We start from the raw sequence: 115,343 nt of genomic DNA on the forward strand, positions 1-115,343 counted from the left end.
AAACAGGCACATTGGGGGTCAAAACTGCCAATCTGACCGAAATTAAATCATTCGCGGCTTGGTCGGCCTGCGTGAGTGGTGATTGATCGCTTTTTAAAGTTATCAGGGTAAAACTAGCGGGCTGATTATAAATTTGCATGATAGCCTCACCGGCCTTTTTAGCTATTAGTAACAATTCGGGCATTAAAGCAGAAACATCAATGGCAGCCATAAATCTGATTTTTAAAAATTTAGGCAAAAGTAAACGGATTTAAGCGGCAGCCAAGCTTCGTTAATTTAAAATTAAGCCCAGGAGTGTTTCATCGGATTTACAGAATGTAAATTTTTAAAAACCGGATATTTACCCCTCGCCTATTAATCCTGCAAACAGCTAAATTTTCAAGTTCTTAATTATTTTAAACATGTTACCGAAATACCGCTTAATTTAGCCGCGAATTTTTCAGGAAATATATGGCAGAAAATATTCACCCGATTTTTGACTCAACGCTCACCCGGGCCAGCAAAGAAGAACTGCTGCGCCAACGGGCTATAGTTGTTTGGATGGTGGGCTTGTCCGGTTCGGGTAAAAGTACTTTGGCGAAAGGGTTGGAACTTGCCCTGCACCAGCGCGGGCACCTCACCCAACTACTCGACGGCGATAATTTGCGCAGCGGCATTAATAATAATTTAGGTTTTAGCGATGCCGACCGTTTAGAAAATATTCGCCGGTCCGCCGAAACAGCCAAGTTGTTTTTAAATGCCGGTTTAGTAACCATTTGTTCACTTATCAGCCCCACCGCCGAAATCCGGAATATGGCAAAAAACATTATCGGCGAAGCTGACTTTTACGAAGTGTACATCAACGCGCCTTTTGAAGTTTGCGCGCAACGCGATGTAAAAGGTTTGTACAAAAAAGCGCTGAATGGCGAGATCAAGAATTTTACTGGCCTGGATGCACCCTTTGAAGAACCCCAAAACCCTGACCTGGAGATTCGTACCGACCAGGAAGACTACGCGGTTAGCTTGCAAAAGCTTTTGGATGCTATTGTACCCCGCATTACCTTTGCCGCTTTAGGTTAAGTTTTAAGGTTAGAAAGTTGAAAGGTTATAATGTTAGAAGGTTTTAAGGTTGGGAAATTAAAAATTTAAAAAATCAGCTAAGATTATGCTTTCAACCATTATTGCAATCAACAGTTCAACTCTTAAGCAATTCAGCACTTAAACAATTCAACAATAAAATAAAACTATGGTCCGTCGACCATGGACTATGGACTAAATTACATGTATTCCTATAAACTTAGTTATCTAAAGCAACTCGAAGCCGAATCTATATTTTTGATTCGGGAAGCCGTGGCGCAATTTGAAAATCCGGTATTGCTGTTCTCCGGTGGCAAAGACTCTATTGTAATGGCGCATTTGGCCCGCAAAGCTTTCTGGCCCAGTAAGTTGCCCTTCCCGATGTTGCACGTGGATACCGGCCACAACTTTCCCGAAACGATTGAATTCCGGGATTACCTGGTAAATAAAATTGGGGCCCGCCTGATTGTGCGTACCGTGCAGGAATCCATTGATAATGGTTTGGCCCAGGAAGAAAAAGGCCCGAACCCCAGCCGCAACGGTTTGCAAACCATAACGCTGCTCAGCGCCATCGAAGAATTTAAGTTTGATGCTGCTTTTGGGGGTGCCCGCCGCGACGAAGAAAAAGCCCGTGCCAAAGAACGGTTCTTTTCGCACCGCGACGAATTTGGTCAGTGGGACCCCAAAAATCAACGCCCCGAGTTGTGGCATTTATACAACGGCCGTAAAAACGTGGGCGAACATTTCCGGGTGTTCCCGCTCAGTAACTGGACCGAACTGGATATCTGGCAGTACATTGCTTCCGAAAATTTAGAAATTCCGAGCATCTACTTCTCGCACCAGCGCGAAATTGTAAACCGCCAGGGCGTTTTATTGGCTAAATCGGAATATATTTCTTTGTTAAAGAATGAACAGTACGAAGAACAAACCGTTCGTTTCCGGACCGTCGGCGACATGACATGTACGGGAGCGGTTTTTTCGCCGGCCAATACCATTGAAGACATTATTGCCGAAGTAGCCGCCGCCCGGGTTACCGAACGCGCCGCTCGCGCCGACGACCAGCGTTCGGAAGCGGCCATGGAAGACCGCAAAAAACAAGGCTATTTTTAATAGTAGTCCAGGGTCAATAGACTATAGTTTAGATTTTTTAAATTTAAAAAAGTTTAACGGTAATTGCTGAATAGTTAATTGGTTAGCTTAGTAAATTCTTTTTAACCTTCCAACTTTTAACCTTTCAACTTTCCAACCTTTAAACTTTCTAACCCTTAAACTTGCAACTTGTAACCTGCAACTTGCAACCCATTAAAATGGAAATAAAAGAACAAAAACGCGAAGCTGATTTGCTGCGCTTTATAACCTGCGGCAGCGTAGATGATGGCAAAAGTACCCTCATCGGCCGTTTGCTGTACGATACCAAAACCATTTTTGAAGACCAGCTTCAAAACATTGAGCGCACCAGCCAGATGCGCGGCGAAGAGTACGTAAACCTGGCGCTGCTCACCGACGGCCTGCGCGCCGAACGGGAACAAGGCATTACCATTGATGTGGCCTACCGGTACTTCGCGACGCCCAGACGCAAATTTATCATGGCCGATACGCCGGGCCACATCCAATATACTCGTAACATGGTTACCGGCGCTTCCACAGCTAACTTAGCCGTAGTTCTGGTAGATGCCCGCAAAGGCGTTATCGAGCAAACCTGCCGCCATACGTTTATTACTTCGCTTTTAAAAATCGATCATATCATTTTGTGCGTAAACAAAATGGATTTGGTGGATTACAGCCAGGAAGTTTACGAAAAAATTAAAATTGATTTTCAGAATTTTATTTCCCGCTTAGATATTGCCGATGTGCGCTACGTGCCGGTAAGCGCTTTGCAGGGCGATAATATTGTGAATAAATCCACGAAAATGCCGTGGTACGAAGGCTCTACTTTGCTGTACATGCTCGAAAATGTGCACCTTGGCAGCGACCTGAACCACGTAGATGCCCGCTTCCCGGTGCAATACGTGTTGCGCCCGCAAAGTAACGAGTACCACGATTTCCGGGGTTACGCCGGCCGCGTAGAAGGGGGCGTGTTTAAGCCCGGCGACGAAGTGCTGGTGTTACCATCGGGTTTTACCAGTACGGTTAAAGCCATCGAAACCTTCGACGGCCCGGTGGCCGAAGCTTTTGCCCCGATGTCGGTGGTAATTACTTTAAACGACGAGATTGATATTAGCCGCGGCGACATGCTGGTAAAACCTAACAACCAGCCCGAGATTAGTCAGGATTTAGAAGTAATGGTTTGCTGGATGAGCGAGAAGCCCTTGGTAAAAGGCAAAAAATACATTATCCGTCACACCACCAAAGAAGCTAAATGCCTGGTAAAAGATATTCGTTACAAAATGAATATTAATACCCTACACAAAATTGAAGACGACCTGAATATTGGCTTAAACGACATTGGCCGCATTACCCTGCGTACCACCCTGCCCTTATTTTACGACGATTACCGCAAGAATTCCGGTACGGGTAGTTTAATTTTGGTAGATGAGTTTACCAACGAAACCGTAGCGGCCGCCATTATATTATAAATTTAAAAAAACCTATAAAACTATAAAGGCCTGCTTTTTACAAGCGGGCCTTTCTGTTTTCTAAAAAATAAAAAATTAATCTTTTTTCTGGCTGGCCCGGAAAAGCTTTTGCTTTTCGTCTTTCGATAAACTCTCGTAACCAGAGCGCGAAATTTTATCCAGGATAATATCAATTTCGGTTTGGGAAGGTTCGCCGCCAGGAGAGGAACTAAATACCGAAGTGGTACGGCTTTGATTTTTATAGGTAACTTTCATTGGAACGCGGGGTTTAAACAAATTTTGAAAAAAATCACCTACTGCGTGAATAGGCCGGCCTAAATCTTTACCCCGCTGCAATTGCTTAATAAAAATAAAACCGATTAAGGCGCCACCTAAGTGCGCTAAATTGCCACCGGCATTATCCCCAATGGCCCCCGAGATAGATAATAAAACAAAAAAGGCCGCGATAAATTTAATTTTCACCGGCCCAATAAACAACAGATTAAAGGTATAATTAGGCAATAAAGTAGCCGCCGCTACCGTAACCGCTAAAACACTCGCCGAGGCCCCGATCATAGTGGCAAATATAGCCCGGGTTTGATAATAAGGAATCAAGTTATAAAACAGCACGAAGAAAATGCCACCGGCTAAACCACCCAGTAAATATAAACTCACCAGCTTTTTATCGCCCAGGTACTCCCGGATAATCATCCCGAACCAATACAGGTTCAACATGTTAAAAATAATGTGAAAAAACTCGCGGTGCGTAAAAAAGTAAGTAAAAATGGTCCAAGGCCGGGTGAGCAATACGCTTGGGTTGGCGGGCATAGCAATATAATCCAGGATGGTTTCAAACACATCATCGGAATGGGTAGATATGCGCAGAATAACCCGCAATAAGAGCAATACCACAAACACAATCACATTAATAAGTATTAATTGATTGAGGGCATTGCGCAGCCGGAATGCGTTCCGGATATCGTCAAAAATACTCGTCATAAAGGTTGGTTAATAAAAATCAGTTCGGTTTCGTTCCCAAACTTTAATCAAGATAAACGCAAAAAGCATACCGCCCAAATGGGCGTAATGCGCTACGTTATCGCCGGGCATTCGTTTTACCCCGGCATATAATTCATAAGCGCCGTAGAACAACACAAAATACTTGGCTTTAATCGGAAAAGGAAAAAACAACAGGAATAATTCCGTATTCGGAAATAACATGCCAAAGGCCAGTAAAAGCCCGAACACCGCTCCGGATGCACCCACCATGGGGGTATTAATAATACTTTCGTAAATATTTTTAATCGCCTTTTTTGAAGCAGCAATGATGGTGGGGTCATCGGCGTTGCGCTTATATTCCACAATGGCTTGCTTGTTGTAGCTGCCTTCCAGATGATCTTCCAGGAAAGCATTTAAACCTTCCGGCGACGGATTCACCAAAAACGATTCCATTTGCTGCTGCATATTGCCAAACTCGTACGTACGAACCCCGGTGTATAATATTCCGGCACCGATGCCGCAAACCAGGTAAAAAATTAAAAAACGCTGCGCTCCCCAGCGGTATTCCAGCATGGGACCAAAAATAAACAAGCTGAGCATGTTACTAAATAAATGCCCAAAGTTGCCATGCATAAACATGTAGGTAAAAAATTGGTACGGCCGGAAGTACTGCGACCGGAAATCGTACAGCGCAAAAGGCGCCGAACTACCGAAATAGCTGAAAGCTAAAAAGGCCACTACGTTTATAATCAAAAGATTACGAACTGTAGGAGTTATATTCATCATAGTAAAAGAATCAATTTTTTAAAAAAAAGTGCTGGAGCTGACCTAGTTCCATCATTACTAACGTTTTCTGACCCGACGGCGTATAGTTGGGCATTTGGCAAGCAAACAGTTTATCTACCAAGGCATTCATTTCCAGGTCAGTAAGTTTGCCGGTAAACCGCGACGAAACCCGTTTCGCTATGGCTCGAGCCAAATTTTCCTTTTTAGAAAGCGTTAACTCCTGCTGATTGTTTTTGTATTGTTCCAGTAATTCCTCCAGCAAAGCTTTTTCGTCACGGGCGGGTACATCAGCCGGAATGCCGTTTAACACAATGGTATGTTTGCCAAATTCGCTGAAAACAAAACCTAAGGCATTAAATTCTCCGGCTAATTGTTGCAGCAAATCATAATCGCCCGGCGAAAGCTGCACCGCTTGCGGAAATAACAAAGCCTGCGAGCCGCCACTATTCTTCAGCAGCGAGGCCGTATATTGCTCGTACAGGATGCGTTCCTGAGCGGCTTGCTGGTCCACGAGCATGATGCCCGATTTTACCTGCACCATAATGTATTTCTGGTGTACCTGTAAGGCTTTTTTACCCGAGGGTTCCTGATTGCTTAGCTTGCTGAAATTGCTTAAAAAGTCAAATTCTGTTAATTGGTGCTCATCCGGCTCCCGGGTAAACTCACGCGAGTTCTGGGTGAGTGGTTCAAATACTTTTTGCCAGTCCTGGTGGCCATTCCCCTTACTTTTTACCGGATTAATCGGAATGGCCTGAGCCGGAGTAGAATTTTCCCGGATAAAATTTTCAAAATTAGCGGCTTTTTCAAATTTATTCTCGTCAAAGGAATGCGCTACCGGTCTTAATGGGGCAAAATTCACGTCGCCCTCAAAATCCAGGGAAGGCGCAATATTATGCACCCCCAACGATTGCTTTATCGCGGCCCGCAGAATGGCATAAACCGTTTTTTCGTCTTCAAACTTAATTTCGGTTTTAGTCGGGTGTACGTTTATGTCGATGCTTTCGGGCGCAATTTCCAGAAACAACACGTAAAAAGGATGGCTATCTTTGGGCAACAAACCTTCGTAAGCCGTTTGCACGGCGTGGTTCAGGTACGAACTCCGGATATAACGCTCATTTACGAAGAAAAACTGTTCGCCCCGGCTTTTTTTGGCAAACTCGGGCTTACCGATATAACCCTTTATTTTTAAAAACGGCGTTATTTCTTCGCAGGTAGCTAATTGTTCCCGGTAATTATTCCCGAACAGATTCACGATACGCTGGCTTAACTTGCCGGGAGGTAGTTGAAAAATTTCAATTTCGTTTTGATACAAGGAAAAAGCAATTTCCGGATGAGCCAGCGCCAGGTGCATAAATTCATCCAAAATATGCCGCATCTCCACCGGGTTGGATTTTAAAAAATTACGCCGGGCGGGTACGTTAAAAAATAAGTTTTTGACGCACACCGAAGTACCATCGGGCACCGCCACGGGCTCCTGACTAATAAATTCCGAGCCTTCGATTACGAGCTTGGTACCGGTATCGCTGGCGCGGGTTTTGGTTTTTAATTCTACCTGGGCCACGGCGGCAATAGAGGCCATGGCTTCGCCCCGGAAACCCATGGTGCGGATGCGAAACAAATCTTCGGTAGATTTAATTTTAGAAGTAGCGTGGCGCTCAAAGCACATGCGGGCATCTGTCTCGCTCATACCCAAGCCATTATCCACTACCTGGATGAGTTGCTTACCAGCTTCTTTTACTATCAGTTGAATAGTAGTACTCTGGGCATCAACCGCGTTTTCGAGTAGTTCTTTCACCACTGATGCCGGCCGCTGCACCACCTCGCCAGCGGCAATTTGGTTGGCTAAATACTCGGGTAACAAATGTATTATATCGGGCATGCAGCACTTTTTCTTTTTAAAACCGGGCAAACTTAACTAATATCTTTTAACCAAACACAATGATTTATTTAACCTTTTATCGCATTTGCCAAACCGTAGCTCTAGCACCAGAACTAACATTTACAATATATAGAGTAATTAATAAATAGAGCTGTTTAATAGAATTTGGGTAAATCAATCAAAAAAATAATAGTATTATTACAAACGAATTGTTGGGTTCTGCGTTTTGTTTTTGTTTTGGTTAAAGAACCTGAACAAGAAACAAGTAATATTTTCGGTCGGAAATTAAAAAATTAAATAGTCAGGAGCCGAAATGCTAATACCGTGATTTTGCAGCTTAAACTAACGGTGGCAAACCGGTGTTATAGTAGCGCAAACCCTAGCGTCGGAGTAAAATCTAGCTATACAAAATTAGATTTAATTCTGACCTATTCAAATATATAGTACCTGTACCCATGTGGAAGAATATTTTATTTTTTTTAATTATAAGTACATTTCTAGGGTTGAGTTTGCTGGTGTCGTCTTTTACGCCCACCGACGAACCGCCGGTTACGCAGGCGGAAAAAAATTGGGTAGACAGTGTTTTTACCTCGCTTACTTTCGAACAACGGCTCGGTCAGCTGTTTATGGTAACTGCCCTTTCTAACAAAGGCCCGGCGCACGTTCAGCAAATAGAAAAATTAATCACGGATTACAACATTGGCGGGCTAATGTTTTTGTACGGCAGTCCGTATAAACAAGCCGCCTTAACTAACCAATACCAATCGCATTCGCGGGTACCCTTACTCATTGCCATGGATGCCGAATGGGGCTTAAACATGCGCCTGGATAGCAGCATGCACTTTGCCAAGCAAATGACCTTGGGCGCTATGGCGGATGAGCATTACGTTTACTTGATGGCTCAGGAAATTGCGCTTAATTTGCGCCGGTTGGGCGTACAAGTAAGTTTTTCGCCGGTCCTGGATGTAAACAGCAACCCGCTGAACCCGGTTATAGGCAACCGCTCTTTCGGCGAATCCAAAGAACAAGTAAGCCGCCGGGGGATAGCGTACATTAAAGGCTTGCAGGAAAACGGGATAATTGCGGTAGCCAAGCATTTTCCGGGCCACGGCGATACCGAAACCGACTCGCACAAAGCCCTGCCGGTAATTAACTCTGATTTAAAAAGGCTCACCGAAGTAGATTTGTACCCTTTTATGCAATCGTTTCAGGCGGGCGTTAAAGGCGTAATGGTGGGCCACCTGTACATGCCCCAGTTTGATTCGACGGAAATAAAGGCCACTACCTTATCGCACAAACTCGTAACGGGCTTGTTGAAGCAGAAGATGAACTACCAGGGATTGGTGTTTACCGATGCGCTTAACATGAAAAGTGTGAGTCAATCTTTTAAGCCGGGGCAGGTAGACGCGCAGGCGCTGCTGGCCGGCAACGATGTGTTGCTTTTCTCCGAAGACGTACCTACGGCTATTGCCGAAATTAAAAATTCCATCAGTCGCGGCGAAATAACGCCCGAGGAAATTGATGCCCGCGTCCGGAAAATACTGCACGCCAAATACTGGGCTGGCCTGCATCAGTACCAACCGGTAAACCTGGCGCATTTAAAAGAAGAATTAAACCGGCCCCGCAGCCGGTCTGTACAGCACAAGTTGTACGAGCAATCTATTACCTTAGTAGCTAACCACGGCAATGTGCTGCCTTTCCGGGAAGTAGATACCACCCGTTACGCCCACGTAAGCATTGGCACCCGGCCCGATAATACTTTTGCCGAAACCCTGCAACGCTACGCCCCTTTTGCCACCTATAATGTGCGTGAGCGGTACGTACCGGATTCGGTGCTGATTAACCTCCGGAAAAAATTAGGAGGTTACGATGTGGTAGTGGTTAGTATTCATAGTTTAAACAGTACCTCGGTAAGTAACTATGGCATCGGCGAAAACACCCGCACTTTTATCAAGAACTTACAAAAAGAAAATCCGCGGCAAAAAGTAGTGGTTTGCGTGTTGGGTAATGCTTATAGTTTAAAATTTTTTGAAGGCAGTAAGTGGCTGGTTTGCGGCTACGAAGATAATCCGGTGGCCCAGAGCGTTATTCCGCAGGTGCTATTCGGGGCATTGCCGGCGCAGGGCAAATTACCGGTTACTGCTTCGGCCGCATTTCCGGCCGGGTTTGGTCTGGAAACCGCCAGCTTAAACCGGCTGCGGTACGACGTACCGGAAAGTGTGGGTTTAGACTCGCAGGTACTCACCGAAATTGATGATTTAGCCAACGAAGCTATTACTACCAAAGCCACACCCGGCTGCCAGATTTTAGTGGCCCGCGACGGGGCCATTGTTTTTAATAAATCTTACGGTAACTTTACATATGAGCCCAGCAACCCGGTTAATGCCAATACACTCTACGATATTGCGTCTGTTACCAAAGTAGCCGCTACTTTACAGGCGATCATGTATTTAAAAGATCAAGGCAAACTTAATTTAAACGAAAAGCTCTCCCGGTACTTACCCGAAGTTATTGGCACCAACAAGCAAAATTTACTTATAAAAGATATATTACTGCACCAGGCTGGTTTGCAACCGGGCATTCCGAATTGGCAAAAAACCTTGGCGGCGCAACAATTAAGCCCAACGTATTATGCCAGCGCGCAAACCACCATTTACCCCAACGAAGTAGTACCGGGGGTTTATTCCGTTAAAACCATGGAAGACTCTTTGTGGTCCTGGACGGTACGTTCCCGGTTGTTGCCCAAGAAAAGAGGCGCTGGTAACGAAATGAAATACAGCGACCTGAGCTTTTATATTTTAAAGCGGGTAGCGGAGCGGTTACTGCAACAACCCCTGGACCAGTTTACCAGCCAGTATTTTTACCAGCCTATGGGTTTGCGTTCGCTCACGTATAATCCGTTAACTAAATTCCCGAAAGCCCAGATTGCCCCCACCGAGTACGATAATTATTTTCGAAAAACCTTGGTATGGGGCACGGTACACGACCAGGCCGCCGCGATGCTGGGCGGGATAGCCGGCCATGCCGGCTTATTTAGTACGGCCACCGACTTGGCGACGCTCATGGAAATGAACCGTTTAAACGGCAACTACGGCGGCAAGCAGTATTTTAAAACGGAGGTGGTAACGGAGTTTGCGAAGCAACAAAACCCTACTAATCGGCGCGGTTTAGGTTGGGATAAACCGGACCCGAGCGGCATGGGGCCCACCAGCAATAAAGCATCGGTTAATACTTTTGGCCACACGGGTTTTACCGGCACCTGCGCCTGGGTAGATCCGGACCAGAAATTGGTTTACATCTTTTTATCGAACCGCGTGTATCCCACCGCGGCTAATCAAAAACTTTTAACTAACAGCTATCGCACCCGCATCCACGATGTTATTTACAAGGCTATTTTAACCAAATCCTAGTTTATTACTTCATGGTTTTTGGCCACTTATCGTTAAGTAGCCATTCCTTATTTTTAAAATTTTGCTAATAATGACTAGTATTTTTACCCATGATACGGCGGATTACCGTAAACAGGTACTTAGGCATACTTTGGCTAACAGGGTATTTTAATTTACATTTGATCATTCGGGTTAACTTATCACAAGTCCGAACATTTAATCTGTTTGCTGGTTGTAGTACCGGCGTTGCCTAAATCTCACTTTTTATTACTATGAATATCGGAGTTGTTTGTTACCCTACTTTTGGTGGCAGTGGCGTGGTAGCCACGGAACTGGGGAACGCTTTGGCCATAAGAGGTCATAAAGTGCATTTTATTACTTACAGCCAACCCGTACGGCTCGATTTTTTTAGCGCCAATGTATTTTACCACGAAGTAAATATTCCGTCGTACCCTTTGTTTCAGCACGCTCCTTACGAACTGGCGCTGGCCAGTAAAATGGTAGATATTGTGCAGTTCGAAAAACTGGATATTCTACACGTGCATTATGCCATACCGCACGCTTCGGCGGCTTTTATGGCGAAACAAATTTTAAAAACCAAAGGCATCAACATCCCGGTAGTTACTACCTTACACGGTACCGATATTACGTTGGTGGGGAAAGATTCGTCTTACGAGCCCGTAGTAACGTTTAGCATTAACCAATCAGATGGTGTAACGGCGGTTTCGAATGACTTACGCGAGGAAACGTATAAATACTTTGCCGTCGAAAAAGAAATTGTGGTTATTCCGAATTTCGTTAATTTAGAACGTTTTCAAAAACAACATAAAGAACACTTCCGGGCGGCCATTGCACCTTTCGGCGAAAAATTGCTGGTGCATACCTCTAACTTCCGGGGGGTGAAGCGGGTGCAGGATGTTTTAAAAATATTTGATAAAGTGCGCCGTAAAATACCCAGTAAATTGCTGCTAGTCGGCGACGGCCCGGAACGCCAGAAAATGGAAAAACTCTGCCGCACGCTTAAGATTTGCGGCGACGTACGTTTTTTAGGCAAGCTCGATGCCGTGGAAGAAGTATTATCGGTGTGCGATTTATTTTTAATGCCTTCCGAAAAAGAAAGCTTTGGTTTAGCGGCCCTGGAAGCTATGGCTTGCGAAGTACCCGTAATTTCGACTAACGCCGGCGGTATTCCCGAATTAAACCTGGATGGTATTACCGGATTTGTAAGCAATATCGGCGACGTAGACGATATGGTAAAAAATGCGTTGTACATCCTGGAAGACGCTAATTTGCCGCAGTTCCGGGCGAACGCACTGGCTAGGGCCCGGGAGTTTGAAGTAGATAAAATTGTACCTCGCTACGAAGAAGTATACCAGAAAGTAATTAACGAGCAGCTACAGGAAGTTACCACTACCGCTTAAAAATTATTATTCTTACTGCCTGAAAGAGGAACGTTATAAATATAGATTATTTAAAAAAGAGCAACTTAGGACTGCTCTTTTTTAATAATAAATATACTTGAGCCAATAATTTCAAAAATACTAATAATATACGCCCTGAACCTTTTTACAGAGAAATTATCAAAGAAATAGTTAAACGGAGGCACTTAAAACGGAACCTTAGAGGGATAACTTAGGGTAACAAAATGTACTTAACTAATATATATTACTTTACCAAGGTATATATTAGATGAAGCACTTTTTAAAATTTACCGGCCAAAATGAAAGTGAAGAAGAATTAAGAGGTAGTGTAGCAAATTTTAAAAAAAGCCAGGATAGGTGGTTATGGAAAAATTCTTTTTACCAGGCCTATAAAAAAAGGATTATGCTACGGCCGAGGCAATTTATCTTTCCCGAGAAAAATATCAAGCAGGGATTACCGATGTTCATGTAGCCTATAAACTCTTAAAACAATCCGATTACACGCACGCGGTAGCAGTCCTAAGTTCCCTGATATTTCTAATTTTCTGCTTACTAGCAATAACCGAGTGTTTCTCCTAACAAAGTAAAAATGGCTTAACCTTTTTAAAATTATTATTGTTTTGCTCATTGTTAACGCATATCCGTATACCTCACCCACCAGTGAGGTTTTTTAATGATAGCCCGGGTTAGAATCATTTGATAGCTTTACAAAAACTAAAATTTTAAAAAATGAATAAACCGGATGCAGCAACCTTACAAACCAAACAAAAACTACTCGACAAAATAGCGGCTTATCCGCTGGAGTTTAGTCAAACGGATTTTGAATTGTTGGTAAACCCGGAACTGCAATTAACTTTTAATGATTTGCGAGAGCTGCTTCTACGGATTTTTGATTTAAACGAAACTTCCCTCCGCCAGGAATCAAACTCTACCACCGGTGCTATTGGTTTACTAAACAAGCTGAGCACCTATTTCCGGCACCGGCAATACTATCGATTAATCCGCAAAGGCTTTCGCGATCTTTCTTGCCCCGAACGCAAAATTATTGTGGCCGAAGGTGATTCCTGGTTTCAGTTCCCCATTATAATTAAAGACATTGTAGATTGGTTACGTACCGACCCGAACTTTGCCGTGTACAGCCTGGCCTACGGCGGCGATTGGTTTACCAATATTTTGTACGATGAAAAATACATCGAAGAATTATCTATTCACCGGCCCGACGTATTTTTAATTAGCGGTGGCGGTAACGATTTACTCAGCGCGAATCGCCTGGCCATTATGGTGGATGCGGAAGCAAAAGGGCCGATGCGGTCGCCATACGAGATAGATCGACTGCTGGCCCAGGAGCCGGAAACAGATAAAACGGATATTCGGGTAGGTTACCGTTACCTCACCAAAGATTTTTATTCATTTATCTGGTTGTTAAAGGCGCAGTATTATAAACTTTTTCAAGGGCTTTGCAGCTCCGGTAAATTTTACAAAATGCAGATCATCACGCAGGGTTACGATTATGCCTTGCCCACTTATAAATACCGCTGGGAAAGATGGTACCAGTTGCAACCGCTATTAAACTGGTTTATAAATTCGGGCCAATGGTTAAAACGGCCGCTGATGATTAAAGGCATCCGGAACGAGAAAATAAGCCGGCAAATTATAAAAGCGCTTATTTTTGAAGTAAATGTATTGTTTATAGAACTAGCCCAGCAATTTAAACAGGTGTACCACGTAGATTGCCGCGGCACAGCTCCTACCTTTCATAATTGGTTTGATGAATTACATTTGCCTTCTGAAAAATACCGCCAAATTGCCCGGGCTTATAAACAGTGCATCGAGAATCCGCCGGAAGGTAAAGTAACGAAAGTGGTTTCCTGATTTATGCTTTTTTTATTTACCTACCAATCGATTGTATTTACTTGCTTAATTGTATTCAACAGAAGACCAGATTTTATCTTGTTTTTTAAATATTTTTTAAAAAAGATTACTTAGAAGCGCCAATAACACGTTGATTTCTAATTTTTAGAATAAAGCCAATTATCGTTTCGGTAAACTGTAAAAATTTTTCAACTTTGGCTTTAATTTTATTTTATTTCCTTAATGGCCATGATCAAAGATAAATTCTTTATAATAGATTTTGATAGCACGTTTACGCAAGTAGAAGCCCTGGATGAACTAGGAGAAATTTCGCTGAAAGACTACGAAGAAAAAGCGCAGATTTTAGAGGAAATTAAAAATTTAACGAACAGTGCCATGGATGGCCGTAGTTCTTTTACCGAAGGTTTAACCCAGCGTTTACTGCTATTAAAAGCTAATAAAAAGCATTTAACTCCGCTCATTGCTACGCTTAAAACCAAAGTATCGGATTCTATTCGCCGCAACAAAGAATTTTTCACTGCCTTTGCCGATCAGATTTTAATTGTCTCCAGCGGCTTTAAAGAATTTATTACGCCCATTGTTACGGAGTACGGCATTAAAGAAGAAAATATTTACGCCAATACCTTTGTATACGACGAGAATGACAATATTGTGGGATTCGACCAGGAGAACGTATTATGCCGCGACAAAGGCAAAATTAAACTATTAGAAAACCTGGCTCTGCAAGGCGATGTGTACGTGGTTGGCGATGGGTACACGGATTACGAAATTAAGGAAGCGGGCCTGGCTAATAAATTCTTTGCCTTCACCGAAAACGTATCGCGGGAGGCTGTAGTAGCCAAAGCCGAACATATTGCACCTAGCTTCGATGAGTTCTTGTACCAGAACAAACTCCCGATGGCGATCTCCTACCCGAAAAACCGGATCAGCGTATTGCTCCTGGAAAATATTCACCCGGAAGCCGTGCGCTTATTTAAGCAGGAAGGTTACCAGGTAGAAATTATGAGCACGGCTTTAAACGAAGAGCAACTGTGCGAAAAAGTAAAAAATGTATCGATTCTGGGTATCCGGTCTAAAACGCAAGTAACGCAAAAAGTAATTGAAAGCGCCAACAAATTAATGGCCGTAGGTGCCTTTTGCATTGGTACCAACCAGATTGATTTAAAGGCTTGCGCCAAAGCCGGCATTGCGGCCTTTAATGCCCCATACAGCAACACCCGTAGCGTGGTAGAACTGGCCATTGGCGAAATCATCATGCTTTCCCGAAACATTCCGAACAAAAGCGAGAAAATGCACCAGGGCAAATGGGACAAATCGGCGCATAACAGCTTTGAGGTGCGGGGTAAAAAACTGGGTATCGTGGGTTACGGCAACATCGGCTCCCAGCTATCGGTACTCGCCGAAGCTATGGGCATGGAAGTGTACTACTACGACATGGTCGAAAAACTACAACTCGGTAACGCTAAAAAATGCAGTTCTCTAAAGCAGTTATTAAGTGTAGCCGATATTATTACGTTGCACGTAGATGGTCGCGCCAGCAACAAAGATTTGTTTGGTCCGGCGGAGTTTGAAGCCATGAAAGACGGCGTTATTTTCCTGAATTTAAGCCGGGGCCATTTAGTAGATATTCCAAGTTTAGTGAAAAATATAAAATCCGGCAAAATAATTGGCGCCGCCGTAGACGTGTTTCCGTACGAGCCCGCCAACAACGCCGAAGAATTTGTGAATGAGCTGCGCGGATTACCCAATGTTATTTTAACCCCGCACATTGGTGGCAGTACTTCCGAAGCGCAGGCCAACATTGCCAACTTTGTTCCAAACCGGATTATGGAGTATATCAACAGCGGCAATACTTACCAAAGCGTTAATTTCCCGAACATTCAGTTACCAGAATTAAAAAATGCGCACCGTCTTATTCACGTGCACGATAACGTACCGGGTGTGTTAGCGAACATCAACAACGTACTGGCCAACCACCACGTGAACATTCTGGGACAATATTTAAAAACCAACGAGAACATCGGCTACGTCATCACCGACATCGACAAAGCTTACGATAAAAACCTGATCGGCGATCTCCGCAACATCGCCAACACGATTAAATTTAGGGTGCTTTATTAATGGGTTGAAAGGTTAGAAAGTTGCAAGGTTAGAAGGTTGAAAAATTAAAAGGTTATTGTTAAGGAGTTATAATGTGATGCATAATTAAAATCAAGTTTTAACCTTTACAACCTTGCAACTTTCCAACTTTGAAACTTTTCAACCTTCTAACCTTGCAACTTTCCAACCTTTCAACCAAAAAATGAACAACAAAATATACTTTACCCCGGGGCCTTCTGAATTGTACCCGACTGTGGCGGCGCACATGGCTACGGCTATGGCCAACAAGATTGGTTCTATTTCGCACCGGAGTCAGCAGTTTAAAGATATTTACGCCCACGCCGTAACTGGTTTACGAGCTTTACTGCAACTGCCGGATAATTGGGATATTCTGTTTGTGGCTTCGGCGAACGAAGTCTGGGAGCGGGCCATTCAGAATAACGTGGAACGGGAAAGCTTTCACCTGGTAAATGGGTCTTTTTCCAAACGCTTTTACGAAATATCCTTGGAATTAGGCCGCCAGGCTACCAAGCACGAAGTGGCCTTCGGCCAAGGTTTCCCGATAGAAGAATTAGAAATTTCGGCTACTACCGAACTGGTAGCGGTCGTGCAAAACGAAACCAGTTCCGGGGTAAGCACCCCGGTGAACGAGATTAATAAACTGCGCGCTAAATTAAACCCGGAAACGTTAATTTATGTAGATGCGGTTTCTACAGCGCCTTACCCCGATTTTGATTTTGAGCGAATAGATTCTGTATATTTTTCGGTGCAGAAAGGTTTTGGTTTACCGGCCGGTTTAGGTATCTGGCTAGTGAACGACCGGTGCGTCGCAAAAGCGGAAAATTTAAAAAATCAAGGTTTATCCATTGGTTCTTACCACAGCATACCGGCCTTATTAAGCAAAGCCCGGGCTTACCAGAATCCGGAAACCCCTAATGTACTGGCTATTTACCTGCTGGGTAAAGTAGTGGAAGAAATGAACCATCACGGTATCGCCAACATTCGGCAGGAGACCGAAGCTAAGGCCAAGCTTATTTATGATTACCTGGCTATTAGCCAAACTTTTAGCGCAGCAGTAACAAACCCGGCGCAACAGTCGCAAACCACTGTTATTGCCAATACGCAGGTTTCTTCGGCGGAAGTAATTAAAAAACTGGCTCCTTTTGATATGGTAGTAGGGAGTGGCTACGGTAGTTACAAAGACACGCAAATCCGGATTGCTAATTTCCCGGCGCACACGCTGGCCCAGGTACAAGCTTTAATTTATAAATTGCAAGAACTTTACGGGTAGTATTAGTAAATTTCAATAAAACAAATCCGGAGGCTTACACGTACAGACTATTCGCAAAAAAGCCGTTTGTGTCTTCACAAACGGTGGCACCAGCCATTGTTAGTGTCTTTATTGACAATTCATTTTTGAGAAAGTCCAAAATTTAAAAAACCTGCACAATTTCTCTCTTAATAAAGCTTAAGGCCGGATCGGTAGGATCGCTATTTTGGGCAATAACGGTTTCCAGTATTCGTTTGGCCAAATCGGTACCTTTGGCATTTTCGGGCAGCTCGTGGAAAGCTTTGTTCACCATGGTAACTACATCTTCTTTGGCTTGTTTTACCTGTTCCCAGGCCGCTTCGCTCATGTACACCTGCTGCGACACATTATGGCTAAACTCACTCCGGATTTCGGCCAGGAGCGTGTATTGAAACTCTACCGCATTTTGCCCAGCCGGACTTACCCGAATTAATAAATTGCTGGGGGCAATGCGCTCCAGAAGCAGACAAATACGTTCGTAAGCTTGCAACCGGATGGGTAAAACAATTTCGGTATTTTTTAATCTTACATCTAATACCCGGCGTTGCGTTTCTTTATCCAGGTATGCTTTTATAACCAGATACATACCCAGCAGCACCAAGGCCGCGGGAACTACTAACTTTAATAAATCAAAAATATACTCCTGCATAAATTTTTAAAATCATAAGTAGGATAAACCAATTACCTAAACCACCGGAATCATTTCGGATGGCCCCCTGTTATTGGATTACATCAATTCTGCGAAACAATAATAGGGATTATTAGTTATTTTTGAGAATTATTTATTTACTGACTTCTATGGCAACTACCACCTTTAATAAAATTGCACCTATTACCATTACTCCTAAAGCCTTGGCCGAAGTAAAAGCCATTATGCAGGATAAGAACGTACCCGCCGATTATGGGTTGCGCGTGGGCGTACAAGGTGGCGGCTGCTCCGGCATGTCTTACTTGTTAGGATTTGATAAAAAGAAAGATAGCGATGAAGCTTACGAGATAGATGGCATTCAGTTAATTATGGATAAAAAGCACGGTATGTACGTAATGGGCATGCTGATTGACTTTCAGGATGGTCTGAATGCCCGGGGTTTTACCTTTAACAATCCACAGGCCACCAGTACCTGTGGCTGCGGTAGTAGTTTTTCTTCGTAGTGCCGGATTAAAATAAAAAAATTTAAAAAAAGCTACCGTTTGGTGGCTTTTTGTTTATACCGGTAGCTATATTCTAAGGTAGTAATTCGCCCACGTGTTTCCGGATATTTAAGCAAATTTGATCGATGGGCAGATCATTGGCATCGGTACCAAAAGGATTTTCAATTTCTTCGGCGATAAGTTCTAAGCTGGCTAAAGCGTAAAGAATTAAAACCACCACTGGCACAATGTAATACCCCAAACTAAATACCCAACCAAACGGTAAAGTCATCACGTAAAAAAACACGAATTTTTTAATAAATACGCTGTAGGTAAATGGGATAGGCGTATTTTTTATACGTTCACAGGCACCGCAATAATCGGTAAAGGCTCTTACTCCTTCGTTTAAAATCCACAGCTGCGCATCGGTTACTTTGTTATTTTTAAATAAATCATTAACCCGCTGGTACATGCTAGCCGCAATTTGATTAGGTACGTGCTTGCCCGGTTTTAAATCCAATACCGGATCGAGTTCGTAGTAATCTTCATTTTCGCGGAGTAAATTCTTTAAGGCGAAAGCGTAATTAGGAATCATTTTCCGGAAGAACTGTTTATCACTTTCGTCCGAAATAAAGGCTGCCAGCTTCATAGCTAAATTCCGGGAACTATTGGTAAGTCCGCCCCAAATCTTCCGCCCTTCCCACCAGCGATCGTAAGCCGTATTAGTTCGGAAAACCAATAACAGCGAAATAACAAATCCCAGCACATTGTGCATCATGCCTACGTTGCGCAAATTTTGCGAATCATTAACGCTGATAAAATTAAGTTCCAGGTAAGCAATAACCGCAGCGTAGGCACTTACGGCCAACATCAAGGGCAACAGTTTCCGGAAAGTATCAGCCCGCGAAAACCGGAAAATAAAGGTAAACCAGTCTTTAGGGTTGTAATTAATCAAAATTTAAAAATTAATAGCAAATACAGTTAAATCCACCATTCTTCCCAAAATTATCAGACTTTATAAAACAACCATTTGGATAACTCCCGGTAAGTCGGCTTTTTCCCGTATAATAAAATACCTACCCGGTAAATGCGGGCGGCAATCCAGGTGGTGCAAATAAAACCCAGTATCAGCAACAGCATCGATAATAAAACCTGCCAGGTAGGCACCCCAAAAGGCAAGCGTAGCATCATGGCAATGGGCGAAGTAAACGGGATCATCGACATCCAAAAAGCCACCGGCCCATCCGGATTTTTAATAATTACCGTTTGCGCTACAATAAACGATAACACCAGCGGGATGGTAATGGGCAGCATAAATTGCTGCGTATCGGTTTCGTTATCTACCGCCGAACCTACGGCCCCAAATAAAGCGCCGTACAATAAATATCCACCCAGAAAATAAAATACAAAACAAAAAAGTAGTTTCGGAATATTTAAATTATCCAGGGCGCTGAGCATGTTATTCATTTCCATGGCCTGACTGGGATCTTTGCTCGATTTTAAGGTTTCACTAATCCGATCGTTCGAGAAACGATCTACTTCAAACCGGGAGGAGACAACCGTGGTTACGGCCGATGATAAAATAATCCAGAGCAGAAATTGGGTGAGACCTACTGCCGCAATACCAATAATTTTACCCGCCATTAATTGAAAAGGCTTCACCGACGAGATAATTACTTCTACAATGCGGCTGGTTTTTTCTTCGATTACGCCCCGCATAATCTGCACGCCGTAAATAAAAATAAACATGTAAATCAGGATGGCGCCCAGGTACCCGGCCGCCGTCGTAACCATGGTATTATTGTTTTGTTCCCCACTCTCGGATAGGTTCATGGTACTGATAGTCACGTCGGTTTTCATTTTTTCCAGCACCTCCCGATCAATACCCGACTGCTTGAACTTTAAGGTTTCTACTTCTTTTTTTAAAACATTTTCCAATTGAGCCAGCTTGGTTATACCCAGGTTTGTTTTAGAATAAAGCCGGATACCTTCCGGATTATCTAAATTTAATGGGGGAATATATAACAGCGCGGTATAATCCGTTTTTAAAAAAGCCGCTTTCTGTTGCTCTAAGGAACCACTTACCTGGATGTACTTGGTTTCGGCGTTATTTTTAAAAGCATTGGTAAATTTGCCGCTTTCGTCGAGCACTTCAATGGTATCAGTGGTATCGGAGACCGTAGCCAACCAAATGGGCACCACCATAATGGAGGCCAGTAGCAAAGGGCCGAGTAAGGTCATGACGATAAAACTTTTTTTCCGTACCCGTACGAGGTATTCGCGCTGAATAATGAGCCAGATTTTATGCATCCTGATTTTCTTTTACCTGTTTAATAAAAATGTCGTTAATACTGGGTACTTGTTCTTGTAAAGCGTGTATTTCTACCCGATCGAGCAGGTAACGCAGCAAATGGTTCGGGGTAACGTGGTGCAGCAATTGTATGCTGGCCCGGAAAAAGTCGCCGGTTTGCTTTTGCTCTAACACTTTAAAATCCGGCGACATAATCATCAACCGGCCTTTGCCTTCGATAAAGTACGTATTTGATTTATAAGTATTTTTAATTTCCTTGACCCGGCCATTTAAAATCATGCGCGAGCGATTAATTAAAGCAATATTATCGCACAACTCTTCTACGGATTCCATGCGATGCGTCGAAAAAATAATGGTAGAACCAGCTTCCCGAAGCGCCAAAATTTCATCTTTAATGACGTTGGCATTGATCGGGTCGAAGCCCGAAAAAGGTTCGTCCAGAATAATTAGCTCGGGTTGATGCATAACGGTAGCAATAAACTGCACTTTTTGCTGCATGCCTTTCGATAAATCTTCGATGGTTTTACTGAGCCACGAACGGATTTCCAGTTTATCGACCCATTTTTTAATTTTTTCAGTTGCCTCGGCTTTTGATAAGCCTTTTAACTGGGCTAAATAAAGCAACTGCTCCCCTACTTTCATTTTTTTGTACAATCCGCGTTCTTCCGGCAAATAACCGATCGACCGGATGTGTTTGGGATGGAGCGGTTCTTCTTTGAAAAAAACCTGCCCGGTGTCGGCACCCGTAATTTGGGTAATAATCCGGATGAGGGAAGTTTTGCCAGCTCCGTTAGGCCCTAGTAATCCAAAAATACAACCCGTGGGAATTTCAAAAGTAATGTCCTGCAAGGCCAGATGGTTCGCGTACTTTTTACTGACTCCGGCAATTTTGAGTATGCTCAAGGTGATAGGTTTTATTTTCAAATTTAGCCTTTCCGGTTGGATACACAAGCCGGAATAACGTTTAAACCTAGGGTGGGCTTCTAAATTTAAAAAATTAAAGGCCCCTTCCGGAAAGAAGCGGCCTTTAATTTTTGTTTCAGCTAATATAAAGCTTTTACTTCTAAAATGCTATTGGAAATATTCTTTCATCTTCTCGAAGAAGCCTTTTTCGTTTTTACCGGGGTTAGGCACAAAATTATCGGAACTACGCAGTTTTTCTAAAATCTGGCGCTCGTCGCTGGAAACGTTTTTCGGCGTCCAGACATTGATATGAATCAACTGGTCGCCTTTGCCGTAGCCGTTAATGTCTTTAATGCCTTTGCCGCGCAAACGCAAAATTTTTCCGCCTTGGGTACCGGGGTCAATTTTAATTTTTACTTTACCTTCAATGGTTGGTACTTCAATATTAGCGCCCAGCACCGCATCCACGAAACTAATGTATTGCTCAAACACCACGTTGTTGCCTTCGCGTTTCAGTAACGGGTGCGCCTCTTCTTCAATCTGAATCAGTAAGTCCCCGGCAATGCCGCCGCGTTGCGGTACGTTGCCTTTGCCACTCATGGATAGTTGCATGCCATCGCCAACACCAGCCGGTACATTAATGGCAATTACCTCTTCTTTTAACTTGCGGCCTTCGCCTTGGCAAACCTCGCAATTTTGGCTAACTTTTTTACCTTCGCCATCGCATACGGGGCAGGTAGAAGTAGATACCATTTGGCCCAGCATGGTATTCACTACCTTTTTAACCTGGCCAGTGCCCTGGCAACCACTACAGGTTTGCAGCGCGGTGCCATTTTTAGCCCCGTTACCGCCGCAGGTATTACAAGCCACGTACCGTTTTACTTTTATCTTTTTCTCAACGCCGTTGGCAATTTCTTCTAAGTCAAGCTTTAACTTAATGCGGAGGTTGGTACCTTTTCGCACCCGGCGCCCACCGCCTCCGCCGCCTCCAAAGAACGAGTCAAAGGGGCTGCCGCTGCCATTGCCAAAAATATCGCCGAATTGAGAGAAAATATCTTCCATGTTCATGTGGCCGTAACCACCGCCGCCATTTACCCCTTGGTGACCATACTGGTCGTAGCGGCCACGCTTTTCCTGGTCGCTTAGGATCTCGTAAGCTTCGGCGGCTTCTTTAAATTTGTCTTCGGCCGTAGGATCATCCGGGTTCTTGTCCGGGTGAAATTTAATAGCAATTTTGCGGTACGCTTTTTTAATTTCGTCGGCACTGGCGCTCTTGCTTACTCCTAATACCTCATAATAATCTCTCTTAGCCATGGCCTATGCTCCTATAATAACTTTCGCGAAGCGAATTACTTTATCGTTCAGGTAATATCCTTTTTCAACCTGATCTATTACTTTACCTTTTTGCGTTTCATCCGGAGCCGGAATTTGCGTGATGGCTTCGTGCAAGTCGGCATCAAAAGACTGCCCTACAGCCTCCATTGGCTTTAATCCTTTTTGCTGCATAATAGATTGCAGCTTATTGTAAATTAACTCCACGCCGGCTTTTACACCATCTACGTCCTGGGCCGAGTCCATGGCCTGGCGTGCGCGCTCAAAATCATCGAGTACCGGCAGCAACGCCACTACCATTTCCTGGTTGGCTGTTTTTAATAAATCCAGGCGCTCTTTAGACGTGCGGCGCTTGTAGTTATCAAACTCAGAATATAAACGCAGGTACTTATCTTTTAAATCATTTATCTCCGATTCTGATTTACTTGCCTGGCCATTTACTTTTTCCTCTTCGGCTGGAGTATCGGGTTGGGCAGAATTGGTATCTTCGGGTAAACCAGCTTCGGTTACACTTTCAAAATCTTCGGCTTCGTAGTTCGTATTTTTATCCGCTGACATAGCTTAATTATTCTTCCTGTTGTGTTTGATAGGAACGTAACAATTTATCTGCCAAAGCCATTTTATGACAAACTGGCACGTAAACCGCTTCGGTTACTTTTCTGTTAAATGAAAATTTCTAGTTTTTAATTCCGTGCAAACAAAATTTTACGCTACGGTAAGCGCCTGCCAGATGATATCTTTTAAAACCTGAATATTTTTTTGCGTAATACTGGAAATAAAAACGGAAGGTACATGGGGTGGCAATGTAGCCCGGATTTCAGTTTCTAATTCTTCGTCGAGCAAATCCGATTTGGTAATAGCCAATAAACGTTTTTTCTCCAGAAGTTCCGGGTTAAACGTTTCCAGTTCATTTAGTAAAATCCGGTATTCATTGGCTATATCGGCACTTTCGGCCGAAATCATAAATAACAAGATAGAGTTACGCTCAATGTGGCGCAGAAAACGCAAGCCTAATCCTTTTCCTTCGGAAGCACCTTCAATAATTCCCGGAATATCGGCCATTACGAACGATTTATAATCGCGGTACGCCACGACGCCCAGATTAGGAACCAGGGTAGTAAAAGGATAATTAGCAATTTTAGGCTTAGCCGCCGAAACCACTGACAATAACGTAGATTTTCCTGCATTCGGGAAGCCTACTAAACCTACGTCGGCCAGGAGCTTTAATTCCAGGATAACCCATTCTTCCAGGCCGGGTTCGCCAGGTTGGGCGTAACGCGGTGTTTGGTTAGTAGGCGATTTAAAATGCGCATTTCCCAAACCACCCCGGCCACCCGGCGTTAAAATAATGGTTTGACCGTCTTCGGTTATTTCGGTTTTTACTCCGCCCGTTTCGGCATCCCGAGCAATGGTTCCAATAGGCACTTCCAAAATAACATCGTCGCCGTTAGCACCGGTAGAAGTATCTTTACTGCCGCTTTCGCCGTGCTTGGCTATAACATGTTTCTGGTATTGCAGATGCAGCAAAGTCCAGAGTTGGGCATTGCCTCTTAAAATAATGTGGCCGCCCCGGCCGCCATCGCCCCCATCGGGTCCACCTTTAGCGTTTTTCTTATCCCGGAACAAATGGGAAGAGCCCGGCCCACCGTGTCCGGAACGGCAGCAGATTTTAACGTAATCAATAAAATTAGATGTAGCCACAAGTTGGTTTTTGGTCCCCAGTTCATGGTTAATAGACCACGACAGGAGTTAAGTAAGTTTAGAATTACAATTATTCGGTACTAATCCGTAATAACTGCGGCGTTCTAAAAGTGGTTCAGTAAAGGCCTAATTTTAAAACCTGTATAGCGCTTGCTTTGTAAGTTTTTTAAATTTTGGTTAAGAAAGAAGCACTTGGTTAAGGCAAAATTTAAAAAATGAGGCTGAAGTTACTTACTCTTTTGGTATTCCGTTCCTATACTTAAGTCTCTGTTTTTGGCGCAAGAAATAAATTCGATTTGCCAATAAGTTTTCGAATATTGCTGTCCAAGATAGTTTATGGACCATGAACAATCGGCTAGCGACTAGTTATGCATTCAGCTGCGTAGCGTACGAGTCAATAATTTCGCAGATTTCGGTAAAGATTTCTTCTATTTCGCCGATACCGTTTATAGCGTGGTATTTACCTTGATTGGCGTAATAACCAGCAACCGGAGCAGTTTTAGTATTATATTCCTGTACGCGTTTCCGTACCAATTCTTCGTTTTGGTCGTCGGGCCGGCCCGAAGTTTGTCCCCGGAGGAGCAGCCGTTTGGTTAATTCTTCTTCGTTTACTTCCAGGGCAATCATGCCGCTGATAGCGGTATTATTTTGATCCAACAAACTATCCAGGCTTTCGGCTTGCTTTACCGTGCGGGGAAAACCATCGAAGATAAAACCAGCCGCATTTCTATTTTCTTTTAATTTGGTATCAATCATTCCGATTACTACTTCGTCGGGCACCAAAATCCCCTGGTCCATGAGCGTTTTGGCCCGCAAACCCAACTCGGTTCCGGCCGCGATTTCGGATCGGAGTAAATCACCCGTCGACAGGTGAATCAATGAATACGTATCAATTAACTTCTGACTTTGCGTTCCTTTGCCAGCGCCGGGAGGGCCAAATAAAACAATATTTAACATGCTTGAATGAAATTTTTATACTCAAAAGTACAAATAAAATTGAATCACAAAAGATACCTAGCTCAGGAATTCAGCTTTCGGGAATATTTTATGCCGAAAAATTTAGTCTTTTAGTTTATAAATGTGGCGTAAGTTACGACCTAAGCCATTGTAATCTAAACCATAACCTACTACAAAATCATTCGGAATAGAAAGAGCAGCGTATTTGATCTGCAAGTTATGCTGCAAACAAGCCGGCTTTAAAAGCAAACTCGCAATTTCAACGGAAGCAGTGGTATGCTCCTGTAACTTCTCCAAAAGCACGTGTACGGTATGCCCGGTATCCACAATATCTTCCAAAATAAGAATATCACGACCCGTTAATTCTTCATTTAAACCCACCAGTTCTTTTACGGTGCCGGTACTTTGGGTATTTTGATACGAGGCTAGTTTTATAAAAGAAATTTCGCAGGAAATAGTTACCTCTTTCATTAAATCAGAAGCAAACATAAAAGAACCATTGAGTACAGCCAGAAAGAGCGGCCTTTTACCAGTGTAGTCTTCGTTAATACGAGCAGCCAACTTTTCGATTGCCACTTTAATTTGGGTTTCCTGTAAGTAAATTTCGAATTCTTTATCGTGCAGTTGAACAGTAGTGGCGCTCATAGTTAGTTGCAGGTTTCAGGTTGCAAGTTACAGGTTAAAAATATGCCTTATTAAATTTAAAAATAGTAACTGCTTTATAGGCTGCAAGTAAAATATAAGGCTGAAAAAACGAAAATTTTAAAAAATCAGCTATTTAATTTTTAAATGACCCAGCTTAAAAATTAAAATAAAGGTAAAGCTTTTTGCAAAAAGAAAGCCCTTAAAATTTAAGGGCCTTCGAATCAGTTTTTTTAAAATTTATCTTTTCTACCGCAATGCCGTGTACATTACCTGATTCCCGGGCTTAACGGTAGAAGTTGTCGGCATTATAGTTTGTTCTTTTATTTGTTCGTGGTTTAAAGCCGGAGTTGATTCATGGTTATGAACGGCAATATGCGGCGCAATTACCAGCGAAACAATCGACATCAGTTTAATGAGAATGTTCATAGAAGGGCCAGAAGTATCTTTAAACGGATCACCTACCGTATCGCCGGTTACGGAGGCTTTGTGCGCATCCGAGCCTTTGTATTCCATTTTACCATTAATCATTACCCCTTTTTCAAACGATTTTTTGGCGTTATCCCAGGCACCGCCGGCATTTGATTGAAACATCGCCATTAATACCCCAGACACAGTTACACCAGCCAGTAAACCGCCTAGTACTTCCGGCCCAAAAGTAAAGCCAATTACAATGGGAACAATCAAAGCAATAGCGCCCGGTAACATCATTTCCCGGATAGCCGCCTTAGTAGAAATAGCCACGCATTTATCGTATTCCGGTTTGCCGGTACCTTCCATAATGCCGGGTATTTCGCGAAACTGGCGGCGTACTTCTTCCACCATGGCCATAGCGGCCCGGCCTACCGCCGAAATAGCCAAGGCCGAAAAAATAAACGGAATCATACCTCCTACAAATAAACCGGCTAACACGCGAGCGTTGGATATATCAATAACCGTAATATTGGCAGTACCCATAAAAGCAGCAAACAAAGCCAGCGACGTAAGCGCCGCCGAAGCAATGGCAAAACCTTTACCGGTAGCGGCGGTGGTATTACCTACCGCATCCAGAATATCGGTGCGTTCGCGCACTTCCTTGGGTAATTCGCTCATTTCGGCAATACCGCCGGCGTTGTCGGCAATGGGCCCAAAAGCATCAATCGCTAATTGCATGGCGGTAGTAGCCATCATACCAGCGGCCGCAATGGCCACGCCATATAAACCCGCTGCTTCGTAAGATAAAATAATACCACCAGCCAGCACCAGGATGGGCAATACCGTAGATTCCATACCTACGGCTAAACCGCCGATCACGGTAGTGGCGTGGCCGGTGCTGCTCTGGCGCACAATACTCATTACCGGACGCTTGCCCATAGCGGTATAATACTCCGTGATAATGCTCATTAACGTACCTACCACTAAACCCACCAAAACGGCGTAAAAAACATCTATCCGGCTAAATTCAAACCCGCGTAAGTTTAAAGATTCTTCCGGCAGTATAAAATTAATAACAAAATAAGAAGCTACCGCGGTTAGTATTACTGATGACCAGTTACCTAAATTCAATGCTCGTTGTACGTCGCCTCCTTCTTTTACTTTTACAAATAAAGTCCCGATCATGGAAAATATAATACCCAAGCCCGCAATCACCATGGGCAACAAAATAGGCGAAATACCCCCAAAATTATCCGTAACGGTAATTTCGCGACCCAGTACCATCGTAGCCAGAATAGTAGCTACGTACGACCCAAATAAATCGGCGCCCATACCGGCAACGTCGCCCACGTTATCGCCTACGTTATCCGCAATGGTGGCGGGGTTCCGCGGATCATCTTCGGGAATGCCGGCTTCTACTTTACCTACTAAATCCGCGCCTACGTCGGCGGCTTTGGTGTAAATACCGCCCCCTACCCGGGCAAACAAAGCAATACTTTCGGCTCCGAGTGAAAAGCCGGTTAAAACTTCCAGGGCCCGTTCCATTTCTTCGGCATTGTACGTATCGCCCACGAACATAGCTTTAAACACGATAAACAAACCACCTAAACCCAGAACAGCCAATCCAGCAACCCCCATTCCCATAACGGCACCTCCCCCAAACGAGACATCTAAGGCACGGGATAAACTGGTTCGGGCGGCCTGGGCAGTGCGTACGTTAGCCTTGGTAGCAATGCGCATCCCGATAAAACCCGCTAGAGCCGAAAAAAAGGCCCCAATAATAAAAGCCACCACTATTACGGGCGAAGAATTTTCGCCCACGGTGCCCAGGTAACCTAAAAAAAGACAAGCAATAACAACAAAATAAGTTAAGACTTTGTATTCGGCTTGCAGAAAAGCCATGGCTCCTTCTGCAATGTATTTAGCAATCGTCGACATTTTGGCGTCGCCAGAATCCTGCCGACTCACCCAAGCCGATTTTACAAAAGTATACAGTAAGGCAATCACTCCGAAAGCCGGAATCAGGTAAACAATGTTCTCCATGTAAACGGGTTTAAGTTGATGAAAATGCTTTTAATACTATATTGGTATCTGGTAAATTAAATCTTTTAATTCCACAACTGCAAGCTGGTTAAATAAAGAATCGCGGATTAAACCGTTTTCACCGGTTACAGTTCCCGCATCAGTACCTGGTACAATGCAACCATGCTCTTAATATCGTTTTTATGCACGATTTCGTCCGGCGAATGCACGTTGTCTTCCGGGGCCCCTATAAAACACCAATCCCAGGGAACATCACTTTGCTGCAAGTCTTTGCCATCGCTGCCCCCAGCTCCTTCTACTTCCAATTGAAAAGGAATACTGGTTTGTTGCGCCAGGGCAATCAGCTTGTTTACAAAACTACGCCGCGGGATCAGCGAGTCGCGGAGCGAAATAGCTACTCCCTGGCCCGGATGAACGCCTTCCGTTACCCAGGTAATATCCGAAATAAGCCCTTGTTTCATCTGGTAGTTATCGTATAAATATTTGGCCAGGTAAGCCACCGAGCCGCCTTTGTGTTCTTCCCAACACGAAAATACAATGGCCCCATTCTCCAGAGTTTCCGCTACTCGTAATGCATTCCAAACGCCCAAGCGATTGTCCAGGTAACACGATTGCACGGTAGATTCGGTCTCCCGGAAATCGCAGGCAAAAATCAATTCCGTACCACGGTCAATCTCCCGATCAAAATCATACTGCAAACTGCCGTCTTCTTCCGACACCAGCAAGGTACAGGCAATAGGTCCTTGGCTGTCTTCTCCTACCAGCCGGTAGCCGGTTTCGGTATCCGGGCCACCAATCCGGATTAACTGCCGGCCATACCGAACCGTAAAGCCAATGGAATCGATATGCGCGAAAATAGCGGTACGGGGTTGCCCAAAAATTAAAATAAGGCAATCCTGAAATCCCTCACCCGCAATTACCTGGGGCATTACGCGCCAGTTAGCTTTATTCTGATTAATGTAGTCTAGTAAAAATTGCGTAAGTTTTACCTCGTTGCCAGAAGGAGCATGAATCTGACAAAGTTGTTTTAATAATTCCATGGTAATGCCGAAACAGTTGTTTGTTATTGGTTTCTTAATTTATAAATTCCCTAAATATCAACCTGGCTTCGCTAAAGCGCTGTCTGAAGCAGAACCTGATTTTTAAAGCAGTATCGTATATTAATTATGCAAAGTGCATTACGCTTCTGAGTAGTAGATAAGAATGCAAAAATGAAAGTTTTACGGATTCACGGGTGTAAAGCAACAATATAACAAGGCTATTTCATGTGTATTTTTTTGAACTCGGTTATGCCAGAAAAATCTACCCGATAGCCCATTGCTAAAATTCTTCTGGAATGACCAAAGCGAGGTTTCTTCTTACAAGCTGAGGATATTGCTTCCTATCGGCTATTTAGGCACAGATTTTTTAAATTTAATTTACTTTACAACAAGTTACACTACTCCATTCTTTTAAATTAAATCTATCTGTTTGCATCCACACAAAAAATAAATCTTTACTCCATACTAGCGGCTTTAAAGCTAATATTCCTTTTATAAAGAACTAAGTAGTTAGTAAATGATTTAACCCGTTTTATAATTATTTAACGGCAAAAACCGCATTAAAACTTGCTGTTAAATAAATAAATAATACAATCTGTGCCGGTTATTATTGCGGAATAAGCCTTAACTTGGCTTACTTTTTTAAATTTTGCTCCTCTCACCTGTAATTTATTTTTGCTTTTGGTTGGATTAATTGTGGACTATTTACATTTTCTTGCCAAAATTATATAACTATACAATTATTTTGTTACTGGAACCTTTATACGGGAAAGATTAGTTTAATTTTAACGTAAAAAGCTTTTTATTAGAGCATGAAGAAACTGCTTTTTTTCTTTTTAGTAGGTTTACTCCCCTTCCTGAGCTTGGCACAGGATACCAACGAAGAAGCACCCAAAAAAGATACCATGCCCCGCTCTATTCCGCCGGATACTTTTTTTATGCGGGATTTATATATTGACTCTATTGATATTCTACCGCAAGCTATTGAAACCGATGGTTGGCTGCTCATGAACGAGGATATTAAGAACGAATTAATCGGGGCGGTAGATAACATGTACAATGCCAAGTTTGAGCGGGCTGAAAAACAATTCCGGTCGTTGCGCCGCCGCTACAAACAACATCCCATGCCTTATTTTCTGATGGGATTAAGCAACTGGTGGAAAATCGTACCAACCAACGTGCAAACTACGCAGTACGATGCGCCGTTTTTCGCTTACATGGATACTACCATATCCTTTGCAGAAAGAATGTATGAGAAAGACGCCAAAAACCTGGAAGCCGCTTTTTTTCTTTCAGCGGCTTATGGGTTTCAGGCTCGGTTACATTCGGAACGCAGCAATTGGCGCAAAGCTACTGTTTGCAGCCGGCGCTCCTTGGAATTTTTGCAAAAAAGCCGCAATGCCAATGGCTTAAGTCCGGAATTTTTATTCGGTGAAGCCCTGTATAATTACTACGCCGTCTGGATTGCCCAGAATTACCCTTTACTGCGGCCCATCATTTTGTTTTTCCCAAAAGGCAATAAACAGTTGGGTTTACAGCAGCTTAAAATGGTAGCCCGCAATGGTTTTTATACCGGCACCGAAGCTAAGTTTTTTCTCATGAAAATCTTGGCTAACGAAGAAAACGATCATTTTGAAGCCATGCCGCTGGCCCGCCAGTTGGCTATTTCTTACCCCGATAATGCGTATTTTGAGCGTTTTTACGCCATGATGAATTTTCGGGAAGGCAACTTCCGGGAAACCGAACGCCTCGCCAACGATATCCTGACTAAATACAATAAGCGCCTGCCCGGCTACGAAGCCATTGGGGGCCGTTACGCTTCATATTATTTAGCTTATATTTGTCAAAACCGCAAAGATTTAGTTAGAGCCAAACAGCTTTACGAACAATGCATTCGTTTTGCCCGCCAGACTAACGAAGTAGAATCGGGTTATTACGTGTCGTCGCATTTGAATTTAGGCCGCATTTACGTCCAGGAAAAAGATTTATTCCGCGCCAAACAACACTACGAAGAAGTAAAAGACAAAGCCGAACGCAAAACCGATGCTTTCCGCGAAGCCCGGGATTTCTTAAGGAAGAACCGGAAGGTGTAGTTGATTATTTAGCATTGCCAACTTTTACTTTAACAAAACCTAACAAATATCTTTTTACTTATTCTAGCTAAAATTGGAGTTAAAAGACTTAATACTGACCCCTATCTATTTAATTTTAATTTCTTTGCTGGTTTATGTGGTGAAGCCCTATGTAACTAATAAAATTACTAAGAGGTACTTTGTTCCTGCTTTAACTTTGAAATTACTTGGAGCAATTGCAATTGGAATTATTTATCAATTTTACTATTCTAATGGAGTCCTAGGCGGAGACACCTCTAATTACTATCTCCAAGCCAAAATTATTTATAAAGCATTTGAGCAATCACCAACTATAGGCTTGAAATTGTTGCTTGCAAATGGTGAACATGACTCAACTATTAGTCTGTATACTTCATCAATCATGTGGTATCAAGCGCCTGCGGAGTACACGGTGATTAAGTTTGCTGCCTTATTTGGCATCTTCAGTTTTAATACTTATACAGTTATAGGTTTATGGTTTGCATGTCTTAGTTTCAGCGGAATGTGGGCGATGTACCTTACTTTTTTGAAAATTCAACCTAATTTACACAAACAATTTGCTGTAGCTGTATTCTTTTTACCTTCAGTTGTTTTTTGGGGATCAGGGTTACTGAAAGACTCTTTAACAATAGGTGCTTTAGGTTGGTTGTTTTATGGATTTTATAGCTTTGCTGTAGAAAAGCGTGCTATTTTATCATCATTAATAATAAGTTTTTTAGCAGCTTATATCATTTATACAGTTAAAGTTTACATACTGCTTTCATTCTTACCACCTGCTCTTTATTGGATGGTTATGGAAAACAGTGGTAAAATCAAAAATAGATTTATTAGAATAATTGCGAAACCTGTATTTTTAATATTGGGTTTATATGTTGCGTATTTAGGTGCTACTCGTTTAACTGAAGGAGACAGACGATATGACGTAAACAAAATAAGTGAGCGGACTCAAATTAATTCGTACTATTTATCTAAACAAATTGCTTCTGGATCGGCATACGATATAGGAGTTTTTGATGGCAGTGTTAAAAGCATATTTATTGTAGGCCCTCAAGCCATAATTGTTGCCTTATTTCGACCTTTTATTTGGGAGGTACGCAATCCTGTTATGCTACTTTCTGCGTTAGAAGCAACCATTTTCTTTTATTTATCCGTATATTTTATGCTCAAACCGGGCTTATTTAGAACTATTAAGTTAATAAGTACGACACCTATTTTAACCTTCTGTCTGATTTTTTGCCTTGCGCTTGCATTTGGGGTAGGGACAAATAGCGGCAATTTTGGCACTTTAGTACGATACAAAATTCCTATTATGCCTTTCTTTTTAAGTGCGCTCTATATTATTCAAGGTGAAATAGCAAAACTTAAAAGAAAATCAGTTAAACAAATCCAAAAAGTTAAATTTGTTTGAATTAACGGAGTATTTTAATTCAATTTTTGACTGGGCTTTTCTGCCCATTTCTTCTCTTCTTATAGCATCGGTACAAAGTTCCAATATATATTTTTCCCAATCCTCTAAAGTGGAGCATAAAAATCCATCATATCCATGACTTACAATTTCTTTATTAACCCCAACGGGTGAAACTAAAGCGGGTATACCAAGAGCCATGTATTGCAATGCTTTAAACCCACACTTCCCTTCTGACCATTGATCATGGGTTAAGGGCATAAGACCTATATTAAATTCCAACAAATCATCGATCTCAGATTCTTCTCGCCATTGTCTATATTCTAATGACTTTAATTTAAAATCGGGTTCCTTATTCGAAATAATTAAAAATTTAAATTCAAGCTTTTCTTCTAATTTTTCAAGAACCGGAACGATCTCAGCTAAATAAATCATAGTAGAATGAGTACCGGTCCAACCAATTATGAATTTATCTGAATGTTGGTTCTTAATCCTGTTATGATGATTTATTGTGTCAATGGTAGTAGGGTTAAGAACTACCTTATTATTAAACTTAGAAGCGTATGCACATAAATAGCGATTCCCGCAACTTACTTTATAAGCCCACTTGCAAATAGAACTTACTTTACTATTAAATTTTAAATATGCAGCTATTTTATTAGCTTCTGAGGTATTTGGTAACCATATAGCATCATCAAAATCATATATGATTTTCTTTTTTAATACTTTTGCTATTACCCATTCTATTACTGGTGGACCAACAGGTGTTGCCTCTCTAAAAATAAAAACAAAGTCATAGCTTGGCACTTTAAATAATAAGCGTATCCGGTTAAAGAAGCCTGTTAAAACCCCCGCTATTTTTTTTAAATAATAACCCTGCTGATATAATATAGAATTGGTATTAGTATCGAGAAAAGAATAGTAAGTATAGCTAATGGATTCTTGCTCTAAAAATGATAGATATTGCTCATACCTAAATCGTTGACCAGGTGCACCATTTTTTGGGTATGGTGCTATTATCATTACGCTCTTAGTTTTTCTTTCCAACAGCATGCCAATAAGGAGCATTATGAGAGAACTGGATATCTGTTAGCCCAGCTCGAATAAGCATATCATTAATTTCTTTTTTACTAAATCTTTGCTCTAAAGGTGTTCCCATTCTATCTAAAGCATCATTCCGTATCACGTTAAAAGATACTTTCCTATAGTATGATAAAGGAATATATTCAATAAACTTTTTAAGAAACGCAATATTCTCTACTATCCTGGAAATTAAGACAAAAGGTAGATAGATAAAAAATGCAATTAGATCACATACAAAGGCTTTTAGTTTTTGTGGTAATTTTGAAATTAGTACTCGGAACAAATTAGAAATTTGAAAAAGCAGTTTATATAAAAATCCTCTATTATCTAAACTGTAATATAGATAAACTAGGAAAAAACCACCAATTTTAACCTTTTTAACGCAGCTTTGCATTGCCTCAAAAGTATCAGGAATATGGTGCAATACACCTAAGCTAAAAACAAAATCGAATGCATTATCCGCAAACGGAATAGTTTCTACACTTGCTTGCGTAATCCTAACATTTTTTTCATTTTTCAACAAGTTAGCAGCTGAAGCAACTGCCTGACTCGGATCAATTGCTTCAACAAACCCAGCTCTGCCGGATACATACTTCGTCCATCGTCCGGTACCGCAACCAACATCTAAAACATATGAATTATGATTTAACATTACCTCATCAACTATGTCAAAGTAGTCGTTACCAATCTGAGAAATTTCTTGATCATCAAAAAAATTAAATTTAGACCATTCTTCGCCAAAAGATTCAACAGTAGTCCAATCAATATTTTTATCAGATGTATTTAAAAAAGAAAATATTTCTTGGCCATTAACTCTTAATGATTTGTTAGGTAGTTTAATATATGGAAGCATTATAAAGGTTTGTCTAAGAAGCAAGAGTAAATTTATCAATTATAAAGTTATTAAGTATTAGGTTGCAAATTTAAACCAAGTATTCATAAATAGATGCATATTTCTCAATTGCCTTATTTAGGTCATAATAACTAAATGATTTATCACGAATCATTTGTGGGATATTTTGTAATAAGGAAGGAATTAAATCTACTATCTTGTCGTAATTTTCTTTATCAAAAGTATCAATCACATAACCTGAGTTAGTATAATTAATAATTTCCTCCACATCGCCCACTTTAGAATTACAAATTACCGGTAAACCCATTGCTAGAATTTCTCCAAGTTTGGTTGGTGAACTTGCAATTTTAGAATAACTCTGTTTAATAAAAAAAACATTAATATTGGAGGCGGATGTATATAGAGGCACTTCTTTTCGAGTGGCTGATCTAATTATAAAATCTGTATCTTTTAAATTAAATTTATGAGCTGCAGCTAAGATTACATTTGCTGGTTCAGGAGTTATAAATAAGAAAACAGCATCTTTGTAATTTTCCTTAATCCTGGCAAAAAGCATCAACATTTCATCAAGCATATACCAGACCCCTACTGAACCTAAATAGCTAAGCACTAATGCATCTTGGTTAATTTTCAACAGATTGCGAGACTTTGTTCGCTGTTCAGGAGTGATTAAAGCAAAAAGATCAAAATCGGCACTACAAGGTATAACTTGAATGGGCGCTGTTTTATAGCTAGTCCATGTTATTATTTCTTTTTTGCCCGCTTCTGTTAAGCTTATAATTGCATCAGCATTCCTTATATAATCCGACTCCTTTGTTTTGTAATATTTATAAGCTAAATTATATAGAGGATTTTTCAAGTTCCAGGCTCCTCCATCTACCCGCTCATCTACCCAAAATCCCCGCATGTCAAACAAGAACTTAACCTTAAATTCTTTTTTAACTGTAAGCCTATAGCTGCACTTACGTAACTTCGGCAATGAATAATTGAGAAATGTTTAACTTTTTGTAATTCAAAAGCTTTTTTCTTTAATCGATATAAATCATAATACTTAGCTAAAATAGGGGGGTTTGCGGTAAATGAAATAGGTTGCCAATCAATGTTACTTGTTTGAGTAATCTCTTCAATTAAAGATTTGTTTTTTCTAAATCGATCCGGTTTTTCGCATGATAATAAGGTAATGTCGTAGCCAAGCTTACTTAAACCAGCCAAATACGGCAACACCTGAGATTGTCCTAAGGGATCCGTCATTCCATCATAGGATATAAATAATACAGAAGAACTAGGCATTTACAGCATTTATAATACATTATTAACAAAAAGGTTGAATAGTTAAGAACTACCTGTATCTTTTTAAAATTTCAACTTCTTTAATATTAGAGCTTTTAATTACACTAAATTTATCTTTTAAGTTAATAAATTTTTTCTCAAAGAACGTAAATGATAAATAAGCTAACCATATTGTAAAGGATAAAACGCCTGTGTATACAAGAACAAATTTAATATAAGAATGAATATTAATAATATTTAGAATTTTTGCATACAAATAAATAACGAGTGGATGTATTACGTAAATACCATAAGAAATTTTACCTAAGAAGTTAAAAATAGTATAATCTAAATGAATCAACGTTCTAGGATTATTACTAACATTAACAATTATTATTACGGTTATTACGCTGATTATTTCTGGATCGATAATACTTACTACATGGAACTTATTAAAAGCTAATAATAGAATTACAACCCAAGCTAAAATTTGGACAGCTTTTAAGTAAACTATTCTTTTAAATGTTTTATTATTTTTGTAAAAAAGAAGTGCTCCAACACCGCCAATAGCCATACAATCAAACCGCATCACTTGTGTTGCCAAATAAGGATATTGATTACCCCATTGATATTCGATAAATCTGCATAACAGCTTTAATAATAAATAAATGAATATAAAAACAATTAACACATTCAAGGTGTTCTTATTTGTTTTCTTTATTATCCATGGCCAAAATAGGTAGAACTGTTCTTCTACTCCTATTGACCATAAATGAGCATTAAATGGTAACACATCCCCAAGTATAAAAGGAATGTTTGCAGTAAAGAAAACATAATAAGCGAGAGGAAAAAGTGATAGTCTTTGTAAAATATTAAATTGGTAAGATACAAAAAGTGCAACAAATAAATACAACAAATATAAGGGCCATATCCTTAATACTCGCCTTAAGTAAAACTTTTTAATATCAATTTCATCAATTTGCTTCTCATGCATCAATAAATAAGTAATCAAAAATCCACTCAAAGCAAAAAACATTGTTACGCCATGGCCTGCCAAATCTAAGTATTTAACAGGAGGCAGATTAAAAATTCTTAATTCTAAATTTATGTGCGATAAGACAACTGCAATAGCAGCAATGGCCCTAATACCATTTAAACCAGTTAAATGTATGTAGCGTTTATTCATTAACAGCTTAAGTTCTGCATGTAAAATTACATTGGGATAGGTAATTACTTTTGTTGGAGAATAATAAGAAATAAGCTATCACATATTGTTAACTAACCACTTGTGCAATACTATTAATAACCAAACTCTATTATATAAGTAATCCTTTCCTTGTAAAAAACATTCTTTCAAAATTTTTACTTCTGAATAGCTGACAACCTCATAGGTATTTATTATTTTCTCACTTAAATAATCTTCAATAAGATATTTTAAATCTTTCTGTAGCCAAGTACTCAACGGTATGGAAAAACCCCATTTTGGTCGATTAAATAATTCTTTTGGCAAAAAATCATATAATACTTGTTTTAGTAAATATTTTGTAATACCTCCCTTAACTTTTAAATCCGGACTTAAATTTAGCGCAAACTCTACAATCCGATAATCTAGCAGAGGAACCCTGGCTTCTAGTGAGTGACGCATAGTTGCTCGATCTACTTTCACCAACAAATCATCCTGCAAGTAGTAGCACATATCAAAAAATGCCTGCTCTTCCTTTGGGGTTAATCTTCTACTTTTGTAGTTCCAATTTTCTTGTATTATTGGTTTACTGCGGAATGCGGGTGTTAAAAGCTTATCAATTTCTGCTTCACTGAAAAGGTATTGTTCCTGTGAAAAAATATGACTTTTAAGACGCTTGATTTCAGAATATTGAAATACATGAGCAGCCCTTTCAAATCGATTTCCTAAAACAGGTAAAAAAGCAGCAATAGGCTTGCGAAAAGTTCTAACGAATGGATTAGCTAGACGATCAGCCCATTGATACATTCCATATCCCATGAATAATTCGTCTCCTCCGTCCCCAGACAAAATCATAGTAACTTTCTTTCGGGCTAATTCGGACACTAATAAGGTAGGAATAGCCGAAGAATCCGCAAATGGCTCGTCGTAAATGCCTGTTAACTGGTCTACCCATTCCAGAGCCTCTTTCTCAGTAACAGTAAATTCATAGTGTTCCGTACCCAAGTGCTTCGAAACAGCAGCTGCATATTTAGCTTCATTAAATTTTGTTGCTTCAAATGCAATTGAGAAAGTTTTAACAGGTTTATCAGATACATGTTGAGCCGCTGCCGTCACCAAACTTGAATCTATACCTCCACTGAGAAAAGTTCCAAAGGGAACATCGCTAATCATGCGATATTTTACGGAGCTAATAACTAAATCTTTTAGCGTTTGTTTAGCTAGTTTTTCATTGCGCAGAACTTCTGATTCTACTTGTTCCGCTAATTGCCAATAATGAAATTTTTTTAAACTAGTCTGGCTTAAAACCAGATAAGTACCCGAATCCAATTTTTGTACTTCATTATAAATGCTGTTTGGCCGAGGAATATATCCTAAGTACAAAAACTGGCTTATTGCCTCTTTATTGATACTTATATTATTCTTAATAAATGGCAACTCAATAATTGATTTTAGTTCAGAGGCGAAAGCAAATCTTTCACCATCATAGTAATAGTAAATAGGTTTTACTCCCATTCGATCACGGTATAAAAACAAAGTTTGAGTCTGCAAGTCAAAAATAGCAAAAGCAAACATTCCATTAAGCTCATTTACAAATTCCGGCCCCCATCTTATAAAAGCTTCTAATATTACCTCTGTATCAGAAGTAGTTTTTAAAGATATTCCTAATTTCAAACCTATTTCCTGAAAATTATATACTTCCCCATTGTAGATTATACTATATCGGCCATCAGAGGAGTAAAAAGGTTGGTTTGCCGCTACAGATAAATCCAAAATACTTAATCGACGATGGCCTAACCCACAGGTATTATCAAAATAAAATCCAACAGCATCCGGGCCACGGTGAGCAATAACTTTGGTTGCCTGTTCTAAATCCTTTTTAGTTGTTTTATGGGTAAAATCTACAAAACCGGTTATACCACACATATATTTTTAACGAAAAATGTAAAAGCTAGTAGAACTATAACTAGCAATAGTCTTACTATCTACTAAGGTAAATGGATCTTAGATTATCTAAATAAACTTCTTTAGAATACTTTTTGGCATATTGATGTGCTAAAGTAGCTAATTCCTGCAGGTTATATTTACCATCCATAATATTCCCGATTTTACTACTTAATTCTGTAGATGATAATGGATTAAAATAAATAGCGTGTCCTCCGGTGACCTCTCGTAGGGTTTGGATGTTAGAAGCTATCACAGGTAAGCCTACAGCCATTGCTTCTACAACAGCTAATCCAAACCCTTCCGATGTTGAAGAGATAATATATACATCATAATTAGGCAGTACCATACTTATATTATTGACACTTCCTTTCAGTTGAACGTTATTTAAATTCTTGTACTTACACATAAGCTTTAGCTCTTCCATTAACGGACCGCTTCCATATATGTCAAGGGTAACACAATCTTTTATTCCTGAACCCAACTGGGCAAGCGCCTCTAGAACTACTGTATAATTTTTATCTTTTTTTAAATTACCTACAGCTACCAACCGGATTTTTTCTGATTTCACAGTGCTAATACGAAACTTATCAAAAAATGTATTTTCTATAAAATTATATAAAACGTATACATTTTCTTCTATACCTACATATTGCTTAATATTACTTTTAACCTGTTCTGAAACGCATAGGGTTACAATACGGTTTGAATATGTTAATTCATCAAGCAAACGAGCATAAAATGGATAATTTGCTCCACCAGTTTTACCGTAAAGCATAGCATGATAGGAATTTATAAGCTTGATGTAAGTAGGGCAAACTAATCTAGAAATAATTACCGACCAAAATAAGTGCGCGTGAATAATATCAACAGAATTCTCAGATATAATCTTTTTAACTTTACTTATTGCACTAGGCAAGGAATGATACCACCTGAAATTCAAAAAGTAAACTTTTATAAATTTCAATTCATCTGTAAATTCATTTAAAGGTCTTAGACTAATTATAACATGATTAAACTCAGGTGTAGATTTTATTGTTCCAACTAATAACATTTCTGCTCCGCCCCTTCCTAATGAATCAATAATATGTAGCACGTTTATCATTGCAAATTTATTAATCTTGAATTAAGGTTAAAGCAATATTTCTTGCATACGTTTATGAAAACTTTCTATTGAACTATAATTTTTATTAATATTATCTATTCTATAAAAATCTATTGTTTCATTTAAAACCTTATTAATAGCAGTTAATGCTGCAGTAGGATTGTAATCATTATAAATTGCACATCCACTTAGTCCTTCTATTATCTCAGCAGTACCAGTTTCTTTGTAAACAACAAGTTTTTTAAACAAACTTAAAGCCTCCAAACACGCTAAGGGAAATGGATCATCTATTGAAGTTAACAAAAAAATATCAGCTTGTTTTACAACATCAATGGGGCTCGACAATTCTCCAAGCCAATTAACATTATTAGAGAAATACAAGTTATTTATCGGACCATTACCCACCCAATGAAATTGCATATTAGAACCTTGTTGATGCGCCAAATCTGCTATGTTAGAAAACAATGAAACCCCTTTCCTCTCGCTGAAATACCCTACCATCACAATGTTTATTCTGTCTGTTTTAAGCTTTATATCAGCAATATTTTCGATAGTTTCATATAGAATTTTAATATCATTATTGTGAAAAACATTTTGAAAATATTTAGCCTGCCATTTGGAAACACAAATTAAAGGTCTGTTTTTAAGGATTCTTTTTACAATCTTAAATTTGAGAGGAAAATTAGTTTTAAAATAATTAATTGCACTTTCAGCTTCATGTAAATAAAAGAAAGTATTATTTTTTAAATAAGAAAAGATTAACACATCCCAAATAGTAAAGGCAGCTAACCCGTTAACAATTACTTTTCTACCAAACAAAAATGCTAAAAAAAGTTTAATGCCTCCTCTTCTTGTATCCCTAATAATAAGCACAACTTTTTCATTATTTTGAACACAAAATTTATAAAAGGAAAATATCGATTTTGTAGAGCCTCCACCATAAGCAATTGTATAAACTATAATAATATACTTAGCTTTCAGTAGCTCTTTTATAAAATTCATAAATAAATTTGAAGTAGGTAGTAATAACTAGTATTTAGAAGCCACAATAAGATCTACCAGAAATAAATCAAATTCTAAAACTTTTTTGAGAACTAGATGTAATATTATTCTCAGCTACAATTTTATTCTTAAACCTTTCCAGTGTCTTACTCCATTGTCCATGTATGATGTTCAGAATTCTATACTCGATAGGATAAATAAATCTAGTGCCTAAAGAGTGGGCAAGTTTGAAGGGAAATATAATTCCAATTAAAAAAACCAACCGTACCGCTAATCCCCCCTTGTCAAACTCTAGTAGACGCTTGAATGCTTCTTCTGCTTTAATGCGTTGTCTGGAATAAAGATAAGCAGAAATCAACTGCCTATACTTTGCACGTAGTAATCTTTTAGCTATTATTTGACTTTCCTTATCAGTACCCATATACTTAGAATGCACGAAGATTTCGGCTTCTAACATCTTTATTCTATTAGTATGAGTTCCTGCACTATGTCTACGGTAAATAGCAAGAGGTAAAGGTAATCCAAAAAACATCCGCCCACATAAAGCAATTTTAATCCAAAGATTATAATCTTCCGAGCAATTCAATAATTTAGGGTTAACTTCAAACATTCCTGCCTCTAAGAGCACCTTTCGATAAGTGAGTACTCCGTGGATAACTAGAGGATTATACAAAGCCAGAATAGCTAGCATTTGTACCGAATTTAATATACCACTTGGAAATTCACTTTTTGGTTCTTCTTGAATAAATCCGTTCTCTAATCGGTTAAAAGAACAAAACACAAAATCAACATTCTTTTCCTTGAGAGTGCTATGAAGGATTTGAAGAGTTTCAGGTAACCATAAATCATCTGAATCCAAAAAAGCAATTAATTCTCCATTACTCAAATTTATACCAACATTACGGGTTAAAGCTTGTCCTCTATTAGAGTGTTTACGATAGAATATATTTTGATGAGCATTAATATAACGCCCCACAATATAACCTGTATTATCCGTAGAGCCATCATCTATTATAATTAATTCCCAATTAGAGTATGTTTGACTCAATACTGAATTAATACTTTCCTCAATGTAAGCTTCGCTATTAAATGCAGGCATAATTATAGATACTTTTTCCATATAGTAATGCCAACTTTAATATTTACTTCTTTACTAAAACATTACTAAAACCAGAAAAATTTAAAAAGAGAAATAATAATTAAAATTCTAAATCACCAAAAATCTCTATTTAAATTAAAGGGTTATTTAAGTATAACGATAATAATCAATCAATTCTTCCTTTTAGGGCAACATTAACTGTTAAACTAAAACGCTTAACAATTCTATCAACAAACGTAGGATCGCCAATGTCCAGATTCTTGTATGCCATTGCTAAATCAAATGCTTTATCTAAATATACATTAGTATCACTTTTAAAATGTTTTTGAATAAACTTTTTATTACTTTATTATATACTGCTCTCTCATTTGGCATCCAGTAATGTTGAATGTAATCATCTGCAGCAATTACCTCGGTATTAGATTGCAAAACAAAAGAAAATGCAAATTGCTCCGCTGTATGAACTGGTCTGCTGCCGTAAAGTTGATCAGTTAAAGTTAATACATCTCCAAGTAATGAAATATTTTCATTGCTAATACCAATTACACCTGCATTCCACATTATAGTTGTAAGAGGAATTCTAAAACTTGCATCGTTGAGTGTAACAGGATCTTCTAGAGTTCTTCTTAAAGTCAATTTAAAACAATTTTCACTTTTAGTACTATACATATCATACTCGGGAGTATGCATTAAACTAACATTCTCAGATATTGAATAAATCAGATTTAAAGGGCTTTTTAAAAAAAAAGTATCTCCATCAACATAAAGAATATCGCAATTGAATTCACGCATGCAATGATCAATAACCAATATTTTCATCCGATGATTGAAATCCTGTTTACCTCGATATTCCTTTATATCATCGTCTGAAATTAATTTTATTATTAATGGTATAGTTGGCAAATATTTGTTTAACAATTCAGCATTGTTTGTATAGACAACAATTTTTATTTGATCAGAACTTGATTGTATATGAAAATACAAAGTTAATATAGAAAATACAACCTGGTAATAAGAGTTTGCTGAACCATAAACTAAAAATAAGATAATTTTATCTGAGCCATTAACCATAACTATTTATTTACACCAAACTATTAATAGTTAGTTGAAGTATTTCTTTTTAATCTACTACTAAATAGTACAAACCACGTGATTCTGAGCCAATGATAAAAATCTAATTTCAATAATTTAATCTGCCCTTTAATAAACAACTTCAAATTTCTATTAATTTTCATAGTTGTATAGGCAAAATCTAAGTAAGTTCTAACTTCTATTGGCAATAGTTTGTTTTTAGTTTTTACCGTAATAGCACGGATCTTAGAATTTATAATGGAATAAAGCATTAACTTCTCCAAATATTTCATTCCATTTAAATCCGATTCTCTACTTGCATTAGTAGCATGTTTTCTGAAAAAATTCAGAGGTTTGCTTAAATATGCAACGTTTGTAATCTGACACATCTGTAAGTAAATCAACCAATCTCCTGCATATTTAAAATTCTCAATATCTAAATCTATTTGGTAAAAAAGATCTCTTTTAAATAAAGCACAACTAACATTATCAATAATGTTATGATACACTAAATAATTATTTAATTCATTAATACCAGAATTAACATAATTGAAAGCCCATCGATTTACGTTAAATAAAGAGTCTTTCCACTCCTGAGTTGTAGTAAATTGCATCATATAATCGCTAACATAAAACGAATTACAATAAACAACTCCCACATTTTTATAGTGCGCAAACTCGAATGTTAGCTCCTCTAAAAAGTACTCTGAAGCATAATCATCACTTTCCGCAATCCAAATTAGCTCTCCCTTAGCCAATTCTATTCCTTTTTTCCACTGTTTAAACGTTGATCCACTATTATATTCATTATATACAACATGGCTAACTTTAGAATGATGCTTGTATTGCTCTATTATCTCTTTGCTATTATCACGAGAGCAATCATCTAAAAAAATTATTTCAAATTCTTGAAATGTTTGGTTTAGAATAGATTCTATTCTTTGTTTCAAAAAAGATTCATGATTATAGTTAGGTATAATAATTGAAACCATATATGCTTAATATATCAAATATGGAATAAACCTAAGAGCTTGAAAAACGCCCTTAATACTAGCACTTTTTCTTTTAATATATAACGCATCTCTAAATAATTTTACTTTGGTTGTAAAAGTCAATAATTTATGGGCATGCTTTAGATAAGTCAATATCTTTGTTTCATGGAATGATATATCACCATTTACTGAACTAAACCCACCATCGGTATAGTATGCAATAACCATTTCTATATACTTACTTTTAATTTTGTCTGATAAAAACCAACGCATATTATGTTCCCAATCCGCATGAGCTTTAAACTTACAATTAAATATTCCTATCTTTTTAAAAACTTTTTTATTAAAAAATATTGCTTGATGACAAATATTTTTTTCTAGAATTTTACTTACATTAAATACCCCATCGTATAATCCACTAAATCTATCACTATAAACATTCCCATACAATACATCGTACTCCCTAAAATTAACATTACCAAATAATGTTTGGAGAACTTCATTGTTATATAAATAATCATCACTTCCTAAGAAGTACAACCATTCACCTCGCGATTGTGTTATTCCCTTGTTCATAGCATCATATATCCCATGATCACTTTCAGAAAGCCATTGTATACGGCAATCCTTTTGAGCAAACTCCTTTAAGGTATTGAGTGTATTATCCGTTGAGTTTGCGTCAATAACTATTACTTCAAAATCACTCATTGTTTGAGTTAGAACACTATTCAAGCAATTATTTAATCTAGAACCCGCATTAAATGTTGGAATTATAATTGATACTAAAGGTGTATATAAATCATTTAAATTAGAATTCATTTTATGTTCTAATTAGTATTGAAGAGCATATTTATACTTGTTATAACCTTAATAACAATAAAAATTACAAACGAGTATCTGGCAGTATTTGCTTCATTAAAATAAAATTTAATTGTTACAAAAATATTTTGGGAACATATAATGTAATGATTCTACTGTAAGTTGGATTAGCTAAATCTTCTTATAAATGTTTTACAAGCTTTTCAAGATACTTATAATAATTTGCTACAAATATTAAAAATTAGGTAGCATAACTTTTCATTTTGGCTACGTAGCTAATATGTTTCCTTCAGAAGAAAAAAATATTTTAACTTAGTTTTGCCAAGACACTTAAAATTACTCATTATTTCTATGTGCTAAGCAGAAAAAATACCTTTTGAAAAGTTGAACATTATTGGATCTTGCAATCCATAAAGCTTTTCAATAAATTTATAAAGCATAGGCTTTACGAATCTTATACTATTCGATACATTTTCTAAAAATTTAATTTTGTTTAGATGATTAATATCATCAGTAGATAATAACAGCTGTTCAATAATAGTACTACACTCTTGTAGATATTCATTATAGAAAATTCTTGACATCTGAGAACTTCTTACTCTGTATCCACCAATTAACGCATGTGTATAATGCAACAACTCGTAATTAAAGAAGCGCATCCACAGTTCAAAATCTCCAGCATACTTATAATCACTAGAAATAAATTTACCTGCCTTATTCCACAAACTTCGTCGCCAATATGTAGACTCTTGTTGAATAAACTTGCCAGTTACATACTTTTTGTTATAAAAATAATATTTAGAAAAAATTGGTTTGCTGCTATCAACAGTCATTCCTGATTCATCATAAATAGTAGGTCGCCCTTGCAACCAATTTACCTGTAGATTATTATTAAAAATATTAGCAATTACATAAAGTGATTTTCGATGTAGGAGATCATCAGAGTTCAACCATCCCATTATTTCTCCGGAAGATTTTTCAAACCCTTTCTGTAAGGCATAGTAAAGACCATTATCTGATTCACTTACCCAGTAGCTCAAATATTTTTCGTATTTCATTATAATATTTACAGAATTATCTGAACTACCACCATCTATGATTATATATTCTAGGTTCGGATAATTTTGAGTAATTATTGAAAGAATGGTTTCTTCTAGGTATTCGCTTTGGTTATAATTAGGTGTAACTATGCTAATCTTGGGATATTGCATTAATCCTTGTATGTTTATAAAAATGTGTTATTCTTAAAAAATTGTAAATCTTTAGGTACAAAAAAGGCGTCACATTGCCAAAAAGCGGAATCCTTTGGTCTGTGTGTTACATCAATAATATCAATCAATCTAAATCCTCTGGTATCCATAAACTGGCACATTTCCCAAAATAATAAAGAGTCTTTAGCAATTTGGAACCCATAACATTCAATTATGAAAAGAGAAACGTCCTTAATTATTCTTGCGCATCCTTCAATTATAGGTACTTCAAAACCATGAGTATCTAATTTAATAATAAATGGTCCGGTTAGATTTAGTTGTGATATTTCTTCTTGGATGCTTTTTACTTCAACCGTCCTGATATTAGAAGCTTGCTCTACTTCATCCGCAATACCGCTGCCATCTAAATCATTAGACACATAAAAATTAACCTCACTGTTTTCTTTGCCAGCTGCAGCAGGTATAAAATAAAAATCTTTTTGGTCATTACAAAGTTTTTCTAATTCGGCTTTTCTCTCGATCAAAGGCTCAAAAAGAACATAACTAGATGATGGCCAAAATTCTTTTGCCGAAAGAGACCAAGAACCAGCCGCTGCACCTACATCTATAATGGTGCTTACATGAACAAGACCTCTGCGCTTACTTCGCTGTAATCCCTCAATCATTTGCTCATTCCTGAAATAAGCAATATTGGCAGATAGAGGTTGCTTGTACCTAACTTCCAATCCTACCAGATTAAGTATGGATTTAACTATTTTCTTTAACATTTATAAACTCAAATAATACCCCTTCAGTTTTTACTAATTTTGCATACTTGTATTAAGTAGAGTAGACACAAATTCAAACTTATCTATTTATAGATTATATTGTTATAATTAAAACTTTAATATTGAACATAATTAAAAAATAAATACTAAGTTAATAATAATCTTTTACCGTATAAAAGATTAGCTTTAATTAAAAATATAAAAAATAATATATGTTTAAAATTTTAAAAATTTAGCACTTTTTTTAACATTCCCAATCTTTTTGTTACTTTGAATATTTTATGAAGAACCTTTATTTTTTCGGATCTAGTAAATTTAGGTAAGTGCAAAAGTTCTTTATACATTCGCCAAATCCTATTAAAAATAAGTTCCTTATCTTCTTCACTATTTTTATAATGATTATAGTAATTCAGTAGCATTTTAATTTGGGAAAGTAATACATTTCTCATCCTTTCTTGCGACCAATTTACTCTAGTTATAGATGTATCCAGAATCCTGTAACTAGCATAGACATCTTTTAATCCCAGCACGTTAAAATTTCTTGACAACCATAATTCCCAATCCCAATCCTCTGAAATTATTTCTTTATCAACAAATTTTTCCATCTTCCTGATATGTGATAGGCTTATGATTGATGATTGAATATAGAAATAAAAGTCTTTCACAACCTCTTTAAAGATATTACCAGATGGTGGTACAAATCCATCACCTTTTAACTCTTTAAAAATTGAAGCATTTAATATTAGTCCATTCTTGTCTACTACATTAGTATCTCCATAAATTATTGCATAAGAATTGTCAAGGGTTTCGAAAAGACTAACCTGCTCTAAAAGTTTATTATTTGTCCATAAATCATCAGAAATCATTGCAAAATATTTACCTGATGCTAAGTCAAGAATTTCCTGTAAATTATAATGTACTCCTTTATTTGCTGTATGCTTAATTAATGTGCATTTATAGTTATTTTCTTCTATCCACTTTTCTACTAATGAAAGAGAATTATCTTTAGAGAAGTCGTCAATAATTATATGCTGTATGTTAGGATAATTTTGATTCTTAACACACTCAAGAGCTTCAACTACATATTTACCTGTATTATAACATAGAGTACCTATTGTTACTAATGGATATTTCAACTCATCTTTCATATTAAAAACTATTAATTACCTCTACAATAGTTTTAACTTCTATATCAGAAAGAATAGGTGATATTGGTAATGAAATTACAGTTTTATGAATGCTTTCAGCTATTGGGTAGGATAAATTTTGCCATTCACCATATGCTTTTTGCTTATGAGGTGCAATGGGGTAGTGTATTATAGTCTGTATACCATTTTGCGTAAGAAACTGCTGAAATTCTTGTCTTTCATCCACGCGAACTACAAATAAATGCCAAACATGACTTTCTGGACAATTTAGAGAAGGTAATTTAACTGCTGAATTCAGAATATTATTTAAATAAAAGTTAGCAATCTGCCTTCGCTTTTCATTTGATTCATCGAGCTTTCGGAGTTTTACTCGTAAAAAAGCAGCTTGTAACTCATCTAAGCGGCTGTTAACTCCTTTAAACAAGTGTTTATACTTTTCTTCCGAGCCATAATTCCTGAGAGCCTTTATAGTTCTATATAACACTTCATCGTTGGTAGTAATAGCTCCACCATCGCCCAAAGCACCTAAATTCTTTCCAGGATAAAAGCTAAAGGCACTAGCATCACCTAAATTACCACTGCGTTTACCATTTTGTATGGCCCCATGGGACTGAGCAGAATCTTCTATAATTTTTAAATTATACTTACTCGCAAAAGAATTGATAGCAGGCATATTGCATAACTGTCCATATAAATGAACTGGCATTATAGCTCTAGTTCGAGCATTTAAAAAAGGTTCAATTTTATCTGGATCTAATAAGTAATCTTTTAAACTTGGTTCTACCAGTACTGGTTTCAAGCCTGCTTTAGAAATAGCTAAAATGCTTGCTATGTAGGTGTTAGAAGGAACAATTACTTCGTCTCCGTCTGTTAAAACGCCTAATTCTTTGTAAGCTTCCAGAATAAGAATCAGGGCATCCAGTCCGTTAGCCACACCCAAGCAATAACTGGTACCACAATATTCTGCAAACTCCTTTTCAAATGATTCATTTTGTTTGCCAAGTATATACCAGCCAGCTTCTATTACCTCTTCGTAAGCAGCTTTTAAATCTGCCTTAAACTCATTATTGATTGCTTTAAGATCTAAAAATGAAATCATTCAAAAGACAATTTATTAAATGTATGAATCTATTAATTATTCTTCGATGAGTTCCGCTACACCAAAGCCAGTTTCGCCATTATTATTTCCATTATAAAACAAATACGTTTTGTTCTTAACAGAAATTACCGCAGGATAACATATCATTTCACTATCCCAACCTTCCGGAGAAACATCTATACCAACTTCCTGATCTTTACGTACCCATTGGATTCCATCTAATGATTCAGCATAACCTAACCGATAAGTTACATTTTCCCGGCGGATAGAATAAAACAATTTATAACACTTACTATCTTTGTATATATATGGCCGACCGAAGCCAAATTCATCATTTACAGGTTTAAACACAGGTTCTTCAGTAACATCCCAATTAATACCGTTTAATGATGTACCATATTTTAAACAATAAAGAGGCATCAATTTTCCTTTAAAATGTGGAGAATCAATGTTCTTCCATCCAAAATCAGAAACATACCACATTTTAAAAATTCCATCTTCTACCATAATAGTTGGAGCTGACCTTAAACTTAACTCATAATTAGTTCTCTCTAAAATAGGAGTATCTTGATATCGACTAAAAGTTATACCATCTTGTGATTTGGCTAAACCAGACAATATAGAGAAAGGAGTTCGGTAATGACGTTGGTAACCAGCATAATACATGTACCAATTATGATCTATGTTAATTACAGCAGAAATATTAACACCACAATCATCAAATGCACCAAGCTTACCTATATCTAATATATAATCTTGGTGATTATAAACTACATTAATTGGATTTGCAGCATCTACATCAATAAATGTTACTCTACCAAATCTATCATTACATGCTGTAGAAAAAAATACACGAATAACTCTTAAGTTCTCAATATAAATAGGTGTTGGTAAGATCCCGTAGTACTGCTGCCACCATAAAGCTTTATTTGGCTCAAATACTAACCCAAGCTTTCTCCACCTCATAAATTATCAATTCTAAAAAGCTCATAAGTGGATTTCTCAACTGGATAATTTGGGGTACCTTTTATGAGCGATCCATCCTTAACTGATTTTACAATATGCACGGAAGAACCAATTAGGCAATCATTCCCGATGGTAAGATTATTAGCCATGGTCGCATTTACGCCTATAAAGTTCGCATTACCTATTTCGCAAAAACCGGAAATAACAACGTGAGAAGAAATGAAATTATGCGAACCAATAGAGGAATGATGGCCAATATGATTACCACTCCAAAACACATTATTGCTTCCAATTTTCACAAACGGTTGAATGGTATTATCTTCGAAGATAAAACAATTATCTCCTAAGTCTACATTTCGCCAAACAAATGCTTTACTGCTAATATAATTTGCTAGCTTATAGCCTTTTTCTTTTGCTTGTTTATAAAACTCGATTCTAATTCTGTTAATTTTATCATACGTAATCGCAATGTGCATTTCATAAAAAGAAGGATCAAACATCTTGTCTACTTCTTCAAATGCAACAATCGGTAAGCCAAATAGCGAATCTTTTTTTATGAATTCTTTACTTACCGTAAAGGCCATTACTTCGTACTCAGAATCATAAGAAAAATACTCATAAGCAATTTCAGCAAAGGCACTATCACCAAACAAAATTATCTTTTTGATTTCTCCATGGTTTAGTATTTTTGAATCAATAAGTCCTCTCTCCTGTTAAACATAGGCAATGTTGAAGGTTGAGGTAACAAACAGGCATCAAACCCAAAGTTTCTATAACGCTGAACTATTCCTAATAATACTCCATCATCTATATGAGTTGGCTCTGGAATTAAATGATTTACTCCCGGCAGACTATCCGTATTCATAAATTTTTGGTGATAGGCTATTCCTGTTTCTGTAGAATAAAATCTTTTTCTTTTTGAAATATTAGGTATATCCCCCATTAAAAGCTTACCGCCTGGCTTTAAAAGTGATACAGCTACATCTAAAAATTTAAAAATACACGTGTTGTAAAACACATAATGCAAGATGCTATAGCCAACAATGTAATCTACTTTATTTTGATAATCGCTAATCAAAGTTGGAACATCATTAGGAAAATAACCTTCGTATTTTACAACTCCTTCTGATGGAAGTTGGTCCAGCATCTCCTTACTATCTACTAATATCGGTTTGATACTTAAATCTTTACATAGATCAAGTATCATTAAAGGTAACTCACTACATCCTGGACCAATATCTAACAATATCTTATCTTCCTTGGCCTCATTTTCAAGAGCTAACTTTAGAATGATATCTTGAAAAATATTTTTTTCTTTTCCTTCACGATAAATATTAAGAAAGCCTATTTTTTGATATTGTGATAGAGAATTATCTTTCGCCAATGTTTTAAAGTCTTCGAAAGACAAATTTTGGAATCTCTCAAAATCTGGATTTTGATTCATTTTACTAGCTTATATTATTAAATGCATTGTTTCTCTAAGGGTACCTCTTCCTCCAAATCCTTCTTTGAAACGAAATAAGCCAGCGTTTATACGTTTACCCGAATCCTCATTAGATGTTCCGAGATTTAAATACTTATAATTATTGTTGTATCCCCACCTAATAATCTCGTCAATTACTGCATTTAAAGGTCTCAAATCCTGAAACTCCTCCACGGAAGCTATGTATTGTGCATGCAAGGCCAACGGATTGACTATAAATACAACTATCCCAGCAGTTATTACACCATCTTTTAAAGCAATAAACAATTTTACTTTCTCCTCACCTATGTTGCTTAATAATGTATTAAACTCTTCATAAGTGTGAGTTGGTTTAACACTATGCTTCTTAATTAAATTATCTTCAAGAATACTCCAATAAGCTTTAAAATCTGAAGACAATGCTACAGTCAAAAAATTTTTGCTTTTCTTTATATTTCTTCTAGTTGAATCATTATAACCCTGCCAAATTATTTCATAAGATTCAAGTTTCACAGCCGTTTCAACTTCTCTATATTTTATAGAAAAGCCATGATACCACATAGCGTAATCAGTTTCATCTGTTAAATACTGATGGAATATTCTAAACGGATTTCTGACAATTATTTCTGTTGCATGTAGTTGCTTTGCATAATTAATAGTAAGCTCAACCATTTCAATTGCATCTTCCAAGCCAATTTCAGATCCTATAACAAACCCTCCATATGTAGCTCTTGGATGCGATCGGTATATATTTCCATTGCTTGTGTTAATTAATGCAGCAGGAAGCAAAGCAACAAGCTTGTTTTTCTTAAAAATAGAAGCGAATCATCATTGATACTATTTAATGAATTATGATTAAAAAACTTACGTGTATGTAAAATGGTACCATTGATAGCGACCTGTTCCACAAATTGATCCCATTGTTGCTCAAAATCTAAATTATATTTCTTGACTTCTAAACTCATTTTTAAAATCAGAATAATATCTAATGTAATCACTTTCGTTATAATGCTCCGAAGCTAAGCAAAGTAAAACAGCATTATGGGAGAATGTAATGTCTCTCCAAGTTAAACTGGGGAGATATAGACCGGTGTCAGGTGATTCTAGCAAAAAATGACTTTTTTCCCCTGATAAGGTTTCAATTGAAAACTCAATTCTGCCAGACACGGCAAATATTATTTGATGTAAATTTTTGTGCGCATGTCCTCCGCGTGTTACATTATGAGGAGTAAAATACGTCCAATAAACCCGCTTAATCTCGAAAGGAACATTGTGATTTGATTCAGCAATTGTTATAAAGCCAAGTGTGGAGTTACCTATAGATGGAAAATAAATAAGACAAGGTTTGTTAGACTTTAACATATCATTCATAAACAGGAGATTTGTAGGAACTCACTACTTCTAACTTTGGTAAAGTAAGACCTGGCAGCTTACTAGAATTAGAACCGGATGTTTCATGTAAAACTTCAAAAAATATTAATTCTTCAGCTTTATATAGTATATATCTTTGGTTCTCGCCAAAGATTAGAGAAACAGTATAAATTCCAGAATTTAGAAACTGTTTAGGTAGTTTACAATTCATTTCATATACACCAATTTTTGAATCATTGTTAGTGGTTATAAAACCACCATTATGGAATAATAAAATATTGTCTTGATTTAGAACTTCTAAGGTAACATCGATATTCTTCCCTTCATGGAAATTATAAAACTGGATATTAAAATTAATTCCTGAAAAAACGGTAATCAAGTTTCCGGCTTGTGGCGTTACGTTTACTTTTAAAATTCTAATATTAGTATTACCTAGTGCAGAATAAAGGCTTGTAGCATGTACTTCGCTGTTTAAAACTTCTCCAGAGTTCTGATAAAAATTTATTGCTTCATTTTGATTTCCGTGATAAACATTCGTTCCATAGCTTAAAACAAGCCCTTTTTCACATAATGTTTTAACAGCTGCCATATTATGACTCACAAACAACACGGTCCGGCCATCATTTACGCTTACGTCTTTCATCCGACCTAGGCACTTTTTTTGAAATTCCGCATCGCCTACGGCCAGCACTTCGTCTACAATTAAGATTTCAGGTTCCAGAAAGGCGGAGACGGCAAAAGCCAGGCGTACGTACATGCCGCTGCTGTAGCGTTTTACCGGGGTATCGATATAGCGTTCTACACCGGAAAAATCCACAATTTCGTCGAACTTACTCCGGATTTCGGCTTTGGTCATGCCCAGGATCGCGCCATTGAGGAAAATGTTTTCGCGGCCAGTGAGCTCCGGGTGAAAGCCGGTACCTACTTCCAGCAAGGAAGCGATGCGGCCTTGTATTTTAATGCGACCGGTGGTGGGTGCGGTTACTTTGGATAATATTTTTAAAAGGGTGGATTTTCCGGCGCCGTTGCGGCCAATAATGCCGAGGACTTCGCCTTGTTTTACTTCAAAATTGATATCTTTTAAAGACCACACGTAGTCGCTGGTACCTTTGGCGGTGCGGTCGTTGGTTTCGCCAATCTTGGCGAAAGGATCTTCCTTGCCGCGCATCCGGGCCCACCAGCGGTTCAGGTCGTGGCTGATGGTGCCAGTTCCTACCTGGCCCAAGCGATAGAGCTTTCCTAAATCTTCTACTTTAATGGCAATATCACTCATGTACTAATCAATAAGTATGTATAATGGAGATAAAGAGTTTGGGATAAAAAACGTACTTTCAAAAGAGCTTTACACCGTATCGGTAAAACTTTTTTGGACTTTGTTAAAGGTAACCATACCGATGAATAAAATTACCAGGCTAAAAACCAGACTATAGGTTATATAAGTCCAGTTAAAGGTACCGGAACCTAAGAAAGCGTACCGGAAGGTTTCCACGATGGAGGTCATGGGATTAGCCGCAATTAACCACCGGTATTTGTCGGATAAGCTGGACAAAGGGTAAATAACCGGCGTAGCATACATCAGTAATTGTATCCCGAAAGTAAGTAACATGGCCAAGTCGCGGTATTTGGTGGTAAGCGCACTGAAGATCATTCCTAAACCCAGCGACATAATTCCCATCAGGGCAATTAGTACGGGGGTTAACACAATAGTCCAATTCGGTTTGATAGCATTGCCTTGCACAAAATAATACACCCATACCGCCATAAATAGCGCAAACTGGATTCCGAAGCGTACCAGATTCGAAATTACGATAGACAACGGCATAGTGAGCCGCGGAAAATAGACTTTCCCGAACATTTGGGCATTATCTTTAAAAACCGTGGACGTAGCCGTTAAAGTTTGGGAAAAATAATTCCAGACGGTTATACCGGCCAGATAAAATACCATCATGGGCAATCCGTCCGTAGATAGTTTTGCTACCCGTCCGAATATAAGAATAAACGTGATGGTGGTCAGTAAAGGCTGAATAAAAAACCAAATTGGCCCCAGAATCGTTTGCTTATAGGTAGACACGAAATCCCGACGCACAAATAATAGCACCAAATCGCGGTACCGCCACACGTCGCTTAGTCCTAAGTCTAACAGCCTGGTCCGCGGTTCTATAATCTCGGTCCATTGCTGTTCTGCTTTAGCCGGATACACTATCTGGTTAGCCGTCTTAATCGTTTGAGTTGTCTCCAATTAAACTTAATAAATTTTTAAATTAATATGCTGCTGGCACATAAAAACGCTTTTAGTTTAATTTACAAAGTAGGTAAGCTTGTCCCTGTTCTGCAACTGACACCAATACACACATGAGTTTTAAAGTGTTATATAGAGAATTTTCAATTTCTTTATTAATCCCTTATTCACCTATTATATAATATTTCCTATATTTATAAATCAATAATCTTTAAAGCAATTCACCTGAATCATCCCTCCAAATAGAACTCATGTTCCAATAATTGTACGAAATTACAATTCTAACTTCACTTAGTAAAGCTTTTTCCCATAATTGAAGAATATTCTGTTTTGTACAATATATAGGAAAAAGGGTTACAGGTATAATAACCCTAAAGAATTATACAATTTATTAAAATTGTACTTTATGTTTTTTTAGAGGATTTCTTTTAAAATTCAGTTTGCCAATTATTTAATTAATGTGCGTTCGAGATAAGCACTTCAATACCCCAAGAACAAAGAATAGTACGGGCAAGAAAGATGAAATTTTATTTTTACTTTTCTTGTTGCCCATTTCGGTCATCCTGGAAGGATCTAACCCGTCGGTAAACGATAAGATCCTCCAGGATGACCGATTAAAAAGGAGGAGCTTCCATAATAATCACCTAGGTATCTCTATCTCAAACGCACGTTAACTACTATCTTTTACTTCTTCCGCGATAAAAGCAGGCAAGCTCAATAATTGATGTGAGAACCATACCAAAACTATCATCCATTACACGGATAAGATTTAAATCAAATCAATCCATTATTCTGGAAATGATTAACTGGCCGCAAAACTAACTAATCTTTTCCGGAAGAATATAAATGGTTGAAGATGCAGGCTAAAAACTTTTACGCTAAAACTTTTTTGTAATTAGGTGAATTCCGGGTTAACCCGTATTCTGTCATGCACGGGTAAATACTTTTAAGATTAACTTACCTCACCGAACTCATAATAAAACAAAAAACCGCAGGCAGGCTGCGGTTTTTTACTGAATTTCTAAATCTTTTACTTACACGTGTTGCTTAAAATATTCTAAGGTACGCTTTAAGCCTTCGGAGCGGGACACCTGGGGCTCCCATCCCAAAATTTCTTTTGCTTTACTAATATCCGGACGGCGCTTTTGCGGATCATCTTTGGGTAAAGGTTGGTAGCCTAGTTTTAAAGGAACGCCGGTTAAATTACAAATTTCTTCGGCAAATTCTTTGATGGTAATTTCGTCGGGGTTGCCAACATTTACCGGCAAAGGGTAATCGCTGAGTAATAAGCGGTAAATACCTTCAATTAAATCATCCACGTAGCAGAAAGAGCGCGTTTGGGAACCATCGCCAAAAATAGATAATTCCTCACCACGTAGAGCCTGGGTAATAAAGGCCGGCAATACCCGGCCATCATCCAGGCGCATACGTGGACCATAGGTATTAAAAATACGCACAATCCGGGTTTCCAGACCGTGGTGCATGTGGTACGCCATGGTCATGGCTTCCTGGAAACGCTTGGCCTCATCGTAACAGCCACGGGGACCTACGGGGTTTACATTGCCCCAGTATTCTTCCACTTGCGGGTGAACTTCCGGATCACCGTATACTTCCGAAGTAGAAGCAATTAGCATACGGGCTCCTTTGTTTTTAGCTAAGCCTAACAAATTATGCGTTCCCAAAGACCCTACTTTGAGGGTCTGAATGGGAATACGCAAATAATCAATGGGGCTGGCCGGGGAGGCAAAATGCAAAATGTAATCCAAGTGCCCGGGCACAAACACGTACTTGGAAACATCGTGGTGGTAAAACTCGAATTCTTCGAGACGAAATAAATGCTCAATGTTACTTAAATCACCGGTGATCAGGTTATCCATGGCAATAACATGGTAACCTTCCCGGATAAAGCGGTCGCAGAGATGCGAGCCTAAAAAGCCAGCACCGCCGGTGATAAGTACGCGTTTTTTAGTCATCTAAAGATTATACGGTTGCTACATCGTGAGAATTTGTCTTCACGCCGATGCAATAATACGCAAATCCTGCTTCCTGAATCTCTTTAGCTTCATAAATATTTCGGCCATCGAAAATTACTTTGTCACTCATTAACTTCCCTAAAACTTTCAAGTTCGGTGTCCGGAATTCGGGCCACTCGGTAATAATTAATAAAGCATCCGCATCAATTAAAGCATCGTGCTGGTCTTTGGCGAATACAATGGTGTCACCTAAGCTGTGCTTGGCTTCCGGCATCGCTACCGGATCGTAAGCCCGCACGTTAGCACCAGCGGCTAATAATTTTTCAATAATTACCAAAGAAGGCGCTTCGCGCATATCGTCGGTTTTGGGTTTAAAGGAAAGCCCCCACAAAGCAAAGGTTTTACCCGCAATATCACCACCGAAATGGTCCATTACTTTGTTAAATAAAACGGACTTCTGGTTTTCGTTAACAGATTCAACCGCTTTTAAAATTTGCATGCTGTAACCGTTTTCCGAAGCGGTTTTAATTAAAGCTTTTACGTCTTTCGGGAAGCAAGAACCACCGTAACCGATACCTGGGTAAATAAACTTATTACCAATGCGGGGATCGCTACCGATACCGCGGCGTACCATGTTCACATCCGCGCCCATGATTTCGCACAGGTTGGCAATGTCGTTCATGAAGGAAATTTTGGTAGCCAACATGGAGTTAGCGGCGTATTTCGTCATTTCGGCCGAAGGCACATCCATGAAAATAATCGGGTGACCATTTAACAGGAAAGGCTTGTACAAACGACGCATTACTTCTTCGGCACGCGGCGACTCTACGCCAACCACAATACGATCTGGTTTCAGGAAGTCTTCAATAGCGGCCCCTTCTTTCAGGAATTCCGGGTTAGAAGCCACATCAAATTCTTCGTAAGAATTACGTAAAGCTAATTCTTCGGTGATGGCGGCTTTTACTTTAATAGCGGTACCCACCGGTACGGTACTTTTAGTAACAACTACAATGTAGTTGTTCATGTATTTACCAATGCTCCGCGCAACGGCTAATACATATTTTAAATCGGCGCTGCCATCTTCGCCGGGAGGAGTTCCTACCGCAATAAAGGCAACATCGGCATCCTGGATGCTGGATTCAATGTCGTTTGAAAAGTGCAGGCGGCCCTGGGCAGTGTTCCGTAACACCATTTCTTCTAAACCTGGTTCATAGATCGGTAAAATCCCTTTCTTCAGGTTTTCAATTTTTTTAACGTCAATGTCGATACAGGTAACTTCCATGCCCACTTCGGCCAGACAGGTTCCAGTAACCAGGCCTACATAGCCTGTTCCTACAACTGCAATTTTCATATTATTTTTGGTTAATAGTTAGAGATTTTTGGTGATACAAGTTTCTCGGATATAAAATTACTAATTATTTTTTGAATAAAAGAAAAAAATTAAAAAACTATATGTTTAACGGTAAATTTTATAATTGCTTAAACTTTTTAAATAAGAACAAAATAGTCGTACCCCGGGATTAAACCCAATTCTTTATCACTGAACTACTTAGAAACTATTTTGCTCTTTATAAAAATGATTTTTACTATATTCCCCGATTTAACAATTATCGTTCCTGTTTTAACCAAACTTTTAGTTTTCGCTAAAAATTTTCTAATATTTAAATAATTTTTATAACATTTAAGTTGTTTCCCGCTTAAATCTCCAAACTGGTACTCTGCTAAAATTAGTAATTGCTACTTTTTAAATTTTTTGGTATATCCGAGCAGTTCTAGGCCATCCATTTTTTCCACCAGTATTGAAACACGATTAAAGCCCAGATGCGGGCATGTACGTCTTCGGGGTTGGCTGAAAATAGTTTTTCCTTTAATTTCCGGATTTCGGTCACACTAAAGATATCCTGGGCGTGAATAAAAGCATCGGAAAGCAAGTCGTCGGTGATTAAAGGGCGCAGTTCGTTGCGGAACCATTTTAACAAAGGTACTTCGAAGCCCTGCTTGGGTCGCTTGTATAACTCGGGCGGCAACATGGGCCGGAAAGCATCCTGCACGATTTTTTTCTTCATGTTGCCATCTATCTTGGATGATTGCGGCAAACTGAACGCATAATTCACTACTTTATAATCTAAAAACGGTGTACGTACTTCTAAACTGTTGGCCATCGACATTAAATCTACTTTGGTGAGCATGTCGTTGGGTAATACCAGCTGCATATCGGTGTACAAAACTTCGTTCAGGTCGCCTTCCTGATGAATATGCTCCAGAATGCGTTTCTTACGCTTTTTGTAGATATTTTTAATTAAAGCCCTACGGACCCGCTTGCTTAATATATGCTCGGCTTCTTCTTCGTCGGCGAGGGTGGCCCAGTTATAATACCGGTCTTTGGCCGAAACCGACATGCCTTCGGCAAAACGTTGAAATTGCCGGACCCGGTTACCAAATGCGGAACTCCGCGACTTGGGCAGCATTTCCCAGAGCGGACCCAGGAAAGTGACGGCTTCGGCTACAAAACCGCCTTGCCGCACTTTAAAGTCGCCCATGTGCTTGTTATAACCCGCAAACAATTCATCGGCACCATCGCCGGACAAAGCTACGGTTACCTTTTCACGGGTGCGTTTACTTAATATATACACCGCTAAGGCCGAAGAATCGGCAAAAGGCTCATCGGTGTAGTTTAGTACGTCGAACAAATGGTCGTACAAATCCTGGTTGGTGAGCGAGAAAACGGTGTGGTTGGTCTTATATTTTTCGGCTACTAATTGGGCGTAACGGGTTTCGTCGAAAAAAGGCTCGTCCTGGTAACCAATCGAAAAAGTATTTAAATGCTTGGTATGCCGGCTGGCTAAAGCCACAATCACCGATGAATCTATGCCGCCGCTTAAAAAAGCGCCTAACGGCACATCGGCTATTAACCGACGCTGTACGGCATCGTCGAGTAAGTTAATTAATTTTTTTTGCTGATCCTCGTACGATAAATCGTTTTTGCGGGCTTTCTTACGGTCGTAGGGAATGCGGTACCAGGCTTTTTTTAAAATCCGGTTTTTCTTGATGTATAAATAGTGGCCGGGTTCGAGTTTTTTTACTCCTTTAAAGATCGAGGCTGGTCCGGGAATATAATTAAACTGCAAATACTGGTACAATGATACAAAATCAATTTTGCGCTGGATGCCAAATGCCAGCAGGGATTTCATTTCGGAGGCAAACAGCAAATGATTTTCGTCTTTATAAATCAGCAAAGGTTTTACGCCCATGCGGTCGCGGGCAATAAATAAGGAATCTTCTTCTTTGTCGTAAATGGCAAAGGCAAAGAAACCATTTAATTTTTTTAAAAAATCGCGGCCTTCGGTAATGTACAGTTTTAATAACACTTCGGTATCAGTGCCCGAAAAAAAGGTATACCCGTTGCTGATCAGCTTCTTTTTTAATTCCTGAAAGTTGAAGATTTCGCCGTTATAAACAATGGTATAACGCCCGGACTCGTCCACCATGGGTTGCGCGCCATCAGCCGTTAAGTCCAGGATTGAAAGGCGCCGGTGACCGAGGCCTACGTTTTCAAATACAAATTGCCCCTGCGAATCGGGACCCCGGGTTTCCAGGGCATTCGTGGAAGCTGGTAATTTCGTTAAAACATTGCGCCCTTTGTCGCTGAAAGCATATACTCCTGATATTCCGCACATGCGGCAAAATTACAAGTTATCCTGAAACTATTTGGTATAAAGCGGCTGCATATTGGCTTAACAAACTTTATTTATCTTTAATTTTTTAAAAATAGGCTATCCTGAACCTTGGTTAAAGGCGCCTCGTTTCCGGAACCGTAACTTACGCAAAGGTTAATTTGGCCAAGAAACTTATTCCTTATTATTTAAGGAGTAAAATGGTAGTTGCTAGCTTGCTACTAACCGGAATGCAAGTTAAATCTTTGATTAAAAAACGACCGTTGCTTTAAGCCCTTAATTTTTAAACAGTTAAGTTTTATTTAAAAATAATCCACAATCTTACCAGTTTTGGGTGGATAACTTTTCAGGCCTAATTAATTCATTTGCTCTCGCATAATATTTATTTTTACCCCAGTCGTTAAACGTGCCGGCCTATGCTGCGGAGAGAAATAACCAGATCGTATATTTTTATTTTGTTGGGAGTTTTGTTGGCCATGGCCTCTTGCCGGTCGTCCCAACCTACTTTTAGTTTTGGTAAACGCCCTTCGGGCCTGGCAGTTGATACCAGCCAGCGTTTACTGGAGAAAGCTTTTTTAAAAAAATCGCGTAAGCTGGACCGGGTAGCCCGCCGCCTGGAACGCCGGAATGCCCGTTATGCCAAGACGCACGTTGACAGAAAAGTAGCTAGAGTTATTCAGGTGGCCCGCTCCTACCGGGGCACGCCTTACCGTTTTGGTGGCACTACCCGCATTGGTATGGATTGTTCCGGTTTACTCTGTACGTCGTTCAAAACCATTGATGTAACCTTGCCCCGCAATTCCACGGACCAAAGCAAGTTTGGCCGGACGGTGCGTAATCACGAAATCCGGGAAGGAGATTTAGTCTTTTTTGGGGCTAATAAGTTCAGCAACCGCATTACCCACGTGGGCATGGTAACCGACGTAAAAGGCAAAGAACAGGTTACGTTTATTCATGCTTCTACTTCGCTGGGTGTTATCGAAGACAACCTCTATTCGAATTACTACCAAAAAATCTTTATTAAAGCCGTACGCCCAAAAATTTAAAAATCAGGTCTTTCTTTCCGTTTAAAATCGGCCCAAAGAATTTCACCCATTCGTATTAACAAGCTTCCATTAAATTGGTAAAAGGCAATGGACTTGTATATCTTCTGTTCCTATCTGTACACTCCTGCCGAGCGGCACAGCCACCGCATATTCTTGTATTATAACAGTAAAATTTAAAAAAGGGATTGAAGCGCGTTAAAGCAGCGGTTGCTCTACAAAGCCTCTAACCTAACTTTTTACATTAAATTGGTAATTGCAGTTTTTGAAAGCATATATTTTCTGTAAAACCAGGTAAAGTATGCAGAAAGAGGTTGTTTTTACATGGGTTAATGATTTATTAACAATAAACCTCAAACTTTTTTCTAACACCGCCGCGCTATTTGCGTTTAGGGAAAGTAAACCAAAAGTTCTACTCCATGAAAATCTTTTACTTCCGAATTCTATCTCTTCTGGTTTTTTCAATTTTTTTTCAAAAAAGCTATGGTCAGGGAGTTACAACCTCTTCGTTAACCGGTACAATCACCGATGCCAACGGCGGTGAACTTCCGGGGGCTACCATTGTGGCGGTACACACGCCCTCAGGAACGCGCTATGGTACTACCAGCCTGGTAGATGGCCGTTATACCATCCCCAATATGCGGGTGGGTGGTCCTTACACCATAGATATTACTTTTGTGGGTTATCAGGAGCAGCGATCAGAAAATATCTTTTTGCGCCTTGGCGAACCATTTGTGTTAAACGGACGCTTATCAGAATCGGGCACGGCCTTGCAGGAAATAGTGGTCTCGGGTACCCGTAATCCGATTTTAAATGCCGAACGAACCGGCGCCTCTACCAACATCAGTCGTCAGCAAATAGAAACTTTGCCTACCATTAACCGGAGTTTGCAGGATTTTACCCGCTTAACCCCCCAGGCCAACGGCAATAGCTTTGGCGGTGCCAGTAACCGTTTTAATAATATCACCATCGACGGGGCGGTAAATAACGATGTTTTTGGTTTATCTAGTTCGGGTACGCCGGGGGGCCAGGCCAGCACCCAACCCATATCCTTAGATGCTATACAAGAAATTCAGGTAGTATTGGCTCCGTACGATGTTACCTATGGTAATTTTACCGGTGGAGGGGTAAATGCGGTTACGCGGTCCGGCACGAATGACTTTGAGGGCTCTATTTATACTTTTATTAAAGGTGAAAATTTTGTAGGTAGAAACCCAGTCAGTAATGCAAAATATACTACGTTCTTAGATAACCAATACGGGTTCCGTTTAGGTGGGCCCATTATTAAAAATAAGCTGTTCTTTTTTGTCAACGCCGAAAGAGGACGGCGCGAAGCGCCTTTAGCCTTTAACGCCGGTGAAAATGGATCGGCTATAACAGTTGGTACAGCGCAAACCATCCGCGATTATACTTTAGCTACTTACGGTTACGATGTGGGCGGCTACGGGCCCGTGGATTTAAAAAGAGACAACGACAAACTTTTTGGCCGCATCGATTGGAATATTTCGGATAAACACCAGTTAACCATCCGGCACAATTACATTACCGCTTCGGACGATAATTTAACCCGTTCGGGTACCAGCTTCTCGTTTGGCAACAATGCCTACCAGTTTAGTAACCAGCAAAACATTTCGGTGCTGGAGTTAAGAAGTAATTTGTCGGCTTCTTTATCTAATAATTTAATTTTGGGTTACTCCCGCATCCGCGATAGCCGTGAAATTGCCGGCAGCCTTTTCCCGCAAATCCAAATCCGGAACCTGGAAGGTGTTTCGTCCAACAGCGCTTATTTTGGTTCCGAAAGAAGCTCCGTCGCGAACGAACTCGACCAGGATATTTTTGAAATTACCGATAACTTCCGGTACGCTTTGGGCAAGCATACTCTAACTTTTGGTACGCACAACGAGTTTTTTAATTTTCGCAATTTATTTATCAACAACGTGGCCGGTCGTTGGGATTTTAATACTGTAGCCGATTATTTGGCCAATAACCCTTTACAAGCTCGCGCTACTTATTCCATTGTTCCGGGTGAAAGCCGGCCAGCTGCCGAATTTAGCGCGGCTCAGTTAGGCGTTTACGTGCAGGATGTATTTACCATTACGCCAGCCTTTCGCCTTACTGCCGGTGTGCGTTTAGATGTACCTATTATCAGCGATAAACCTTTAAATAACCCAATGGTGAGCACCACTTTTCCGGGAGTTCAAACCAATGAAACGCCCAGTGGTAAATTATTGTGGGCTCCGCGGGTTGGTTTTAACTACGACGTAACCGGCGACCGTTCGGTGCAGATTCGGGGTGGCGCAGGTATTTTTACCGGCCGGGTACCGTTTGTGTGGCTGTCGAACCAATTTGTGAACAGTGGCTTGGTGTTGGGTACGGTAGATGTTACCGATAACAATACTACTCCTTTGGTAAATGAAGTAAATGGTGGTAGAGGATTTCAGCCCGATCCGAACCAGCAGCAAAGTGTTGGGGGTCCTGTTTCCACGGTTGAAATAAACGCGGTTTCGGAAGACTTCCGGATTCCCCAAGTAGCCCGCTTTAACTTAGCGACCGATGTGCAATTACCGTTTGGCATTGTAGGAACCCTAGAAGGTATTTATTCGAAAACCATGAACAACGTTACCTACCGCGACATTAATCTGTTACCCTCCACCAGCACCATTAATGCGGAGTATTCGGGTGGAGCGGATCTGCGGCCCCGGTACAGCACCGCTCCTGCGGGTAAAGTAAGTACGGCTTATACCAACGCCATTTTTTTAGATAATACCAATAAAGGGTACAGCTATAACTTTACGGCGCAATTGCAGAAAAATTTTGATTTTAACATAAACGGCATGTTTGCTTATACTTACGGCCGCTCCACCGACGTAAACTCCGGAACCAACAGCACGGCTTTATCTAACTGGGAATTTGTGCAAATCGTCCGGGATCCCAATAATCCTCCTTTGACTACTTCGTACTACGAAACCCGCCACCGTTTAGTAGGAAGTTTGGGCTATAACGTTACCTACGGACCCAACAAAGCTTTTGGTACGGGCATTAATTTGTTTTACAGTGGCTTTTCGGGCACCCCGTTTACTTATGTATACAACGGCGACCTAAACGGCGATGGCCGGCAGGGAAACGATCTGTTGTTTGTACCGGCGTCGTTGGAACAAATTAATCTGGTAGATGTTCGGAATAGCGCGGGCGTGGTAACGTTGAGCCGCGACCAGCAATGGCAAAATTTAAACGCGTTTATCGAAAATGATCCGTACTTACGGGAACAGCGGGGCAAATATACCGAGCGGAACGGAGCCCGTACTCCCTGGGAACACCACTTTGATGTACGCGTAACCCAGGATTTAGGCGTATTAACCGGGAAGTATAAAAATACCCTGCAAATAACGTTTGATATTTTTAACGTGGGTAATTTAATTAACAATGATTGGGGACGCTCTTACTTTGTGTCGAACCAGGCGCTATCCCTTATTTCTACCGCTCGTGGCGTAAACGGCTTTAATTTTAACCGGACCAGTCCGGTCGGCTACGACTTGTCTGATTTAAGTTCAAGGTGGCAAGGCCAACTGGGTATCCGGTATTTATTCCAGTAATTTCCGTTAAATAGCCCAACAAAAAAGGTCAGGTACTTGTACCTGACCTTTTTTGTTGGGCGATCTCTAAATTTTTAAAATTCTGTTCAAATCCACCTAGTAATCGGAATTAAGCTTATTCAACTTTCCGCTTCAGGTTACCCCTCCTATTAATAATTATTCGTCACGCCCATTTCCCTAGTTCAGGAGAAAACTTAACCAGACAAGTGCTCACCAGTCGGAAACGTTCCACCTAGATTCATAAGAGTACTTTCGGCAAAAATTTTAAGCAGAACTATTTTGGAGTGTTGTAGAGTATAACCCGCTATGCTTCAATTATATTGCTTTTTAACATATTAAAATTTCAAAAAAAATCCTCTATTTTTAAAATTATTTTAAATTTTAAGCTGATTGTTTATTTATTTTGTAAATGTTTCAAAACTTTCTTAACAATTAAATAACATTCATTTACCCTCCGAGCAGTAATTTTGCACGCAAATTCAAACATTTTTTATGAAACACCTTTATCTAAGGCTGGCTGTTTTTTTATAACAGTTGGCATTCCCATTCATTTTACGGTGGCACAGACCTCGACTACCTCCGCCATGAACGGTTTGATTACCGATAAAAGTGGCGACGGCTTACCTGGTGCTACTGTTATTGCTATTCATACCCCTACCAACACCCAGTATGCCGCTACTACCAATAACGATGGCCGCTACAACATTCAGAACATGCGGGTAGGCGGGCCTTATACCGTTAAAACCACCTACGTAGGTTACCAAGACCAAACCCGCGAAAACATTACCTTAAGCTTAGGCCAAAATTTAAAATTAGATTTTACCATTGCCGAGAGCAGCATTAGTTTGGGCGAAGTAGAAGTAGTAGGTACCCGCAGCACCGTTATTAACGCCGACCGTACCGAAGCCGCAACCAATGTAACTGCCTAGCAAATTCAAACTTTACCTACCCTTAGCCGCAGCATTCAAGATTTTACCCGCTTAACGCCGCAAGCAAATGGCAACGGGTTTGCCGGTCGCAGCAGTTCTTTTAACAATATTTCCATTGATGGTGCTTTGTTTAACAACGCTTTTGGTTTATCCGGCAATTTAGGGGGTCAGACCAATGTCAATCCGATCAGCTTAGATGCGATTGACCAGATTCAGGTTCAGATTGCGCCTTTGATGTTCGGCAAGGCTCTTTTACCGGAGCCGGTATTAACGCGGTAACCCGCAGTGGCTCCAACGACTTTTGTGGTTCGGTGTATTATTTTTCGCGGACGCCGGGTTTGGTGGGCCGCGATGTAGGCGACCAGCATTTACCAAAACAGCAGTTTGATCTGAGCCAATTAGGTTTCCGGTTAGGAGGCCCTATTGTAAAAGATAAATTATTCTTTTTTGTGAATTACGAGCGCGAAAGACGCACGGACCCTGCCACTACGTATTTAGCGCGTCGCCCGGGATTAACCGGTACGAACGTTACCACCGTAGATGCCGCGGTACTGGATGAACTTAGCTCGTTTTTAAATCAGAAGTTTGGTTACCAAACGGGAGGTTACGAAAATTACGACTTTGAAACCAATTCGGATAAGGCTACCGTTAAAATCGACTGGAACATTAACGCGAAAAGCAACTTTTCTTTAAAATACAACTTTCTTGATTCGTACCGCGACCAGATTATCAGCAACAGCGGTGGTCCGTCCGGGAATCGCCAACCCGGCGTAAACACTTTGCCTTTCCAGAGTTCCGGCTACGCCATTAACAACAATTTTAATTCGTTTATTGGTGAGTTAAACACGAAAATCAGCGACAAATACGCGAACAACTTAATTGTAGGTTACACCGGTTTGCGCGATTTCCGCAGTCCGGCCAGTAGCTTGTTCCCGCTGGTGGAAATTGAAAACGGTGCTGGTTTAAGCTTAACCTCGTTTGGTTACGAGCCTTTTACCTCTTTTAATATTCTGAACTCCGATATCTACCAGTTAAGCGATAACTTAACTTTAGCTTTAGGCAAACACGTGGTGACCTTAGGTACTTCAAACGAAGCCTATCATTTCCGGAATGGTTTTGCCCCGAACTACTACGGCCGTTACCGGTACCGGAATATTCAGGATTTTTACGATGCCGTAAACACCAACACCCCCGGGCCAGTCAGTATCAGGTACAATACGCGGCTAATCCCAACGGTGTTTTTCCGTACGCCGATATCAATGCTTTGCAGTTAGGTTTTTACGCGCAGGACGAATTCTCGCCCCTGGAAAACGTAAAGATCATGTTTGGTCTCCGCGCCGATATTCCGATTATAAACACGGAATTACCGCGTAACCAACCTTTAGAGAATCTTACTTTCCGGGAAGGTCGCCAAATAGATGTAAGCCAGTTTCAGAAAACCACGCCCTTGTGGTCACCGCGCGTCGGCTTTAACGTAGACGTGAACAACGATCAGAAGACGCAGGTACGCGGGGGAACTGGTATTTTCACCGGCCGGGTGCCCTACGTGTGGATTTCGAACCAGGCGAGTAATAACGGGGTACTGTTTGGCTCCATTTCCAACAGCGCTTCCGGTACGGCCTTGGTGCCTAATTTATTCAGCCCGAACGTAGGCACCACGCTGGACCAAGCCGACACCAACCCGAATTTACCCGCCAGCCGTACCGCCAGTTCTTCTTATAACATTGCGGTTACCGCTTCGGATTTTAAATTTCCGCAGATTTTCCGGACCAATATTGCCTTGGATCAGAAACTGCCAGGAGGCATTGTGGCTACTTTAGAAGGTATTTTCACCAAAGATTTAAACGCGGTTTATCACCAGAATATCAACTTACCCGAAGCAAGCTTCCGGCCCAATGGACCCGATAACCGCCCTACGTTCTGGGTAGAAAACCGAGCTGTGACCAGTGCAATTACTTACGCGGCCGTAAACCGCATTTACGGTGGCGTTATCCCCTCAAACAATACCCCCGAAAAACCTAACATTTCGGATGTGATTTTAATGCGGAACTCTAATAAAGGATATTCTTACGCCTTAACTGCCCAACTTCAGAAACAATTCGAGAATGGCCTGTACGCCATGGCGGCTTATACCTACTCGGACGCCCGCTCCGTGAACGATGGAGGTTCTATTGCTCAATCGATCTGGCGCGACCGCCAGGTTTCCGGTGACCCGAATGCCAACGTGCTGAGTTATTCTAACTTTTTACAACGCCACCGCATTGTAGCGGCTATTTCTTACCGCAAAGAATACTTAAACCGCTTAGCTACTTCGGTGGGTTTATTCGTAGATGCCGGGCCTAATTTCCGATATTCGTATACCTACGCCGGCGATATGAACGGCGATGGCCAGAGCAACGATTTAATTTATATTCCGCGCGATGCCAGCGAAATTGTGTTTGAAGACGTAAAAGATGCCCGCACCAGCGAAGTACTTTATTCAGGCGCCGATCAATCCCGTGATTTTTTCAGCTACGTTAGCCAGGACAAATATTTGCGCGAAAACCAAGGCAAATACGCCGAATGAAATGTCGCGGAATCGCCGTGGGTATCGAACTTCGATTTAAAAATAACGCAGGATTTATTCCAGAACATTGGCCGTAAGAAAAACACCTTACAGTTTTCGTTAGACGTGTTTAATTTGGGTAACCGGTTAAATTCAGATTGGGGCGTACGCGATAATACCATCCGGGCCTCCATCTTGTCCTTCCGTCGCATTGAAACAGCCGCAGGACCAAACCAGGGGAAACCTGTATTCCAGTTTCCTTACCAGGATGCCAACACCAAACAAGTACTATCCACCTCCTACCGCGATGCTACCACCGAAGCCAGCCGTTGGCGGGCCCAGTTAGGCATCCGGTATATCTTTAACTAAGCCATTAATTTTATTTAAAAAAAAGGTCGGGGTAATCCCGGCCTTTTTTGTTTTACATCCGCAATAAATAATACTGGCTACCTCCGTGTTAATGGGTAAAACTTGGTAAAATTTAAAAAACTGGATGGTTGACTACCTCCAGTAGAAATGAATATTAAAAAAATAATTCTTTAAAGTATTACCGGATGGCTATCATCTATTGTGGATTGAGCGGATACTATAGAACTGTTAAGAGAATAACCAAGTCCTTATGACAAATTTAAAAAATTTAAACAAGTGTTACTTGCTGTGCTTACTTGATTGCTTCTCTATGGTTCCTTTTCGGGAGATTAATTTCGTAGAGTAGTTACGTTCAGTTGGTATTGATTCGGCGCGACGCTGTTATGCAAGCGTAAAGGGTAGTTTTCGTAGATAATTGAATTGCATTCTACTTATTAAGAAATTTTTAATTTAAAGTGCTTCATAATTTTTGCGATAATTAAATAATATTCTACTTTTGTAGCACCAAACGCAAGGGGGATTAGCTCAGCTGGCTAGAGCGCTTGCATGGCATGCAAGAGGTCATCGGTTCGACTCCGATATTCTCCACTGATTTTTAAGCACTTACAGATAAATTTCTGTAAGTGCTTTTTTTTGTGCACACAAATTGCACACAACTTAGTCCGTTCTTCTGTTACTCTCCACTTCTAAATGTTTCTCTTTTATAAAAAGCCTTTTACATTTATTATAGTAGAAAGCTTTAAAGGTTTAAGCTGGATTATTGATTTGATAAAGATGCAGGAATGGATCGGTGTCATTGCGGAAAGTCAATAGGTCTTACACTCTGTACATGGCATGCCGGCCAATGAGTTTAAAGGGTAATCCCTTGTCACTATTGTTGCGGCCAGTTAGATCAAAATCTGGTTTCTGGGGGTAAGCAGCTAATGGAGGAACAGCTATTGGATTGACCTTGGAGTACAGGATTTTGCGGGTGTGTTGGCTAGTAACTTCTTCCTCCGGGCCTAAGGCAATGCGTTCCCCAACAAGAACCTGACAAAAGTGCTTTCTTGCCATTTCAAGATGCTGTTGAAGCAATTCGACGAATGACAAGTAATAGAGTTCATCTATTAACTTATTTAATTAAATAAGGTATTTGGATGATTACTTCGAAATACCCGTAACTTATAAAAAGGAAGAACACGACTTTAGAATCCGGTTGATCATGACCGATTACACGCATCAGTTTGAAGTAGATGAAGATCAGAGTTGCGGGGCCTTGGTGGATGAGGCAACCTTGCAGAGGAACCCTAAGCTGGCTAAGGCATTGTTACAAGTTATTGCCGAGATACTTGATCAATGTAAAGATATTGTTGTTTAGAGCCTTGCATTTTCTGCACTTCCCATTCTTACTAAAGGATTGAACATAAAAAAACCGGTAAACTAGTATGCTTGCCACTCCCTACAAGGAAAGTGGTAAAAGGTATACTACTAGTACAACTATGTGTTTTGAGTTTAGGGCACTTAGAATTTATCCGGCTGTTTTAACGCTATTCTAATAAAAAGAATAACAGCCTCTAGCATCTAAAGTATTTCTTGTTCGTAAGAGAGGCCAAATAAAATTAATGCCGCAAGATGGGACAAGAAGAAAACAGGGAATACCTGCATGAAATAAGACAAGGCATTATTACCATAAATGAAAATCTGGAGCAAATAGAGGGGTTGTTGAAAGAGCTAATACTTACGGGTAAGATTGATCTGGATAACGCCGAAATTTTCATGCACATGGCCGCCTGGAACCGGGTCATCGGTGAGATGCAAGTCATTAAGGGAGCCTTGAGCCGAATTAAATAAATATAATTATAATTTCCAGTTGTTTATAAGGGCTATGCGTTAAGATTATTATAATTATAAAAACGCAATGTCAGGAAAAAACAAAAAGCAATTCGGCGTATGGTTAGATTCTAATCAGGCCACTGTAGTGGGCAGAGAACAAGTAGATAATGGTGATTTTATTATTTTGGCCGAAGTTAAGAATAATGGTCAAGGGAGCAACTCCAACGAAAACACTGCTAACAACGCAGAACAATCCTTGCAGCTAAAATTCTTTAAAGAAATAACCACCCACCTGCAAAATGCCGAGGAGGTGCATGTAACGGGCACCGGTATTTCGCAGGAACAGTTTATGCATTTTTTAGCCGAAACCGCTCAGTTCAAGAACACGGTGGCTAAAGAGAGTACTTCGCAAAAAATGGGCGACAAAAAGCTAGTAGATTATATTGCAGAACAATTTAACTAAAGTGTTTCTCCTTTATAAAAGCTGCTTCAAACCAAATGAGGCAGCTTTTATAATTTATACCGGATTTCAGGTTAATTCAGCTAAACTAAACTAAAAAGCAAGAAGATAAAAAAAAATTATTTTATTAACCTGAAAAATGAGAACCTGCTGGCATTTGCCGGCTTGTGGGACGAACGGATAGATACCAGTTCCGGCGAAATGGTGCGTTCTTCTACCATCATCACTACTCAAGCCAACGAACTAGTAAAGCCCATCTATCCGGAACGTATGCCGTTATTTTGGATCGCGACACCGAAAAATGGTAGATTTCTAATGATTTTAGTAAGCAAGAATTTCTCGATTTACTACAACCTTTCGATCCCAGAAAGATGCAAGCCCAACCCATTCCAGGTACTGCTTTTTTCCCTAGTCCAAAGTAATTTATTGCTGTTCCGGAAAGAATAAATTCACTTGGTAAATAACTAAGTTTCTCCATCAACGTAACCTCCATTATGGATGGACAAGAATATAGTGAGTTAAGCAAACGTTTTGGGGAATTAACGCTTAAAGAAAATTTAAGCCCAGCAGAAAAAGCAGAATACGAAGATCTAAAAAAAAGAATGACTCTGCTTAGTCCGGACGATAATACGGAAGATTTTCTGGAAAGTGACGCCAGAGGTAATTAATTCTTAACCTCGTTCTTGCGGGTAATTATATCGTTATAGCGTTTTACTTTCACGTACCCCCTTTAATAGTCGGCTATTTCAGGTTAGCAAAGACCTTATCGGCCTCCGCTTCGTTGAGATTATCTGTTATCATTAAGTCTTTTTCGCTGTTTTCTTTGCGGAGTACCACTTTATAAACCAGTTGTATATGCATGGCATGTTGCTGATGGAAAGCTATAGCCATTTGGCAAATTTATCTAATCCGTTTTCTTCAGGCATTTCCAACACCAGCTACTCGCCGGGGTACTTAAAATCCGGAATAATCAGGTGCGTTTCTAGCCATTTAGCTTGTTTCACCTCTGGTACTTGCGCTAGGTGCTGCACTTTAAATTTCTTGTACTCTATTAACTTGCTACTGTGCTTTTACTAAATACATGAGATAACAAGAGCTACTTCTCCTGTGGTAGAAGTAATTGCCTCGTGAAATGCACCAATCATTTTAATTTTACTATATTAAAAGCCAAATTATTCGAAAAATATTTAGTTATAATCTAATATATTAAGTTATTGCTGACATTATTAGTATTTATTGCTACTAATGTCAGCAATAACGTGAGACATGCTGCCGGAAAACCTTACTTTTCGAGTTGTTGAAACGTTTACGTAATTCGCAGCTCGCCGGCAAGCCCCTCATCACCGGGGGCTTGTCCGACCGGGGCGTAGTAACCAGTTGCAGCTGCGAAACCCGGTGTTACGGGGTACACGCGGGCATGCCTATCCGGATGGCGAAGCAACTATGCGAGGAAGCACTCATTTTGCGGGGCGACATGGAAGCCTACAGCAAGTACTCGGCTGACGTTACCCAAGTGATTGCCGTTAAAGCGGAATCTACGAGAATTGACAAGCACTATCTGGACGTAATGGGCGTGGACCGTATCTTTGGTACCTGGAAGTGGACCAGTGAACTCCACCAGACCATTATGCGAGAGACAGGTTTACCCATCTCCTTTGGCCTATCGGTGAATAAAACCGTTTCCAAGATTGCTACGGGCCAGGCCAAACCCAATGGCGCCTTACAAGTGCTTATTACCTTAAATAACCTGCTGGTAGCGATGACGGAGAAGCTGACTTTTATGCTGCGGCAACAAGAAAAGCTTACTAGCTGCATTACGGTAAAGATTCGCTACGCTAACTTTACCACGTACACCCAGCAGATAATGATCCCCTACAACGCGGACGATCACATCCTGATCCGTAAAGCCAAGGTGTTGTTTTAAAGCCCTATAACCGCCGTCTGCTGATTCGCTTGCTGGGCGTACGGTTGAGCCACCTGGTTCAGGGCTTTCAGCAGATTGATTTATTTGAAGATACCACGGAATGCGTGAACCTCTACCAGGCCATGGCAGAAGGTACGCATGGTGGGTACTTTGGTAACCACCATACAGTTACGCAACATTCGCGGAGAACTCATGCAGTTTGGCACTTTCCTGGACACCAACAATGACTTTTTTGATACCGTCCACTTTCCGTCATCCTTACAAGTGTGGTCCTTCAAAGGCCCTGGCGTATACTTGCTCCTAGGCCGGATTACGAAAGAGTTTGGCTTCCCGAGTATGGAAGTAGAAAAAATGGACAAACTCCCTTTCAGGAAAAACATCAGCCTGCAGCGGTTAAGCTTGCCTAAGGAATCAAAGGTAAATAAAAGTATTAGGTAATTTAGAACAGAATTATTTGGAGTTCTTTTTGTATATACATTTAATCATATATTTATCATTATGGCAGAATATCAACTCATTTATTTTGGATTAGCTTTTCTCACCAGCTTTAATATTTTGCTGGGCATGATAAGCTTAAACTTTTTTCTCAAAAGCAAACAAGCCAAGGAGCAACAAGAGCTCGATAAAGGGTACTAACAAGTACGTTTTTTTAAGAAAGGTTCTCACTTTAGGCATCATTAACCCAATAAAAAGATCAAAACTAAATTACCTTTTTTAGCTAAGTTATTTTACAATTTACTTGTAAAATAAAGCGTTTCTTGTTTCCGCGCATTAAAAAAAAATAAAACATCTGGTTCTATACTATAGTTGTAGCGCAAATCAGCATCACTGCTACCGTTGTAGCCAATACATAGAACAATACCGGTTCCTTGGTTTCGTATTTACAGGAAGTTGTTGAAGAGTTAGCGTATTACCTATAAAATTGCATTGTTAAAACTGATCTTGCCGATGTTTTCTGAATACCATTTTCCATATAAGTATCCTTGAGCGTTTCCATATCCCAGATCATATTCCTATAATTCCAAATTATAATCTCAAACGGTTGATTTACGCCATTCCTCGCAAGAGAAATAAATCTTTTGTCTTTGGTCATACTGGTAGAATAAGTACCGTTTTCCGTAGTGCCATCCTTGTAGAGCACATTCATCTTATGATCTTTAAAGGTGAATATCGCCTCTGGATAATCAATTTCTCGGTAGATGATGACCCCGGCAGAATCATAAAACTCATAACTTTTAGCAGCATTAGTCCAAACGCCTTCTACCACATGATCCGTAGAGCTTACGCCGCCCTCATCTTTTTTGCAGCTGGAAATGCCAATAAATAAGATAACAACAAAGAGGTACTTCATAAAAATCAGAGTTTAGTGGTCATTAAGGAGTTTGCGCATACATTTCTATTCTCTATTGGATATCCTTTAACTAAGCCTCCAAGAATACAGTATCCACAAAGCCTAGCACAAACAAGAGTTTATGAAGAGGTAAAAAATATAAAACCTCCACATATTAGCCATTTAAGTATAGAATTGAATCGTATAATTTTCTGTATGGCAGAGGGCTAAACAGGTGCCCTTTTAAAGATTTGTTTTGCTAAAACACTTTTACCATAACTACCTCAGTATAAACGATCTGGCCAGTGAGCGAATCTACGAGGAAGATTTATGCTAAAAGGATGAAGGGGAATTACAGAAAGATAATTAATGATCTTTTCATTAACTCAATAATCTGAAAATATTATAATTTTTAAAAAATCGTATTCCTTCATGTAACCTAGCTGTTTGGTTTTAGTGAACCAATGGCTGAATTTTTAAAAAAGCCAGCTTCAACAACTCCTCCAAGCTTGATTATTAATGACAGATATCTATTATTCTAGTATATTTAGCTGCGGGTAAATTGCTTGTTCAGATTTTTTTATCCGAGTAATTTTATACCAACACTACAGTATCATTTAACGCTATGTAACATTCCCAAGGGCCTTACTATATGAAAAAAATATTTGCTGCACTTATTTTGGTGGCTCTCCTAATTACGGGTTTCACTTTTAGTTGTACCCGCATTGATGCGGGCCACGAAGGGATTTTAGTAAAACAATACGGCTCTGATAAGGGGGTACAAGATGTTTCTTTAGTAACCGGACGTGTCTTCTATAATCCTTTAGTAGAAAACGTATATGAGTTTCCGGTTTTTATTCAAACCGCCGATTATGAAGCCTTTAACGTGAACGCCAAAGATGGTTCCGTTTTTACCGTAGACCCGACTATTTCCTTTGCGGTTACTCCAGGCAAATCGCCGCATATCTTCTCGAAATACCGGAAAAGAATAGAAGAAATTACGAAAACCACGTTATACAATTACGTGAAAGACGCTTTTCGTAACCAAATGAATAAATACTCGACGGATGAGCTGATTAGTAACCGGCAAAAATTCGAAGCCGATGTGCAGTCTACCCTCGCCACTACCTTAGAAGCCGATGGGTTTAAATTAGAGCAGTTAACCAGCGGACTCCAGTATCCGGATGCGATTGTGCGCGCCATTGATGCCAAGAACAAAGCGGTACAGGAAGCCATGCAGGTAGAAAATGAGTTAAAAGTAGCTGAGGCACAGGCTAAAAAACTAATTATTCAGGCCGAAGCCGAAAAGAAAGCCAATGAATTAAAACAATCTGCTTTAACCCCTTTGTTAATTCAACAACAGTTTATTGAGAAGTGGGATGGTCATACTCCTTTGTATGGCAATTCGCCGGTTATGTTTAAAAGTGTGCAGTAAAAGATTTTTGTTGATTCTTATATTTAAAAGAATATTTCTTTGATTTGGCAGATAATAACCTAAGCGGCATACTAAAAATTTAAAAAAACCTGGTAGTGACACGTTTTTTTTAAATTTTTAGTATTTTCATAATCCATTTTATTAAATCCCGTCGCGTATACGAATTAACAATATGCAGGAATACCCCCTAATCTTGCTTAAGGGCAAAATAAACCCTTTTGGCAACGGCTTATAGGTAAAGCCTACTTAATATAATCCGAATAATCCACGACGGGCAACATGTATTTTAAAAAATCTTTTGCCAAAACGTAGTTACCTTAAAGTTTGCTTATTACCACGCGCTTGGCATACACTTTTTCTTTCGAATAAATTAAAGCGGTATACACCCCCGAACTTAAAAAGGCCACATTCAGATGGACTTGTTTGGAATTAGCAGGTTGTATCAATACCGTACTGCCAGCGCTATTTACTACCTGTACTTTATTTATGATGTGTTCATGGCTAATCTGCAAATAATTACTTGTTGGGTTTGGATACGCTTTTAATGCCGGGTGCTCTTCTTCCGGTAAACCTATTACTACTTCTTCCAGGTTATTAATGGTAATCAGATGCGTAGACTCATACGTGAGGTTGCCCTGATCTTTGGTTTGCAAGCGAATGGTATAACTGCTTTTCGTTTCGTAATCAAAGGAAACCGCCGCGCGTAGTTCATTACCCGAAACAGTAAAAGAAGCATTATCCTCATCCCCGTATCCAACTACTAACTGGTACGTATGGCTATCTGGATCATCTTCATCCAAGGAATTAAGCAGGCCAATAACCGCCCCTTTTTTGTTATTTTCATCTATTTCCTGAGCAGAAAGCCAAATATCCTGGGGCGCTTCGTTCAGGTCTTTTACCTGAATCGTGAATGCTTTTTCAAAAGTACCATAGCCTTTCCGATCGTTGGTTCTTACCCGGATATGATAAACAGTCTGGTATTCATAATCTGGAGAACTCCAAAGTTCCAACTTGTTGTCTTGTATTAAAAAATAATCATTATCATCATCTCCCTCTCCTTTAACCAAGGTGTACGTATGGGTATCTGCCGCATCGGCATCGGTGGTAGTAAAAGTACCAATGGTACTACCATACTCTGTATTTTCGGGTATCGTGGCAACCGAAAGAGCAAGATCGGTAGGAGCCACGTTCGGTTCCATGCTCAACTTAATAATCCAGTAATCATAAAGGCCCTTGCTATTCTCGGTTTTATCTTCTTCCGCGTCTGCGAAACTAGATCCGCCTAATACAAAACCACCATCCTGGGTTAAAGTCATAGTGGTTAAGATGTCCGTCCAGGATGTGCCAATGGTACGATCCCAGATCTTGTTGCCTTGGGCATCCAGCAGGAGTACCCAATAATCATCCAGAATATCCGTTTCCTCCGATTTATCACCATCAGCATTCGAATCAGAATGTCCGGCGACTAAATATTTACCTTCGGCGGTTACAGCTAAAGACACTAATTTGTCGGTGTAATAGCCGCCAAAAACCTTATCCCAAGCTTTACTTCCATCGGCATTCAGTTTTACTAACCAATAATCCTGACTGTAGTCTTTGCTATCCTGGGTTTTATCCCCGCTACTATCCGAAGAAGAACTGCCCCCTAACAGAAAGCCACCGTCCGGGGTGGGTACAACTGAGCTTAATTTATCGTTATAATCCCCGCCGAAGGACTTATCCCACAGCTTCTTACCCACTGCATCTATCTTAACCAGCCAGTAGTCACTGGAGCCTTGCGATTCCTGGGTGCGATCGCCACTTTGGTAAGAATAAGAAGTGCCACCCAAAATATACCCTCCATCTTTGGTTGGCAAAAGCGCAGCTAATTTATCGGCATCATCCCCGCCAAAGGTTTTATCCCACTCTTTACTGCCGTTGGCCTTAATTTTAATAATCCAATAATCGGTTCCCCACGAACCTTTATTGTCTTCGGTTTTATCCCCGCCCCTAAAGGAATACGATGATCCTCCCAGAATATACCCGCCGTCTTTGGTTGGTTGCAGTACCGTTAGGGTATCGGCATCGTAGCCGCCAAAGGTTTTATCCCATTCTTTACTACCATCGGCCCGGAGCTTAACAATCCAGTAATCGGCACTGCCCCGGGAATCTTGCGATTTATGGCCGCTCTTATCCGAGTCAGAGGTACCACCCAGGATATAGCCCCCATCCGGCGTTTGTTGCACTACCTTTAATACGTCTGTTCCCGTACCACCAATGGTTTTGTCCCATTGTTTCTTACCAGAAGCATCTAATTGAACAATCCAATAATCTTCCCAATACCCGATAGCGTTCTGGGATTTATCACCCCCTTTATCACCAAAAGAAGTTCCGCCCAGAATATAGCCGCCATCTTTGGTCAGTTGCACCGAAGCCAGATTATCGGACCACTCCGAGCCAATGGTTTTGTCCCACTGGATAGTTTGACTTAAAGCTAAAATAGGAATGCCGCTCAGGAGCCAGAGCGTTAAGGTTAGCGGCCGCCATAAGGGGAGCACAGGTAAGATGTTGACCAATAAGTAAATGCCGCGTAAAGGTTTTTTCATTCTGATTGCTGTTGTGCGTAAACGAGAGTAGTACAAGAGAAAAAAGCACATTACTTACCAGGAAGTAAGCCGGGAAGATAATTTACGCGCGTTTAGGTCGTAAATCAATCGTCAAATTACTGATTAGTAAGAAGATGAAAAATTTTTAGAAGGGTTATTATTTAAAAAAATTTAAAAATTACCGTTATTTTAACCAGTAATTTAAATATTAGAGGCAAGAGTGTAAGTTTTTTGCGAACTAACGGAATAAAAAAGCTTTTCGCGCTATAAATTGGTTAGTTGATTTCGGTTCAAACAAAATTTAAATAAAGCTTTTTGTACTATAAAGTACTGTTAGCTCCTTTATACGAAACGCATTACCACCATATAAATTAGCCATTGCTACCTTCTTTATAGATTCATAATTTAAAAAATTAGGTTGTAAATTTTCCCACCGATTTTAAGACATTTATGAAACCAGCTGATTTACCCTTTACCTATTTATATCAGTAAAATTAGTTTTTTAAATTTTGGTGATTGGCGGCATTATTACTTATTTATAGGTAGGAGAATAATGAACCGGCTTTACCTAGCCTCTTATTTTTAAATTAATTTAAAATTCACTAACCTACTTCTTGCCTTTTCGTAAATCTTTTTTAACTTTGAAAAACAAAGTACTTTAGAGCAAAACAAACGTTAAACTAAGTGGAGCTGCGCTATTTAAACCATAATTTCGCTTGGTAAATCTAAAAAGGTAGCTTCTAACGGCGGAACACCTGGCCTGATCGGAGTGCCGGAGCAAATAATTCGGGGCGCTCGGAAATAAGTTAGCAGCAACCGCTCATAACCTGTTTCCTTAGTTAGGTAATTTATATAAAACGAAATACTTGTAAAAAGAAAAGCAGTAGTAAAACCAACAGGCAACAGCAACCTGATCTTACACCATTTTAGAGATTAAGAAAAAGCATTTAAAGTTATTTACCTGTCCTATCTACCTAATTAAACAGGATATTTTTTTACATATATACTTTGTAATTCAAAGCACTTTATTAACCTACTTTGTACTAATTAATTACCCTTAACCAGCATTACAATGCCCCAAAGCAACGAGCACTAAACAAGTTAATTCCTGCGGCTTTAGCGGGTAATCAAGTGAGTTTCAGTAGCGTGATTCAGTACTATTACTACATAACTGCTTAAACTAACCGGAATAAAAGAGAGAAATTAAAAAATTTAAAATTATACTATCATGCGTAACATCAAGAATTTTCCAGAAGAAACAGTAGAAAACAGCGGATCCATTATTTTAAACAGCATTAGCTGGCTGTTTGGCATTGTTGTTTTTGCCATTGGCGTAGTAAATATGTTTTATGGGAACGACCCTGGGTTTGGCATTTTCATACTCCTTCTTTCATTTGTTTACTTCCTGCCAGTAAAAGCCATTTTCCAGAAAAAGATACATTTTGCTATTCCCAGATTAAACCTCTTGAAAGTTTTCCTGGGCTTGTTTATTATCTGGACCGCCTTAGGTGTTGGGGAATTATTTGATAAAATAAACCTCTTATTGCGTGATTTACATTCCTGAAAAATTAGCTTTCCAATAAAATTAGTAACAACATACAATTTATGATTATGCAAAATAAAAGACTTATCGGCATTATGCTCACCGTGGCGTTTTTATTGTTTATTCCTTTGATTGCGATGCAGTTTACCGCAGAAGTAAACTGGACTTTGTCGGACTTCGGGATTGCTGGGATTTTACTGCTCGGTACTGGTTTGCTGTGCGAAGGGGTTATGCGAACAGTTCAGAAAAAAGATTACCGTATCGGTATTATTGCCTTTATTCTGGTGGTACTCTTGCTCGTTTGGGCAGAATTGGCAGTTGGCATTTTCGGAACACCCTTCGCGGGTAGTTAGCAGGTAAAATCCTGAACGAGAACGAACGGTATATCCGATTAAAATGAAACAAGTATGGGAAATAAAATAGTAGTAAATAAAAGCTTAGGTCTTTGGCGTACAAGCGCTTGGGTATTTGGTTTAGCTGTTTTAACCGTTGGCCTATTAAATCTATTTTTGGTACATCCGGTACCCGGAACAGCTTATCTTCTTCTAGCGTTGGTTTACCTTCCACCGGCTAATGCCTACTTCGCAAAGAGGTTTAATTTTTCAATTCCACTGGTCGTAAAAATTATGCTGGGCCTTCTTCTGTTTCTGTTCACGTTAGGCGTAAGCGATTTAGGTGATATAATGGATAAGTTGTAAAAGTTCGGCCATGAAAAACGAAATTCTCGCTAACCTGCACGATCCAGGCCAGCTCGAAAAGCTTTATCGCCGCAATAAGGCCTCTTTTAAGCAAGCGTTCCGTAACCTTTATCCGGAATTAAAAGGGAATTTACTCGCGGAATTCTGGAACGAAAGGCTGCATTACGATAACGAAGAAATTAATTGGGGCACTACCCGCGAATTAGTAATGGTGCTACTGGCGGCACTGGTAGCGGGTTTTATTGCTAAAATTCCAAGTCTTTTTCAGATCAACGAAGAATTCTTTTATCCCAGGAACATAGGTTTCATCTTTCTACCGTTGCTCATGGCTTATTTTGCCCGACAAAATAAATTACAACCCAAGTTAATCGGAATAGTCGGTGGTGGCATTTTGCTCTCTCTTATTTACATCAATTTACTTCCGGAATCTAATACCAGCGACACATTGATCCTGGCTTGTATTCATTTGCCTTTGCTGCTATGGTCATTATTAGGCGTAACCTTTGCCGGCAATAATTTTTTAGATTATAACCAACGACTAAATTTTTTAAAATACAACGGCGATCTGGTGGTAATGACCACGCTTATTCTGATTGCCGGCGGCCTCCTGACCGGGATTACCATTGGGCTATTCTCCCTGATTGGTTTTCAGATTAAACAGTTATATTTTGAATATTTTGGCGTTTTCGGACTGGCGGCTGCCCCTATTGTTGGTACTTACTTAACCCAGACAAATCCGCAGTTGGTAAATAAAGTTTCGCCGGTCATAGCTAAAATATTCAGCCCGCTGGTTTTAGTAATGCTTTTAGTTTATTTAGGTGCCATCGTATATTCGGGCAAAGACCCTTACAACGACCGGGAATTTTTAATTATTTTTAATTTATTACTGATCGGGGTTATGGCGATCATCTTCTTTTCGGTGGCCGAAAGCTTTAAAACCAAGCGCCATACCACCGCTACCTGGGTCCTTTTTCTTTTATCAACGGTAACTGTTTTGGTAAATGGCATTGCGTTATCGGCCATTGTGTTCCGGATTGCGGAGTGGGGCCTTACTCCTAACCGGTTGGCGGTGCTGGGCAGTAATTTACTCATGCTCCTCCACCTGCTGTTTATTACTTTTCAGTTTTATAAAGTACTAACCAAAAAATCAGAAATAACAACCATAAGTCGGGCTATCGCTATATTTTTACCCATTTACAGTCTATGGGCAGCATCGGTCTTTTTTTTATTTCCCTTGGTTTTTAATTTTAAATAAGGCTCTTAGCGTATGTATCTCTTATAAATAAAGCAGAAGCAGTAAGGTTAAATGCTACTCATAACTAATTATAGCTAAAAATGACTAGTAGCCTTAAAAGAACGGGTACCAAGCTTGGTCTGTGTTTAAGGTAAGTCGGGATAATACCGGTTGTTCATTAAGGCGAATTAACTTGCTTCGGGATGAATCAAAATTTAAAAAAAAAGTATAATTTTAAAAGTTCCGTACCAATAGTTTAGTTGATTTATGGACTAAAACTAGATTTTTCCTTTAAAAGCAGGTTATTTTTTTAAATTTTCGGGCAGTTCTTTAATAGCAATGTTACGAAAACGATGGGTGGCTCCCGGCGCCCAAGAGTCCAGAATATTCCAACCCACTACGGAAGACGAGAACAAGGCCGTCCAGTGCGATTGCAAACCAATCCTGCCCTGGGTTGCTCCGGCAATAAAGTCGTTTTTAGGTTGGGTTACGTCCCACATCTGTACCCCGTTAATCCATAAAGTAATCCGGGGCACCTCGCCTACCATTTTGATCCGGAAGGAATTCCAATCGTTGGCCCGCCATACTTTTTCCCGCCCGGCGGTTTTTGCTTCTTGGCTCACGGGCATGCGTTCGCCGAGTAAATTACCCGTGCTGCCGGCGGCTTCGTCCAGTTCAATCTGGTAGGCAATGCCACTTTCGGAGGACCGAATAAATATGCCGCCGTTGGTAAAAGAATCAATTTTAGCTTCCAGGTACAGCTCGAAATTTTTAAATTTTTTATCCGACAGCAACACCCCGCCTTGTCCGTAAGGATTTTGCCGAATAACTATTGCGCCATCTTCCACCCGTACATCGGGGGTAGTGCCCTGGTGCGTGGTGCGGCTAAGGTGCCAACCGCGCAAATCTTTTCCGTTAAAAACAGGCGTAAAACCCGCCGGAATTTGCGCCCAAGCCGGAGTAAGACTTAAAGTGCTAACAAACAGAATGAATACACTTTTTACGGTCATTTTTATGTAGTACAATCTTTAGAAACACCTATCTAAGAACTTTTAACTCAAAACTATTAACCCATAACTCTAAATTCATTTCCGTGCTTCCATTACTAACCGAACACCCGCATCAAAACCATTCCCGGGGCCGGCAGCGTGAGTCATATAAGTAGCATTTTTAACATCGCCGGTAAAAGAAGCGCCTTTTAACACGTGTTCTTTTCCGGCACGGGGTGGGACCGGATCAGCGAAAATTTTCTCGTTGTAGTAATCCTGCATCCACTCCCACACGTTGCCCAACATGTCGTATACTCCCCAGGCATTGGGTTTCTTTTGCCCAACTGGGCTGGTAGTAGTGCCCCCCAAAACCGCAACTTCATTTATTTCGGACCAAGGTATATCTTCTTTGGCGCCGGCCCGCGCGGCGTACTCCCATTCAAACTCGGTGGGTAACCGGTAGGTATGTTGCTTATCCTGGGCATTTAATTTTTGTACGAAGGCTTGGGCATCCTGCCAGGTGATGTTTTCGACAGGGTGCTGCGCGTTGTTATCTTTTACCTTATCTTTTTTAAAAAAAGCGGGATTGGTGCCCATAATTTTTTGCCATTGTTCCTGCGTAACTTCAAATTTTCCGATGTAATAAGGCTGGTTCAAGTTCACGGTGAAGCCCGGCCTGAAAGCTTTATGGGCCATTTCGGCGGCGGTTTTATAAGCGCTCGCCGGCAAAGTGGGGCGGTTTAATTTTTCTTTCGGCGGCTCTCCTGTACCCGGCTGAAACTTACCTACCACCATACTGCCCGGTTGTATCAACACGAACTCCATTCCAAACGTATTGGTGAAGGTGACGGGTTGGGCTACAAGTTTTATGGGTAACAACAGAAGAATCAAACCAAGTCTGACTATTGGTTTGATTGAAAATTTATGTTGATGGATTGACATTAAATCGCGCATTTTAAGTTTTAAAGTAATTTAACTCCAAGCTCCCCTTTTAAGATTAGCCGGAGGATTGGTTAACTTTATTCTTCCGTCTTTACTTGGAGCCGGTTCCCGCCTCCAGGCCGCAGTGCTATCGAACTTGCTGGCTTCAAGTTTTGCCTCCTGGCCGGCGGGCCCCGTTTGGCTCTTTCGGGCGGTCTAAGCTTCCTTTCCTCGCTCCGCTGCGGAATGTGGCTCAACGCCACACCGGAACCTTAGAAGGCCCTCAAAAGCCAAACTGGTGTCAGTTATTCTTAGCAAGGGCTTTTACAATCATTACTATTTTTTAAATTTTTAAATTTCATACGCGGTAAGTAAGCCCAAGCTATTGTACTCTACTTTTAAACCGAGTTCAAATATCTGCCCTTCCAATTTTCAATTGTGAATAAATGATGGTTATTGAAAACCGTGTTTCAGGTTAAAATCTGCAACTTGAAATTTGCAACCTGCAACCTGTAACCTACTTAGCCCAGTTGGTGTTTTCGTTGCGGCCTAGTTTAAAGATTTCGAGCATTTGCAGGGTCATGCCTTCGGGAATTTTGGGCGTATTGGCACGTACATTTTTCACTTCTTCGGTGGTTACCACGGAGGCATTGTTCCCGATTTCGCCACTATTCCGCACGTAACTTAGCACGGAGGCAATCCATTCGTCGTCGTTATGGCCCATTGCCGGCATAATATCCGGATATGTTTTACCATCCACCGGACCCCGTAGGCCGTTTAAAAGTAATTGCGTGAGCAAAACTTTATCGCCTTTTACCCGGGGTGAACCAGCCAAGGGCGGAGCTGGCATTTGGCCACCGCCCAAAGATCTTCCTTTTCCGTCTGGGCCGTGGCAGCTGGAACACAATTGTTTGAATATCACCGCGCCTTTGGCTACCAACTTCCGGTCTTCGGGACTAAGGTTTTTAGAACGGGCTTTTTCGGCAGCTAAGGTTTTCTGGGTTTCCAGGAACGTGGTGTGAGAATACTGCATCAACTCGTTTTTCGGGTTAGCCGCAATTAATTCTTTTATCGTATTTTGGGCCACCTCATTTTTGTTAGTTCTTAAGGATAAAGCCAGCTGTATGCGCACATCCGCACTGGGGTCTTCTTTCAGGACGCTTAATTTTTGTATTACTTCCAAATCGTTTTTCGCCAGAAAATTTTCGCTAACCCAAACGGCAGTTTTTCTAACCTGCGGTTCTTCGTCGGCCAATGTTCGAAACAACGTCGCTTTATCCAGGGCATTTAAACCTTCTAAAGTCCATAAGGCATGCATGCGGGCCAGGTGATTGGGTTGTTCTTTGGCTAGTGTCATTTGCTTTAAAGCGGGTACCACCGATTGATCGTTGCGCACAATCAATGTAATCTGGGCATTATCGCGCCACCAGCCATTGGGGTGATTTAAATATTTTACCAGTTGGCTGCTGGGTTCGTTCAGCATGTTGGGGCGGCGGGTATCGGGTTTAAAATTTTGGTGGACTACCCGGTAAATACGGCCCATGCCCCGGTTTTTATCCAAGCCTTTCTGGGCGATTACGCCGCCTAAGTAGGAACCTGGCCCAGACCATTCGCTTTCCTGAATAATACCGTGGTACATATCTACAATGTAAAAATTACCGTCCGGCCCGGTGTTGGTATTAATGGGCCGAAAATTCATATCCGCGGAGGCCAACCAATCCTTTTTTTCGTAGGCATCTTTCAGGTAAATCTTGCCTTCTTTGTTCGATACTTTACCGCGTTTTATGACGCGTCCTACCGGTTCCGGAATAAAATAATCACCCTGCATGTCGGCGGGTAAACGATCGCCGCGGAAAATAGACTGACCGCAGCCAGAGGTAAAATGGTTTAACGTATTATCTTCGGGGCGCAAAGCTTCTTTTCCACCTTGAGCATCTACGTTGCCGATAATGGGCCAGGGAATGGCAAATTCGGGCGTATACTGATCTTTAAAATTTAAAGCCCCATAAGCGGGCATCTGCTGAATTTGAACCGCCGGCAAACCCGGACCGGCTTCGGAGTAAAACAAACGTCCGTAATTATCCGCCGTGAGCCCCCATTGGCCAATCATGTTGTCTACCAAAGTATCGGCGATTAGCTTACCGTTTTGGTATTTGTACCGCAGATTATCGCGGGTGGGGTAAATCCAGTTATCGAGGTTCCAGAGCAGGCCGCCGTTTTGGTGTTCCAGGTTGCGCACATCCTGCACGTCGTTCCGGAAAACTATTTTCTTTTCATCGGCTTTGCCATCGTTGTTGGTGTCGCGGTAACTCCAGATATGTTGCACATTGGTTTCCTGCACCAGCAATTGGTCGCCTATTGGTAAAACCACCCGGGGTAATAGCAGGCTATCGATGAATACAGTATACTTATCCATTTTGCCGTCGCCATCGGTATCTTCTAAGCGCTTAATGCGGCTGGTGCGTTCGTATTCGCCGGTGCCCAGGGCATCTTTCATGTAGGTATTCATTTCGGCTACGTACATGCGGCCGTTTCCGTCCCAGGCAATAGCTACCGGCTCCTGCACCATGGGCTCACTGGCTACCAACTCCAGGCGATAACCAGGAGGCAGTTGTACCTTTTTCATGCTTTCTTCCGGCGATAAGGGTGCCACCGGCGGATCTTTATCCACCACCACGCGTTCAAACGGCGGGTCTGGAGCAAGTTGATTTTGAGCTACGGTATCTTTTTTTGAGGAAGAACAAGCGTTTCCCAAGAGACTAGCTGCAATCACAATAGCCAGAATAGGTTTAAGCGTTGTATATTTTTTGTATATTGATAAGATGGACATAAAAAATTTATGTTTTTAATAATTTACTAACGTTATAAGGCTTAGAGTATGTTTAAAATTCTGAACTGCTAAAATTAGCGGTTATTTAATAGATGAGGTTAATTGCCTAAAAAAGACTTTATAATGCTAGTTTAATGAGCGGATTCAAAAACGACTTAACTAAAACAGCTCCTTCCATGCTGGCTCAAAGGATTGGTTGCAAGTTAAGAGAATCAACTTGCAGCAAACATTCTTGTATAAAGTAGTAATAACCAGCATTTTACGGCTTTTTGTTTTTTCTAAAAAAGCTATCTCAAATTTTTAAACATACTCTTAAACCTTATACGGATAAATAATTTTTAAAATTTACAGCGGATCAAGTTATCTTCAATTCAACCGGCTTTAACGCTGGCGCGAGCGTCCACGCTCGTGTCTACTATCTGGTAGGCCTCTGGCCGGGCTAACTGAAAAACTACTTTTAAAAGAAATTAATATAAATTCCTAACAGCCAGAGGCCGGACGATAAGCATCACGAGCGAGGACGCTCGCGATAGTAAAAATAATTGCTAAAAATGTGGTCTGTGGTGAACGGGCCATGGGCTAAGTACTATTTCAACTCCGGACTTTGAAAGCCTAATTTTTTTAAACCTTGCTGCACATCCGGCGAACTCATAAACAGTTTCCAGATTAAACCGGTACGATAGTTTTCGATCATCACGATAATCGGGCCTTGATCAATGGCGAGATGTGATTTCGCGTACCAGTTTTCGGTTTCGTTAAAAGCATCCACAAAGCCGTATTTGCTCCAGATTTTATCTCCCAGATCGTTGTAGAAATGTTTAAGCGCCTGCATAGAATACTCAGGTGTATACGGGAAAGCCGATAAAGCCGCGGTGGGGGTGATTACCCCTAAATCTTCGGTAGGCGAATGGGCGCCGTAACCCTGGTGGTTGTCGCTGGCGGTTAGTCCCCAACTATTGGGCCCGTAGCCTTTAAATTTTTTCGGATTTTGGAGGCAGTAGGCCCGGTTAATTAACGTATGATTTAAATTTTGCTGCCAGTAATCGGCGTATTGGTCTTTTAAACCTTTCGGGTTGAGGCCCAGAAAAGAATAATGCGAGAAAAATAAGGGACCTCCGTAATCAAAGCCTAACGGCAGCTTAATACTTAAAAACTCCCGGTCGTTGCGGAAGAAATTACTACTCGTCCAGCCCTGGTGGTAAACCTTGGAGTCAATGGCAAACTTAGGGGAAGAAGCCGCCAGCACATAAGTAATCAAACATTCGTTCCAGCCCCGGATCTGGTGGTTCATGCTCCAGCCCTGGTTGGGGCTCCAATGCCAGTATAACACATTCTGCCCGCCTTGCGTGTGCCAGTTCCATTCCACCCCTTCCCACATCCAGAGTATTTTGTTGCGCAACTGGCTTTCGGTGGAGTTGTTTTGGGTAAAATACTGACGGGCACAAATCAGGCCCTGAAATAAAAATGATGTTTCTACTAAATCGCCGCCATCGTCTTTCTGGCTAAACCTAATAACTTTACCGGTCGCCCCGTCTAACCAATGCGGGTACACCCCGTGAAACTGATCGGCTTTCCAGAGAAAATCCACGATTTTTAAGGTACGCTCGGCGGCTTGCTGGCGGGTAATCCAACCTCGTTCGGCCGCCACGATAATACCCATCAAGCCAAACCCGGTTCCGCCGGTAGTTACTACTTCGTCGCCGTAGTCAAAAGATTTGTTGCTACGTTCACGGGCCATGCCACTCACCGGGTGCGCAAAATCCCAGAAGTACGCAAAAGTTTGTTTCTGTACCAACTCCAATAGCTGCTCATCCGACAAGTTTTTCGGGCGCGAGTTGTCAAAAATATTTGTGGTGTTCTTGGCCTTGGTTTTTTGGGCCAACGACAGACCCGGCACCATAAGTAAGCAGATTAACAGCAGAAAATAGTTTTTCATAGGCTGATTTTTAAATTTTTAAAATTTAGTGCAGGTCAACGGCCAACTTTTTCGTTACAGTTGAGTTGCTTAGCCGTAAAGTATATTTTCCGGTCGGTACTTTTTCGCCAAAACTTACCGAATAAAAACCAGGTGCTTTTGCCTCTTCCTGCCAGATTGTTTCCGCTACGCTTCCATCTTCTTTCTCCAGGGTTAAAGTAAAATTACCAGCTGTTTGAATGGCTACATCAATCGGGTACTTATTGTGGTCGGGGTTTTTTAACAGGTCGTACTGGCCGGTTCTTATTTCCGGAATGGCCAGATAAAAACCTGTTTCGGGATTAGGTTGCTTAATGTTTGCTTTTGTTAGACCATTTTGTACTTCGGGTATTTTCGTAAACAAATCCCAGAGCAAACCAGTCCGGTAATTTTCAATCATGATAACAATGGGGCCTTGATCGATGGCCAGATAGTCTTTCGCTATCCAGCCGCGGGAGCGGTTATAGGCATCGAAAAAGCCGTATTTGCCATATAATTGATTACCTAAATTAGTATACAAATTCCGCAGTACCTGCATGGAGTAATATGGCGTGTAGGGCATGGAACTAATGGCCGCGGTGGGCGCCATGGTGCCGTTATCATCTATGGGTTGATGCGCTTTGTACCCATCCGGATCATCGGAAGCCGTAAGCCCCCATAAACCAGCCTGGTAGCCGTAATTTTTCGGAGCCGCATGCATACAATAAGCCCGGTTAATAAGCGTATGTTTTACGTTTTGTTGCCAGTAAAAAGCATAGGAGTCTTGCATTTGCCGCGGATCGAGGCCCAGAAAGGAATAATGAGCAAAAAATAAAGGTCCGCCATAACCAGGGCCAATCGGCAGCAAGTATCCCTCTAAAGGTTGCTCATTTATAAAGCCGGTTCCCTGAAAAGTATTTTGATAAACAGCCGGTGAAATAGCGTGCGTGGGTGAACTTAAAGCCAGAATGTAGGTAATCAAACATTCGTTCCAGCCCCGGATGGGCAGGTTCATTTCCCAATTATAATCCGGACTCCAGTGCCAGTAGAGTTGACCATCGCCGCGTGAAGCGTACCAGTCCCACTCTACGGTTTCCCACAACTGCGTAATGGTATTCCGCAACGCTGTTTCGGCCGCATCCGAACCATTAAAGTAAGTTCGGGCAGCTAATAAGCCATTGATGAGAAAAGAAGTTTCTACTAAATCACCCCCGTTATCTTTCGGGCTAAAAGCAATTACTTTGCCCGTGCTCCCATCTAACCAATGACTCCAGGCTCCGTGAAACCGGTCTGCTTTTTTTAAAAATTCGCCCATTTTGGTAAGCCGTTCTACGGCCTCCGCGCGAGGAATCCAACCGCGGCTTACGCCAACAATCAAAGCCGAAATACCAAAACCAGTACCGCCGCTGGTTACCAAATCCCCAGAATTCGTGCGTTCGCGGGCCATGCCGGATATTGGATGAGCATATTCCCAAAAATACTGGAGCGTTGCTTGTTGTACCTTGTCCAGTATTTCTTTATCCGGCGTAACGGGAGCTACTTCGGGGGTAATAACCGGGGGAGTAAAAATTTCTTCTTCCTTGGCCTTACAGGAAACGAGTATTAAAATTAAAAACAAGCACCAGTAAGGCAGTCGGGCGTAAATCATGCTTTAGCAAAATCGTGACAAAATTAAAAAAAGCAGGAAGGCCAATATAATGAAAATCGGACTTCCTGCTTTAAAGATTAATAACCCGGATTTTGAGCCAGGTTGCCGCCGCTTAATTCAATTTGATTTTGCGGAATGGCGTAAACTTCGTTTTTACCCGGCGTAAATTTTTTGCCTTGGGCTTGCAGCACTTCCGCGGCCCGTCCCTGCCGCACTAAATCAAAAAAACGATCGCCGTTTTCCAAGGCCATTTCTACCCGGCGTTCGTGCCAGATGATATTTCTTAAATCAGCCTGGGCCGTAGTAGTAACGGGGTCTAACCCGGCGCGTTCGCGTACTTTGTTTAAAGAACTTAAAGCCTTATCGGTCTGGCCAAGTTCGTTAGCGGACTCCGCGTGCATTAGTAAAACTTCAGCTAAACGCATAATCCGGATGTTCTGCCCGTGGGCATAACCACAATCCTTGGCCACGGAACCGGGTACGTAGGCTTTTTGATTATACCTAGGGTTATCGGCTGTTTCACTAATTTTATCTCCTTCCGGAGTAGTCTCGCCGCGGTACAAAATGGTTGCATCTTTTCGCATATCGCCGGGCTCATAGGCATTTTCCAGATCGGTGGTAGGTATACTAAAACCCCAGCCAAACTGCGGCCGGGCCCCTTGCACTTCGGCCCACTGGCTGTTAGAAGCGTCGCAGTTACCGGGTATTACCTCAGCCTGAACTTCAAAAATGGATTCGGCATTGTTCTCGCCCGCAAACCGGAAAATCTGGTAATAATCGGGGGTTAAAGAATAAGGCAAAGCCACTACTTGCTCGGTTAAAGTTAAAACTTCCGGCCAGGCTTTTTGGTACATTTTTACCTTAGCCAGCATACCTAAAGCAGCGCCTTTGGTAGCCCGACCCACGTTGGCAGCATCGTAACTCACTGGCAGTACCGCCGAGGCATCATTTAAGTCACTTACAATAAGCGCGTATATTTCTTCGGCGCTTGCCCGGGTAGGATTTAATTCCTCGGGAGTTTCCGGGATTTTAGTTACCAGCGGAACGCCACCAAAGGCCCTTACTAAATTAAAATAATAATATGCCCGCAGAAATTTAGCTTCGGCCAGCAAGCGCGCTTTTAGGTTTTCATCCATGGTAATGGCCGGCACCCGGGTGAGCACCTGGTTACTCAGGTTGATGCCCGCGTATTGTCCGCTCCAATAATCATTCAGGGTAAATTGCGTGGACGTAAACGTAAAATTATCAAAGTCATTCATGAAAGAAGCATCGCCCGGGGTGCTGCCTTTTTCGGCATCGTCGGAAGCAATGGTGGTTAGCGCCAGATTAGCAAAAGCCGAAACGGGCCAGGACCGTAAGTGCGCGTAAATGGCATTTACACCAAATAAAGCTTGCTCCTGGTTCACAAAAAACTGGGATTCTTCGGGCTTACCTTGTGGGTCCACATTCAGAAATTCTTCTTTACAGGAATAAATTCCTCCTAAAGCCAGAATGCTGAAACCAACCAAAATTTTAAATTTTGTTTTATATAGTATATTTTTCATTTGTACAACACAGCTAGATTAAAAATTAACGTTAACACCGAAGTTATAAGTTGCCGAAAGCGGGTAAACGTTTAAATCTATTCCGGCATTGGTTGGCCGCCCGCCCACTTCGGGGGTAAAGCCGTTATATTTAAAAATAGTTATTGGATTTTGCGCATTGGCGTAAAAGCGAATGGTTTGTATTTTCCATTTACCGGTAAGGTTAGTAGGCAAAGTATAACCAACTTGCAGGTTTCGGATCCGGATATAATCACCATTTTCGACGTACCAACTGTTCGGATCTAAATTCACTCCGCTTAAATCGGCCGAAGGATAAGAGTTAGAAGTATTTACCCCATGCCAGCGATTATCGAAGAAATCTTGGGTATAATTTTCATTCCCGAACCGGTTTCCTTTATTGGCATTGTAAATTTCCACACCGGCTACGCCCTGAATATCCAGTTGCAAGTCGAAGTTGTAAAAATTAAAACCTGAATTTATCCCGTAAATAAACCGTGGGTTTGGATTACCGGTAATTGTTAAATCCCGACTATCAACAACTTTATCATTATTTATATCCCGGTATCTGAAATCGCCGGGTTTAGCACCGGGCTGAGCGGAACCTGTAATTTCCTGTTCGGTTTGATAAACACCATCCACTACAAAACCATAAAACGTCCCTATCGGATCACCCACCCGGGAAATGGTGGTAAAATTACCCGCTACGCCACCACTGCCGCCTCGTTGAGAAGTCAAAGTGTTAACATCAGTAACTTCGTTTTGGTTATAAGCTACGTTGAAACCTACATTGTACCGGAAATTAGAAGTAGCTTCAGTATTCCAGTTAGCCGCAAATTCTACCCCGGTATTTTTAAAACTGGCATTGTTACTTTTAATAGTCCCGCCTTGCCCTATAGAACCTAAAGCAGGTACATCAAATATAGCATCTTCCGTTCTTTTGTCATACCAATCTGCTTCAATGGTTAACCGGTTATTAAGCGTAACCATCTCAAAACCTAAATCGGTTTCTTTTACCACTTCCCAAAAAAGTATAGGTGAAACTCTTTGAGTTCTGCTACCCCCGGTATAAGGTATACCAGGACCAAAAAATGCTATTAGGTTAGATCCTAAATCAATAGTTTGGTTAAAAACATTAGAAGGGATGTTACTATTGCCTAACTTACCCCAACTGGCTCTTATTTTCAGGTTATTTATGGCCGTTTGATTTTTCATGAAAGACTCTTCAGTCACCATCCAGCCTAAACCAACGGAAGGAAAAATGTCAAAACGATTAGCTTTTGGGAATTTTGAAGAACCATCGTAGCGCAAACTAGTGGTTAACAAATATTTGTTGCGGAATGAATAATTGATCCGTCCAAAATAAGAAGCAAAGGTAAATAAGTCGCCGGTATTCTGGATCCGGGCGGTTGACTGATCACCTAAAGAAAAATAATAAGATGCCTCGGAATTATTAGGCACATCGTTGATGGTACCGATAAGCTCTTCCCAGCGGTCTCTTTGCGATGAGATACCCAATAAAACTGTAAACCGATTATCCCCTATTTCTTTATTATAAGTTAAGGTATTTTCCCAAAGCCAGCTGTTGCCTTTGTAATTACTTTTGGTTAACAAACTTCTTTCGGCAAATTGAACGGAGGTTAACGAATCCTGAGAACGATAATTCCGGTATTCGCTAAGGTTATAATTTAATCCCAGACTGGTCCGGAAAATAAAATCTTTTAAAAAAGTTACTTCTCCAAAAACGTTTCCGGTTAAACGTTGCGAGCGGTTTACCTGGTTAAACCAATCTAAACTAGCCTGCGGGTTAGAAAAATTACCCAAATTAATATTAGCGGGATCGCCGTAACGGCCACTGGCTTCTCGCACGGGTAAAATTGGCGGCGCTACGTACGATTGGTACAAAACCCCAGTGGGAATAGTATCGGTTTTAATATTGGAGAAAATGGCATTATACCCCACCTTAATGTTGTTGGTTACCTTAAAATCGGTTTGTAAGCGGGCCGTAATGCGTTCAAAATCATTTTTCTTCACGATGCCCTGCTGATTCAGGTAACTGCCGCTAAAATTATAAGTAATCCGCTCGGTGCCGCCGGACATGCTTAGTTGGTGGTTATGAATTTGAGCCGTGCGCAGTACCTGGTCGTACCAATCGGTGGAGGGGGAGTTTAGAGGCAATCTTCTGGGTTCTTCAATTGATTCGAATTTTTCGTTTACCAAGGTGGCGTATTCCTGGGCATTAGCCATTTTTAACCGGTTGGTAACGCGTTGCACGCCGGCAAAACCATTGTAATTAATGCGGGGGGTTCCGGCTTTACCTTTTCGGGTGGTTACTAAAACTACGCCGTTTGCGGCCCTTACTCCGTAAATAGAAGCACTGGAAGCATCTTTTAATACCTCCATCGATTCAATATCCGCAGGATTTAAAAAGCTCAAATCCGGCACAAAGGTACCGTCTACTACGTAAAGCGGTTCTACTCCCCCTTGAGCTGAACCGACGCCCCGTATCCGGACCTGAGGAGAGGAACCCGGAGAACCAGCGTTGGTAATCTGCACTCCCGCTACCCGGCCCTGGATGGAACTTACCGGGTTTTGCGACGATTGTTTGACCAGCTCATCTCCTTTCACGGAAGTAATAGACCCGGTAACATCGCGCTTTTGTTGGGAGCCATACCCCACTACCACCACTTCGTTTAACTGGTTGGCATCGGTAGTTAATTGCACATTTATGGTAGTTCTATTGTTAATAGCAACTTCCTGATCTTGGTAACCAATATAGGAGAATACCAACGATCCGTTGGCAGGGGCATTTACGGTAAAGTTACCGTCTACGTCTGTTTGCGCGCCAGAAGAGGTTCCTTTCACCAAAACGCTAACGGCAATCAAGGCTTCACTGGTTTTAGCATCCGTTACTCGGCCCGAAATCGGAACGGCATCCTGCGCCAAAAGCAAATGAACACTAAACAGACACCATACAAGTAAAAAGTGTTTTTTCATACGATCAATTTAAAATGGAAACTGAGGATTTATACCTCCTGTATACGCCCATTTTAAATTTTGATAACCCTTAACCTGGCTTTTTTTGCAGACTGACCAAAAACATCACCTTCTTACTTGTTACTCAGAAACTTTTATTTAAAAATTTTCAATCCGGGATTTATACGCAACAAGCTCTTAGGCATGCTGCGGAAAAGAAAAAAGCCTCCCGGAGGAGGCTCTTACCAGTAGTTACTAAAGCCCAAAAAAGGCTTTTTTAAATTTTTATCCATCAACCGGATTGGGATGTTTTCATTTATTAGCAAAAGCAGCCATTCTATTCATCTTACAGTTTAAAACGGTGGTTCTTCGGTGTCGAAGCTGGATTTTGGCAAAGAGTCGCCGTTCATTTTGCTGGGTAATCGTACCGCGTTGCCGCCGCCAAACGGATCGTCGAAATTGCTCGGCGGTAAAGCATTCCCGCCGCCAAACGGATCTGCCCCAAAGTCACCTTCCAGGTCGCCGAACTTGGTGAACTTACCGATAAATTTAAGATTAACGCTGCCGATGGAACCGTTCCGGTGTTTGGCAATAATTACCTCCCCTACGCCCTGGGTGGGGTTTCCGGTTTCGTCTTCGGTGATGCCGTAGTACTCGGGGCGGTACAGGAAGATTACCATGTCGGCATCCTGCTCAATGGAACCGGATTCCCGCAAGTCGGAAAGCTGGGGTTTTTTATCGCCGCCGCGGGTTTCTACAGCACGGCTTAACTGCGACAAGGCAATTACCGGTACGCTTAGTTCTTTAGCCAGCATTTTTAAAGCCCGCGAGATAGACGCAATTTCCTGCTCCCGGTTCCCGCCGCCGCCTTTGCCTTCGTTCCCGGTCATCAGCTGCAAGTAGTCGATAATAATCATTTGAATGTCGTGCTGGGCTTTTAAGCGGCGGCACTTGGTGCGCAACTCCCGGATCGATAAACCCGGCGTGTCGTCGATAAAAATCGGGGCTTCGGATAACCGGGAGATTTTGTGGTTCAGCTGGGCCCATTCGTAATCGGCCAGGTTGCCTTTTTTAATTTTTTCCCCTTCCAGCTCCGCTTCCGCCGAAATCAAACGATTTACCAACTGCAACGACGACATCTCTAAAGAAAAAATAGCTACGGGTTTCCGGAAATCCACGGCTGCATTCCGCATCGCCGATACCACGAAAGCCGTTTTACCCATTGCCGGACGAGCCGCCAGAATAACCAAATCCGAAGGTTGCCAGCCGGAAGTAACGCGGTCCAGAGCAGTAAAGCCACTGGGTACGCCGGTTAAACCTTCTTTCTGATTTTTCTTTTCTTCGAGTTCTTTAATGGCTTTGTGCATCAAAGAACGCATATCGTCGAAGTTTTTACGGATGTTAGCTTCCGAAACTTCAAACAACGATTTCTCGGCGTAGTCTAATAAGTCAAATACGTCGGTGGTATCTTCAAAAGCCCGTTTTTCCACTTCGCTGGAAATGGAAATTAAATCGCGTTTAATGGAGTTTTCGGTAATAATCCGGGCGTGAAACTCTACGTTGGCGGCCGAGTTGATCCGGGTAGTGAGATTCATGATGTAGTACGGCCCACCCACAAACTCCAGCTCCCCGTCTTCGCGCAATTGCTGCGTTACCGTTAAAATATCAATGGGTTCTGATTTATCGAAAAGCGCCAGTATGGCCTTAAATATTTTCTGGTGCGCGTCTTTGTAAAAACTCTGCGGCTTTAGAATATCAATTACCGTGGTTAAGGCATCTTTTTCGAGCATTAAAGCCCCTAAAACCGCTTCTTCCAAATCCAATGATTGCGGCGGCACTTTGCCCAAACCCACGGTTATCGAGCTTTTGTTACTCCCATTCCAACGGCCATTTTTGTTATCGCGCGAAAACTTTACTTTACTTTCCTCCATACACAAATCTAACAAAGTTCTGGATTGGCTTATTAACAATTTATAAACCTTTTCATCCACAAAGGCTTTGGTGCTGGTACTGAACCCAGTAGATTTTTTTAAATTTTAAGGCTGCTTAGTCTTACCTTGCCCTGATTTTCTTAAAGAGCCAGACTGAAAAAAATTTGTACATTTGTTTTCGTACTTACCCCGATTAGATGCACACTGAGCAATTACAACGCATTCATCTTATTGCTGTAGGCGGCAGCATTATGCATAATTTAGCGCTGGCGCTTCACCAGAAAGGCCTGGTAATTAGCGGCTCCGACGACGAAATTTTTAATCCGGCCCACGACCGCCTGCAAGCCGCCGGCATTTTACCCGCCCAAATGGGCTGGTTTCCCGAAAAAATTACCCCGGAATTAGATGCTGTTATTTTGGGTATGCACGCGCGCGCCGATAACCCGGAGTTGCTGCGGGCCCAGGAATTAAATATCCCGATTTATTCTTTCCCCGAATTTATTTACCAGCAATCCATTAATAAACAACGCATTGTAATTGGCGGTAGCCACGGGAAAACGTCTATTACGGCGATTATTCTGCACGTGCTGCAATACCACAACCGCTTATTTGATTATGCCGTTGGCGCCCAATTGGAAGGTTTTGACCTGATGGTAAAATTAACCGAAGAAGCCCCCATTATTATCATTGAAGGCGACGAGTATCTGGCTTCGCCTATCCAACGGGTACCTAAATTTCATTTGTACCACCACCACATTGGGGTAATTAGCGGCATCAGCTGGGACCACATCAACGTGTTTCCGGACCCGAAAATCTACCGCGAACAATTCCGGATTTTTGCCGAAATGACGCCCAAAGCCGGTACGCTTATTTATAACCAGGACGACGAACAAGTGCTGCACGTGGCCGTACCGCGGAGCGAAGTAGTAAAATACATTGGCTACACCGTACACGAGCACCAGGTCCATAACGGTATTACTTACCTGCAAACCAAAAAAGACGATGTTCCTTTACAGGTTTTCGGGGAACACAACCTGCGTAATATTGCGGCGGCCAAAGAAGTGTGCCGGTTGGTAGGCATTAAACCCCAGGCCTTTTACGAGGCTTTAAAATCGTTTAAAGGAGCAGCCCGGCGTTTAGAGTTTTTGGGTGGCAATTCCAGCGCCCGGGTGTACAAAGATTTTGCCCACGCCCCTTCTAAAGTAAAAGCCACCACCGAAGCTTTAAAAAACCAGTTTCCGGATCGTAAGCTGGTGGCTTGCCTGGAACTGCATACCTTTAGCAGTTTAAATAAAGAATTTTTACCGCAATACAAAGGCGCTTTTGGGCTAGCGGATGTTCCCCTGGTTTATTTTAACCCGAAAACTTTAGAACATAAACGCATGCCCGCGTTGCAGCCCGAAGATATTAAGCAAGCCTTTGGCAACGAAAACATTCAGGTTTTTAATAATAGTCAGGAATTAACTGCTTATTTGCACGCGCTTAACTGGACTAACCAGAATCTGTTACTCATGAGTTCGGGCACTTACGATAACCTGGATATAGCCGCTCTTACGGCCCGCATCAGCCAACAATAATTAACTATGAAACTCAACCTGCGCAAACCGCTTGTTTTCTTCGACCTGGAAACTACCGGCCTGGATATTTGCCGCGACCGCATCGTGGAAATTTGTCTTTTAAAAGTAATGCCTTCCGGCGAAGAAATCGTGCGCACCATGCGGATTAATCCTACCATTCCGATACCGCTGGAAAGTAGCTTGATTCATAACATTTACGATGAAGACGTGCAGGATGCGCCCACTTTTGCGAAGGTAGCGCACCAGGTAGATGCTTTTCTAAAAGGCTGCGATTTAGCGGGGTATAACCTGATAAAATTTGATATTCCGGTACTGGCCGAGGAATTTTTGCGGGTAGATATTGATTTTGATATTACCAACCGCTCGATAGTAGATGTTTGCCGGATTTTTCACCAGATGGAGCAACGTACTTTATCGGCGGCCTATAAGTTTTACTGTGGTAAACCTTTGGAGAAATCGCACACCGCCGAAGCCGATACCATTGCCACCTACGATATTTTAAAAGCGCAACTCGACATGTACGAGCACGTGGCCGTTACCACGCCGGATTGCCAAGAAGAATACCCGGTGGTAAACGACATTCCGAAACTACACAAGTTTACTTTTCAGAACGCCGCTGATTTATCGGGCCGGATTTTATTTAATGCCGCCGGCCAGGAAGTTTTTAATTTTGGCAAGCACAAAAACGTACCCGTAGAAGAAATTTTCGCCAAAGATCCGCATTATTACGACTGGCTCATGAAAGGCGACTTTCCGCTGCAAACCAAAAAAGTTTTTACCCGCATCAAACTCCGCAGTTTTAAGGGCAGCTTTAAGATTGGTTAGAGGTTGCAGGTTACAGGTTGGAAAGTTGAAAGGTTTGAAAGTTAGAAAGTTGAAAGGTTTGAAAGGTTTGAAAGTTGAAAGGTTTGAAAGTTTAATAAAAATTTAAAAAATCAGGCTGGCGCTCGCGAAAGTTTAGATTTAGGATTAGGTTAACCACTTTTTCTCAGTCATTCAGGAGGAACCAATTTGGCTACGTAGCTAAATAGGTTCCTCCTGAATGACGCTCTTATCTATATTTTTATAATTTTGCTCGTTTGCTATGCAACAAGTAGCTTTAGCCAGGTGCAGAAAGTGACGCTAAACTGTTCTGTTGGTCAGCGAGTTTTTAGCGTCTTGCGTTTTTTTGGTTCTTTTTGTGTCAAGACAAAAAGAACAAATACACTAGCAATGAAACAACTTCACTCAACAATTAACGCTAAAGCCGCAGCTATGCAAACAATAATAAACTTGCAATACACATAAGCAATAACTGCTACTATGCGAACAAGTATTATGTACATAGCCAAATCTTAAAATTTTGTTATAGTCAATGGATCATCGACTAAATACTATTTCACTTTATCTGATTTTAACACCAGCGCCACAGTAAGAGCCGCTATCCAAAAGATTTTCTTCTTCATAATTTTAAAAAATTAAAAAAGCCTGGTTGTTTATACGCCACCAGGCTTTTGTTTTATGATTCAAATTTAAGTTATTTTTTATAATACTTCAAAGCCTCCGGCATATGTCTTTGGATATCCGCAATTCGGGTGGCATCCGAAGGGTGAGTAGACAGAAATTCCGGTGGCGCTTGCCCGTTTTTACCCGATGCCATTCTTTCCCAGAAAGAAATGGCTTGTTGCGGATCATAACCAGCCATAGCCATAAATATCAATCCCAGTTCATCGGCTTCCGATTCTTGCTTGCGGCCGTAAGCCAACATGCCTAACTGCGAACCAGCCCCGTAGGCCGTTAAAAATAAATTATTGGTTAAGCCGGGGTTAGAACCTAAAGCAGCTTGCAAAGTTGCGCCACCTAATTGCTGCAATAGCCCTTGGCTCATTCGCTCATCGCCGTGCTTGGCAATAGCGTGGGCTATTTCGTGCCCCATAACTACCGCTAAACCGGTTTCATCGCGGGCTACCGGTATTAACCCCGTATAAACCACTACTTTACCGCCCGGCATACACCAGGCATTTACTTGTTTATCTTGGATTAGATTAAACTCCCAGGCATATCCGGCCAATTGGTCGCTTAAATTATTCTGAGCCATGTATTGCTCTACCGCCCGTTGAATACGCCCGCCAACCCGTTTTACCATAGCGGTACTTTGCGAGTTATTAATAACCTGGGCCGTATCCAACACTTGCTTGTAAGAAGCATAACTCATTTGCTGCATTTCGGCGGCAGGAACTAAAGATAATTGCCGACGACCAGTAATAGGCACCGTAGCACAACCCATTACCATTAAAAAAGTACTGTACAAAAATATTTTTTTCAACATAAATTTTAGTGGATTAAGTAATAACTCTATCTCGTTTCTACAACGATGCATTATCTTATTTAAATACACACGTTGTATTTGCATGGTTAGTAAAGCACATTATATGCCAGTTGGCTTTATACGTTAAGGGAAGCCCGAAATGTTCTGCCCTTACTCTAGGTAAATACGCAATGTGGTATTCAAGTTAGCTGGTATTTAAACCGTCAGAGAAAAGCATTTATTTAAAATCTACCCCTATTTTTTTGAAGGAACCTTCTCTAAAAAAATTATTCAGCTAATTTTGAGTAAAACTACCTGCCGCATGAAAATACTTTGCATTGGCCGCAACTACGCCGACCACATTGCTGAACTGCACAACGAAATACCCGACGAACCAGTCATTTTTTTAAAACCCGATACGGCTCTGCTTAAAAACAACGACTCTTTTTACTATCCGGACTTTACCCAGGATATTCATCACGAACTGGAAATTATTCTGCGCATCAGCAAAGAAGGCAAAAACATTCAGCCCCAGTTTGCGGGAAATTACTTTGATGCCATTGGTTTAGGCATTGACTTTACCGCCCGCGATTTACAAAGTAAAGCCAAAAGCAAAGGTTTACCCTGGGACTTGGCCAAAGGTTTTAACGGCTCCGCACCAGTGTCCGAATTTTTGCCGCTCACGGATTACCCGGATTTAAAAAATATTAGTTTTACCTTGCGCCTGAACCAGGAAATAAAGCAACAAGGTAATACCAGCCTGATGCTGCATCCGTTCGAGAATATAATCAGCTACATTTCGCGGTTTATACTTTTAAAAAAAGGCGATATTATTTTTACGGGTACGCCCAAAGGAGTGGGCCCGGTGCAGGTAGGTGACCGTTTGGAAGCATTTTTAGAAGACCAAAAAGTTTTAGATTTTGAGATTAAGTAAGTTATTCCTGTTAAGTACGCTCTTTTGCTTGTTGTTTTCGGATGCCTTTGCCCAAAATCCTGAAGAAGCCGAGGGTTATTTTTTATTCCCGATTCATCCGGGCCGCCAGAATTTTTTATCGGGTAGCATGGGCGAAATCCGGCCGAACCATTTTCACGGCGGTATTGATATTAAAACCGATCAGGTTACCGGCTTACCGGTTTACGCGGCCGCGGATGGGTATATTTCTAAAATCGAGGTTTCCAGTTACGGGTACGGCTACATGTTGTACCTCACGCACCCGAATGGTTTAACCACTACTTACGGCCACCTCGAAAGCTTTGCGCCAGCCATTGCCCAGTACGTCCTGGAAATGCAATATGCCAAGCAAGCCTTCGACGTAAAATTAACGCCGGCTAAAGATCAGTTTGTTTTTAAACGGGGCGATATCATTGCTAAATCGGGTAATACCGGGGGCTCGGCCGGGCCGCATTTGCATTTTGAAGTGCGCGATGCTAAGAACAATTTGCAGAATCCTTTAAAGTACGGCTTTACCGAAATCCAGGATAACGTTGCTCCGGAGGTGGTATCGGTTGCGTTAAAAACCATGAGCATTGAATCGCGCATAAATCAGTTATTTGGTCGCCAGGTATTTCAAGCAATAAAAACCGGCTCCAATGCTTTTATTCTGAAAGATACCATCCGGGCAAATGGCTTATTGGGTCTGGAGTTTAACGCTTTTGACCGGTACACCGGCGCCTGGAATAAAAATGGCGTGCAACAGGTAGATGTTTTAATCGGCGGCAAACCGCATTACACCCATTTAATCGATAATGTTCCTTTTGATTACCAGCGCATGGTATCGTGGCACGTGAACTACGAAGTTCTAAAACTAACCGGCAAAGATTTCCAGAAATGCTACATCGACGATGGCAATACTTTGCCCTTATACAATACCGGTCCGCACAAAGGAAAATTAAAAATTAATCCCGGTGCTACCTATCCCGTTACCATGCAGTTCCAGGACTCTTACCACAACACCAGTACCTTGCAGTTTGTGATTCAGGGCGAAAAACCAATCGTAAACCATACCTTTGCCGCCACGGGCAAAAAAAAGCAGATTAGTTACGAAGTTGCCGAGGCTATTTTAAAAATTTCGGCCGCCGATACCGGCAGCACTCCCAAAAACATTAATTTATTTATCCGGAATAAGCGCTACGATTTAATTCCGAGCTACACGGTGCAGTCAACGGCGGTGTATTTATACGACTTACGCGGGGGCTTACCTGATTCTATGGTTTTTAATGGGTCTGCCCGAAAATTTAATTTCCGGCAAGCCATCCCAAACAACACCGATTATTCGTACGCCGATAACCACTTAGCCCTGCAATTTTATCCGTTTACCTTGTTCGACACGCTTTACCTGCGATCTAACTACGAGAACGGCGTCTGGACTCTGAACGATGTGACTACTCCCCTTTTCCAACCTTTAAAAGTAACCATTAAGCCTGAGGTGCCGGTAACCGATAAAACTACCGCGGGAGCGGTATGGTTGGGGTGGGGCAAGAGCCGGGCGTTCATCAACGGCGTCTGGAAAGACGATCAGTTTACGTTTACTACCCGCAACCTGGGCAAGTACACCATCATGAACGATACTAAACCGCCCATCGTACGGTTACTTTCCAAATCGGCGGCCCTGGTGCGGTTTAAAGTGGGTGATGATTTATCGGGCTTAGCTTCGTACCGGGCCGAAATTAACGGCCAATTTCTATTACTAAAGTACGAACATAAAGCCGCGCTGCTTTATTCCGAAAAGTTAGATAAATCGGTACCGTTAAAAGGCGATCTTACTTTATGGGTAAAAGATGCGGTAGGTCACGAGACTATCTTTCGTACAAAAATTTAAAAATTTCTATCCTTCTGATAAAAGAAGAAAATATTCCTGTATTATTGTAAAAAATACAATAAGTATTTTAATGTTAAAACGATGAATTTACAAATCGGCGACGAAGCCCCGGATTTTGCAATTCCGGACCAGGATGGCATTGTGCACAAACTATCCGATTACCAAGGTCGCAAGCTGGTTATTTACTTTTACCCCAAAGACGATACGCCGGGCTGCACCGCCCAGGCCTGCAACCTCCGCGATAATTATTACGACCTACGCCAAAAAGGCTACGAAGTAATCGGCGTAAGCGTAGATGATGAAAAGTCGCACCAGAAGTTTATTAAAAAATTTGAACTACCCTTCACGCTACTATCCGACACCGACCATAAAATGGTAGAAGCTTATGGTGTTTGGCAGGAAAAAAGCATGTACGGCCGCAAATACATGGGCACCATGCGCTACACCTTTATCATCGACGAAAAAGGCATCATCCAGGACATCATCACCAAAGTAGACACCAAAGACCACGCGAGCCAGCTTGCTGGCTCGCGTGCTAGTTAAAAGTTATGAGTTATAAATTATGAGTTTAGATCAGTAAATAAGTTTTGCATAAACTTTCTTACTTCTACCTAAACTACATCAACTATATAACTTTTCAACCTTCAAACTAGCAACTCATAACTCATAACTTTCAACTCTTAACTCTTAAAATGAACCCCTTTAACAAGAATAAAGAAGAATTAAAAACCCTCGCGGCACAGGTACGTCGGGATATTTTACGGATGGTGCACGCCGTAAACTCCGGACACCCGGGTGGTTCGTTGGGTTGTACCGAGTTTTTTGTATCGCTTTATTTTAAAATTCTGGATCACAATCCGGATTTTAACATGAGCGGCGCCAACGAGGATATTTTCTTTTTATCCAACGGCCATATATCAGCTGCTTGGTACAGCGTTTTAGCCCGGTCCGGGTATTTTGAAGTAAGTGAGTTAGCTACTTTCCGGAAGATTAATTCGCGCTTACAAGGTCACCCGGCCACGCACGAGCATTTACCCGGCATACGCATTGCCTCTGGTTCTTTAGGGCAAGGTTTATCGGTTGCAACGGGGGCGGCACAGGCTAAAAAACTAAACGGCGACGATAAATTAGTATACGTGTTGATGGGCGACGGCGAATTAGACGAAGGCCAGATTTGGGAAGCCGCCATGTACGCCCCGCACCACAAAGTAGATAACTTAATTGCCACCGTAGATTACAACGGCCAGCAGATCGACGGCCCCACGGATGCTATTATGAACCTGGGTAACCTGCGGGCCAAGTGGGAAGCCTTTGGCTGGAAAGTTTTAAACTGCCCGGATGGCAATAATTTCGATGAATTACTACCAGTTCTGGAAGAAGCCAAATCGCTAACGGGTAAGGGCCAGCCGATTATTATCTTAATGAATACGCAAATGGGCTTTGGCGTGGACTTTATGATGGGTTCGCACAAATGGCACGGCGTGGCGCCGAACGATGCCCAGTTACAAGAAGCCTTGTTGCAATTAAAAGAAGCTCAAGACGATTATTAATTTTAAAAAATTACTTCCTTAAAAGAAACTTCCTTTATCCGGCAGATCAGGAAGTTTGCTTAAAAGGAATAATGCAATACCATTACACGCATTGCTTTGAATGGGTTTTATAGCATCCTTTTTCTAAAAATTTAAAAAATCCAGATTAGTTCTTTGAAAGTAGCGGTCAAAATAGGGTTAGTCATGAGTTTGCTCCTGATAATGCATCCGTGGAGTTACGGCCAGACTGCCCTTAAAAAACCCGAACCAATAAAGAAAACCCGAATTTTGTTTTTGCTCGATGGCTCCGGCAGTATGCTGGCGAAGTGGGAAAGCAGCGACCGCATGAAAGTGGCAAAAGTGCTGCTCTCTAAGTTAGTAGATTCGCTGGCTCAATACGAAAACCTGGAACTCGCCTTGCGGGTATACGGGCATCAGTTCGACAAAGAAAAAAACAACTGCACGGATTCGCGGCTGGAAGTAGCTTTTAAAGAAGGGAACGAAGAACAAATTAAAACCCGACTCAAGCAAATTGTGCCGCGAGGAAATACGCCCATTACTTATTCTCTGGAGCAAGCCGCCAAAGATTTTCCGGTTGATAAAAACGCCCGGAACGTATTGATTTTGATTACGGATGGTTTAGAATCCTGCGGCGGAGATCCCTGCGCTACGGCTAAAGCGCTCCAGAAAAAACGCATTTTTTTAAAACCCTTTGTCATTGGTATTGGCATCGAAAAACAATTTGTGCCGGAATTAGCCTGCATGGGACAATACTTTAACGCCGCCGATATTAGCTCGTTCCGGAAGGTACTGGATAACGTGGTAAAAATGGCGCTGAGCAAAACTACGGTGTCGGTGGAGTTAAAAGACGAACAAGGCAAACCGGTAGAAACCAACGTAAACCTGACATTTATTAATAATGTAACCGAAGAACCCGAGTACAACTACGTGCATTACTTATCGGCCGCCGGTAAAACCGACGTACTGGATATTGATGCTTTGTTGAGTTACGATTTAGTAGTAAATACCGTACCACCCGTTGTGTTAAAAGACTTAGATATTAAGCCGGGCGAACACAATGTATTTTCGGCTAAAACGCCGCAAGGCACTTTATATTTACGGCAAGATGCCGTATCACCGTTTGATGTTACGGAGGCTATTGTCCGGGAAAATAATTCTAAAAACACGCTGGTCGCTTTGCGTTTTGGGAGCCGGCAAAAGTTACTGGCGGGCACATACGATCTGGAATTACTCACTTTACCGCGCATTTATTTAAACAACGTGGAGATAAAGCAGGGCCAAACCAATACCATTACTTTTCCGCCAGCGGGTTTATTAAATATTCCCACGGAACTGCAAGGTTTTGGCAGTCTGTACGTGCTGGAAAAAGACGGCAGCCAGCGCTGGATTTACAATTTACCCGAAAGCAACAGCCGCATTAATTTACCTTTACAGCCCGGTCAGTACCGCTTGGTTTATCGCACCAAAACCGCCAATGCGAGTAAGTTTACCGACGTGCAAAATTTTGAAATAAAATCTGCCGCCACCACCACCATTAAACTATTTCGCTAAATAATAATGAAAGACTTTCCTTACACCGAATCTAAAGATACCCGCTCCGGTTTCGGTGCCGGTTTACACGAATTAGGCAAAACCAACCCCAATGTGGTAGCCCTTTGCGCCGATTTAACGGGTTCTTTAAAAATGGACGCCTTTAAAAAAGATTTTCCGGAACGTTTCTTCCAGGTAGGTATCGCCGAAGCCAACATGATTGGTTTGGCCGCCGGGATGACTATTGGCGGTAAAATTCCGTTTACCGGTACTTTTGCTAACTTTTCGACGGGCCGGGTTTACGACCAAATTCGTCAATCGGTGGCTTATTCCGGTAAAAACGTAAAAATCTGCGCGTCGCACGCTGGCTTAACATTAGGCGAAGATGGCGCTACCCACCAGATTCTGGAAGACGTGGGCATGATGCGCATGCTGCCGCACATGACCGTAATCAATCCTTGCGATTTTAACCAAACCAAAGCCGCTACTATCGCTATTGCGGAGTACGAAGGTCCGGTTTATTTGCGCTTTGGCCGCCCGGTAGTACCTAACTTTACCCCCGCCGATCAGAAATTTGAAATTGGCAAAGCCGTTGTTTTAAACGAAGGCGCTGATGTAAGTATATTCGCTACCGGCCATTTGGTTTGGAAAGCCATTTTGGCGGGCAAGCTGCTAGCGGAGCAAGGCATCGACGCCGAAATAATAAATATCCACACCATTAAACCTTTAGACGAAGCAGCAGTCTTAGCATCGGTGAGCAAAACGCGTTGCGTAGTAACCGCTGAAGAACATCAATTGAATGGCGGCTTAGGAGACAGCATTGCGCAGCTATTAGCCCGGAAAATGCCTTTGCCGATCGAAATGGTGGGAGTACACGATTCTTTCGGGGAAAGCGCTACTCCCGACCAGCTAATGGAAAAATACGGTTTAACCGAATCGGCCATTGTACAAGCCGTGCAAACCGTAATGGCCCGTAAGTAGTTGTTAGTTATTGGTTGTTGGTTGCCGGAAAAAAGCAAACTACTCTGACAACTAACAACCAATAACCGATAACTAAATATTTGGAAGACCAGGAAATACTTGAAAAATTCAAAAATCCCGATTCCCGTAATTGGGCTTTTAACCAGTTGGTGCGCCAATACCAGCAAAAAGTATATTGGCACGTCCGGAAAATGGTCATTGACCACGACGAAGCCGATGATTTAACCCAGGAAGTTTTTATTAAAGTCTGGAAACATCTTCTGGACTTCCGGCAAGACGCCCAGCTGTATACCTGGATTTACCGCATTGCCACCAACGAATGCCTGAACTTTTTAAAATCTAAAAAACGCCGGTTCTTTTTACCCATCAACGACATCACAGAAGAACTATCGCAAAAGATAGACGCCAACGTGGGTCCGGATGCCGACGAAATTCAGTTGAAACTGCAAAAAGCTTTGTTAAAATTACCCGATAAGCAACGGCTGGTTTTTAACATGCGCTACTACGACGAATTAAAATACGAAGAAATAGCCGAAATTCTGGGTACATCGGTGGGTGCCTTAAAAGCCTCGTACCACCACGCCGCAAAAAAAATTGAAGATTTTCTGACCAACACTTAAACCTTCGGGTGCGAACTCTATCTAAAAAGCATGAAACAAAAATTTGACCTGGACGATATTCCGAAAGCCAAACTGTACCGGGTGCCGGATGATTATTTTCAGAAACTACCGCAAGTAGTCATGAACCGGGTTGCGGCCCCACCCCAAGCGCCGGTAAGTTCCTGGTGGAGCAAGCTAGCCTATTCGTACCGCGCGGGTTTAACCAGTATCTTATTAATCATCAGTTTTATAGCGGCTTTTCAGTTTTCACCCTTGCCGGTTGCGCCTGATTTAAAATTAACTCCCGGTTTAGCTAACATTAACCAGCAGGAAGCTTTGGAATACGTTTTGGTGCAGGATAACATTGATAATGCCGATTTAGCAGAATTAAGTATAACCGATACGGATGTTTCGGCAGACTTTATAAACGCAACCCATACAGACATACTGGAAACGGTAGACGAACAACAATTAGAAGACGTTTATTTTAATTAAAAGAATGAAATTTAAAAATTTAATTTTTACAATACTATTATTTTTTACCACCGTACTGGCCCAGGCGCAATCAAACCGTGGCCCCGGAGAGCATAACGACGAGCAGCGGCAAGAACGAATGGATAAAATTAAAAATGCCAAAATTGCTTACCTCACCGATAAATTACAGCTTTCTACGGAGCAGGCGCAAAAATTTTGGCCGGTTTATAACACCTACGAAGCCGACCGCCGGCAAGCGCATGTCCGTCCTAGGATTATGAAAGAAGCCAACCTGGAGGCAATGTCGGAGTCGCAATTGCGGGAAGCGATTAACGAAATGCACACCGTACGCCAAAACGAGTTAAACGTTGAAAAGCAATACGTCGATAAATTCCTGAAAGTGATTTCGGTAAAGCAATTGGCCACGTTGTACCGGAGTGAGCGGGAGTTTACCCGGGTACTCCTTAAAAAGTTAGATGACCAGCGCCCCATTGGCCGCAGATAGTTTCTAAAATACCTGTTTTCCTGTTTCCTGTTTTGTTTACCCGCCCGGCTTTTAGCACAAGCCGGGCTTTTTTATGTTCTTTGCCGTAAACTTGCGTAACCGGGTTTCCTATTTCGCTAGAAACCCATCAGGTTAATTAAATGTAAAAAATGTCCGTGGTCCGTCGACCATGGACTATGAACTAATCACAATATGCTCTCACAAAGGCAATTATTTTTAAAATATCAAGCCCAAACCACCGATTTTCCCTTGCTCCTGGAGGTAGAACGGGCCGAAGGCGTTTACATGTACGGCCCCAACGGCGAACGCTACCTGGATTTAATTTCCGGCATTGGCGTGAGTAACGTGGGCCACCGGCACCCCGAAGTTATTGCGGCTATTCATAAACAACTAGATAAATACCTGCACTTAATGGTGTACGGCGAAGTGGTGCAAGGCCCACAGGTACAGTTATCGGCGCAACTGGTAAAAACGTTACCATCGCATTTAAATAATGTTTACCTGGTAAACTCCGGTTCCGAGGCTGTGGAAGGCGCGTTAAAACTAGCTAAACGTTATACTGGCCGCACCGAACTTATTTCGTTTAACAATGCCTATCACGGCTCCACGCACGGGTCTTTGTCGCTCAACGGCTCCGAAAATTTTAAAAATGCCTTCCGGCCCTTATTGCCCGATGTGCGCCAGATTCAGCATAACTCCTTACCCGATCTGGAAAACATTACCACGCGAACTGCCGCCGTTATTTTGGAAACCGTGCAGGGCGAAGCCGGCGTACGTTTACCGGCATTGGGTTATTTAACTACTTTACGCGAACGGTGCCATCAAACCGGTACCTTATTAATTCTGGATGAAATTCAGGCGGGTTTCGGACGAACCGGTACTTTCTGGGCTTTCGAGCAATTTGGCATTGAGCCCGATATGCTGGTTTGCGCCAAAGGGATGGGTGGCGGTATGCCCATTGGCGCCTTCATTGCTTCGCAGGAAGTGATGGGTAGTTTAAAAAACGATCCTTTGCTCGGCCATATTACCACTTTTGGCGGCCATCCGGTTTCCTGCGCGGCGTCGCTGGCTACTCTGCAAGTTTTACAAAACAGTGATTTACTAGCGCAAGTACCCGCTAAAGCCAATTTGTTCCGGCAATTACTGGTTCATCCTTGCATAAAATCTATCCGCAACTGTGGTTTATTAATGGCCGCCGAGTTTGAGTCGTTTGCCGTACTAAAACCCGTTATCGACCGGGCTATCCTAAATGGCGTGTTAACCGATTGGTTTTTATTTTGCGATAATTCTATGCGCATTGCGCCGCCTTTAACCATAACCGAAGCAGAAATCACCGCAGCTTGCCAGATTATTCTAAAATCCATTAAGGAAGTATTTCCGCAATAAAATTTTAAAAAAATCAAATTCTAGTCCGGCTTTACTGGTCTACCGGAATTACTATTGTTAAAGCAGTTCAGTTTGCAACCAATAATCCATCACTAGTAACTCAATTTTTTAAATTTTAAACCTAGGGCTGGTATTTTAAGCAGTACTCCAACAAACTTTTAAATTAGTAGTAAAAGGGTAGGCTCACTCGCTCGGGTCAGCGCCTTTTACCCGGTAATTTTTAAAATTTTTAAATACCGGAGGTAGATTTAAATTGTCCGAATTTTCTTCTTGGTTACTATTCTATGGAAATAGTTATTGTATTGGGTTTACTCCTGATTGCCATTGTTCTGTTTGCTACCGAAAAGATTTCCGTAGATATCGTTACGCTATTAATGCTGATTATTCTGTGCGCTACCCGCATTATTACCCCCGAAGAAGCTTTTGCCGGCTTTAGCAGCGATTTTATTGTGATTATTGCTTCGGTTTTTGTGCTCAGCGCCGCCCTGGAAGAAACCGGTATTCTGGATTTTGTAATTGTAAAACTGGTGCGCGTAGCCGGTAAAAACGCTGGGTTTATGCTCTTTCTGGTAATGGCTATCGCCGGCAGTATCTCGGCTTTTATGAACAATACCACCGTTACCGCCATGTTCGTAACGCCTTTGGTTTCGCTCTCGCGGCAAATAAAAACGAGTAGTTCCAAACTGCTTATGCCGCTGGCTTATGCTTCTATTTTGGGCGGCACCTGTACGTTAATCGGCACGTCTACCAACGTAGCGGTAAGCGGTTACATTGATAAAGTTGGCTTAGAACCAGTGGGCTTATTCGAGATTACGCCCATCGGCCTTGTTATTTTTGCGGTTGGTCTGGTGTATATGATGACGATTGGGCGGAAAATGCTACCTGATCATCAGGATCACGGCTTAACCGAAGAATATAAAATTCAGAAATACATCACCGAAGTGGTGGTCATGGAAGAATCGCCTTTGGTGGGCCAAATAGCTTATTCCTCCGATCTGGCGAAGCAAAAATTTAAAATTTTAAACATCATCCGCAACAAAGAAAAGTTTTTACCCGATCACCGGACGCGCATCCGGGCCAACGATATTATTCTGGTTGAAGGGGAAAAAGATGATCTGATCAAAATAAAAGAAACCAAGGGCGTAGAAATTATGGCCGATGTTATTCTGGAAGAAGCCTTACAAAGCGAAGACATCCGACTGGCTGAAATCCTGATCACTGCGCATTCTGATATGATCCGGCAGTCGATTAAAGAAGTGGATTTTCAACGCCGCTACGGCTTAGTGGTGCTGGCTATTTCGCGGCAAGGCGAATCTATCCGCACTAAAATTGGCGCTGTACGCTTAAAACTCGGCGATTTGTTGCTGGTGCAAGGTTCGGCGCAACGCTTAAGCTACTTAAGTTCCACGCAACACTTAGCGGTGCTCGATGCTTTTACTCCGGTTTTGTTTAAAAAGCAAAAAGGACTTATTACGGTAAGCTGCTTTTTACTTGCCATTTTAATAGGATCTTTGGGGCTATTACCTTTATCGATTAGTTTTTTAACGGCCGCAGTCATTAGTATTTTGCTCAAGTGCATTAATACCGATAAAGCGTACAGTGCTATTGATTGGCGATTATTAATCTTAATTGGCGGTATGACCGCTTTTGGTACCGCCATGGAACGATCCGGAGCCGCTACTTTTTTAGCGCAGAACATTGTGTCGTGGCTTAAACCGTTTGGCACCACGGGCATATTAGCCGGCTTTGTTTTTCTAACGGTATTTCTAACCCAACCTATGTCTAACGCGGCAGCAGCTTTGGTAATTGTGCCGGTAGCTTTACAAACTGCCGCTACCTTAGGGGCTAATCCGCGATCGTTTGCCATTGCTATCATGCTGGCCGCTTCCGTTTCTTTGGTAACGCCTTTTGAGCCGTCGTGTATTCTGGTTTATGGTCCGGGCAAATATAAGTTTAATGATTTTTTGCGCATTGGTTCCGGACTAACGCTGCTGTTAGTAGTAATTATTTTAACGATGGTTCCGATGTTCTGGCCATTATAAAACCAATCCGAGCGGTAAACGCGGGGAACAACCAGGAATAAAAACTTTGGTTAATGACTAAGCAGCACCCATTTTTAAAAAATCAGTACTCAGGATTCCAGAAAGGCTTGCGATTCTTGCTTAATATGCTCCCGCGACTGACCGTCTTTTACCCCTAAAGAGATATTCCGGACTAAAACGCCCACAATGGCTTTTTTAAAACCTAACTTCTCGGCCATTTCCACGCAGAAATCCATTTCGTTATCATCCACAATTCCATCGGCCAGCATCATTTCCACTAAGTCGTATATTTGATCAAACCGCTCTGAATCATTAGCGGGCATTTCGAACTTAACCGCATTGGCATTGGCCAATAAGGAGCGGACCTCTTCTTGCTTTAAACCGTTTTTCTTACCAATGGCGATAATATAATTCATTTCTGCCGAATCTACGTGACCATCAATCTTGGCGAGGGCACCTAGGTTTAGAATATGACTCTTAATTCGTTTTATTTGCTCACTTTCAAAAAAGCTAAACATATCTTACAATATAGGTTTGGGATCAGGGCTGTATTACTATTTTACTAATCTAACAAAAAAAACATACATAAATTATCCGGATAATCTTATTTTTTAAATTTTTCCGGATCAGAAAGGCATGTGCCGGGAGTTACTTCGTATACGCAAGTTCTTTTTATTGGTAGCCACTATTAAATACTATTTTTTGCAATTTTTCTAAGGCAAAAATCCTGTATATCTCTTTGAACAACAACAAACTAGGCTGACCATTGCCAAATTTTACTTAAAAACTACTAAGTAACTACGCATATTCACAAACTTAATTAGTTAATTTGCCGCCTTAACCAATTTAGCCATGAAACGCATTGCAGTTTTAACTTCCGGAGGAGATTCCCCCGGCATGAATGCTTGTATCCGAGCAGTCGTCCGAACGGCTATTTATTACGGGGTGGAGGTATTTGGTATTCGTAAAGGATACAATGGCCTGATTAAGGGAGATTTAATCAAAATGGAATCTTCTTCGGTTAGTAATACTATTCAGAAAGGCGGTACTATTCTTAAATCGGCCCGCAGCCAGGATTTTATGACTTCCGAAGGGCGGCAGCAGGCCTTTGAACATTTAAAAAAACACGATATAGAAGGCTTAGTCGCAATTGGCGGTAATGGCACTTTTACCGGCGCTACCTTATTTCACGAAGAATTTGGTATTCCGATTGTAGGTGCTCCGGGAACTATTGATAATGATTTGTACGGCACCGATTATACCATTGGCTACGATACCGCGGTAAATACCGCCCTGGATGCTATTGATAAAATTCGCGATACCGCCGACAGCCACGAGCGGGTGTTTTTCGTGGAAGTAATGGGTCGGGATTCGGGATATATTGCCATGCCTTGTGCCATTGGCGGCGGCGCCGAAATCGTGCTCATCCCGGAAACAAAAACTACCATTCCGGATGTAATTTCTACGTTGCAAAATGGTTGGAGCCGTTCGAAAACTTCCTTTATTATTGTGGTGGCCGAAGGCGACGAAGAAGGCAACGCTACCGAAATTGCGGCCCGCGTGAAAGAAGCTATTCCGCAAATGGACGCCCGGGTTACGATTCTGGGCCACGTACAACGGGGCGGCTCCCCTACAGCC

Annotated in this window: 100 protein-coding genes and 1 tRNA gene (2 of these 101 only partly in view); 46 read left to right on the forward strand and 55 right to left on the reverse strand. The window is 41.0% G+C overall.

Annotated elements, in window-relative coordinates; translation table 11 throughout:
- Positions 1-211, reverse strand: partial view of a 3'(2'),5'-bisphosphate nucleotidase CysQ gene (gene cysQ, locus AHMF7616_RS13040; RefSeq protein ID WP_115373285.1) — the beginning only. The gene continues 569 nt to the left of window position 1, outside the view; the window shows 211 of its 780 coding nt (coding positions 1-211); the start codon lies at positions 209-211; its stop codon lies off the left edge, out of view.
- A gap of 239 nt (positions 212-450) precedes the next feature.
- Here cysQ and cysC point away from each other — a divergent pair, with 239 nt between their 5' ends.
- The 3 genes from cysC (at position 451) to cysN (ending at position 3,632) form a co-directional block, all read left to right on the forward strand.
- Positions 451-1,059, forward strand: coding sequence for an adenylyl-sulfate kinase (gene cysC, locus AHMF7616_RS13045; protein ID WP_115373286.1), 609 nt, complete (start codon positions 451-453; stop codon positions 1,057-1,059).
- A 201-nt stretch (positions 1,060-1,260) separates the two neighbouring features.
- Positions 1,261-2,166, forward strand: coding sequence for a sulfate adenylyltransferase subunit CysD (gene cysD, locus AHMF7616_RS13050; protein ID WP_115373287.1), 906 nt, complete (start codon positions 1,261-1,263; stop codon positions 2,164-2,166).
- Positions 2,167-2,363: 197 nt separating this feature from the next.
- Entirely contained in the window at positions 2,364-3,632 is a 1,269-nt protein-coding gene (gene cysN / locus AHMF7616_RS13055) for a sulfate adenylyltransferase subunit CysN (RefSeq protein ID WP_199474210.1), read from the forward strand.
- A 75-nt stretch (positions 3,633-3,707) separates the two neighbouring features.
- Here cysN and AHMF7616_RS13060 read toward each other — a convergent pair whose 3' ends face one another.
- From AHMF7616_RS13060 to mutL, 3 genes are read right to left on the reverse strand one after another with little or no spacing between them, the layout of a single operon-like run.
- Entirely contained in the window at positions 3,708-4,610 is a 903-nt protein-coding gene (locus AHMF7616_RS13060) for a rhomboid family intramembrane serine protease (protein WP_115373288.1), read from the reverse strand.
- Positions 4,611-4,619: 9 nt separating this feature from the next.
- Positions 4,620-5,396 carry a rhomboid family intramembrane serine protease gene (locus AHMF7616_RS13065; RefSeq protein ID WP_115373289.1) on the reverse strand — a complete coding sequence of 259 codons (777 nt, stop codon included), beginning with the start codon at positions 5,394-5,396 and terminating at the stop codon, positions 4,620-4,622.
- Positions 5,397-5,406: 10 nt separating this feature from the next.
- The gene (gene mutL / locus AHMF7616_RS13070; RefSeq protein ID WP_115373290.1) at positions 5,407-7,275 is read right to left on the reverse strand and encodes a DNA mismatch repair endonuclease MutL; all 1,869 of its coding nucleotides are present in this window, start codon (positions 7,273-7,275) and stop codon (positions 5,407-5,409) included.
- Between the two features lie 455 nt (positions 7,276-7,730).
- On the opposite strand from mutL, the gene AHMF7616_RS13075 reads away from it, so the two are divergent.
- The 5 genes from AHMF7616_RS13075 to AHMF7616_RS13100 all read left to right on the forward strand — a co-directional run bounded on the left by AHMF7616_RS13075 (position 7,731) and on the right by AHMF7616_RS13100 (position 17,348).
- Positions 7,731-10,685 (forward strand): serine hydrolase domain-containing protein, encoded by a 2,955-nt coding sequence (locus AHMF7616_RS13075; RefSeq protein ID WP_233507525.1) that lies wholly within the window; start codon positions 7,731-7,733, stop codon positions 10,683-10,685.
- Between the two features lie 251 nt (positions 10,686-10,936).
- Positions 10,937-12,085 (forward strand): N-acetyl-alpha-D-glucosaminyl L-malate synthase BshA, encoded by a 1,149-nt coding sequence (bshA, locus tag AHMF7616_RS13080; protein ID WP_115373291.1) that lies wholly within the window; start codon positions 10,937-10,939, stop codon positions 12,083-12,085.
- 729 nt (positions 12,086-12,814) lie between these two features.
- Positions 12,815-13,957, forward strand: a complete 1,143-nt coding sequence (locus AHMF7616_RS13090; RefSeq protein ID WP_115373293.1) for an SGNH/GDSL hydrolase family protein — start codon at positions 12,815-12,817, stop codon at positions 13,955-13,957.
- Between the two features lie 228 nt (positions 13,958-14,185).
- Entirely contained in the window at positions 14,186-16,078 is a 1,893-nt protein-coding gene (gene serA / locus AHMF7616_RS13095; RefSeq protein ID WP_115375602.1) for a phosphoglycerate dehydrogenase, read from the forward strand.
- 181 nt (positions 16,079-16,259) lie between these two features.
- Positions 16,260-17,348 (forward strand): aminotransferase class V-fold PLP-dependent enzyme, encoded by a 1,089-nt coding sequence (locus AHMF7616_RS13100; RefSeq protein ID WP_115375603.1) that lies wholly within the window; start codon positions 16,260-16,262, stop codon positions 17,346-17,348.
- A gap of 142 nt (positions 17,349-17,490) precedes the next feature.
- Here the strand turns inward: AHMF7616_RS13100 and AHMF7616_RS13105 are convergent, their stop codons facing one another.
- Entirely contained in the window at positions 17,491-18,015 is a 525-nt protein-coding gene (locus AHMF7616_RS13105; protein ID WP_115373294.1) for a DUF7935 family protein, read from the reverse strand.
- Positions 18,016-18,164: 149 nt separating this feature from the next.
- Here AHMF7616_RS13105 and AHMF7616_RS13110 point away from each other — a divergent pair, with 149 nt between their 5' ends.
- Positions 18,165-18,518, forward strand: coding sequence for a HesB/IscA family protein (locus AHMF7616_RS13110; RefSeq protein ID WP_115373295.1), 354 nt, complete (start codon positions 18,165-18,167; stop codon positions 18,516-18,518).
- 73 nt (positions 18,519-18,591) lie between these two features.
- On the opposite strand, the gene AHMF7616_RS13115 is transcribed toward AHMF7616_RS13110, so the two are convergent.
- From AHMF7616_RS13115 to AHMF7616_RS13160, 10 genes are all read right to left on the reverse strand, one after another.
- Positions 18,592-19,452, reverse strand: a complete 861-nt coding sequence (locus AHMF7616_RS13115; RefSeq protein WP_115373296.1) for a bestrophin family protein — start codon at positions 19,450-19,452, stop codon at positions 18,592-18,594.
- A 53-nt stretch (positions 19,453-19,505) separates the two neighbouring features.
- A complete protein-coding gene (locus tag AHMF7616_RS13120; protein WP_115373297.1) occupies positions 19,506-20,807 on the reverse strand; it encodes an ABC transporter permease in 1,302 nt (433 codons plus the stop codon).
- Entirely contained in the window at positions 20,800-21,711 is a 912-nt protein-coding gene (locus tag AHMF7616_RS13125; RefSeq protein WP_115373298.1) for an ABC transporter ATP-binding protein, read from the reverse strand. Before AHMF7616_RS13125 ends, AHMF7616_RS13120 begins: the two co-directional genes overlap by 8 nt.
- Before the next feature lie 168 nt (positions 21,712-21,879).
- A complete protein-coding gene (gene dnaJ / locus AHMF7616_RS13130; RefSeq protein ID WP_115373299.1) occupies positions 21,880-23,025 on the reverse strand; it encodes a molecular chaperone DnaJ in 1,146 nt (381 codons plus the stop codon).
- Positions 23,026-23,028: 3 nt separating this feature from the next.
- Positions 23,029-23,601: a nucleotide exchange factor GrpE gene (locus AHMF7616_RS13135; RefSeq protein WP_115373300.1), complete on the reverse strand. Its 573-nt coding sequence runs from the start codon at positions 23,599-23,601 to the stop codon at positions 23,029-23,031.
- Between the two features lie 147 nt (positions 23,602-23,748).
- Positions 23,749-24,744, reverse strand: a complete 996-nt coding sequence (gene obgE, locus AHMF7616_RS13140) for a GTPase ObgE (protein WP_115373301.1) — start codon at positions 24,742-24,744, stop codon at positions 23,749-23,751.
- Positions 24,745-25,110: 366 nt separating this feature from the next.
- On the reverse strand, positions 25,111-25,701 hold the full coding sequence (locus AHMF7616_RS13145; protein WP_115373302.1) for an adenylate kinase: 591 nt from the start codon (positions 25,699-25,701) through the stop codon (positions 25,111-25,113).
- A 102-nt stretch (positions 25,702-25,803) separates the two neighbouring features.
- Positions 25,804-26,346 carry a hypoxanthine phosphoribosyltransferase gene (hpt, locus tag AHMF7616_RS13150; protein WP_115373303.1) on the reverse strand — a complete coding sequence of 181 codons (543 nt, stop codon included), beginning with the start codon at positions 26,344-26,346 and terminating at the stop codon, positions 25,804-25,806.
- Between the two features lie 246 nt (positions 26,347-26,592).
- The gene (locus tag AHMF7616_RS13155) at positions 26,593-28,800 is read right to left on the reverse strand and encodes a sodium-translocating pyrophosphatase (RefSeq protein WP_115373304.1); all 2,208 of its coding nucleotides are present in this window, start codon (positions 28,798-28,800) and stop codon (positions 26,593-26,595) included.
- Positions 28,801-28,925: 125 nt separating this feature from the next.
- Positions 28,926-29,840, reverse strand: coding sequence for an aminopeptidase (locus AHMF7616_RS13160; protein ID WP_115373305.1), 915 nt, complete (start codon positions 29,838-29,840; stop codon positions 28,926-28,928).
- Between the two features lie 812 nt (positions 29,841-30,652).
- Here AHMF7616_RS13160 and AHMF7616_RS13165 point away from each other — a divergent pair.
- Together AHMF7616_RS13165 and AHMF7616_RS13170 are read left to right on the forward strand one after the other, a co-directional pair.
- Positions 30,653-31,933, forward strand: coding sequence for a tetratricopeptide repeat protein (locus tag AHMF7616_RS13165; RefSeq protein WP_115373306.1), 1,281 nt, complete (start codon positions 30,653-30,655; stop codon positions 31,931-31,933).
- A gap of 73 nt (positions 31,934-32,006) precedes the next feature.
- Entirely contained in the window at positions 32,007-33,359 is a 1,353-nt protein-coding gene (locus AHMF7616_RS13170; RefSeq protein WP_115373307.1) for a hypothetical protein, read from the forward strand.
- Here the strand turns inward: AHMF7616_RS13170 and AHMF7616_RS13175 are convergent.
- The 26 genes from AHMF7616_RS13175 to asnB (AHMF7616_RS13305) all read right to left on the reverse strand — a co-directional run bounded on the left by AHMF7616_RS13175 (position 33,324) and on the right by asnB (AHMF7616_RS13305) (position 61,689).
- Positions 33,324-34,424 (reverse strand): glycosyltransferase, encoded by a 1,101-nt coding sequence (locus tag AHMF7616_RS13175; RefSeq protein WP_233507526.1) that lies wholly within the window; start codon positions 34,422-34,424, stop codon positions 33,324-33,326. The two genes, AHMF7616_RS13170 and AHMF7616_RS13175, sit on opposite strands and share 36 nt — an antisense overlap.
- Positions 34,387-35,292, reverse strand: coding sequence for a class I SAM-dependent methyltransferase (locus tag AHMF7616_RS13180; RefSeq protein WP_115373308.1), 906 nt, complete (start codon positions 35,290-35,292; stop codon positions 34,387-34,389). Before AHMF7616_RS13180 ends, AHMF7616_RS13175 begins: the two co-directional genes overlap by 38 nt.
- Before the next feature lie 70 nt (positions 35,293-35,362).
- Positions 35,363-36,199, reverse strand: a complete 837-nt coding sequence (locus AHMF7616_RS13185) for a glycosyltransferase (RefSeq protein ID WP_115373309.1) — start codon at positions 36,197-36,199, stop codon at positions 35,363-35,365.
- On the reverse strand, positions 36,181-36,582 hold the full coding sequence (locus AHMF7616_RS13190; RefSeq protein ID WP_147275679.1) for a glycosyltransferase family protein: 402 nt from the start codon (positions 36,580-36,582) through the stop codon (positions 36,181-36,183). The genes AHMF7616_RS13185 and AHMF7616_RS13190 overlap by 19 nt, the downstream gene beginning before the upstream one ends.
- A 49-nt stretch (positions 36,583-36,631) precedes the next feature.
- Positions 36,632-37,747, reverse strand: a complete 1,116-nt coding sequence (locus AHMF7616_RS13195; protein ID WP_115373311.1) for an acyltransferase family protein — start codon at positions 37,745-37,747, stop codon at positions 36,632-36,634.
- A 78-nt stretch (positions 37,748-37,825) separates the two neighbouring features.
- Positions 37,826-39,670: an asparagine synthase (glutamine-hydrolyzing) gene (gene asnB / locus AHMF7616_RS13200; RefSeq protein WP_115373312.1), complete on the reverse strand. Its 1,845-nt coding sequence runs from the start codon at positions 39,668-39,670 to the stop codon at positions 37,826-37,828.
- A 55-nt stretch (positions 39,671-39,725) separates the two neighbouring features.
- On the reverse strand, positions 39,726-40,784 hold the full coding sequence (locus AHMF7616_RS13205) for a glycosyltransferase (RefSeq protein WP_158546160.1): 1,059 nt from the start codon (positions 40,782-40,784) through the stop codon (positions 39,726-39,728).
- Between the two features lie 36 nt (positions 40,785-40,820).
- Positions 40,821-41,795 (reverse strand): glycosyltransferase, encoded by a 975-nt coding sequence (locus AHMF7616_RS13210; protein WP_115373314.1) that lies wholly within the window; start codon positions 41,793-41,795, stop codon positions 40,821-40,823.
- A gap of 67 nt (positions 41,796-41,862) precedes the next feature.
- On the reverse strand, positions 41,863-42,915 hold the full coding sequence (locus AHMF7616_RS13215; RefSeq protein WP_115373315.1) for a glycosyltransferase family 2 protein: 1,053 nt from the start codon (positions 42,913-42,915) through the stop codon (positions 41,863-41,865).
- Between the two features lie 270 nt (positions 42,916-43,185).
- Positions 43,186-43,965, reverse strand: coding sequence for a hypothetical protein (locus AHMF7616_RS13220; RefSeq protein ID WP_115373316.1), 780 nt, complete (start codon positions 43,963-43,965; stop codon positions 43,186-43,188).
- Positions 43,966-43,988: 23 nt separating this feature from the next.
- Entirely contained in the window at positions 43,989-44,957 is a 969-nt protein-coding gene (locus tag AHMF7616_RS13225) for a glycosyltransferase family 2 protein (protein ID WP_115373317.1), read from the reverse strand.
- Between the two features lie 6 nt (positions 44,958-44,963).
- Positions 44,964-45,776: a glycosyltransferase family 2 protein gene (locus AHMF7616_RS13230; RefSeq protein ID WP_115373318.1), complete on the reverse strand. Its 813-nt coding sequence runs from the start codon at positions 45,774-45,776 to the stop codon at positions 44,964-44,966.
- Positions 45,777-46,132: 356 nt separating this feature from the next.
- On the reverse strand, positions 46,133-46,987 hold the full coding sequence (locus AHMF7616_RS13235) for a glycosyltransferase family 2 protein (protein ID WP_115373319.1): 855 nt from the start codon (positions 46,985-46,987) through the stop codon (positions 46,133-46,135).
- A 14-nt stretch (positions 46,988-47,001) separates the two neighbouring features.
- Positions 47,002-47,754, reverse strand: a complete 753-nt coding sequence (locus AHMF7616_RS13240; RefSeq protein WP_115373320.1) for an FkbM family methyltransferase — start codon at positions 47,752-47,754, stop codon at positions 47,002-47,004.
- A gap of 224 nt (positions 47,755-47,978) precedes the next feature.
- Positions 47,979-48,902 (reverse strand): glycosyltransferase family 2 protein, encoded by a 924-nt coding sequence (locus AHMF7616_RS13245; protein WP_115373321.1) that lies wholly within the window; start codon positions 48,900-48,902, stop codon positions 47,979-47,981.
- 1 nt (position 48,903) lies between these two features.
- Positions 48,904-50,001 carry a DegT/DnrJ/EryC1/StrS family aminotransferase gene (locus AHMF7616_RS13250; protein WP_115373322.1) on the reverse strand — a complete coding sequence of 366 codons (1,098 nt, stop codon included), beginning with the start codon at positions 49,999-50,001 and terminating at the stop codon, positions 48,904-48,906.
- Between the two features lie 36 nt (positions 50,002-50,037).
- Complete coding sequence (locus AHMF7616_RS13255) at positions 50,038-50,967, reverse strand: glycoside hydrolase family protein (protein ID WP_115373323.1); 930 nt, start codon at positions 50,965-50,967, stop codon at positions 50,038-50,040.
- Positions 50,964-51,620, reverse strand: coding sequence for an acetyltransferase (locus tag AHMF7616_RS13260; RefSeq protein WP_199474214.1), 657 nt, complete (start codon positions 51,618-51,620; stop codon positions 50,964-50,966). Before AHMF7616_RS13260 ends, AHMF7616_RS13255 begins: the two co-directional genes overlap by 4 nt.
- A gap of 26 nt (positions 51,621-51,646) precedes the next feature.
- A complete protein-coding gene (locus AHMF7616_RS13265; RefSeq protein ID WP_115373325.1) occupies positions 51,647-52,411 on the reverse strand; it encodes a class I SAM-dependent methyltransferase in 765 nt (254 codons plus the stop codon).
- Positions 52,412-52,420: 9 nt separating this feature from the next.
- Complete coding sequence (locus tag AHMF7616_RS13270) at positions 52,421-53,218, reverse strand: GNAT family N-acetyltransferase (RefSeq protein WP_115373326.1); 798 nt, start codon at positions 53,216-53,218, stop codon at positions 52,421-52,423.
- A 150-nt stretch (positions 53,219-53,368) separates the two neighbouring features.
- Positions 53,369-53,800: a sugar 3,4-ketoisomerase gene (locus AHMF7616_RS13280; protein WP_233507527.1), complete on the reverse strand. Its 432-nt coding sequence runs from the start codon at positions 53,798-53,800 to the stop codon at positions 53,369-53,371.
- A complete protein-coding gene (locus AHMF7616_RS13285) occupies positions 53,793-55,073 on the reverse strand; it encodes an ABC transporter ATP-binding protein (RefSeq protein WP_115373328.1) in 1,281 nt (426 codons plus the stop codon). The genes AHMF7616_RS13280 and AHMF7616_RS13285 overlap by 8 nt, the downstream gene beginning before the upstream one ends.
- Before the next feature lie 69 nt (positions 55,074-55,142).
- On the reverse strand, positions 55,143-56,039 hold the full coding sequence (locus AHMF7616_RS13290) for an ABC transporter permease (protein WP_233507528.1): 897 nt from the start codon (positions 56,037-56,039) through the stop codon (positions 55,143-55,145).
- Positions 56,040-57,073: 1,034 nt separating this feature from the next.
- Positions 57,074-58,012, reverse strand: a complete 939-nt coding sequence (locus tag AHMF7616_RS13295; RefSeq protein WP_115373329.1) for a UDP-glucuronic acid decarboxylase family protein — start codon at positions 58,010-58,012, stop codon at positions 57,074-57,076.
- A gap of 7 nt (positions 58,013-58,019) precedes the next feature.
- Positions 58,020-59,363, reverse strand: a complete 1,344-nt coding sequence (locus AHMF7616_RS13300; protein ID WP_115373330.1) for a UDP-glucose dehydrogenase family protein — start codon at positions 59,361-59,363, stop codon at positions 58,020-58,022.
- A 421-nt stretch (positions 59,364-59,784) separates the two neighbouring features.
- Positions 59,785-61,689, reverse strand: coding sequence for an asparagine synthase (glutamine-hydrolyzing) (gene asnB / locus AHMF7616_RS13305; protein WP_115373331.1), 1,905 nt, complete (start codon positions 61,687-61,689; stop codon positions 59,785-59,787).
- Between the two features lie 413 nt (positions 61,690-62,102).
- On the opposite strand from asnB (AHMF7616_RS13305), the gene AHMF7616_RS13310 reads away from it, so the two are divergent.
- From AHMF7616_RS13310 to AHMF7616_RS13340, 8 genes are all read left to right on the forward strand, one after another.
- Positions 62,103-62,732 carry a C40 family peptidase gene (locus AHMF7616_RS13310; RefSeq protein WP_233507529.1) on the forward strand — a complete coding sequence of 210 codons (630 nt, stop codon included), beginning with the start codon at positions 62,103-62,105 and terminating at the stop codon, positions 62,730-62,732.
- Positions 62,733-63,148: 416 nt separating this feature from the next.
- Positions 63,149-66,322, forward strand: coding sequence for a TonB-dependent receptor (locus tag AHMF7616_RS13315; protein ID WP_115373332.1), 3,174 nt, complete (start codon positions 63,149-63,151; stop codon positions 66,320-66,322).
- Positions 66,323-66,879: 557 nt separating this feature from the next.
- The gene (locus AHMF7616_RS13320) at positions 66,880-67,251 is read left to right on the forward strand and encodes a carboxypeptidase-like regulatory domain-containing protein (RefSeq protein WP_147275680.1); all 372 of its coding nucleotides are present in this window, start codon (positions 66,880-66,882) and stop codon (positions 67,249-67,251) included.
- A 126-nt stretch (positions 67,252-67,377) separates the two neighbouring features.
- Positions 67,378-67,530, forward strand: a complete 153-nt coding sequence (locus AHMF7616_RS26405) for a hypothetical protein (RefSeq protein ID WP_158546161.1) — start codon at positions 67,378-67,380, stop codon at positions 67,528-67,530.
- A 32-nt stretch (positions 67,531-67,562) separates the two neighbouring features.
- A complete protein-coding gene (locus tag AHMF7616_RS13325; RefSeq protein ID WP_115373334.1) occupies positions 67,563-68,525 on the forward strand; it encodes an outer membrane beta-barrel protein in 963 nt (320 codons plus the stop codon).
- Positions 68,516-69,817, forward strand: a complete 1,302-nt coding sequence (locus AHMF7616_RS13330) for an outer membrane beta-barrel protein (protein ID WP_115373335.1) — start codon at positions 68,516-68,518, stop codon at positions 69,815-69,817. Before AHMF7616_RS13325 ends, AHMF7616_RS13330 begins: the two co-directional genes overlap by 10 nt.
- A gap of 105 nt (positions 69,818-69,922) precedes the next feature.
- Complete coding sequence (locus AHMF7616_RS13335) at positions 69,923-70,165, forward strand: hypothetical protein (protein WP_147275681.1); 243 nt, start codon at positions 69,923-69,925, stop codon at positions 70,163-70,165.
- A 514-nt stretch (positions 70,166-70,679) separates the two neighbouring features.
- Positions 70,680-70,753: transfer RNA gene (locus AHMF7616_RS13340), tRNA-Ala, on the forward strand.
- Between the two features lie 228 nt (positions 70,754-70,981).
- On the opposite strand, the gene AHMF7616_RS13345 is transcribed toward AHMF7616_RS13340, so the two are convergent.
- Entirely contained in the window at positions 70,982-71,218 is a 237-nt protein-coding gene (locus AHMF7616_RS13345; RefSeq protein WP_147275682.1) for a hypothetical protein, read from the reverse strand.
- A gap of 79 nt (positions 71,219-71,297) precedes the next feature.
- On the opposite strand from AHMF7616_RS13345, the gene AHMF7616_RS13350 reads away from it, so the two are divergent.
- The 5 genes from AHMF7616_RS13350 (at position 71,298) to AHMF7616_RS26410 (ending at position 73,105) form a co-directional block, all read left to right on the forward strand.
- Complete coding sequence (locus tag AHMF7616_RS13350; RefSeq protein ID WP_115373338.1) at positions 71,298-71,522, forward strand: hypothetical protein; 225 nt, start codon at positions 71,298-71,300, stop codon at positions 71,520-71,522.
- A gap of 254 nt (positions 71,523-71,776) precedes the next feature.
- Positions 71,777-71,995 carry a hypothetical protein gene (locus AHMF7616_RS13355; protein WP_115373339.1) on the forward strand — a complete coding sequence of 73 codons (219 nt, stop codon included), beginning with the start codon at positions 71,777-71,779 and terminating at the stop codon, positions 71,993-71,995.
- 67 nt (positions 71,996-72,062) lie between these two features.
- On the forward strand, positions 72,063-72,440 hold the full coding sequence (locus AHMF7616_RS13360) for a hypothetical protein (protein ID WP_115373340.1): 378 nt from the start codon (positions 72,063-72,065) through the stop codon (positions 72,438-72,440).
- A 105-nt stretch (positions 72,441-72,545) separates the two neighbouring features.
- Complete coding sequence (locus AHMF7616_RS13365) at positions 72,546-72,884, forward strand: SOS response-associated peptidase family protein (protein WP_115373341.1); 339 nt, start codon at positions 72,546-72,548, stop codon at positions 72,882-72,884.
- A gap of 47 nt (positions 72,885-72,931) precedes the next feature.
- Positions 72,932-73,105, forward strand: a complete 174-nt coding sequence (locus tag AHMF7616_RS26410; protein WP_158546162.1) for a hypothetical protein — start codon at positions 72,932-72,934, stop codon at positions 73,103-73,105.
- Between the two features lie 73 nt (positions 73,106-73,178).
- On the opposite strand, the gene AHMF7616_RS26415 is transcribed toward AHMF7616_RS26410, so the two are convergent.
- A complete protein-coding gene (locus AHMF7616_RS26415) occupies positions 73,179-73,328 on the reverse strand; it encodes a hypothetical protein (RefSeq protein WP_158546163.1) in 150 nt (49 codons plus the stop codon).
- Positions 73,329-73,734: 406 nt separating this feature from the next.
- Here AHMF7616_RS26415 and AHMF7616_RS13370 point away from each other — a divergent pair, with 406 nt between their 5' ends.
- The 3 genes from AHMF7616_RS13370 to AHMF7616_RS26420 all read left to right on the forward strand — a co-directional run bounded on the left by AHMF7616_RS13370 (position 73,735) and on the right by AHMF7616_RS26420 (position 74,997).
- Positions 73,735-74,361: a DNA polymerase Y family protein gene (locus tag AHMF7616_RS13370; protein WP_199474216.1), complete on the forward strand. Its 627-nt coding sequence runs from the start codon at positions 73,735-73,737 to the stop codon at positions 74,359-74,361.
- Positions 74,362-74,499: 138 nt separating this feature from the next.
- Complete coding sequence (locus tag AHMF7616_RS26700; protein WP_199474218.1) at positions 74,500-74,799, forward strand: hypothetical protein; 300 nt, start codon at positions 74,500-74,502, stop codon at positions 74,797-74,799.
- A 60-nt stretch (positions 74,800-74,859) separates the two neighbouring features.
- A complete protein-coding gene (locus tag AHMF7616_RS26420; RefSeq protein ID WP_158546164.1) occupies positions 74,860-74,997 on the forward strand; it encodes a hypothetical protein in 138 nt (45 codons plus the stop codon).
- Between the two features lie 274 nt (positions 74,998-75,271).
- Here the strand turns inward: AHMF7616_RS26420 and AHMF7616_RS13375 are convergent, their stop codons facing one another.
- On the reverse strand, positions 75,272-75,712 hold the full coding sequence (locus tag AHMF7616_RS13375) for a hypothetical protein (protein WP_115373342.1): 441 nt from the start codon (positions 75,710-75,712) through the stop codon (positions 75,272-75,274).
- A gap of 631 nt (positions 75,713-76,343) precedes the next feature.
- On the opposite strand from AHMF7616_RS13375, the gene AHMF7616_RS13380 reads away from it, so the two are divergent.
- Complete coding sequence (locus AHMF7616_RS13380; RefSeq protein WP_115373343.1) at positions 76,344-77,126, forward strand: prohibitin family protein; 783 nt, start codon at positions 76,344-76,346, stop codon at positions 77,124-77,126.
- 317 nt (positions 77,127-77,443) lie between these two features.
- Here AHMF7616_RS13380 and AHMF7616_RS13385 read toward each other — a convergent pair whose 3' ends face one another.
- Positions 77,444-79,711 carry a T9SS type A sorting domain-containing protein gene (locus AHMF7616_RS13385; protein WP_158546165.1) on the reverse strand — a complete coding sequence of 756 codons (2,268 nt, stop codon included), beginning with the start codon at positions 79,709-79,711 and terminating at the stop codon, positions 77,444-77,446.
- Positions 79,712-80,939: 1,228 nt separating this feature from the next.
- Between AHMF7616_RS13385 and AHMF7616_RS13395 the strand changes: the two genes are divergently transcribed.
- From AHMF7616_RS13395 to AHMF7616_RS13410, 4 genes are read left to right on the forward strand one after another with little or no spacing between them, the layout of a single operon-like run.
- On the forward strand, positions 80,940-81,275 hold the full coding sequence (locus tag AHMF7616_RS13395) for a hypothetical protein (protein ID WP_233507530.1): 336 nt from the start codon (positions 80,940-80,942) through the stop codon (positions 81,273-81,275).
- 41 nt (positions 81,276-81,316) lie between these two features.
- Complete coding sequence (locus AHMF7616_RS13400) at positions 81,317-81,607, forward strand: hypothetical protein (RefSeq protein ID WP_115373346.1); 291 nt, start codon at positions 81,317-81,319, stop codon at positions 81,605-81,607.
- Positions 81,608-81,661: 54 nt separating this feature from the next.
- The gene (locus AHMF7616_RS13405) at positions 81,662-81,952 is read left to right on the forward strand and encodes a hypothetical protein (protein WP_115373347.1); all 291 of its coding nucleotides are present in this window, start codon (positions 81,662-81,664) and stop codon (positions 81,950-81,952) included.
- 10 nt (positions 81,953-81,962) lie between these two features.
- Entirely contained in the window at positions 81,963-83,207 is a 1,245-nt protein-coding gene (locus tag AHMF7616_RS13410) for a DUF4153 domain-containing protein (RefSeq protein WP_115373348.1), read from the forward strand.
- A gap of 281 nt (positions 83,208-83,488) precedes the next feature.
- On the opposite strand, the gene AHMF7616_RS13415 is transcribed toward AHMF7616_RS13410, so the two are convergent.
- The 8 genes from AHMF7616_RS13415 to dnaB form a co-directional block, all read right to left on the reverse strand.
- The gene (locus tag AHMF7616_RS13415) at positions 83,489-84,196 is read right to left on the reverse strand and encodes a 3-keto-disaccharide hydrolase (protein WP_115373349.1); all 708 of its coding nucleotides are present in this window, start codon (positions 84,194-84,196) and stop codon (positions 83,489-83,491) included.
- Positions 84,197-84,271: 75 nt separating this feature from the next.
- Entirely contained in the window at positions 84,272-85,066 is a 795-nt protein-coding gene (locus tag AHMF7616_RS13420; protein ID WP_233507533.1) for a formylglycine-generating enzyme family protein, read from the reverse strand.
- Between the two features lie 547 nt (positions 85,067-85,613).
- The gene (locus AHMF7616_RS13425; RefSeq protein ID WP_115373350.1) at positions 85,614-87,926 is read right to left on the reverse strand and encodes a DUF7133 domain-containing protein; all 2,313 of its coding nucleotides are present in this window, start codon (positions 87,924-87,926) and stop codon (positions 85,614-85,616) included.
- 586 nt (positions 87,927-88,512) lie between these two features.
- Positions 88,513-89,862, reverse strand: a complete 1,350-nt coding sequence (locus tag AHMF7616_RS13430; protein ID WP_115373351.1) for a glucoamylase family protein — start codon at positions 89,860-89,862, stop codon at positions 88,513-88,515.
- A 25-nt stretch (positions 89,863-89,887) separates the two neighbouring features.
- Positions 89,888-91,507 (reverse strand): glucoamylase family protein, encoded by a 1,620-nt coding sequence (locus tag AHMF7616_RS13435; RefSeq protein WP_115373352.1) that lies wholly within the window; start codon positions 91,505-91,507, stop codon positions 89,888-89,890.
- Between the two features lie 77 nt (positions 91,508-91,584).
- Positions 91,585-93,051, reverse strand: coding sequence for a RagB/SusD family nutrient uptake outer membrane protein (locus tag AHMF7616_RS13440; protein ID WP_115373353.1), 1,467 nt, complete (start codon positions 93,049-93,051; stop codon positions 91,585-91,587).
- 18 nt (positions 93,052-93,069) lie between these two features.
- Complete coding sequence (locus AHMF7616_RS13445; RefSeq protein ID WP_115373354.1) at positions 93,070-96,045, reverse strand: SusC/RagA family TonB-linked outer membrane protein; 2,976 nt, start codon at positions 96,043-96,045, stop codon at positions 93,070-93,072.
- 332 nt (positions 96,046-96,377) lie between these two features.
- Positions 96,378-97,955 carry a replicative DNA helicase gene (dnaB, locus tag AHMF7616_RS13450; RefSeq protein WP_115373355.1) on the reverse strand — a complete coding sequence of 526 codons (1,578 nt, stop codon included), beginning with the start codon at positions 97,953-97,955 and terminating at the stop codon, positions 96,378-96,380.
- A gap of 197 nt (positions 97,956-98,152) precedes the next feature.
- Between dnaB and AHMF7616_RS13455 the strand changes: the two genes are divergently transcribed.
- Both AHMF7616_RS13455 and AHMF7616_RS13460 read left to right on the forward strand, forming a co-directional pair.
- Positions 98,153-99,532: a UDP-N-acetylmuramate--L-alanine ligase gene (locus AHMF7616_RS13455; protein ID WP_115373356.1), complete on the forward strand. Its 1,380-nt coding sequence runs from the start codon at positions 98,153-98,155 to the stop codon at positions 99,530-99,532.
- 6 nt (positions 99,533-99,538) lie between these two features.
- Positions 99,539-100,357: a 3'-5' exonuclease gene (locus tag AHMF7616_RS13460; RefSeq protein ID WP_115373357.1), complete on the forward strand. Its 819-nt coding sequence runs from the start codon at positions 99,539-99,541 to the stop codon at positions 100,355-100,357.
- Between the two features lie 691 nt (positions 100,358-101,048).
- Here AHMF7616_RS13460 and AHMF7616_RS13465 read toward each other — a convergent pair.
- A complete protein-coding gene (locus AHMF7616_RS13465) occupies positions 101,049-101,840 on the reverse strand; it encodes a M48 family metallopeptidase (RefSeq protein WP_115373358.1) in 792 nt (263 codons plus the stop codon).
- A 301-nt stretch (positions 101,841-102,141) separates the two neighbouring features.
- Here AHMF7616_RS13465 and AHMF7616_RS13470 point away from each other — a divergent pair, with 301 nt between their 5' ends.
- The 11 genes from AHMF7616_RS13470 (at position 102,142) to AHMF7616_RS13520 (ending at position 113,705) form a co-directional block, all read left to right on the forward strand.
- The gene (locus AHMF7616_RS13470; RefSeq protein WP_115373359.1) at positions 102,142-102,753 is read left to right on the forward strand and encodes a fumarylacetoacetate hydrolase family protein; all 612 of its coding nucleotides are present in this window, start codon (positions 102,142-102,144) and stop codon (positions 102,751-102,753) included.
- A complete protein-coding gene (locus AHMF7616_RS13475; RefSeq protein WP_147275683.1) occupies positions 102,740-104,638 on the forward strand; it encodes a M23 family metallopeptidase in 1,899 nt (632 codons plus the stop codon). The genes AHMF7616_RS13470 and AHMF7616_RS13475 overlap by 14 nt, the downstream gene beginning before the upstream one ends.
- A gap of 81 nt (positions 104,639-104,719) precedes the next feature.
- Positions 104,720-105,181 (forward strand): thioredoxin-dependent thiol peroxidase, encoded by a 462-nt coding sequence (bcp, locus tag AHMF7616_RS13480; protein WP_115373361.1) that lies wholly within the window; start codon positions 104,720-104,722, stop codon positions 105,179-105,181.
- A gap of 149 nt (positions 105,182-105,330) precedes the next feature.
- On the forward strand, positions 105,331-106,188 hold the full coding sequence (locus AHMF7616_RS13485) for a transketolase (protein WP_115373362.1): 858 nt from the start codon (positions 105,331-105,333) through the stop codon (positions 106,186-106,188).
- A gap of 153 nt (positions 106,189-106,341) precedes the next feature.
- Positions 106,342-107,739 carry a vWA domain-containing protein gene (locus AHMF7616_RS13490; RefSeq protein ID WP_233507535.1) on the forward strand — a complete coding sequence of 466 codons (1,398 nt, stop codon included), beginning with the start codon at positions 106,342-106,344 and terminating at the stop codon, positions 107,737-107,739.
- A 6-nt stretch (positions 107,740-107,745) separates the two neighbouring features.
- Positions 107,746-108,699, forward strand: coding sequence for a transketolase family protein (locus AHMF7616_RS13495; RefSeq protein ID WP_115373364.1), 954 nt, complete (start codon positions 107,746-107,748; stop codon positions 108,697-108,699).
- 80 nt (positions 108,700-108,779) lie between these two features.
- Positions 108,780-109,319 carry an RNA polymerase sigma factor gene (locus AHMF7616_RS13500; RefSeq protein WP_115373365.1) on the forward strand — a complete coding sequence of 180 codons (540 nt, stop codon included), beginning with the start codon at positions 108,780-108,782 and terminating at the stop codon, positions 109,317-109,319.
- Between the two features lie 30 nt (positions 109,320-109,349).
- Complete coding sequence (locus AHMF7616_RS13505; protein ID WP_115373366.1) at positions 109,350-109,793, forward strand: hypothetical protein; 444 nt, start codon at positions 109,350-109,352, stop codon at positions 109,791-109,793.
- Positions 109,794-109,797: 4 nt separating this feature from the next.
- Positions 109,798-110,277, forward strand: a complete 480-nt coding sequence (locus tag AHMF7616_RS13510) for a hypothetical protein (RefSeq protein ID WP_115373367.1) — start codon at positions 109,798-109,800, stop codon at positions 110,275-110,277.
- Positions 110,278-110,469: 192 nt separating this feature from the next.
- Positions 110,470-111,663 (forward strand): aspartate aminotransferase family protein, encoded by a 1,194-nt coding sequence (locus AHMF7616_RS13515; RefSeq protein WP_115373368.1) that lies wholly within the window; start codon positions 110,470-110,472, stop codon positions 111,661-111,663.
- Positions 111,664-111,947: 284 nt separating this feature from the next.
- Positions 111,948-113,705: an SLC13 family permease gene (locus tag AHMF7616_RS13520; protein WP_115373369.1), complete on the forward strand. Its 1,758-nt coding sequence runs from the start codon at positions 111,948-111,950 to the stop codon at positions 113,703-113,705.
- An 89-nt stretch (positions 113,706-113,794) separates the two neighbouring features.
- Here AHMF7616_RS13520 and AHMF7616_RS13525 read toward each other — a convergent pair whose 3' ends face one another.
- Positions 113,795-114,223 (reverse strand): TerB family tellurite resistance protein, encoded by a 429-nt coding sequence (locus AHMF7616_RS13525; RefSeq protein WP_115373370.1) that lies wholly within the window; start codon positions 114,221-114,223, stop codon positions 113,795-113,797.
- Between the two features lie 334 nt (positions 114,224-114,557).
- Between AHMF7616_RS13525 and pfkA the strand changes: the two genes are divergently transcribed.
- Positions 114,558-115,343 carry the 5' portion of a 6-phosphofructokinase gene (gene pfkA / locus AHMF7616_RS13530; protein ID WP_115373371.1) on the forward strand. It continues 186 nt past the right edge of the window, so the window shows 786 of its 972 coding nt (coding positions 1-786); its start codon is at positions 114,558-114,560; its stop codon lies beyond the right edge, outside the window.

Source organism: Adhaeribacter pallidiroseus (genome assembly GCF_003340495.1).
In the GTDB taxonomy this organism is placed as follows: domain Bacteria; phylum Bacteroidota; class Bacteroidia; order Cytophagales; family Hymenobacteraceae; genus Adhaeribacter; species Adhaeribacter pallidiroseus.

Bases quoted from the DNA above. Each gene is read 5' to 3' on its own strand.
- cysC (WP_115373286.1), top strand. From the start codon at position 451: ATGGCAGAAAATATTCACCCGATTTTTGACTCAACGCTCACCCGGGCC.
- cysD (WP_115373287.1), top strand. From the start codon at position 1,261: ATGTATTCCTATAAACTTAGTTATCTAAAGCAACTCGAAGCCGAATCT.
- cysN (WP_199474210.1), top strand. From the start codon at position 2,364: ATGGAAATAAAAGAACAAAAACGCGAAGCTGATTTGCTGCGCTTTATA.
- AHMF7616_RS13060 (WP_115373288.1), bottom strand. From the start codon at position 4,610: ATGACGAGTATTTTTGACGATATCCGGAACGCATTCCGGCTGCGCAAT.
- AHMF7616_RS13065 (WP_115373289.1), bottom strand. From the start codon at position 5,396: ATGATGAATATAACTCCTACAGTTCGTAATCTTTTGATTATAAACGTA.
- mutL (WP_115373290.1), bottom strand. From the start codon at position 7,275: ATGCCCGATATAATACATTTGTTACCCGAGTATTTAGCCAACCAAATT.
- AHMF7616_RS13075 (WP_233507525.1), top strand. From the start codon at position 7,731: ATGTGGAAGAATATTTTATTTTTTTTAATTATAAGTACATTTCTAGGG.
- bshA (WP_115373291.1), top strand. From the start codon at position 10,937: ATGAATATCGGAGTTGTTTGTTACCCTACTTTTGGTGGCAGTGGCGTG.
- AHMF7616_RS13090 (WP_115373293.1), top strand. From the start codon at position 12,815: ATGAATAAACCGGATGCAGCAACCTTACAAACCAAACAAAAACTACTC.
- serA (WP_115375602.1), top strand. From the start codon at position 14,186: ATGATCAAAGATAAATTCTTTATAATAGATTTTGATAGCACGTTTACG.
- AHMF7616_RS13100 (WP_115375603.1), top strand. From the start codon at position 16,260: ATGAACAACAAAATATACTTTACCCCGGGGCCTTCTGAATTGTACCCG.
- AHMF7616_RS13105 (WP_115373294.1), bottom strand. From the start codon at position 18,015: ATGCAGGAGTATATTTTTGATTTATTAAAGTTAGTAGTTCCCGCGGCC.
- AHMF7616_RS13110 (WP_115373295.1), top strand. From the start codon at position 18,165: ATGGCAACTACCACCTTTAATAAAATTGCACCTATTACCATTACTCCT.
- AHMF7616_RS13120 (WP_115373297.1), bottom strand. From the start codon at position 20,807: ATGCATAAAATCTGGCTCATTATTCAGCGCGAATACCTCGTACGGGTA.
- dnaJ (WP_115373299.1), bottom strand. From the start codon at position 23,025: ATGGCTAAGAGAGATTATTATGAGGTATTAGGAGTAAGCAAGAGCGCC.
- AHMF7616_RS13135 (WP_115373300.1), bottom strand. From the start codon at position 23,601: ATGTCAGCGGATAAAAATACGAACTACGAAGCCGAAGATTTTGAAAGT.
- AHMF7616_RS13145 (WP_115373302.1), bottom strand. From the start codon at position 25,701: ATGTTAAATATTGTTTTATTTGGCCCTCCCGGCGCTGGCAAAGGAACG.
- hpt (WP_115373303.1), bottom strand. From the start codon at position 26,346: ATGAGCGCCACTACTGTTCAACTGCACGATAAAGAATTCGAAATTTAC.
- AHMF7616_RS13155 (WP_115373304.1), bottom strand. From the start codon at position 28,800: ATGGAGAACATTGTTTACCTGATTCCGGCTTTCGGAGTGATTGCCTTA.
- AHMF7616_RS13160 (WP_115373305.1), bottom strand. From the start codon at position 29,840: ATGGAATTATTAAAACAACTTTGTCAGATTCATGCTCCTTCTGGCAAC.
- AHMF7616_RS13165 (WP_115373306.1), top strand. From the start codon at position 30,653: ATGAAGAAACTGCTTTTTTTCTTTTTAGTAGGTTTACTCCCCTTCCTG.
- AHMF7616_RS13175 (WP_233507526.1), bottom strand. From the start codon at position 34,424: ATGCTCCTTATTGGCATGCTGTTGGAAAGAAAAACTAAGAGCGTAATG.
- AHMF7616_RS13180 (WP_115373308.1), bottom strand. From the start codon at position 35,292: ATGCTTCCATATATTAAACTACCTAACAAATCATTAAGAGTTAATGGC.
- AHMF7616_RS13185 (WP_115373309.1), bottom strand. From the start codon at position 36,199: ATGCGGGGATTTTGGGTAGATGAGCGGGTAGATGGAGGAGCCTGGAAC.
- AHMF7616_RS13190 (WP_147275679.1), bottom strand. From the start codon at position 36,582: ATGCCTAGTTCTTCTGTATTATTTATATCCTATGATGGAATGACGGAT.
- AHMF7616_RS13195 (WP_115373311.1), bottom strand. From the start codon at position 37,747: ATGAATAAACGCTACATACATTTAACTGGTTTAAATGGTATTAGGGCC.
- asnB (WP_115373312.1), bottom strand. From the start codon at position 39,670: ATGTGTGGTATAACCGGTTTTGTAGATTTTACCCATAAAACAACTAAA.
- AHMF7616_RS13210 (WP_115373314.1), bottom strand. From the start codon at position 41,795: ATGAATTTTATAAAAGAGCTACTGAAAGCTAAGTATATTATTATAGTT.
- AHMF7616_RS13215 (WP_115373315.1), bottom strand. From the start codon at position 42,915: ATGGAAAAAGTATCTATAATTATGCCTGCATTTAATAGCGAAGCTTAC.
- AHMF7616_RS13220 (WP_115373316.1), bottom strand. From the start codon at position 43,965: ATGGTTAATGGCTCAGATAAAATTATCTTATTTTTAGTTTATGGTTCA.
- AHMF7616_RS13225 (WP_115373317.1), bottom strand. From the start codon at position 44,957: ATGGTTTCAATTATTATACCTAACTATAATCATGAATCTTTTTTGAAA.
- AHMF7616_RS13230 (WP_115373318.1), bottom strand. From the start codon at position 45,776: ATGAATTCTAATTTAAATGATTTATATACACCTTTAGTATCAATTATA.
- AHMF7616_RS13235 (WP_115373319.1), bottom strand. From the start codon at position 46,987: ATGCAATATCCCAAGATTAGCATAGTTACACCTAATTATAACCAAAGC.
- AHMF7616_RS13240 (WP_115373320.1), bottom strand. From the start codon at position 47,754: ATGTTAAAGAAAATAGTTAAATCCATACTTAATCTGGTAGGATTGGAA.
- AHMF7616_RS13245 (WP_115373321.1), bottom strand. From the start codon at position 48,902: ATGAAAGATGAGTTGAAATATCCATTAGTAACAATAGGTACTCTATGT.
- AHMF7616_RS13250 (WP_115373322.1), bottom strand. From the start codon at position 50,001: ATGATTTCATTTTTAGATCTTAAAGCAATCAATAATGAGTTTAAGGCA.
- AHMF7616_RS13255 (WP_115373323.1), bottom strand. From the start codon at position 50,967: ATGAGGTGGAGAAAGCTTGGGTTAGTATTTGAGCCAAATAAAGCTTTA.
- AHMF7616_RS13265 (WP_115373325.1), bottom strand. From the start codon at position 52,411: ATGAATCAAAATCCAGATTTTGAGAGATTCCAAAATTTGTCTTTCGAA.
- AHMF7616_RS13280 (WP_233507527.1), bottom strand. From the start codon at position 53,800: ATGAATGATATGTTAAAGTCTAACAAACCTTGTCTTATTTATTTTCCA.
- AHMF7616_RS13285 (WP_115373328.1), bottom strand. From the start codon at position 55,073: ATGAGTGATATTGCCATTAAAGTAGAAGATTTAGGAAAGCTCTATCGC.
- AHMF7616_RS13295 (WP_115373329.1), bottom strand. From the start codon at position 58,012: ATGACTAAAAAACGCGTACTTATCACCGGCGGTGCTGGCTTTTTAGGC.
- AHMF7616_RS13300 (WP_115373330.1), bottom strand. From the start codon at position 59,363: ATGAAAATTGCAGTTGTAGGAACAGGCTATGTAGGCCTGGTTACTGGA.
- asnB (WP_115373331.1), bottom strand. From the start codon at position 61,689: ATGTGCGGAATATCAGGAGTATATGCTTTCAGCGACAAAGGGCGCAAT.
- AHMF7616_RS13310 (WP_233507529.1), top strand. From the start codon at position 62,103: ATGCTGCGGAGAGAAATAACCAGATCGTATATTTTTATTTTGTTGGGA.
- AHMF7616_RS13315 (WP_115373332.1), top strand. From the start codon at position 63,149: ATGAAAATCTTTTACTTCCGAATTCTATCTCTTCTGGTTTTTTCAATT.
- AHMF7616_RS13345 (WP_147275682.1), bottom strand. From the start codon at position 71,218: ATGGCAAGAAAGCACTTTTGTCAGGTTCTTGTTGGGGAACGCATTGCC.
- AHMF7616_RS13355 (WP_115373339.1), top strand. From the start codon at position 71,777: ATGGGACAAGAAGAAAACAGGGAATACCTGCATGAAATAAGACAAGGC.
- AHMF7616_RS13360 (WP_115373340.1), top strand. From the start codon at position 72,063: ATGTCAGGAAAAAACAAAAAGCAATTCGGCGTATGGTTAGATTCTAAT.
- AHMF7616_RS26410 (WP_158546162.1), top strand. From the start codon at position 72,932: ATGGATGGACAAGAATATAGTGAGTTAAGCAAACGTTTTGGGGAATTA.
- AHMF7616_RS26415 (WP_158546163.1), bottom strand. From the start codon at position 73,328: ATGGCTATAGCTTTCCATCAGCAACATGCCATGCATATACAACTGGTT.
- AHMF7616_RS26700 (WP_199474218.1), top strand. From the start codon at position 74,500: ATGGTGGGTACTTTGGTAACCACCATACAGTTACGCAACATTCGCGGA.
- AHMF7616_RS26420 (WP_158546164.1), top strand. From the start codon at position 74,860: ATGGCAGAATATCAACTCATTTATTTTGGATTAGCTTTTCTCACCAGC.
- AHMF7616_RS13375 (WP_115373342.1), bottom strand. From the start codon at position 75,712: ATGAAGTACCTCTTTGTTGTTATCTTATTTATTGGCATTTCCAGCTGC.
- AHMF7616_RS13380 (WP_115373343.1), top strand. From the start codon at position 76,344: ATGAAAAAAATATTTGCTGCACTTATTTTGGTGGCTCTCCTAATTACG.
- AHMF7616_RS13385 (WP_158546165.1), bottom strand. From the start codon at position 79,711: ATGAAAAAACCTTTACGCGGCATTTACTTATTGGTCAACATCTTACCT.
- AHMF7616_RS13395 (WP_233507530.1), top strand. From the start codon at position 80,940: ATGCGTAACATCAAGAATTTTCCAGAAGAAACAGTAGAAAACAGCGGA.
- AHMF7616_RS13400 (WP_115373346.1), top strand. From the start codon at position 81,317: ATGATTATGCAAAATAAAAGACTTATCGGCATTATGCTCACCGTGGCG.
- AHMF7616_RS13405 (WP_115373347.1), top strand. From the start codon at position 81,662: ATGGGAAATAAAATAGTAGTAAATAAAAGCTTAGGTCTTTGGCGTACA.
- AHMF7616_RS13410 (WP_115373348.1), top strand. From the start codon at position 81,963: ATGAAAAACGAAATTCTCGCTAACCTGCACGATCCAGGCCAGCTCGAA.
- AHMF7616_RS13415 (WP_115373349.1), bottom strand. From the start codon at position 84,196: ATGACCGTAAAAAGTGTATTCATTCTGTTTGTTAGCACTTTAAGTCTT.
- AHMF7616_RS13425 (WP_115373350.1), bottom strand. From the start codon at position 87,926: ATGTCCATCTTATCAATATACAAAAAATATACAACGCTTAAACCTATT.
- AHMF7616_RS13430 (WP_115373351.1), bottom strand. From the start codon at position 89,862: ATGAAAAACTATTTTCTGCTGTTAATCTGCTTACTTATGGTGCCGGGT.
- AHMF7616_RS13435 (WP_115373352.1), bottom strand. From the start codon at position 91,507: ATGATTTACGCCCGACTGCCTTACTGGTGCTTGTTTTTAATTTTAATA.
- AHMF7616_RS13440 (WP_115373353.1), bottom strand. From the start codon at position 93,051: ATGAAAAATATACTATATAAAACAAAATTTAAAATTTTGGTTGGTTTC.
- AHMF7616_RS13445 (WP_115373354.1), bottom strand. From the start codon at position 96,045: ATGAAAAAACACTTTTTACTTGTATGGTGTCTGTTTAGTGTTCATTTG.
- dnaB (WP_115373355.1), bottom strand. From the start codon at position 97,955: ATGGAGGAAAGTAAAGTAAAGTTTTCGCGCGATAACAAAAATGGCCGT.
- AHMF7616_RS13455 (WP_115373356.1), top strand. From the start codon at position 98,153: ATGCACACTGAGCAATTACAACGCATTCATCTTATTGCTGTAGGCGGC.
- AHMF7616_RS13460 (WP_115373357.1), top strand. From the start codon at position 99,539: ATGAAACTCAACCTGCGCAAACCGCTTGTTTTCTTCGACCTGGAAACT.
- AHMF7616_RS13465 (WP_115373358.1), bottom strand. From the start codon at position 101,840: ATGTTGAAAAAAATATTTTTGTACAGTACTTTTTTAATGGTAATGGGT.
- AHMF7616_RS13470 (WP_115373359.1), top strand. From the start codon at position 102,142: ATGAAAATACTTTGCATTGGCCGCAACTACGCCGACCACATTGCTGAA.
- bcp (WP_115373361.1), top strand. From the start codon at position 104,720: ATGAATTTACAAATCGGCGACGAAGCCCCGGATTTTGCAATTCCGGAC.
- AHMF7616_RS13485 (WP_115373362.1), top strand. From the start codon at position 105,331: ATGAACCCCTTTAACAAGAATAAAGAAGAATTAAAAACCCTCGCGGCA.
- AHMF7616_RS13495 (WP_115373364.1), top strand. From the start codon at position 107,746: ATGAAAGACTTTCCTTACACCGAATCTAAAGATACCCGCTCCGGTTTC.
- AHMF7616_RS13505 (WP_115373366.1), top strand. From the start codon at position 109,350: ATGAAACAAAAATTTGACCTGGACGATATTCCGAAAGCCAAACTGTAC.
- AHMF7616_RS13510 (WP_115373367.1), top strand. From the start codon at position 109,798: ATGAAATTTAAAAATTTAATTTTTACAATACTATTATTTTTTACCACC.
- AHMF7616_RS13515 (WP_115373368.1), top strand. From the start codon at position 110,470: ATGCTCTCACAAAGGCAATTATTTTTAAAATATCAAGCCCAAACCACC.
- AHMF7616_RS13520 (WP_115373369.1), top strand. From the start codon at position 111,948: ATGGAAATAGTTATTGTATTGGGTTTACTCCTGATTGCCATTGTTCTG.
- AHMF7616_RS13525 (WP_115373370.1), bottom strand. From the start codon at position 114,223: ATGTTTAGCTTTTTTGAAAGTGAGCAAATAAAACGAATTAAGAGTCAT.